The following is a 98,992-nucleotide window of genomic DNA, read 5'->3' on the forward strand; positions in this document are numbered from 1 at the left end:
TATTCTATTTTTATCGCCATTTTGTCAGTGTTTGCCCCTCGACCTGCTGCCAGTCAATGCCTTTTATCAGCCAGGAAAATTGCTCCGTGGTGAGAGTCCAAGTGGTATCGCCTTGTCGCGGCCAGACAAAATGCCCACGGTGCAATCGACGTACCGCCAACCAGACACCGTGCTTATCCCAGCGTAATAGTTTGAGGCGATTTCGTGCTTTATTGCAGAAGATAAACGCGGCTTCTCCCTGCCAGGCCTGACCGAGATGTTCGGTGACAGAGTGGGTTAATTTATCCACGCCACAACGCATGTCGATGGGGTGGCGAGCCATCCAAATCTGTTCTGGGTTCAACATGCTTGAAGCGCCTGGAGTACGTGGGGTAACTGGTGCAGTTGACAGGCAACCGATAGCCCGGCAGGCGTATTGACGGTAACCATGCCGGATGGCGCTTTAACCGTTGTGGGAATAAACGGTGTCACGGTACTTTTCTCCGATTTATCCGCCTGAATTTTCCAGTAATGGAAGGTGGCTAACTTCAGATTATTTTCGCGACAGTAAGCGGATTGGGAGAGTCCGCTGTTTTGCCAGTTATCAAGATGCTGCTGTTTTTGCTGTTTGGTATATGGCATGGTTTATTCTCAAGCAGAGGATGTGATGGCGAGAATAATGATCGTGGTCAACGAGGCTAACAAGGTGAGATGGCCGGATGTTTACTTAATACGCGTATTTTGTATTAACGCGCTGCGGTTTGGGGGATGTCTACTCAGCGATGAGCACGGATACCGTGAGTGGATCAGGAAGATAACCAACTGCAATACCTTCAGCTAAGCCGCCTCTCATGTTGATGTATTGGTCTTAACATTCAAGCTGAGGTCGTTGGAGGTTTACCTTTCCACACCGAAAATCTTACAAATAAAAATTGCTAACCAATTTATTTGTGATGTTTTTAGTCAACAGTCAGGTAGGAAGCGTTCGTGATGTTATGCTGTTCACCTTACTGAATTAACGTGAGTAAGGTGAACTTGGTTATAACAACGTCTTGAAACGTTCTAGTATTGTTTCTCTCAGTTGGGTAAATTGCGGCAATTTCTGTTTTTCTGGACGCCATGCAAGTTCTAATTCAATTAAGTCATACTGCTCAACAATGGTTGCACCGGGAATATTTTGGCCTTGTTCATTCTTTTCGTAACCCAATACCCAGATGGTATCCGAGATATAAATGGCGGCATCAATATCATGTGAGATGATGACTGAAGAGTTCCACGCATGTGTTTGCGATACGGATAGGATGGTATCGCATACGGTTTGTTTGGTCAGAGAGTCAAGCCCTGAGAATGGTTCGTCCATGACCAGAAAATGAGAACGATTGAGCAATTGTTGTACAATGGCCACGCGTTGCCTTTGCCCACCTGATAGTTGCATTGGGTATTTATGGGCATGGTCAGCGAGATTAAAATCCTGTAAATAGTCATCAATGAGACTGAGATCTCTTTTTGCACGTTTAGCGGCAATTAATAGGTTGTTATAAACCGTACGGTGATTGAATAAATCATAACTTTGATTAACCATACCTACGTCACCTGGTGCAACGGGTTTATTTTCACCATTATTTATCGTAACAGAGCCTACAGTGGGAATTTGTAATCCTGCAATGCAACGTAATAACTGGGTTTTACCGATCCCTGATGGTCCTAGAATCGAGACCACTTGTCCTTGCTCTATATTTGGTCGCTTAATGTCACGGATAGTCAGATTAATATCGCGTAAAATCGGGCGATCGTAACTGACACCCAAGTTTTTAATCAACATTAAATCATCAGCACAGGTAAAACTGTAGTTTGTATTTGTTCCGGTAGACATAATAAGTTCACTTTTTGTTATTGGTCAGATAAGGGCAAACGGTATAGCGTAACCATCCCAAAAACCAATCCTGAATGAGCCCATATAGCAGGATAGTAATCTGTATTGCAAATACACCAGCCAAATTGAAGTAACGATTTTGATTGAGCAACATCACGCCAATTCCACCAGAGGAACGAACTAATCCTTCTACCATCGTCAGCAAAGTCCAACCAACAGCTGCATTTTGCCGCAGAAGATCAAGAATTACATCTAGCTTGCCGCGCAGCAGTAATTCATAAGAAATGCGCCAGCCCTGCATATCAATGGTACGGCAATGATCGATGCTAGATTGTCGGATCGACTTCACCTCTGCCAATAGATTGGTTGTCATGAAAACAGTCATACCAAATGTTAATAGACCAATTTTTAGATCATCACCATTATTGGTAAGTAGAGTAAAAATGTAGGTTAGTCCGGCAAAGCCGAGAAAACGCATTGCCGACATGAATTTCGCGAACGGCCAGAATAACGGCGCTGTGGATAAAAAAACCAGTAGTGTGGAAAAACCGGCAGCTAAGACAAGCGAAATTAAGCTAGTGCGAACACTTTCGATCAGGTTAGGGATCAATCCTTGGTTTTGCACTAGTTTTTGCCATTCCTGAGCAATAGCGAGTGGCGTCGGCAACCATTTGGCATCCAATGAGATCCAACAGACCATGGCAATCACAATCTGAATTGCAACCAAAATAACAAAATTACGTCGACTAAAGTAGGTATAAGGTGTCCAAATATTTCGCATCATCTCTCCCTAAAAAGCGGGCACGAATGCACCCGCTTTACATATAGCCCTGTTCATTTTATTTTCGTTTATTTACTACTTGAATGAACTAGGGAAACCATTTATTTAACTACTAGTTAGCTGTTTGTACCATGCTCACTGTAACTCGGCGATTTTTTGCTCTTCCTTCCGCAGTGGCGTTATCCGCGATTGGCTGACTATCTCCATAGGCACGTACACGTACCCGACCTTCAGGGAAACTGCTCGGCGCATTTACTTGTAACCAAGATCTCACCGCTTCAGCACGTTTACGAGATAACAATAGATTGGCTTCACTATTACCAACACTGTCGGTATGGCCCTCAATAATGATGGATAAGCCAGAGACCGCAATCTGATTGAGTAGCTCTTCCATAACAGGAATGGATTGTGAGCGGAATGTCGCTTTACCAGTGTCGAATTCCAACGACCATGACTTTTTCGTCACAACATACTGTACAGGAGCTTCAGCACGGAACGACGGGGTTTCTGCAACACTTGTTGCTCTAGCACTATCTGCAACTGACTGTAAGTAAGTGGTATTGACTACCTGACTGTAAGGCACCAAGTCAGGCATGATGTCAGGATACAGTTGTTTGCTGATACCACCGAAAACTTCGTATACACGCTTATAAAGCATGTCATTACCATTCATACCGAACAGAAACTGGTTGTCGGACAGATTGTTGGTGGTCGAACCACCGAGTTCAACTTGTAATCCTTGTTTATCCTTTTCAGTGACACCTTTGAAATATTTCGCCCACCATTCGGCAGTCTGTTCGTTATGTACCTTGGCCAATACTGCAGAGGCTTTCAACAGTTCAGAATCATCACCGCGATGAAGTGCTGTTTTGATGCGATCGGAAGCTTCAAATGATGCAGCAAGAATATTACTCACAATAGTCGGATTTTTTTCTGCCCACTGTTTGTTAACAATCAGAGTCGACGGCATTTGCCACATATACTCTTTGGTTGAAGCGACGGAAACCAATCCACCACGGTGCATGGCTACTTTAACATCGCCAGGCGTCCAGGTAGCGGTACCATTTTGACAGACACGCTGCTTTTCACCAGTACGTTTGCCATTTTTAACGACAGACCGCTCTTCACAGTAACCGGAAATATATTTTTCATCAGCTTCGGTAAAACTGGTAGTAGAAACGAAGTTCATAGCGTCAGGATCAAATGTTTGTTCATTTGGGTTAATCGGCACATCGTTATCGCCAGCCCATTTGACACAAATATTCCAATCGCCATCACGTAGCACAGCACCAATTAATGATCCTCGTGCTTTTTGTGGGTTATCACGCATTTCTGGTGGCAGCATACATTTATCTTCACCACGGGAATACCCAAGAGCACCGACCACTTCTGCTGATTGTCCAAATTTACTTAACACTGCGTTAGTACTAGAGATAAATGCAGGCACACCATCGCCCATAATGATGACCATGGCCGCACCTGAGGCAGGATTAGCGTTACCTGCTGCGAACTCTTTGGCAAAACTGCCCATTTCCTCAGTCATTCGCTGATAATCATCTTGGCGTTCAATTTTCAACTGCACACCTCGGCGGCCTAGTAGACTGTCTGGTGTTGTCAATTGATCACCATTGGCATACATCAATGCTGAAGTGGCATTCCATGGGATGGTAAACAGACGTACTGGCTGTGATATATTGGCTGATGGCAGATATAAGCTATTCGTCGTTTGTTGATTGCTGGTTCCTCTGGCGCTGGTTAAACTGGTAGATTCTGGCGAATTAGCAATATTTGCGTTTGCGGTAGGCACATTTGCTTTCAGCGTAACACTTGCACTCTTCTGCTCTCCGCCTAACAATCCTTTTTGGTTGGCAATGGTTATGCCATATCCCAACCCTGCAACGATGCTGGCAATTAAAATAAATTTTGGTAATGGTTTCAATTTCATAAAATAAGTTATCCGTACAATTAATTAAAAATCAGCTTAACGATCATTCCGTTTTATGGATGGTGTATCAAAAAAAGAGGTAACTTGCGTTGAAGTAGCAGAAGGCGTTTTATCCAAACTGTCAGTTAGGATCGTGCGGTTCGTTTGATCCAGCAACAGATTATTCAGCAGTAGATTATCGCTGTTTTGTTCCCATTCTTCTAAGCGTTTCATCGCGTCTGCCTCAAATACGCCATTTTCTAAGTCCATACCGGCGACAAAAGACTCGGAAACACGAACAAAGTCCTCAATTTGACCAATTTTTATAGCATAATCTTTGGTCAGATATTCCATTGAGGCATTGTACATATCTCGCCCTGCATCTTGCCCTTTGAGAATACGCATTGCTGCCGTCATTGCGCCGTGAGCTGAACGAGTCATTTCTCGACGCTCGGTTTCTACGCGCACTTCTTCTTCCATGTCAATAATCATGGTGTCAGCATGTTCTTGGTAACGCGTTAGTACATTGTAAAGGAATTGTGATTTTCTCAATAAATCACCATAGGTGGTATTGGCATTTTCCAGACGTCCGTGTTGCCTAGATTGCAAAACCAGTTGTTTATTATTACCGGTTTTTTGTGCTTGCCGAGCGATTTTGAGTGCCTGCTGTGCTTCTCGTTCATTTTTGCTAATGATGTTCTTCAGTCGATTCATTACACCATTCAGATCACTAATACGTGAATCCATCACTGATTGGCTTTTGCGTAAATCAGAAATATAGTTCTTCAATATGCCAATTGGGTCAATCTCGATAAACAATCCCGTTAACCACCGCATGGTGCTCTGATACATATAAGCAATTAATTTGCGGAAGCGTGAGTCAAACAGAATATGGAGAATGGCTGCCAGTGCTGAGCAGGTAACAACGAGATAAAGTGTATTGCTGGCGATCGACACTAGGAACGGCAAAATTTTGTAGAGAACAGCAAGACCACCAACACCAAGTAATGCTGCAACGACCATTCCTAGCGTCCCTTCAGGACGTTCCCAAAAACTTTTAGGCTTGAAGTTTTTGGGTACGAGGTTTCCGTTATCCATTTTTTTCTCACTAATATCAACGACACTATGTACACTACAACTATTGGGCGCTCAAGATATCAAGGTTTAGCTTTTGCCGCAATAGCCACTCTCTCTCATGGTTGCACGCTGCACTGAATAATTCAGTTGTACGATCAAGTTCGGCGGTTTGATTTTTAATTTCTTGCGAGAGCTCGGCCAATTTAGCTTGTTCTGTCAAAATCAATTGTTGTTGGCGCTCTATTTCAGCCTGTGCTGTTTCAACAATCGCCTGTTTTTCTGCCATGATTTTTTGAGGTTCATCTACGCGTTGTTTACGTTCGCTAGCCGCTTCTTCACGAAAGCGTAACTCCTGAGTTTCAAGATCGCGCATATGCAGCTCAATATCTTGCTGTAAATTCGCAACGGATGCGCCACTTTGCTTCAATACGGCAAAGGCTGCCTGTAAGCGCGCGGTTTCATCAGGAAGAACTTTTTCTAACGCGGTCATGTTGCTAATAAGTTGGCGAAATACGGTTGCACGTGCGAGTACGGTTTGGTGCAATCGTTCTGTCATCCGGTTATCAGCAATATTAGTGATCGTATTGCCTTCCGTTTCACTAATTGAAAGAAGAGGTTCTGGTTTTTCTGGAGTACCTTCACTCACTGTTGTTGACTTAGGATCAGCTTCAAAAATGGCTTCACGCAAACTGTCAGCAAAACGACCAAAGATAGAGTTGGGTTTGCCTTCAGGGTTATTATTTTTCACTTTGGACATGAATGTCATTCCTTTCTATATGCCGTTAATGAAAACGACACGACTCACTAGTGATAACAGGGTGCGCATTTTATCATTGCTCATCTACAAATTAAAGGATGATGAGTTTGGTTGATTGAATGTCGTGTAGGACTACAGGATATCGCCGGTACACTGAAAGTTGGTATTAACATCATCTCTGGGTTTTAAAAAATTGTGCCACTACGAATAGGGCAGGAGTGTGAGGTGCAACAGCAAGTGATGGGGTGTTCATTGCTAAGGTGACTTGGGTATTTTATCTGTTGTGCGAATAAAGTGTTTGGTAATTCAGGTTGGCGGCTTTATCCACCTGCATTTTGTATGAGTGGACAGTGGCGAGATTCACGTTATTTGGGCACTCATAGGCGGATTGGCAGAAGCCCTGAAGGCTAACGCGTGATTGTGGTATTGCTCATCAATAAATCAAGAGAAGTTCACTGTGCTAACAAATAAAAGTGAACAACATCTTTTAGCAGTAGAAATAAGTGATGTTGATTAAATAACGTACTTTTATGGCATTAGCCTTGGTGAAGCATAACTTCCGCCCTACATCGACCGATAAGATCATAAGCACGCCGAGAGATAACACATTATGTTTATGCTCAAAAAATGCTCGCAATCTTGCCCTGATAGACGTTGGTAGCATTTAAGTTTGAATGAAAAAAGCGAAAAATTGACAGTTTTTAGAGTAAAGCAACAATCTCCAACACTATATGATGGTGTAGTTTACTTTTACACGACTGATTCGGAGAGTCTAATGCAACCTTTAACTAAATTGGTTTTACCTGTTATTCTACTGATGAGCTTATCAGGCTCGGCTGCGGCACTAACGCTTTCAAGTAGCGATATTAGCCATAATAAGATGATGGACAACTCGAAAGAGTTTATCGGTTTTGGTTGCAATGGTGGTAATATTTCACCGCAGCTATCTTGGTCCGGAGTACCGAAAGGAACCGAGTATTTTGCTATTTTCGCTTATGATCCTGATGCACCAACAGGTAGTGGCTGGTGGCATTGGCAGGTTATTAATATTCCTAAAAATGTCAATTCAGTGGTTGCTGGGGCGGGAGATCCGAAAAAGAACAACTTCCCTGCAGGAAGTTTACAGTTGAAGAATGATTTTGGCCAGCAAGGGTTTGGTGGCGTCTGTCCTCCGATAGGGCATGGCATGCATCGTTATCAGTTTACGGTCTATGCACTTTCTCAACAAATTGAATTACCTGAGAATTATTCAAGTGCGCTCGTGGGTTATATGGTCAATGCCTACTCATTGGGCTCTGCCACTCTAGAAGCGCTATATAAGCGCGATTGAAGTTTGGTAATAGGGCGTGATGACCTTGGAGTGTATTTTATTTTAATCATTGGTGAGTTTTTTATCAGGTTAAGTTGATTAAATTTAACCTGTCTTTCTAAAGGTTAAGGTGCATGATGGATAACATGCTGAGTCTTATTCGAGAGTTGCAGTTTTCTGATCTAAAGTTGCCATTCTCGATTTATCAATCGCAGTGTGAACAAAAAATTTTAGACATTCCAATAGCTAAGCCAATGTGTATTTTTGTGGTTGCGGGGGAGAAACAGTTTGGTGAAGGATTTAAGTTGAGTTGCCGGAAAAATCAATTTATATTTTTTTCTGAGCACAGTTCAGTTCATATAAGAAATATACCTAATGAAGGAGAGTATGTTGCGATATTAATTGAGTTTGATTATCTGGATTTTGATATGTTACCAAGAGAAAATTCAATAAATAAAACTGATTATTTTATCGGTGATGTAGATGGTGAAATAGCCATGTGCTTAAAACAGTTCTTTGAAATAGCAACATGCTCGCTTGCTGATGTGTGTTCTTTAAGACGAAAAGAGTTACTGCTGTTTCTTTATCACTCCGGCTACAGGCAGGTTGCTTCTCTTATAGGGCGGCCAACAATTAAACGTAAAGTACACGACATGCTAATTTCAAATAAATTTCGTGAGATAAGTATGGAGAAAATATGCGCTGAGCTTGCAATGAGTGAATCAACATTGCGCCGCAAACTTCAACTAGAAAATACCACTATGAAACAGATAAAAAACAGTGCTAGGTTGGGGTTTGGATTACATCTGCTACAAACAACAGCAAAACCAATTGGTTTGGTTTCTGAGGAGTGTGGTTATCAGTCTCAGTCTCGTTTTACAGTTGGCTTCAAAAATCGTTTTGGGTTAACCCCTTCAGAACTTAGAAAAACCAAGCAGTTATCCCAGTAGATGTCGTCAATTTGCACAGTGAGAGTACACCGACACTACGTGTAATACACCCGAACGTGTAATACACCCGATGACGGTTTCGTGCATCGCCAGAACTGAGCGCACTCTGATGGTATCGGTTCTTAAGCCGATCCAATAAGTCTTAATCTTAACACGATAGTATAGTTGCAGTTGCCTGATGGCTAAGATCCAGCGTGAGGTGAGCAGGATAAAGCGATAGCGGTTGTTTAATCATTATCAGGGGCAGGAAGCGGATGATGGATCCGATTTTTTTGGTAAGTAATTAATGCATTGTTTTATTGGGGTAATTTTTTCTGTGCTACACATTTTACAAGCAAAACAGCCTGATGCTGTACAGGGGTGACGGGATTTGTCGCTGATTGAATGCTATCAGTGAAAGTTAAAAAACCGCTTAAAAAAAGTGACAGTTGCGTTTTCATCCGCCAATATGCTCATTCATCAAATATGATTACATGAGGCCATGCCATGCTGAAAGTGAGCGAATATTTTGCCGGAAAAGTGAAGTCGATTGGGTTTGACAGCAGCAGTATCGGGCTTGCCAGCGTGGGGGTGATGGAAGAAGGGGAGTATACCTTCACTACCGCCCAGCCGGAGGAGATGACCGTGGTCACTGGCGCGTTAAAAGTGCTGCTGCCGGGCGCGCCAGATTGGCAGGTGTTCACGCCAGGAGAGAAATTTTTTGTACCTGGCCACAGCGAGTTTAATGTACAGGTTGCTGATGCCACCGCTTATCTGTGCCGCTATCTGAGCAAATAACCATTCAGGCGATCAACACTATTTTACTGTGGTTGTTTTGTATCGATAGCTACCCGGATTGTGGTCGGGGTTGTTGTGATCGTTAGGTCATATTTTGTATGGTTGTCTGGCAATATTTAACCAGCCCTCCTTGGTGAAAGGGGGGCGATGTGTTCTGTTCAGTTAGCCAGTGATACCGTTGGGCTGAAGTTGAAGAGCGGTATGCGTGGCTGTCGATGCTCCCTTCTTGGCTGTTTACGACAGTTTGTTCGATTTTATGACTGTCATTGATCTCTTCGTAATGTAAAAATTCTTATTTAATGCTGTTTTGCATCAAAAAATTCCACTATTTCGTTAGCAGCTATCTAGGTGCTGGTTTATTATTCAAATTGTTATCAGAATAGCGGGATCGGATTGTGCAGGGTGAAACCTGTTAACTAGCATCTATGCATCACAGTCGCTTCCTGTCGTGACAGGTGGCACCGATAAATTGAGCTCAGAGGTACCTGTGCAGCTAACAAGTTTTACTGATTATGGATTGCGTGCATTGATCTATATGGCATTGTTGCCGGAAGAACAGATGACTAGCATTTCGGTGGTGACTGAAGTGTATGGCGTTTCGCGCAATCATATGGTGAAAATTATCAATCAGCTAAGTCGCGCAGGTTTTATCATCACAGTGCGTGGCAAAAAGGGCGGAATACGTTTGGCCAAACCAGCAACGGAAATTGCGATAGGTGATGTGGTTCGCGCACTGGAACCGTTGGCGCTGGTGAATTGCAGTGGTGAATTTTGTCATATCACCTCAGCCTGCCAGTTAAAACGAGTCCTTGCACAGGCGGTGCAAAAATTTCTTGATGAATTAGATAACTATACTTTGGCCGATATGGTTGAAACCAAAGCACCACTACAACAACTGTTGTCGATACAGTAATCACTGTGGCAGTGAGCAGATAAGCCGACCTGCCATAATCAATAACAAGTCTTAGCGCTTATCCCAGTAGGTATCATCAGTGCTGCCAATTTGGTGATGGAGAGTGCGCGCAAACTGTAGCGTACAGGTAGTATCTGTGGATCGGCGCACCAATGACAAAATCGCCACTAAAATAGCCATAATGGGATAGGCTTTTATACTTGTCCAATCATGGGTTATTGATAACAAGCACTCAGTTACCCACCGCTGATGACAACGGAGGAATCTCAATGTCACAAGATCCATTCCTGCAACGCGAAGCAGAAAAATATGAATTTCCTATTCCCAGTCGCGAATTTCTTTTAGCACATTTGGCAAAACGACAGACGCCAGCCAGCCGAGAGGAGTTGGCTAACGAGCTTAATTTATCTACAGAAGAACAGATTGAAGCACTACGCCGCCGTTTACGTGCAATGGAGCGCGATGGTCAGTTAGTGTTTACCCGCCGTCAGTGTTACGCATTGCCGGAACGGCTGGATCTGCTGCGTGGTACCGTGATTGGACATCGTGATGGTTATGGTTTTTTGCGTGTCGAGGGACGTAAAGACGATCTCTATCTCTCCGCTGAGCAGATGAAAATGGCGATCCACGGCGATGTCGTGTTGGCACAGCCGTTAGGAGAAGATCGCAAAGGTCGGCGCGAAGCACGGATTGTGCGTGTGCTGGTAGAGAAGAAGAGCCAGATTGTTGGACGCTACTTTACTGATGCCGGTGCGGGTTTTGTGGTACCGGATGATAGCCGCTTAAGTTTTGACATTTTGATCCCGGCAGATGCGATCAGTGGTGCACGTATGGGCTACATGGTGGTGGTCGAGTTGATGCAGCGGCCAACACGTCGCAGTAAAGCGGTGGGTAAGATTGTTGAAGTGCTGGGCGATAAAATGGGTACCAGTATGGCGGTGGAGATCGCGCTGCGCACCCATGAAATTCCCTATGCTTGGCCTGCTGACGTTGAGCAGCAGATTGCACAATTGAGCGAACAGGTGCCAGAGGCAGCAAAAGCTGGGCGTGTTGATCTGCGGCAGTTGCCTCTGGTGACCATTGATGGTGAGGATGCACGTGATTTTGACGATGCAGTCTACTGCGAGAAAAAACGCACCGGTGGTTGGCGTTTGTGGGTAGCGATTGCCGATGTCAGCTACTATGTGCGGCCCAATACTGCGCTTGATGATGAAGCGCGCAACCGTGGCACCTCGGTCTACTTCCCTTCGCAGGTGGTGCCGATGCTGCCCGAAGTGCTCTCTAACGGTTTATGTTCGCTTAATCCGCAGGTTGACCGTTTATGTATGGTATGTGAGATGACTATCTCGGCCTTGGGCAAGTTATCCTCATATAAGTTCTATGAAGCAGTGATGAGCTCACATGCGCGCTTAACCTACACCAAAGTGTGGCACATCCTAGAAGGCGATGAGGAGTTACGCCAGCACTATCAGCCGCTAGTGAAGCCGTTGCAAGAGTTACATGCACTGTATCGGGTTCTTGATCAGGCGCGTGCGCAACGTGGCGGTATTGCCTTTGAAACCGAAGAAGCAAAATTTATTTTCAATGCAGAGCGCCGCATTGAACGGGTTGAACCGACAGTACGTAATGATGCACATAAGCTAATCGAAGAGTGCATGATCATGGCTAACGTCGCTGCGGCACGTTTCGTGGAAAAAAACAGTGAGCCAGCGCTATTCCGGGTTCATGACCGCCCGAGCGATGATCACGTTGCGGCATTGCGTACTGTGTTGAATGAATTAGGTTTAACCTTGGGTGGTGGTGTCAAGCCACAACCACAGGATTATGCGGTGTTGATGGATGAAGTGTCTGAACGCCCGGATCATGAGATGTTGCAGACAATGTTGCTGCGCTCAATGAAACAGGCGATTTATGATCCACAAAATCGCGGTCACTTTGGTCTGGCATTGGCCTCTTATGCCCACTTCACTTCCCCTATTCGCCGTTATCCTGATTTGTCGCTGCACCGTGCAATCAAGTATTTGTTGGCGCGAGAGCAGGGTGAAGTCAACGGCAATGCAACCCCGACTGGTGGCTGGCATTGTGACTTTGCTGAGATGCTCCAGTTGGGGGCACACTGCTCAATGGCTGAACGGCGTGCTGATGAAGCAACGCGCGATGTGGCTGATTGGCTGAAATGCGATTTTATGCAAGATCACGTTGGTGAGCTGTTTAGCGGAATTATTACCAGCGTGACCGGTTTTGGCTTCTTTGTGCGCTTGAATGATCTGTTTATTGATGGACTGGTCCACGTTTCCAGTCTTGATAATGATTATTACCGTCACGATAATGTCGGCCAGCGTCTGATCGGCGAATCTTCCGGGATGGTTTATCGTCTGGGGGATACCGTCGAGATCCGTGTTGAAGCGGTACACATGGATGAGCGAAAAATTGACTTTGCCTTGATCTCCAGTCGTCGCCAGCCGCGTGGGCAGGGTAAAACTGAACGGCGACGTGCCCAAAAGGGGAGCAAAGGTAAAGCAACAGCAGGCAAGCAGAGCGCAAATTTTGAACCCGACAGTGTTTTTCGACCGAAGGCGAGTAATAAACAGGCGGCTGGCACCGTGAAGCAAGAGAAAAAAGCCAAGAACAAAAAGGTATCAGAGAAAACCCGGAAGATTGCGGCGGCAACCAAGGCCAAACGCGCCAGCAAGAAAACCCGTACCGAGTCATCTTGAGTTGCGGCTGCCATTGGCGGCCAGTGAACAGGTGATAGATCATCCATCATTGGCAGGGCGATGCTCTGCCACACGATTTAAAGAGCATCATGAGTGAGATTATTTACGGCATTCATGCCGTCACAGCGCTGTTACAGCGTGAGCCGCAGCGTTTGCTGGAAGTATTTATTCTTAAGGGACGCGAAGATCGTCGTCTACAGCCGTTACTGGCTGAACTGGACGCAGCAGGTGTGGTGATCCAACTGGCGAACCGCCAATGGCTGGATGACAAGGCTGAGGGAGGGGTTCACCAGGGCATCATTGCCCGCGTGCGTGAAGGCCATAAACTGCAAGAGAGTGATCTGCCCGATCTGTTGGCGGCGTTGCCGATGCCATTTTTGCTGGTGCTAGATGGCGTGACAGATCCCCACAACCTCGGTGCCTGTCTGCGTAGTGCTGATGCCGCAGGAGTCAATGCAGTGATTGTACCACGCGATCGTGCTGCGCAACTGAATGCAACTGCGAAGAAGGTCGCGTGTGGTGCGGCGGAAAATATACCGCTGATCAGCGTGACCAACCTGGCGCGCACATTGCGTCTGTTGAAGCAGATGAATATTTGGGTGGTGGGGGCTGCCGGTGAGGCAGAACACACCCTGTATCAAAGCAACATGAATCAGCCACTGGCACTGGTGATGGGGGCGGAAGGCGAAGGTATGCGCCGCCTGACGCGTGAACACTGTGATGAGTTGATTAGCATCCCAATGGCGGGTTCTGTCTCTTCCCTTAACGTTTCAGTCGCAACCGGCGTCTGTCTGTTTGAAGCAGTGCGCCAGCGCCGTTAGTGGCGCTGTTGTGGCACCAACGATATCTGGTAACAGACCTGGTGTTGCGATCTGGATTACAATAGCAGTGTATTGATGTGCCAAACATCGCGTGCTGTGGTGATTGATTAAGGGAGAAACTACTCTGCAATTCTCTATTTTTTATCAAAAATGGCAAGCGTATTGCCATTTGATGCGCTTGGATCGACCGATTGGTAGTTTGCTACTGCTTTGGCCGACACTTTGGGCGTTATGGTTAGCAGCTCAAGGTATACCGCCACTGTCGGTATTGTTCACTTTTGTTGTGGGTGTTTTCTTGATGCGCGCTGCCGGTTGTGTGGTAAATGACTATGCCGATCGCCGCTTTGATGGTCATGTCAAGCGTACTGCCAATCGTCCATTGCCCAGTGGCCGCATCAGTGAGAACGAGGCCAAACTGCTATTTATTCTGTTGCTGTTAGTGGCGTTTTTACTGGTGCTAACGCTGAACAGGATGGCGATTGCGCTGTCAGTGATCGGTGTTGCATTAGCTTGGATCTACCCGTTTATGAAGCGGTTGACTCACGCACCCCAACTGATCCTCGGTATGGCATTTGGTTGGGCGATCCCAATGGCCTATGCAGCGGTGTCTGAGTCACTGCCATTCAGTTGTTGGCTGCTGTTTTTGGCCAATCTTTGTTGGACTGTGGCTTACGATACCCTGTACGCGATGGTAGATCGTGATGATGACGTGAAAATCGGTGTTAAATCGACGGCACTGCTGTTTGGGCGTTATGACCGGTTGATCATTGCACTGCTGCAACTGGCTACCTTTTTGTTAATGCTGTGGGTGGGCTACTTGATGGCATTAACTGTCTGGTTTTACTGTTGCTTGATGTTGGTTGGCTTACTGTTTGTCTATCAGCAGCAGCAGATCGTGCATCGTGAGCGAATGGCCTGTTTTAACGCATTTATGAACAACAATTACGTTGGTCTGCTGCTGTTTATCGGCATTGCATTAAGCTATCTGTGACACCACACAGTGATTCGCCCCAGCTCCGTTGCATGAGAAGTGGGGCGAGATTAATCAACAGCTCAGTCAGTTTATCGTTGTGTTAACTCGCCAAGCCAAGTAAGCAAGTTAATTGGTTGAGTCATCAATAGCGGTTAACACATCAATCATCCTGTTCCTCTTCTTGCTGTTCTGCTGGCTCAGCAGTGTGAGTCTGCACAATGCTGGCACTCTCAATGGTTAGCCGCACCTCGGGGGTGATAAGACTGCTCAGGATGGTGTAAACCGCCATGGTATTCTGGCGGATAGCATCACCACTGGCATTGATATAGTTCTCAGCACGCAATGTGGCGACTAGGGTAGAGAATACCGCTTTATCGAAAAATTCCGGTGCATTGATACCGTGCAACACTGACAGCCGTTGCGCCATAATGCGCGACTCTTTCTCTAAACTGCCACGGCTGATGCTCGGATTGGCACTGAGCAGTGACATGGTAATTGCGTAACGTTGTAGGGTTTCGCGCACACCTGCTGCCAGCAACTGTAATGGGCGGATACGCGTACCATTGATCATCAAAAGATCTTGCTGTTGATCAATCAGTTGTTGGCGCACCAGTTCATCGATCAATGGCGGCAGGATTTCCGGCAGTTGCTCCTTAGCGTAATGCAGGAAAAGCTCTGCCTGTAGCATTGGATAAATCAGGTTCACCTGACGCAGTAACTCCGTGTAGCAGACCTGACGGTGGTGCATCACAATACTGGCAATCAACGAAGGCAGTACCAACAGGTGGTGAATGTTATTGCGATAGTAAGTCATCAGCACCGCCTGCTCGCGCGGCAGCACGATGATATCGCCAATGCTGTCTTTTTCGACTGAGAACTTGTTCATGTTCAGCGCATGTTCCAACAACTGCTCAGGCGTTTGCGTCGGTACAGTGACATCGGCAGTGTAGGGAGTATTACGTAACAGTTGCAGGTAACACTCTAACTGTTCAAGCAACTGCTTGCGTGTTAGCGCACGCTGACGGGATGCCAGCAGCGCGGTACAGCAGAGATTCATCGCATTGGCCGCTGCGGCATTGTTAATACGCGTCATGATTTTACCAGCAAGATCATTGACGGCTGGGGTTAACCAACTCGGGCGCTGTGCTTCGATCGGATCAATCGCTTCACGCCACTGTGGGATCTGTTGGTTAAAGTAGCTGGTTAATGACAGTGGCTCGCCAAAGTTTACATAACCCTGGCCAAGATTGCGCAGTTTACGCAGCCCGCGCAACATCTGTAACAGGCTCTCTTTCTCTTTGGTCGCACCACGTAACTCTTTGGCATACGTAGCGACTTCCATCACATGTTCATAACCGATATAGACCGGCACCAGGGTAATGGGGCGTGAGCCACCACGCAACATCGCCTGGATAGTCATAGTCAAGGTACCGGTCTTGGGTTCTAGCAGTCGCCCAGTGCGTGAACGCCCCCCCTCAACAAAGTATTCAACCGAATAACCGCGTGTAAACAGCTCACCGAGATACTCACGGAACACTGTCGAGTAGAGTTTGTTGCCCTTGAAGGTTCGGCGGATAAAGAACGCACCGAGGCGACGGAAAATCGGCCCGGCGGGCCAGAAATTGAGATTGATGCCAGCAGCGATATGTGGCGGCACCAACCCTTGGTGGTAAAGCACATACGACAGCAGCAGATAGTCCATATGGCTACGATGCGAAGGCACATAAACGATCTCATGGCCATCTTGCGCTAACTGACGCACCCGTTCTGCGTTGGTGACATTGATACCCTGATAAAGACGGTTCCAAGTCCAACTCAATACCCGATCGGAGAGACGCAACATGCCATAAGAGAAGTCAGCGGCGATCTCCTCCATCAGCGCGACGGCATTCTGTTGTGCTTTCTCACGTGAGATTTTCTTGCTGCGAGCTTCATCGTCAACCGCCTTTTCTATTGCCGGTGAAGCCAGCAGTTTGCTAAACAGCTCCTGACGTACCGGCAGGCTGGGGCCGACCGCAGCTAACCGCTGACGCGAAAAATGCATACGTGCAACGCGCGCCAGCTTGTGCGCAATGCTTTTATCGGTACCGTGCTCTTGTGCCATATAGCGCAGCGACACAATATTGGAGAAACGGACAAAGCTGTCGCGCCCTAGCCAAAGCACAGCAAAAAACTTTTGCACTCCGTTAAGTAGCCGCAAATGCGGCGTGTTCTGACCTTTACGCCCCGGAGAACGGCCAAACATCACAGATACCGGTAACATCTGAATATCTAAATCCGGATTATTGCGATGTAGATCGAGATAATCATGGAACAGTTTTACCGATTCCTCTTTCGGAACGTAGTAGCGGAACAGCCGTGGGCCGTGATGAATAAAGACGTAACTTGGCAGTAACTGACCATCAATTTCCTGTGCTTCCAGTGGATCGGGCAGATCGAGTGCCAAGCACTGGTTACGTAGTGTCAGTAAGTCTGTTTTGGAGTTATAGGGTAATACATACAAAATGGGTCGAGAGGGATCTAACCCCAGTTCAGCAATGGGATCAGAAGGAATTTTTTTGCTCTTTACTAAAATTTTTAGTGGTAAATTCAGTAATTTATAATAAAATTTACGCCAACCTGACATAACAACCTGAAGCCTCTTGTGAGCAATCTGCTTTCAAGCATACCAGAAACTGGGCTGCTGATCCTTGTTGTTGAGGCAGTGTCATCATCCTCACAACCGCACCAAATTACTGCAAGAGAGGTTGTTGTGGCAATATCGAACCAAGGTGTGAATGTTTTTTAATCATGCAGTTGATTAATGATTGTGTTGGTTACACAGGCAAATCAGCATGTCACAAACAACACGATTGAGGGAGTTTGGCGTGGTAAATAAAACCAAAGGCTTGATGCGCATTGTCAAAGCGAGCGGCTACTCATATCAAGGGTTGCTTGCGGCTTGGCGCTACGAGGCAGCATTTCGTCAGGAATTGCTGATGGCAGTACTGGCGGTACTACTGGCATTCTGGCTGGATGTTGACAGTGTTACACGTATCTTACTGATCGGTTCAGTGTGGCTGGTGGTCGTGGTGGAAATGATTAACTGCGCGATTGAAGCAGTAGTGGATCGTATCGGTACAGAGCAGCATGAGCTGTCTGGGCGCGCGAAGGACATGGGATCGGCGGCAGTGTTACTGACCATCGTTTTGGCATTGGTCGTCTGGGTGATACTGCTATGGCAACATTGGCGCTAGCAAAAGGACTTGGCGTAATGCGAGCGGCTTCACGTCCTGCTGATTTTTATTCTCTGCTTGGTTCCCAAGGCTCACTTACCTGTATATACTCACAGCATGACTGTATAAACAAACAGGGGGTAGGATGAAGGCATTAACAGCTCGGCAGCAGGAAGTGTATGATCTGATCCGTGAACACATCAATCAGACCGGGATGCCACCAACACGGGCTGAGATCGCCATCCGGCTCGGTTTTCGCTCACCTAATGCAGCAGAAGAGCACCTAAAAGCGTTGGCACGCAAAGGGGTGATCGAGATGGTGTCTGGCGCTTCACGCGGTATTCGTCTGCTACTGGAGGACGAAGCTGGGCTGCCGCTGGTAGGTCGCGTTGCTGCCGGTGAACCGCTGTTGGCGCAGCAACATATTGAAGGTTATTACAAAGTTGATCCCAGTCTGTTCAAACCGAGCGCCGATTTTCTGTTGCGCGTCAGTGGAATGTCGATGCGTGACATTGGTATTCTCGATGGTGACTTGCTGGCAGTACACAAAACAGCGGATGTACGCAATGGGCAGGTTGTGGTCGCGCGCATTGATGATGAGGTTACTGTTAAGCGATTGAAAAAACATGGAAATACTGTTGAATTGCTACCAGAAAACAGCGAATTTCGACCAATTATAGTTAATCTACAGCGCCAGGCATTTGCTATTGAAGGGCTGGCAGTCGGCGTGATCCGCAACGGTGCCTGGATCTGACGGCGGTACCTTGGTTGCCGTGTGGTCACTGCCTTGCCGTGTTGGCATGGCAGTGCAGCAGAGGTCCATGCAGCAGGAGTTGAGGCAATACACTTACCAACCGATTGCCGCCAGCGTAAACAGAGGCAAGTAACGTAAAAATAATCTGAGCGGACGCAAGTAACCTAATCAGACACAAATAACCTAATCAGACACAAATAACCTGATCAGACACAAACAACGTATTATCTTCAGCAACTGGCTGATATTGACTTCTCTTGACTGACGTATCAGTTGCGTAGCAACCTTCTCTCCATCATTAACCCAACAGCAGCGACAGGAAAACACCACTATGTGCCTGCACCTAATGCGTCTATTGTCCGCATTTACCACGCCTGCAGATAAAGCGCTTTGGCGCCTGGCACTACCAATGATTTTGTCGAACATCAGTGTGCCATTGCTTGGTTTGGTCGATACTGCGGTGATGGGGCATCTGGATAGCCCAGTTTATCTCGCTGGCGTTGCAATAGGCACGATGGTCAGCAGTTTTCTGTTCATGCTGCTGATGTTTTTGCGTATGAGTACGACCGGGCTAGCGGCTCAGGCTGTTGGTGCGCAGCAGAATAGCAAACTGCTACGTGCGCTGGTGCAACCGCTGCTATTGGCATTATTGTTGGGGCTATTACTGCTTTGGCTACGTCAACCGATAATTAATCTGGCGTTAGCGCTTGTTGGTGGTGAACCGTCCGTAGTGTTACAGGCGAAAAACTTTCTGGAAATTCGCCTGCTAAGTGCGCCTGCTACATTGGCCAATTTGGTGTTACTCGGCTGGCTGTTGGGGGCACAGTACTTGCGCGCGCCAGTGATGTTATTGATTATTGGTAACTTACTGAATATTGTCTTGGACATTTGGCTTGTGGTAGGGTTGGATTTGAGTGTACCGGGAGTGGCATGGGCAACTGTGGTAGCGGAGTATGTCACTTTGTTGTTAGGCGCAGGATTTGCTTGGCGAGTGTTGCGTATGCGCGCGATCTCCTGGCGGATGCTCGGTACAGCTTGGCGCGGTGAGCTGGGCCGTCTGTTGGCACTGAATCGCGATATTCTGTTGCGATCACTGTTGTTGCAACTCTGCTTTGTTACGCTGACGGTATTGGGTGCCGGTTTGGGCCATGAAGTGGTTGCGGTCAATGCGCTGTTGATGAATTTATTAACCTTTAGTGCGTATGCACTTGACGGTTTTGCCTATGCGGTAGAAGTTCACTCTGGTCATGCTTATGGAGCACGTGATGAGCAGCAGTTGCATCGCGTCTGGGTTGCCGCTTGTAGACAGGCTTACTTAATTGCGGCTGTGTTAGCGCTGACCTATCTGTTTGCCGGCCAATATATTGTGGCACTACTGACTTCTCTGTCTGAGCTACGAGTTTTAGCGGCCGAGTATCTGCTCTGGCAAGCATTGCTGCCACTACTGGGTGTCGGTTGCTACTTGCTGGATGGTATGTTTATTGGTGCCACGCGTGCGGCTGAGATGCGTAATAGTATGGCGCTGGCAGCGTTCGGTTATGGTCTAACCTTACTGATTGCGTTACCGCTGCTGGGCAATCATGCTTTATGGCTTGCACTCGCGCTATTTTTGGCATTACGCGGTATTAGCTTGGGCTGGATATGGCATCACCATCGCCAATCTGGTACCTGGTTTATCACATCACCATGACATCTGGGCAGAGTCAGCTAGCACTGACTATGGCTCTGTTTTCCTTCCGGGTAGTGAGCGTCAGGATCACAATTATGTACAGCTCTGCGTCGATAATCTGGCAGGGTGAAGGAGATTTAGGATGCAATCAGCACGATATTACTTACTGGGTGAGCGCGCGGTAGTGCTTGAACTCGCTCCCCCGGTGACACTAGCGAGCCAACAGCGGATTTGGGCGTTGGCAAAAAAGTTAAACAGTCACAGTGATGTGCGTGAAGTGATCCCGGGAATGAACAATTTAACCCTGCTACTAGCCACACCACAGGCAAACGCTGAAGCGATGTTAACGCTATTGCGACAGGGGTGGGAGGATGATCAAAGCCTGGTACTTGAATCACGAGACATCGAGATCCCGGTGATTTATGGCGCTGAATATGGCCCTGACCTCGATGAAGTCGCGGCACACACCGGTATGACGGCACGGCAGGTGGTAGAGTGCCACTCGTCGGCGACTTATGTGGTCTATTTTTTAGGCTTTCAACCGGGTTTTACCTATCTGGGGGGAATGCCGGAACAGTTGGCCACGCCGCGCCGCGCGGAGCCTCGTCTCGCGGTTGCCGCCGGTTCGGTTGGCATTGGCGGCACACAGACCGGCATCTATCCGCTGGTTACACCGGGTGGATGGCAACTGATTGGTCGCACTTCACTGGCCCTGTTCAACCCTGATCAGATGCCACCGACACTGCTTCGCCCAGGTGATAATGTGCGCTTTGTTCCACAACAGGAGGGGATATGCTGAAAGTTTTGCGCGCAGGTATCTACACCACGGTACAGGATTTGGGACGTCATGGCTTTCGGCGTTTAGGCGTTAGTCAAAGTGGCGCACTTGATGCTCCTGCGTTGAAGATTGCTAATCTGCTGGTTGGGAATCAAGCCGATGCTGCGGGGCTGGAGATCACACTCGGGCAGTTTAGTGCCAAATTTACAAAGAATTGTTGGATCGCGCTTACCGGCGCGGGCTGTAATGCTCAACTGGATGGTCAACCGGTCTGGACTGGGTGGTGTTATGCGGTCAAAAAGGGCCAGCAATTGACATTAAAAATGCCCAAATATGGTATGCGCAGCTATTTGGCAGTATCGGGTGGCATTGACGTGCCCGAGGTGCTTGGTTCGCGTAGTACTGACCTGAAAGCCGCTTTTGGCGGTTGGCAGGGGCGTCAATTGAAAGAGGGTGATCAGTTGCCACTTGGCGCTGTTCAGGCGCAACCGAAAGCGATGGTTGGAGTACACCAATTACTGTTCAGTAATCGTGTAAGGGTGATCCCTGGGCCTGAATATCAAGAGTTCAGCCCTGAAGCGCAAGAGAATTTCTGGCGCACACCGTGGCAGTTAACGCCGCAGAGTAACCGCATGGGCTACCGCCTCTCATCCAGTTGTGCGTTACAACGAACTGAACAGCGTGAACTGCTGTCACACGGCCTGCTGCCGGGGGTGATCCAGGTGCCGCACAATGGCCAGCCGATCATTCTGATGGCAGATGCACAGACCACTGGCGGTTATCCGCGAATCGCCTGCGTCATCGAAGCTGATCTCTACCACTTGGCACAAGTTCGCTTGGGTGAACTGATCCACTTTGTCCCTTGTAGCGTGGCAGAAGCACAGCGAGCTAAAGCGGCACAAGATCACTTTATCGCCCAGATTGCCTGGGGGGTTCAGTCGGCACGTCTGGGGAATTAGCAGAGAATGGAGAATGGTATGCGTATTGATCTCAATGCCGATCTTGGCGAGGGCAGTGCCAACGATCAGGCACTCTTGCAGTTGGTCAGTTCGGCCAATATTGCCTGCGGTTTTCACGCTGGCGATGCACAAACCATGCGTCAATCGGTGCGCTGGGCACTTCAGTATGGTGTGGCGATTGGCGCTCATCCCAGTTTCCCCGATCGTAAGAATTTTGGCCGCACCCGAATGCAGTTACCACCAGAGGTAGTCTATGCCCAACTGATTTATCAGCTTGGCGCATTGGCGGCGATCGCTCAGGCGGAAGGCGGCAGGATGGTACACGTCAAACCACACGGTATGCTCTATAACCAGGCAGCGGTGGAGCCAGCATTGGCAGAGGCGATCGCCGACGCAGTATTTGCCGTTGATCCGGCACTGCGTTTGGTTGGCCTAGCGGGAAGTGAGCTGATCCGCGCCGGTGAACGGCGTGGTTTACTGACGCGACAAGAGGTGTTTGCCGATCGTGCTTACCAGGCTGATGGCACCTTGGTGCCGCGTGATCAACCATGCGCAGTGATCACTGATGAGCAGCAGGCATTACAACAAACGTTGCAGATGGTCTGTCAGCAGCAGGTTGGCACCATTGATGGTCAATTAATCAAGGTGACCGCGCAAACTGTCTGCGTGCATGGTGATGGTGAACATGCGTTGAGTTACGCGCGTCAATTACGGGAAAATTTTGCCTTGCATAAAATTTGCGTCAGTGCAGAATAAGAATCTTGCACTATTAACAGGGTAATTTCTGCCTGTTTTTAGCGAAAAGTATAGTGATCCCAGGTTTCATTTAATTTATTTCAATAAATATACGATGACATGTAGTCATATCATCTATTGTAATGGTTTTTCACTTGGTGATTATAGGCCATATTTCCGGGGGCTATGAGGAGAAAAAAGTATGGAACAAGCAGTAAATCTTTGGCCATTAATTGGCATCGGTGCCATTGTTGTTGGTTTTATTCTGCGATTTAATCCAGTATTGGTAGTGATTACTGCTGGTATTATTACTGGATTGGCAGCATTTATGCCACTTGGGGATATTTTGGAGAAGTTGGGTGAAGGCTTTTTGAAAACACGCAATTTGCCACTGATCCTGTTATTACCATTAGCAGTGATCGGTCTGTTGGAGCGGCACGGATTAAAGGAGCGTGCGCAGACGTGGATCGCCAAAATTAAGAGTGCTACTGCTGGGCGTTTATTAATTGTCTATCTGTTTGTGCGCGAGATAACCGCTGCAATGGGGTTAACCAGCCTCGGAGGGCATCCGCAAATGGTTCGCCCACTGCTGGCACCAATGGCGGAAGGTGCAGCCGAAAACCGTTATGGCGAATTGCCAGAAGCGCTCCGCTACCGCCTGCGTGCCATGTCTGCGGCGACAGACAATGTTGGGCTGTTTTTTGGTGAAGATATTTTTGTCGCTTTTGGCGCGATTATCTTTATGCACAATTTCATGCTGACATCGGCTGGCATTGAGACTGAACCGTTACATATTGCGTTATGGGGTATCCCGACAGCAATTTTTGCCTTCCTGATCCATGCGGTGCGCCTGCATCGTCTCGACAAGAAACTGGAACTTGAGCTGAGCAGACTCAATCAGGCAGCACAACAGGCAAAAGGGGTTCAATGATGGTTTTTCAACAACACTATCTCTACTGGTTGGCCGGCGTCATTCTGCTGATCATCGCATTGATGTCATGGCGTGATAGCGCCAACCCGCGCCGCTTGACCACCGGCTTATTCTGGTTTCTGTATGGCTTGATTTTTCTGATTGGTGACTGGAGTTACCAGTTAGTGGGCGATGGTGAACAGGCCAAACAACAGGTACACATGGTTGTTGGTGTATTAGTGGTACTGATGGCACTGATTGCCGGTTTTGGTGGCGTGCGTTTGGGGCGCTACCACCAGCGTAGCCAGCAGCAGCGTGAAAGCAGTGCCACCCGCTTGGGTAACCGCTTGTTTGTACCGGCGTTGGCGATCCCGCTGGTCACGGTGATCGGCGTATTGCTGTTTAACAATCTACCCACGTTACAGCAGGCAGTGTTTGGCAGCGGCAACCATGCCACCTTGATCACCCTCTTTTCGATGACAGTCGGCTGCTTGATAGGTTTGGTTATTGCGGTAAAAATGACGCACGAAAAGCCGTTACAACCAGTACAAGAGGCGCGTCGCCTGCTGGACTCTATCGGATGGGCTTTTATCCTGCCGCAAATCTTAGCCACCCTCGGCTTACTGTTTACCAGCGCAGGTGTCGGTAGTGCAATTTCCTATCTGACAGAGCAATACCTGGCAGTGGATAACCGTTTGATTGCCGTTGCAAGCTATGCGATCGGTATGGCGCTGTTAACTATGGTGATGGGTAACGCGTTTGCTGCCTTCCCGATTGTGACAGCAGGGATTGGTATCCCGATCCTGATATTGCAGCATGGGGGTAACCCTGCCGTGATGGCCGCGATCGGCATGTTCTCTGGTTATTGCGGCACCTTAATGACGCCAATGGCCGCCAACTTCAATATCGTACCTGCGGCGTTGCTCGATTTGCCAGATAGAAATGCGGTGATCAAAGCGCAACTACCGACCGGTCTGCTGTTGCTGTTGGTGAATATCTTTCTGCTCTATTTCTTGCTGTTTTTATAGGATAAGTGATGCGCTGTCTGCTAATGACCGGGTTCGAACCTTTTGACGGTGAGTCGATCAATCCCTCTTGGGAGGTGCTGAAGCAACTTGACGGTTGGCAGCTAAACGGCGTTCAGGTGGTTGCACGCCAGTTGCCTTGTGTGTTCGGCGACAGTTTGACGGTGTTAAATGCTGCGATTGACCAACTGCAACCAGTAGCAGTAATCGCGGTCGGTCAGGCTGGTGGTCGAGTCGACATCACCCCAGAACGGGTGGCGATTAATGTTGATGATGCGCGTATTGCTGATAATCGGGGGCAGCAGCCGATCGACCAGCCGATTATTGCCGATGGCCCTGCTGGCTATTTTAGTACTTTGCCGATCAAAGCAATGGTAGCCGCGTTACGTGATGCGGGCATTCCAGCTTCGGTGTCACAGAGTGCGGGTAGTTATGTTTGTAACCGTGTGATGTATGGCTTATTGCACCGTCTACGCCAACAGCCAGAGGTCAAAGCCGGGTTCATTCACATTCCCTATTTACCACAACAGGCCGCGAAGCATCCTGGTGCGCCAAGTGTTAGCGCGCAGACTTTGGTCGCCGGGCTAAAAATAGCAGTTGCTGTGACGTTGCAGTTTGAACAGGATTTGAAATTGGTGGGCGGAGCTACCCATTGAGGCATACCAGCTAGTGGCCTCTCTGATTAGGCTGCTAGCTGGCATCGACTGTGCCAGTGAGGTGGGCAGTGCAATGTCACTGGTCATCGGTAAGCACTGCCGGTTGTCAGTCTGATTAATTCACTTTACTCTCGCTGCAATAACGCCCCGATGACCGTTGCAGTGACACGCAGTGCAAACCAGAAATCTCTTGGGTGCAGGATCTGACTGAACAGCAGCAGTAGCAGCTTTCTACGTACAAACTCACCGGCAATGCGTTTGCGTACCTCAGCGGTTAACGCCCGTTTTCTGAGCAGGCCGTGAAAATGTCGACACTCCCTTGTTGCATGAAGAAAAAGGGCATTTCTTAGTTTTCGATCCTCAGGTTGTGATTGTGCTAATTCAGCCAGTTTGGTGATGATCGCTAGATAGCTTTGCGCACGATAGGCAAGCATGTCTGGTGATGGACTACGGGAGATGGAGTTCTGATTGCCGATGCGATAACCATAACTGGGTGCCTGATAAAAACCAACCCGCTGAGCAGAAAGCGCCAACTGCGTGGTCCAAAGGATATCTTCATGATAGAGATCAGCAATGAACTCGAGCTGTTCTTGATCGACAATCTCCTTGCGTGTGAGTTGAAGCCACACAAAATGGGGCCATTCACGTTGTTTTACAGCGTGGACGATCCACTCTTTTCCGTTGATTATATCCCCCCACAATTGATTGGTTATTAACGGTGTTTTTTCTTCGTTAACAGGATCTGTTTGAAAAGTAAAACCATTACCAATCAGTAAATCTAACTGGTTGTTTTCAGCATAAGTGAACCAGTTGAGTAGAGTGTCGGGTGCTAGCCAGTCATCACTGTCAACAAAAGCCAGCCATTTGCCTGATGCCGCCCGAATACCGTTGTTTCGAGCAACAGAAAGCCCCTGATTTTTTTGCGTTAATATTCTTATGCGAGGTTCTTTTTTTGCCCACTGTTGCAGTAGTGTGGGGCTATCGTCGGTTGAACCATCGTCAACAACAATCAACTCCAGATTGACTGATGTTTGGGTTACGAGGGAGCTGAATAGTGTGTCTAAGTACTTGGCTGAGTTAAAAACTGGGATAATAACACTGATATCGATCTGATCTGGCATAACAACGTCCGTGGGTGATAACAAACATGGATGGCGACACAGGTTCAGCCGGTAGCCAGTCTTTCCTGGATCCTCTTCTGGTAGTACAGGCAAACTCACAGAGCTGTGCTGTGGTCGCCGAAACTATACCGATAACCCGTCGGAGTGAACAGCATCACGACAAAATAGTTTCAATCAGTTGCTAACGTTGGTGGGGATTGCGGCCTACAGTGAGTCTTAGGGCCGCATTCCTTCAGTGGATTATGGCTGGTTCAGGTTTGTGGTATCAGCGACTGTTCTGCTGTTGGCTCACTACTCCCTGAGCGATCCGCTGTGCGATAGCTTGTGCAAATGTCTGCATTCCTGCCTCAGCCCCCGTATGTAGCACACTGGCTAACTGGTGGGTTTTGCCTTCGCGGATCATATTGCTGACCGCTGGAGTTGCCGTCAGGATCTCATAGACGGCAACGCGCCCCCCTTGTGGTTTACACAGCAGTTTTTGCGCGATCACGGCCTGTAGGCTGCTGGCCAGTTGCGCGCGCAGGTAAGGTTTTTCGTCAGCAGGGAAGACGTCGATCAGCCGTTCTACTGCTTGTGGAGCATTGCGCGTATGGAGTGTTGCCAATACCAGATGACCGGTCTCTGCGGCGGTGAGCGCCAAGCGAATGCTGCCGGTATCGCGCAACTCACCCAGCAGGATCACATCAGGGTCTTCACGTAGCGCAGCCCGTAATGCAGCGTCGAAGCAGTGAGTATCTCGCCCCAGTTCGCGCTGCTGGATCAGCGAATATTGACTGTGGTGGATAAATTCGATCGGATCTTCCAACGTAATAATGTGACGCCGCTGCTGCTGATTGATCGCGTTGATCATTGCCGCCAAGGTGGTCGATTTACCGCTACCGGTTGCGCCGCAAACCAGTATCAGCCCATCCTGTTTGGTCAACAGGGTTGGGATAATCGCAGGAACTGCCAGTTCAGTCAGCGTTGGGCAGTGGCTGGTAATGTGGCGCAGTGCAGCAGACAATCCATGCTGCTGTAAAAAGAAGTTGGCGCGCATTCTTACGCCTTCACGGCTGACAATCGCCAGGTCAAGCTGGCCGTTCTGTTGTAACTGTTGCCAGGCAGCGGTAGATAACTGTGCTTGACACCAGGCGACCATCTGTTGCTGAGACAGCACATCTCCCTCTGGCAGTGGACAGAGTTCACCATCAATCCGTAATCTTGCAGTATCACCGGTACACAGGTGTAGATCAGAGGCATTATGCTTTACACTAAGCGCTACGATTTCATCGATATCCATATTAGGCTCCCTGGTTTATGGCTATGAGCACTATCGAACAAAATTTACAACATGTCAGGCAGCAGATTGCCAGTGCTGCACAAGCGTGCGATCGCGCTCCAGCGGCAGTCACACTGCTTGCGGTCAGTAAAACCAAATCTGTGGTACAAATCGCAGAGGCGATTGCAGCGGGGCAGCACTGTTTTGGTGAAAATTATGTGCAGGAGGGCGTGGACAAGATCCACCATTTTGCCCAACAACCAAAAGCAGCAGCAATCGAGTGGCATTTTATTGGCCCATTGCAGTCCAACAAGAGTCGGCTGGTGGCGGAGAACTTTGCCTGGTGCCACACGGTCGATCGTCTGCGTATCGCACAGCGTTTAAGCGATCAGCGCCCGGAGAGCATGCCGCCACTGAATGTGTTGATCCAGGTAAATATCAGTGACGAACAGAGTAAATCAGGCATTTGCTTAGCTGAGTTACCGGCGCTGGCAACAGCGGTGGCAGCGTTGCCGAAGCTTAGATTACGCGGTTTGATGGCGATCCCGGCACCAGAGCACGATTATCAGCGGCAACTGGCCGTATTCCAGCAGATGTATCAGGCCTATCAGGCGTTAAGACAACAGTATCCACAGCTAGATACCCTATCTATGGGGATGAGTGATGATATGTCGGCGGCAATTGCCGCCGGTAGTACCTTGGTGCGTATTGGTACGGCAATTTTTGGTGCTCGAAACTATGTTGGTAGTTGAAAGTATGACAGTTGAAAGTATGACAGTTGAAAGTTTCGCCGTTGAAAGCGACCAAGCGCTGAAACGCGTTTGATTATCGGAGCAGTACAACAACTGAAACTAACCTGAGCCTTGAACCTATCGCGACAATTAACGAGGAACAGAATGCAGCAGCGTAAAATTAGCTTTATTGGTGCCGGTAATATGGCGCGTGCGATCATTGCCGGGTTGGTTGAGTCAGGCTATCGCGCGGAATTGATCACTGTCTGTGCCCCTTCGGCAGAGCGACGTGATGCGTTGGCACGAGATTACGGTGTGTTGACCAGTGCTGATAATATCAGTGCAGCGCAAGCGGCTGATGTGCTGGTATTGGCGGTGAAACCCCAAGTGATGGCAAGTGTGTGCCAGGCTCTGCGTGGAGCAGTCGATTTCTCTGCTAAGCTGGTGTTGTCGATTGCTGCCGGTGTCTCTATTGACCGCTTTTATCAGTTACTTGGTGACGGGCTAAATATTGTGCGTATTATGCCTAATACGCCAGCGTTGATCGGTAAAGGAATGAGTGGACTCTATGCTCCTGAGCAAGTGGATCAGCAGGATCGTGATTATGTTACCGATTTAATGCACGCTGTCGGCAAAGTCTGCTGGCTTGAACAGGAAACAGCGATCAATGCTGTGATTGCGGCGGCAGGCAGTGCGCCGGCTTACTTTTTTCTGTTTATGGCAGCGATGCAACAACAGGCGGAACAGATGGGTTTTAGTAGCCAGACGGCACGCCAACTGGTACAGCAAGCGGCCATCGGCGCTGCGGCACTGGCTGAGGCTAACCCAGAGATCTCACTGGAGACCCTGCGTGAGCAGGTGACTTCCAAGGGTGGAACCACTGCTGAGGCGGTACGGGTTTTTACTGAGCAACAATTGTCGACTACCGTTGCTCAAGCGATGCAGGCGGCAGTCACTCGCGCACAGCAGATGGAAACATTATTTTAGTGCTCACGTTTAAATGGAAGGCTAATTGAGATGCAAACAACGATTTTCTTGGTCAAAACAGCGATTGATATTTATGTGTCGGTGCTGTTATTACGTATTTGGCTGCAATTGGCTCGAGCTGATTTTTACAACCCGTTTTCACAATTTATCGTGAAAATTACCCAGCCGCTGATTGGACCGTTACGCCGTATTATTCCTTCACTGGGTGCTTTGGATACCGCCTCTCTATTACTGGCATTTGTGTTGATGACGGTCAAATATCCGCTGTTACTGCTGATCCAAGGTGGCGGTTTGTCATTTAGCCCGTTTAATCTGCTGTTTGGTTTATTGGCGGTATTGAAAGCGATCGGTTATCTGATCTTCTGGTTGATGATTATTCGTGCACTGATGAGTTGGGTCAGTCAGGGGCGAGGCCCACTCGATTATGTGATGTACCAACTCACCGAGCCGTTAATGGCACCGATTCGTCGTGTGATCCCAGCAATGGGGGGGCTTGACTTCTCTGCCATGATTGTCATTTTTATCCTCTATTTTCTTAACTATCTTGGGGCAGATATGTTTGGTGGACTCTGGTTTTTACTATGAGTGCTCTGACGTTGACTGAGGATGGGCTGGTGATGCGCTGTTATATTCAGCCTAAAGCCAGTCGTGACCAGATTGTCGGCTTACATGGTGATGAGATAAAAATTGCTATTACTGCGCCTCCGGTCGATGGGCAGGCGAACGCTCATCTGATCAAATTTATTGCTAAACAGTTTGCTGTCGCTAAGTCCGATATCCGTCTGGAGAGGGGAGAACTGGGGCGACACAAGCAGCTACATATCCGAAACCCACAACAGTTGCCGGTGTTAATCGCACAACTCTGCCAGATTGAGTGATCAGTTTGGATTGCGTTAACTGCCAGGTAAATTTGGATAATGATAATTCATCATCTTCTGAGGTGTTCAGAATGCAAAAAGTAGTTCTTGCTACCGCTAATGCTGGAAAGGTGGCTGAGTTGGCCGGTCTGCTAGCCGACTTTGGTTTAGATGTGGTAGCTCAAAGTGAGCTCGGTGTGGAAAGCGCCGAGGAAACCGGTTTAACATTTATTGAGAATGCGATTCTGAAAGCACGTCATGCGGCACAGATCACCGGATTACCGGCGATTGCTGATGATTCTGGTTTGGCTGTTGATGCGTTGGGTGGCGCGCCAGGCATCTACTCTGCCCGCTATGCTGGCGAGCAAGCCAGCGATCAACAAAATCTGGATAAATTGCTGTTGAGCTTACGTGAAGTGCCAAAAGGGCAACGAGGAGCACAGTTTCATTCAGTGCTGGTCTATCTGCGCCATGCTGAAGATCCGACGCCACTGGTCTGTCACGGCTGTTGGGCGGGGGAGATTGCCTTCAGTGCCAGCGGTGATGGGGGGTTTGGCTACGATCCCATCTTCTACCTGCCGGAACTGGGCTGTAGCGCGGCACAACTGCCTCGTGAGCAGAAGAGCGTTATTTCGCACCGTGGCCAAGCACTGAAATTGCTGTTGGAAGCGCTGCGTAATGGCGATTAATGCTCTCCAACTGCCACCGCTGAGCCTGTATATCCATATTCCCTGGTGTGTACAGAAATGTCCCTATTGTGATTTCAACTCACACGCCCTAAAGGGGCAGATTGCCGAGCAGGATTATGTCGAGCATCTGCTGGCGGATCTGGAAGCGGATCTGCCGCTGACCAGTGGTCGTAAAATCAGCACGCTGTTTATTGGTGGTGGTACACCAAGCCTGTTCAGTGCTGAAGCGATGGACAGGCTGCTGCAAGGTGTGCGGGCGCGGATTGCGTTCGAAGCGCAGGCTGAAGTCACCATGGAAGCAAACCCGGGTACGGTGGAAGCGCAGCGTTTTGCGGCTTATCAGCACGCCGGTATCAACCGTATCTCAATTGGCGTGCAGAGTTTTAATGCTCAACACCTGTCAGCGCTCGGGCGCATTCATGATGCACAGCAGGCAATAACGGCAGCAGAGTTGGCCAGTTCATTAGCGTTGCGTAGCTTCAATCTTGATCTGATGCACGGCTTACCGGGGCAGTCAGCTGAGCAAGCACTGGATGATTTGCGCCAGGCGATTGCGCTACACCCCCCCCATTTGTCGTGGTATCAACTGACGATTGAGCCGAACACGCTGTTTAGTTCACGACCGCCACAGCTACCGGATGACGAAATTTTGTGGCAGATCTTTCAGCAGGGCGATGCACTGTTAACGGCGGCAGGCTATCAGCAGTACGAAACCTCGGCTTATGCCAAACCCGGTTACCAATGCCAACATAATCTCAATTACTGGCGTTTCGGTGACTATTTAGGCATCGGTTGTGGTGCGCATGGCAAGTTGAGTTTCACCGATGGGCGTATTTTGCGCACCAGTAAAACCAAACATCCACGTGGTTTTATGCAGGGCAACTATCGTGATCAGTACCAGGAGGTTGAGTTGCATGAGCGCGCATTTGAGTTTTTTATTAATCGGTTACGTTTGCTGGAGCCAACGCCTCGTGTTGATTTCAGTCGCTATACCGGCTTGAGTGAAACAACCATCCGTCGCCAGCTCGATGCAGCCCTCGCCCAGGGTTACTTGCAGGAAAGTCAGCACCATTGGCAGATCACTGGCAAGGGCAAACTGTTTCTGAACTCAGTGCTTGAGCTGTTTCTACCCGATGATTAACCTTGCCAACATCGGTCTAGCGAAAGCGGGAGGCTGCGTTGTGCAGTCTGAGTGGATCATGCAGAACGGCGTGAGCCAAAAACAGTGCGCTGATGTTGCGTGCTTCGCGAAAATCGGGTTGCTGTAACAGTGCCATCATGTCAGCGATTGGCCAGCGCACCTGTATTAGTGGTTCAGGTTCATCCCCTTCACCGGTTTGTGGGTAGAGATCACTGGCCAGGACGATGTTCATCTGGCTGGAGAAGTAGGCGGGTGAAATGGTGAGTTTTGTCAGCAGTTCAAACTGCCTGGCCGCAAAGCCGACCTCTTCCATTAGCTCGCGGTTTGCCGCCTCTAGCACCTCTTCGCCTGCATCAATCAGCCCTTTCGGAAAACCAAGCTCATAGCTTTCGGTGGCGACAGCATATTCACGGATCAGCAGTAAATCATCCCCTAACACCGGGACGATCATCACTGATTCGTAACGCGCAGGTCGCAAGCGTTCATAACAGCGCTGTACACCATTGCTAAACTTCAATTCGACCGATTCAATGTTAAATAACCGCGAGCGGGCGATAGTGGTGACATTCAGGATTTCAGGTTTTTTATGGTGTTTATTCATGGCTATCTCAAACAGGTTGACCGCGCTTTGTCGCTGTTGTCGCCGGTTTGCCAACCGCAACCATGTTTGCACCATCTGCAACGCTGATAATTTTGGGTGTATGATGACGGGCAACAGGTTGTCGTGGTATTGGCATGACTACAGCAACAGTTTGCAGCCGTCAGTGTATCCCGCTGTGGAGGTGAAGAGAACCATGAAAGCGAAAACAGTTGTCGATGATGCTGTTCGGCTAGATAAATGGCTATGGGCAGCACGTTTTTACAAAACTCGTGCAGTCGCGCGGGAGATGGTTGAAGCTGGCAAGGTGCATTACAACGGCCAGCGTAGTAAACCTGGTAAGGCGGTTGAAATCGGTGCCGAGATCAGGCTGCGCCAAGGCAGTGATGAACGTACTGTGCAGGTGCTTGCTCTGGCACAGCAACGGCGTACGGCCAGCGAAGCACAGTTGTTGTATCAGGAGAGTGCAGCCAGCATCGCCCAGCGTGAAAAAATGGCGCTGGCGCGTAAAATGAACGCATTGACCATGCCACACCCTGATCGCCGTCCGGATAAGAAAGAGCGGCGCGATTTGATGAAATTTAAACTTGGTGGAACGCAATAACAGAGTTAATGCGCCCCGTGATGAGAGAAAACGATGTCCAACCACGATCAACTACACCGTTATCTATTTGAAAAATTTGCGGTACGCGGTGAGCTAGTCAATCTGAGCCATACCTATCAGCAGATCCTGGCTAACCATAACTATCCCCAACCGGTTCAGGCACTGCTTGGCGAGTTACTGGTTGCTACCAGCCTGTTGACGGCAACACTGAAGTTTGCTGGTAATATTACCGTTCAAATCCAGGGTGATGGCCCATTGAAATTAGCTGTCATCAATGGCAATAACCAGCAGGAGATGCGTGGTGTTGCCCGAGTAGTGGATGAAATTGCTGCGGACAGCACGCTACGCCAGATGGTAGGTAATGGCATCATGGTGATCACCATCACGCCAGAGAAGGGTGAACGCTATCAGGGAATTGTCAGTTTAGAAGGCGAAACATTGGCTGAATCTCTAGAGGGCTATTTTCGTCAATCAGAGCAGTTGCCAACCAGGCTATTTATTCGCACTGGCATCCATGAAGGTAAGCCAGCAGCCAGTGGCATGTTACTTCAGGTATTGCCGGCCGAGCTGCGCCACGACGATGAGTTTGACCACTTGGTGCAATTGACCGCAACCATCAAGAATGAAGAGCTATTTAGCTTACCAGCCAATGACGTGCTCTACCGTCTCTACCATCAGGAAGAGGTGACACTCTATCAACCACAACCGGTGATTTTCCGTTGTAGCTGCTCACGTCAGCGCTGTGGTGAGACATTGATGACACTGCCTGCGGAAGAAGTTCAGACCATGCTGGCGCAAGATGGCCATATCGACATGCATTGTGACTACTGCGGGCAGCACTATCTGTTCGACGCACTTGATATTTCGGCACTCTATGCACATGGCAATCCATCAGCGCATTAGGGCACTGAGTCGCCGTGTTCAAACCGGTGAAAGCAGGCTGTACAGCAACAGGTGTATGGAATCGAAGCCTGCTTTTACTGTCCGACACAATATTTTGATAACAACAGCGGGTGCATTGATCGTTCCGTGTGCTAGCTCTCAGAATGTAATTAAAAAACGGTTAACATGTTAGCCAATTGATACATGTTTGAGTTATTGCAAACTGACTTTCTAGAAATAGTCGACAGAAATTCTTTTTAAAGGAGTGGTTACATGCGCACGACGAGAAATATCACCCCGCAAGACCTGGCTGCTTACGGGATCCATAATGTCAGTGAAGTGGTTCACAATCCCAGCTATGAACTGCTGTTTGCCGAGGAGACAAAACCTTCACTTGAAGGGTTTGAGCGTGGTGTTGTTACTGAACTGGGTGCGATTGCGGTTGATACTGGTGAATTCACCGGCCGTTCGCCGAAAGATAAGTATATCGTGCGCGATGACATCACTCGTGACACCGTATGGTGGGCAGATCAGGGCAAAGGTAAGAATGATAATAAACCGCTGAGTCCGGCAGTTTGGGCAGAGTTAAAACAGTTGGTCACTCGGCAACTTTCCGGTAAGCGTCTGTTTGTGGTTGATACTTTCTGTGGTGCTAATGCCGACACCCGCTTGAAAGTGCGCTTTATCACCGAAGTCGCCTGGCAGGCACACTTTGTGAAGAACATGTTTATTCGTCCGACTGAGCAGGAGTTGCAGGATTTTGTGCCAGATTTTGTGGTCATGAATGGTGCCAAGTGTACCAACCCAAACTGGCAGCAGCAGGGGTTGAACTCAGAGAATGCGGTGGTGTTTAACCTTTCTGAGCGGATGCAACTTATCTGTGGTACCTGGTATGGCGGTGAGATGAAGAAGGGGATGTTCTCAATGATGAACTACCTGCTGCCACTGAAAGGGATCGCTTCGATGCACTGCTCGGCGAATGTTGGTGAGAAAGGCGATGTTGCTGTCTTCTTTGGTTTGTCAGGTACCGGGAAAACAACCCTATCAACGGATCCGAAGCGTCAATTGATAGGTGACGATGAACATGGTTGGGACGACGATGGGGTGTTCAACTTTGAAGGAGGGTGTTACGCCAAGACGATCAAACTCTCTGAAGAAGCGGAGCCGGATATTTACCGTGCAATCAAGCGTGACGCGTTGTTAGAGAACGTGACAGTTCTGAGTGATGGTCGGGTTGACTTTAATGATGGTTCGAAAACGGAAAATACCCGTGTTTCTTATCCGATTTACCACATCGACAACATTGTCAAACCGGTGTCAAAGGCCGGACATGCAACCAAAGTGATTTTCCTCACTGCTGACGCGTTTGGTGTATTGCCACCGGTATCACGTTTAACGCCAGAGCAGACGCAGTACCACTTCTTGTCTGGGTTTACCGCCAAGTTGGCAGGAACCGAGCGTGGCGTGACTGAACCAACACCGACTTTCTCGGCCTGCTTTGGCGCGGCATTCCTGACGCTGCATCCAACACAATATGCTCAGGTATTGGTGAAGCGTATGCAAGCAGCGGGCGCACAGGCTTATCTGGTTAACACTGGTTGGAATGGCAGCGGCAAGCGTATCTCAATCAAGGATACACGCAATATTATCGACGCCATTTTAAGCGGTGAAATCGACCATGCGCCGACACAGACGCTGCCGATCTTCAATCTTGCCATGCCGACGGCACTACCAGGGGTAGACTCGGCAATTCTTGACCCGCGTGCGACTTATGCCAGTGCTGCGCAGTGGGAGGTGAAGGCGAAAGATCTGGCTCAGCGCTTTATTGCTAACTTTGATAAATACACTGATACACCCGCAGGTTTGGCGTTAGTGACTGCTGGGCCAAAGTTGTAAGCGAAAAAATAGTAAGCGAAAACAACTGAATATGCCCCCTCTGTGTGAGGGGGCAATTGCGTGAGGCGGCAATTGTGTGAGACGGCAATTGTGTCAGGGGCGATACCCTTAAATTCAACACGCTTTTAACGCATTGGTTCCAATTACTTTCTGGTGAGTAGCAGGTAGAGGCTAAGCGAAAAGAACAGTAGGCTGGGCAGCAGTGCGCCGAGTATGGCTGGCAGGTTATACACCAGGCTCAACTGGCCGAAAACTTTATCCAGTAAATAGAATACAAAGCCAAAACCAATACCGGTGACAATGCGCGCGCCCATCGGCACGCTGCGTAGTGGGCCAAAGATGAACGATAGTGCCATCAACATCATGACTGCGACAGAGAGTGGCGCGAAGATTTTGCTCCACATATTGAGTTGGTAACGGCTAGGTTCCTGACCGCTGTTAATCAGGTAGTTGACGTAGTTATGTAACCCACGAATCGACAGTGCAGCGGGATCCAGCACCACTACCCCTAATTTCTCTGGCGTAATGCTGGTTTTCCATACGCCAGTTAGGGTCTGTGTGCCGGTTATCTGATCAGGATCACTCAGATCAGCGCTGTCGACTTGCGAAAGTTGCCAGATATCTCGTTCAAAACGCGCATTGGCCGCGTAGCGGATCATCTGTAGCCGTCGGTTATCGTTAAAGTGGTAGATGTGTAAACCACTCAGTTGCTGCTCCTGGTTTTCGCCAGTCACGCGTTCGATAAAGATAAAATCATTGCCATCTCTGATCCATAATGAACCCCGGTTCGAGAGCAATGAACCCCCATACATCTGTTGAGCACGGTAGTTACGCGCCATCTGTTCTGAATGTGGCGTGACCCATTCACCGATTGCCATTGCCAGTAACATCAAGGGGATTGCAGTTTTCATCACTGAGCCGGCAATCTGCAAACGGGTAAAACCTGAAGCTTGCATCACTACCAGCTCGCTGCGCGTCGCTAAACCGCCCAAACCAAGCAGCGCACCTAACAGTGCCGCCATAGGGAAAAAAATCTCTATGTCTCTCGGCATACTGAGCAGTGTGAATAGCCCTGCGCCCAGTGCGGTGTAGTCGCCTTGGCCTACTTTACGCAGTTGTTCAACGAATTTAATGATGCCAGAGAGCGACACCAGCATGAATAGCGTCATCATAATGGTGTTGAAAATGGTACGGCCGATGTAACGGTCTAATACTCCAAACATTATGCAGCTCCTTTTAGCCGTGAACGCAACCTGCGCATTGGCACGGTATCCCATGCATTTAATATTATCGCCAGCAGGAAATAGGCTGCATTGACCAGCCAGAGCCAAAACATCGGGTCGATCTTGCCTTTGCTGCCATTGGAGCGCAGCGAACTCTGTAGCAGAAAGAAAATCAGGTAGAGCAGTACCGCTGGCAGCATACTGAGCACACGGCCCTGGCGCGGATTAACCACACTGAGCGGTACTACCATCAGTGCCATGAGTGCTACCGAGAGCACCAAGGTCAAACGCCAGTGAAATTCCGCCCGAGCATCGGGTTGTGCTGAGCGCGATAACTGACGCATCGACAGTTGATCGGTCTGATTATTGTCGATAGAGACGGGCCGATGACCAATAATGACTTGGTAATCAGCGAAATCGGTAATACGGAAGTCGCGTAGCAGTGCGCTACCCTCAAAGCGTGTGCCTTGCTTCAGGGTCGCCTCTTGTGAACCATCGGCTTTCTGCCGCACGACTCCGCGTTCAGCAACTACGATGGAAGGGCGGAAGTTGCCGCTAGGTCGCAGCTGTGCCAGGAACACATCTTGAAAGCTGTTGCCTTCAACATCGCCAATAAACAGCACAGCAGAGCCATCTGGCGAAGGGTGAAAACGCCCTTCAGCCAAACCAGCCAAGCTGGGATTCGCTCTGGCTTCCGCAATCACTTCATCTTGACTGCCTGCCGCCCAGGGGCTTAACCAGAAAACATTTGCTGCCGCCACTAAAGACGTTAAAACTGCCAGCAGCATAGCGGCTGAGATCAAAGTACGCTTACCTAATCCACAGGCGTGCATGACGGTGATTTCACTTTCGGTGTACAATCGCCCAAGTGTCATCAACAGCCCGAGAAACAGACTGAGTGGCAGGATCAACTGCGCCATCTTCGGTACATTCAAGGCGAGCAGGCTGAAAACTAAATTTGTCGGGAGGCTGCCATCGACGACATCGCTGAGCACCCTGACCAGATTCTGGCAAAAAAAGATCAACAGCAGGATGAACAGGATGGCAACTTGGCTTTTCAGCGTTTCCCGTACTAGATATCGAATAATAATCACACTTGTTACGCCCGTGAAAACTTGTCTTTTTGCAGGAACAACGATAGTTTCGTCACTACTTTTGCCACTTTTTGTCATTACCTGACCACACCGACCGCTAAAGTCAGGGGGAAAACAGCAGGCTGACTAGCGATGACCGCGCCTGTGGGTCACAGAGATCGTAAAAAAAATCATACCCAGATTATGAGGGTGTTGGCGCTGTTTTGCCATCATTTGGGAGTATGGTTTTCAAAACGCAATAGTTTACGCCGTTCGAGCTAACTTTGTTAGCTCCTCTAACAACCGAAGCTGACAGCAGAAGAACTTATTCTAGCTGTCGCATCGATGGCTGTCTTTAAGATTCAGGAGAATGCATGGAGTTCAGTATAAAAAGCGGTAGTCCGGAGAAACAGCGTAGTGCGTGCGTTGTGGTCGGAGTATTTGAACCTCGCCGCCTGTCACCTATCGCGGAGCAACTAGACAAGATCAGTGACGGATATATCAGCGCCTTATTACGCCGAGGTGATCTGGAGGGAAAAATAGGACAGGCGCTGTTGTTACATCATGTGCCAAATGTGCTCTCTGAGCGTATTTTGCTGGTTGGCTGTGGTAAAGAGCGTGATCTTGATGAACGCCAATACAAGCAGGTGATCCAGAAAGCCATCAGTACGCTCAATGAAACCGGCTCGATGGAGGCAGTTTGTTTTCTGACGGAGTTGCATGTCAGGGGCTGCAATACCTACTGGAAAGTACGTTATGCGGTGGAGACCGCAGAAGAGTCACTCTACTCGTTTGATCAGTTGAAAAGTAACCGTGTAGAACTGCGTCGGCCACTGCGTAAAATTGTCCTCAATGTGCCCAGCCGGCGTGACCTAAACCGCAGCGAACGGGCGATCAAACACGGCTTAGCGATTGCGGCGGGTATCAAAGTCGCGAAAGATCTTGGCAATATGCCACCGAATATCTGTAATCCCGCTTATCTGGCTTCCCAAGCGCGTCAGTTAGCAGACAACTTTAGTGGTTACATTACCACACGGGTGATTGGTGAACAGGAGATGCGGGATTTAGGGATGAATGCTTATCTGGCCGTCGGTTCTGGCTCACAAAATGAGTCATTGATGTCGGTGATTGATTATCGGGGCACCGCCAAGCCTTCGGTTAAACCGATTGTCCTGTTGGGTAAAGGGGTCACTTTCGATTCGGGTGGTATTTCGCTTAAACCGGCAGAAAGCATGGACGAGATGAAATTCGACATGTGTGGTGCGGCGGCGGTTTATGGTGTGATGCGTGTGATTGCCGAGCTGAAGTTACCACTGAAAGTGATTGGTGTTCTGGCCGGATGTGAAAATATGCCTGCCGGCGCCGCCTACCGGCCTGGGGATGTGTTGACCACGCTTTCAGGCCAGACTGTTGAGGTATTGAATACCGATGCAGAAGGGCGTCTGGTACTGTGTGATGCGCTGACCTATGTCGAGCGTTTTGAACCAGAACTGGTGATCGATGTGGCCACGCTGACAGGCGCCAGTGTGATTGCACTTGGCCACCACTTGACGGCATTGATGTCAAACCACAATCCGCTCGCACATGAGTTGATGACCGCTTCTGAGCAGACGGGTGATCGTGCCTGGCGTTTGCCACTGCAAGATGAGTACAACGAGCAGCTTGACTCGAACGTTGCCGACATGGCGAATGTGGGGGGGCGTCCTGGCGGAGCCATTACTGCAGCCTGCTTCCTGTCACGTTTTGTGCGCAGATATCACTGGGCACACTTGGATATTGCTGGTACTGCCTGGCGTTCAGGTAAAGCGAAAGGCGCAACTGGCCGCCCAGTGGCTTTGCTGGCACAGTTTCTGTTCAATCGTGCCGGATTCCGTGATGATGAGTAACGGGCTACACTTTTAACCTCAGGGCAGCAGAACTACGATGAAACAGGTGACTTTTTACCTTCTCGAACATGACCAGATGAGTGGTGAACTCAGTGCTCATGAGGCGTTAGCCTGTCAGATTGCCGCAGAGCGCTGGCGAGCGGGGCTGCGGGTATTGATCGCCTGTGACAATCAGCAGCAGGCACTGCGGCTTGATGAGGCGTTATGGCAGCGTGAACCGCCACAGTTTGTGCCGCATAATTTGGTTGGCGAAGGGCCGGGTTTTGGCGCTCCGGTTGAATTATGCTGGCCAGGCAAACGTAATAATGCCCCGCGTGATGTGTTGATTACCTTACAGGGGCAGTTTGCAGATTTTGCTACCGCTTTCCATCAAGTGGTAGACTTTGTGCCTTACCCAGAGAACTTGAAACAGTTGGCGCGCGAACGCTATAAAACTTATCGCAGCGTCGGCTTCCATTTGACTACGGCCATGCCGCCAACTCATAACTCAGCGATATAAAATGGAAAAGACAAACACTCATCCTGCAACAGATCATCTTGATACCGCTTATGACCCCAGCCAGATCGAACAAAAACTTTACGATCACTGGGAGAAACAGGGCTATTTCAAACCGAATGGTGACACCAGTAAAGAAAGCTTCTGCATCATGATACCGCCACCGAATGTGACCGGTAGCCTGCATATGGGCCATGCTTTTCAGCAAACCATCATGGATACCATGACGCGTTACCAGCGTATGCAGGGTAAAAATACCTTGTGGCAAGCCGGTACTGACCATGCCGGGATCGCCACCCAGATGGTGGTGGAGAGAAAAATAGCCGCTGAAGAGGGTAAAACCCGTCATGACTATGGGCGTGACGCCTTCATCGAAAAAATCTGGCAGTGGAAAGCGGAGTCCGGCGGCAGCATTACCCGCCAGATGCGTCGTCTGGGTAACTCAGTGGATTGGGAGCGCGAGCGCTTTACCATGGATGAGGGACTCTCGAATGCGGTAAAAGAGGTGTTTATCCGTCTTTACCAGCAGGATCTGATCTACCGTGGCAAGCGGCTAGTGAATTGGGATCCAAAACTGCGCACTGCGATTTCTGATCTGGAAGTGGAAAACCGTGAATCGAAAGGTTCAATGTGGCATCTGCGCTACCCGCTGGCAGACGGTGCCAGAACAGCAGAAGGCAAGGATTATCTGGTTGTCGCTACCACACGGCCTGAAACGGTATTGGGCGATACCGGTGTGGCGGTAAATCCGCAAGATCCACGTTACCAGGATCTGATTGGCAAACAGATCATCCTGCCGTTAGTAGGGCGTCGGATACCGATTGTGGCTGATGAACACGCCGATATGGAGAAGGGCACCGGCTGTGTGAAAATCACCCCTGCACACGATTTTAACGACTATGAAGTCGGCAAACGTCACGCTCTGCCTATGATCAATGTGCTCACCTTTGATGGTGAAATACGTCAACAGGCAGAAGTATTCGACAGTGCCGGTGAAGTGAGCACTGTCTATAGCAGCGAATTGCCAGCACAATTCTGCGGTCTTGAGCGTTTTGCTGCACGCAAGGCAGTGGTTGCGGCATTTGAACAGCTAGGCTTACTGGATGAGGTAAAACCTCATGATCTCACGGTGCCTTATGGTGACCGTGGTGGAGTGGTGATTGAGCCAATGCTGACCGATCAATGGTATGTGCGTACTGCACCGTTGGCGAAAGTGGCGGTGGAAGCGGTCGAACAGGGGCAGATCCAGTTCGTTCCCAAGCAGTATGAGAACATGTATTTCAGTTGGATGCGTGATATTCAGGATTGGTGTATCTCACGCCAGCTTTGGTGGGGGCACCGTATTCCCGCTTGGTATGATCAGCAGGGCAATGTTTACGTTGGGCGCAGTGAAGAGGAAGTACGGCAAGAGAACCAACTGCCGGCGGATTTGGAACTGAAGCAGGACGATGATGTGCTCGATACCTGGTTCTCTTCCGGGCTATGGACATTCTCTACCCTTGGCTGGCCGGAGCAGACGCAAGCGCTGAAGACATTCCATCCCACCAGCGTGTTGGTCAGTGGTTTTGACATTATTTTCTTCTGGATTGCCCGCATGATCATGCTGACCATGCATTTCATCAAGGATGAAAATGGCAAACCGCAAGTGCCATTCAAAACAGTCTATATGACGGGGTTGATCCGCGATGAAGAGGGGCAGAAGATGTCCAAATCGAAAGGGAATGTCATTGACCCGCTCGATATGGTCGATGGCATCTCACTGGCGGATCTGCTGGAAAAACGCACCGGCAACATGATGCAGCCGCAATTAGCTGAGAAGATCCGCAAGCGTACGGAAAAACAGTTCCCAAATGGTATCGAGCCGCACGGCACGGATGCGTTGCGCTTTACACTTGCTGCACTGGCTTCAACTGGGCGTGATATCAACTGGGATATGAAACGACTGGAAGGCTATCGCAACTTCTGCAACAAATTGTGGAATGCCAGCCGCTTTGTGCTGATGAACACCCAGCAGCACGATTGTGGTTTCCAGGGTGGGGAGCTTCAGCGTTCACTGGCCGATCGCTGGATTTTGGCCGAATTTAACCGCACGGTGAAAAGCTATCGTGAAGCGCTTGATAGCTACCGTTTTGATATTGCAGCTAATATCCTGTATGAATTTACCTGGAACCAGTTCTGCGACTGGTATTTGGAACTGAGCAAACCGCTGCTGAGCAATGGCAACCCGGCACAACAGCGCGGCACTCGCCACACCTTGATCACGGTGTTGGAAGCATTACTGCGCTTGGCACATCCGATCATCCCATTTATCACGGAAACTATCTGGCAACGTGTTAAGCAGATCACAGGCATTACGGCTGACACCATCATGCTACAAGCGTTCCCAACACCACACGATGAGTGGCATGATGCACAGGCATTAAGCGACTTGGAGTGGATCAAACAAGCAATCACTGCGGTGCGTAATATTCGCGCAGAGATGAACATTGCGCCAGGTAAAGCACTGGATGTCTTGTTGCGTAATGCGGATATTGACACTCAGCGCCGTTTGCAAGAGAACCAGAGCTTTGTCGAGAAATTGGCTCGCCTCAGCTCGATCACGCTGTTACCTCATGGTGATAAGGGGCCGCTCTCGGTGACGAAACTGCTGGAGGGGGCTGAGTTGTTGATCCCAATGGCCGGTTTTATCGATAAACAGGCTGAAATTGCCCGTTTGGCGAAAGAGATGGCAAAACTGAGTGCGGAGATTAGCGCGATTGAAGGCAAACTGGCCAATGAGGGGTTTGTCGCTCGTGCGCCGGAAGCGGTAGTGGCGAAAGAGCGTGAGCGGTTGGCAGTGTGCAAACAGGGCCAGATCAAGTTACAAGAGCAGCAGGCAGCGATTGCTGCGTTATAACTGAATGACTGTGTTGTAACGTAACTCTGTATCGTGCGCTATGATAGAACGCCAGTGATACTGGCGTTCTGTCGTCGGTTTGCAAATCTACTCGCCTTGGTGTGATCTGACGGTCAGCACCATTTATCGTGCTGTTCGTCAGGGAACATTGGTTGAAAAACTATTTTTTGATCTGTTGTAGTGGTAGCGATCGCAGCGCCTGTAGTGTCTCAGTAATGTCGATCTCCAGTTCAGAAAAAGTGTAGCTTGCACCGTGAAACGTCTCGATCGACAGCATGTTTACCGTCTCAGTCGCGTTAGGATCGACATTTGGCCTGATACGATTCATCAGTAACCCCACCGAAAGAACGGTATTTTCTTTATCTACCGCCATCTTAGCTGGCACCTGACGGGTGAACTGTTGATAACTTTTGATCGCACTGATCTTAATCTTTTCGTTAGCAATGGTAATGTATTTGCTGGCGGGTAGCACTTTTACTGTATGAGCCGATAGCCCCTTATCATTACTGCTTGGCGAAAAGGTTACCAAGGCATCCTTTTTGATCAACTCAGGATTTTGCACCTTCACCACATGAAAATAGCGATTATCACCGTGTTCATCAGTGATAAAGCCAAAGCCTTTCTCAGGAAAAAATTGTGTGATCTTACCGTTCATAGCCATACTCGCAGGATCGTTGCAAACGGCGCTAATGATAGCGATCAATCTGGATTAGCGCTACTGGCATAGTGGCTCAGCAAAGTTGTTCTAACTGTCAGCTAACAGTAGCAAGCAGACCCACATTGGCCCGCTGCCGACAGGATAGCGGGCCAGATGAGTTAGCAAACCGCTGTTGGTATCGATGCGATCAACAGCAATATGCCCAGATTTTTGCCCAGCCGAGATGACAAAACGACCGCTATGATCAAGATTAAAACCGCGAGGTTGTTGCTCAGTCGGGTGATGGCCGAGCAGGGTTAGCTGGCCACTCTGTGAGCAGAGACTAAAGATTGCTAGTAGGCTGGTGGTGCGATCACTCGTGTAGAGGAATCGGCCATCGGGGGTGAGATGAATATCGGCTGCCCAGCAGGTACCGCTGAAATCGGCAGGCATCATGTTCACGCTCTGCTGGTGCTGATAATGACCCTGATCATCACGGCAAAAGAGATCTACCGTACCATTTAACTCATTCACACAATAAGCAAAACGTTGGTTTGGATGAAACACCATATGGCGTGGTCCAGCACCGGCTGCGACTTGCAATGCTGCAGGTTGATGGGGGATTAGTTGCCCATCGGCGCTAAAATCAAACAGCCGAATCGCATCTTCTTTCAGACAAGGTACCCACAGGCGCTGGGTGGCGGCATCAAAATTGGCAGAGTGAGGAGCATTTAACTGATCAATTTTCAGTATCGGTTCAGCAACCACAGCACCGTCGGCGATCGGGCTAACACTGAGACAGTTACCACTGTAAGAAACGGCAAACAGGTAATCGCCAGCCAAATCGGTACTGATATGGGTCGGCCCTGCAGGCAGTGAGGCCACACCTGCTTGCTGCAAACAACCATCAGCTTGGATCTGATAGCTGACAATCGCCGCACTGGGGCGAACGCCAACATATAGAGTGTGGCGTTCAGGATGAAGCACCATCGGTTGCACCTGTCCCGGTGTTGGTACGGTCTGCAACCAGGTCAGTGTGCCTGAGTCGGCTAACTGCCAAACATCGATTTGCTGGCTTTCCGGGCTAGCGACGTAGACGATCTGCTTCATTTGTTCACCTTGAAATCTGCTGAATTGACTTAGCACTGATCTGACAGGTGTTGCTAAAAAAAGTCAATCCACAAAAGCAAACGGGGGGCACTGTTCAGCACAGTGCCCCCAATTCTTTTCGCAGCAATCCCGCTACAAGATACTCCCTACCTACTCCACTAACACTCCCCTTGGCCATCCTAGCCAAACAATCCTTGTCTTATCCGATAACATCAAAACGATGCTTTCCTTGGCCTCCTGACCTGCCGACCTTCCCATGCCAGCTCTCGATCTCCTTCCTGGAGGTGTCCCTATTATCTACCCTGAATATTCCAAACTATCATCCTGACAGCAATCCTTTTTCTCTCATCCTAAGTGCATCCTCTTTTCTCATCCTGAGCAGCTTCCATCCCTCTTTATCGTGCCTCCTTGCTCTCTTCCTAAGCGCTTCCTTTTTCCTCATCCTGAGTGCATCCCTTTTCTCTCTCCTTGAGAGACGTTTTCCTAACGTTTTCCTCTCCGCCGGGGTCCCTGCCGGTAGAGATAGAATCCCTTATTTGCTGTTTCATCACAAGGTAACGGCGGGTAGATTACAGAAACGAGTAATGCAAGTGCTGGCAATAAAATAATTTAATTTAATTTAAATCAAAATGTTATATTAAATTACGATTTTATTAAATGGAAAATTAATAGCGATGTCTTACATGTCATGTAAGACATATCTCACGATGCGTTAAGTAAAAAACCAAGATTATGCTGATAGTGATCACCAATATAGGTAAAAATCATGTTTGTTTTTTAACCTGCAGTAGAAACGGTTATTATTTTCAGTCGATTACGAGGTTAGTCGCGCGTTTTGTGTGCAACGAGCGTATCGATCAATCTGGGCAAATCGGCTGCAGTACCAATAAAAAATCAGCCAGTGAAGGTGATAACAGTTGCCGTTGAGTACTGCCAAGCTGTTCAAGAAGCACATTGCCACTGATGTTGCACAGCGAGATCACGGCAGTCTCGGCTGGCACGGTGGCTAAAAAAAGGGTTGGCGACAGTTTGCGTGCTTTCTGCGTTACCAGATGACCAATCAAATTTTGCTGTAAGCGGATAAAGTCCTGTTGGCTCCAGACTTGCAGTAGTGTCAGATCTTGCCCTGCAAATTGGGCAGGCATATCACCAGCATACTGTTGAGTATAAAAAGCATGTCCTTCGGGTCTCAGTACAATGTCGAACGCAGTTTCCACCTGTTTTAATGTTGCTGCGGGCAGAAACGGCTGGGGTAGCCAAAGAACACACTCATCGCGATTTTCGACTATACAGGGTGAAGCGAGGCCAGATAGCTCGTGACTGGCAGGTGCATGACCATAGCGCTGTTGCCACAATGCAACGTAGCGTTGAGTGAATTGGGTTAACGATTCGAGTCGATGTATCTCCATGTTTTATAACCTTGTTATGCTGTTTTTGCTCTACCGGTGAGTTCAGCACTTCGGTTCAATGACTGAGTTGCTTTGTCTATACCGGCTACGGGATGTTGAGCTGCTGACTGTGCTGTTAGCGGGATCGAATAGGGCAACACGAAGGTTGCCCTGATGAAAACTGGCCGAGTGACACTCTGCGTTGAGCCTGCCTAGCAATCAAATAGTCAGCTTGGAAAGCATTAGCCGTTTTTTGCTGCTGCGGCTGCTTTCACTATTGCGCTAAAGGCATCTGCTTTTAGTGAAGCGCCACCGACCAGTGCGCCATCAATATCTGGTTGGGCAAACAGTTCTGCCGCATTCTTGTCATTAACAGAACCGCCATACTGAATGATCAACTGCTCTGCAACCGCAGCATCTTGTTTGGCGATATGGTTACGAATGAACTTATGCACTGCTTGAGCTTGTGCAGGTGTGGCTGATTTGCCAGTACCTATCGCCCAGACGGGTTCGTAGGCAATGACTGCGCCGTTGAATGCAGCGGCACCTTGGGTTTTCAGTACTGCGTCAATCTGACGTGCACAGACTTCTTCAGTTTTGCCTGCCTCATTTTCTGCTTCGGTTTCACCAATGCAGAGCACAGGGATCAGACCCGCAGTCTTTAGTAGTGCGAATTTTTCTGCAATTGCAGCATCGCTTTCTGAGTGATAGGTGCGGCGCTCTGAGTGACCGATGATGATATATTGCGCACCAACATCTTTTAGCATGGTGGCAGAGATTTCACCGGTGAAAGCACCGCTGAGGTTGGTGTCAACATTTTGTGCACCCAGTGCAATGCGGCTGCCGCCCAAGGCACGCTTGGCAATATCGAGGTACATCACCGGGGGGGCGATAGCAACTTCACACCCATTGATGCTGCTGACTTCGTTACGCAGTGCAGCGATCAGTTCGTTAGTCATCTTGACGCTGCCGTTAAGTTTCCAGTTACCCATAACCAAGGGATGACGCATAGGTTTTCCTCCAACAAAGGGACGAGAGAATTGAAACGATACTGGCGCACAGTATATACACTTATGGTTTGAAGTTGCAGCGGGTTGTCACCTTGGTATATGCAGAAGCCGTGTTGATAACTTATCGAACGGTGACAGAAACTCTCGTGATACTGCCCAGCCCGATGCGGTTTAGCTGCGCAGTAATGCTCCGGCATACTCCAGTTGTCGCCAGGCTTCATAAACCACCACCGAAACAGCATTAGAGAGGTTCATGCTGCGGCTCTGTGGCTGCATTGGAATACGGATCTTTTGTTGTGTTGGCAGAGCATCCAGGATGCAACTGGGCAGGCCACGACTCTCTGGGCCAAATAGCAGGTAATCGCCAGCCTGGTAGTTAACAGCACTGTGTGCTGGCGAGCCCTTGGTGGTCAATGCGAACAGCCGTTGTGGTGTTTCACTGAGCTGGAAGGCAGCATAGTTGGCATGACGCTTGACTTGGGTAAATTCATGATAATCCAGACCGGCTCGACGCAGACGTTTATCATCCCAAGGAAAGCCCATTGGCTCAATCAGATGCAACTGGAAGCCGGTATTCGCGCACAGTCGGATGATATTGCCAGTATTGGGCGGTATTTCTGGTTCAAACAACACGATATTTAACATCTAGTCACTCTCTGGTGATCACAATATGGACAAAAATATTGCAGCGTTAGGGTTAATTGAATGGCAGCCAGATCAGTAATCGCAATCCGCCCAATCGGCTTTGTTCTGCGCGCGCCCAACCACGATGCTGTTTCACTACGCTATCCACAATCGCTAGGCCAAGGCCGCTACCACCACTTTGGCGATCACGTGCTTCATCGGTGCGGTAAAACGGGCGGAAAATCTGTTCGCGCTCTTCCGGGCTAACGCCAGGGCCATCATCATCAACAGTGATGGTGATCCCGTGCTCGTCATTGGCAAAGGTCACTTCGATCTGTTGCTGAGAGTAGCGCAGGGCGTTGCGTATCACATTCTCAAGTGCGCTTTCCAGTGCGGCCGGATTACCATAGATCACCAGTGCTGGCGGATGTGTAACAATGTTGAGCTGTTTACCGATTTGTTCCGCTTCAAATTTTGCATTTTCTAGCATTTCTGCCCAGATTTGATTGGCAGTTAGCCGTTCACGTATCAGTTCACTTTTTTGCTGTCCGCGTGAGAGTTCCAACAGGTCATTAATCATGCTATCTAAGCGCTGTGCTTCGGTTTCAATGCGTGCCAGTTCGCGGCATTCACCACGGCGGCGGCGCATTAGTGCGCTTGCCAGTTGTAAGCGCGTGAGGGGGGTGCGTAGCTCGTGTGACATATCGGAGATCAAGCGTTGCTGCGCGGTCATCATTCTCTCCAGCGCGCTGATCATCTGGTTAAAACTGGCTCCGGTGGCAACAAACTCTTGTGGTCCATGTTCCAATTCTGGATGCAGTTTCAGGTTACCGAGGGCGACTTGATCGGCCGCCTGTTTTAATTTTCGTGCCGGTTTGGCCAAGCTCCAGGCCAGCCATAATAGCAGCGGCGCGCTGATAAGCATGGTGACCAGCAGTAGCAGTAGTGGCCGATCAAACATCAGGTTGAGAAAATCAGATTGTGAACTGGTGGCTGGGCGGATCAGATAAAGTTGATACTGATCTTCACCATCACGTACCAAAAAGGGGCCGACCAGCTCAACACGGCCATAATTTTTCTTCTTCGGTTGTTCTGCGTCGCCCGATTGGCCAATAAAATGATGAACAACTTGCAGTTCATTGCGTTGTGCACCGATGATCCGCCCTTCAGCCGTCACGAGTAGCAAGCGTTGTCCGGGTGGAGCCCATTTATCAATGGCACCAAACAGCCGACGTAGCCACTGCTCATCAGCCGGCTGTTGTTGCAATTCGGTCTCAACATGCTGTTTGAGCATACCAGCTTGCCGCTGTTCGCTCTGCGGTAACTCGGTCATTTGGCGAGAGTCGAGCTTCGGTAGCATTAATACCAGCAATAGCACCAGAGCCAATGTAAACCAGAAGATAGCGAAGATGCGTGTTGTCAGGCTGTTGATCATCGCGTTGATACCATTAGGTAACCTCGATTACGCAGAGTTTTAAACCACGGCAGGCCATCTTTACGTGCCGGTAGCTTTCGGCGCAAATTGGAAACATGCATATCAATCGCGCGATCAAACGGCAGCGGACGTTTACCGAGCACCTGTTGGCTAAGCAGATCACGTGACACTACCTGACCGGCATGTTGGGCTAACAGACAAAGTAGGGTAAATTCGGCACCGGTCAGATCGAGCACATCCCCTTCAAATCTTGCCTCCTGCAGGCCGGGGAAAAGTGTCAGTGCATCTACCTGTAATATGTGGTTTTCACTCACTTTCTGTAGTGGCAGTTCGCGGGCAGTGGTGCGGCGTAGAATGGCTTTGATGCGTGCGATTAACTCGCGATCATTAAACGGTTTTGGCAGATAGTCGTCGGCCCCCAGTTCCAGGCCAAGTACCCGATCAAGCTCACTGCCGCGAGCAGTGAGCATCATCACCGGTGTCTGATAGTGTAGGCGTAGCTGCTTTAAGGTTTCGATACCATTTTTCTTTGGCATCATCACATCGAGCAGTAACAGGTCGATGCTATCATCAAGCAGCGACAACGCCTGTTCACCATCATGTGCTACCACAACAGTGAACCCTTCCATTTCAAGTAACTCCTGCAACAGCGAGGTTAGCTCGCGGTCATCATCCACTAACAGAATGTTGCTCATTGCCATTCACCTCCAGACAAAAAACGTCATAAACAGCCGTCATTCCATGATGGTGACCTGATGCAGGGGGATCTCAAATAAATGAGAAGGCGTCACCAAAAATATGATCAGCCAATGCGGCGCGTTCATTGCAGAAACGCTCACGTGCAACTTTTGCCATCTCAAAGCGTCCGGCAATGTAAATGTCATACTCAGCCAGTGAGCCAAAATCTTGCAATACAGCCGTTAACACAGTGCCAGAGCGACCAGTCCAGTCAGCTTCTGGCTGTTCAACCACTGGAATTACCTGTAGTTGTGGGTGCTGCTCTGCTAGCGTGTTAAGTTCATCAAGATCGTAAAGGTGTTTCGCTTCACGCCCCCCCCAATAGATCAGGATAGGACGCTCTGGCTGCTGCTCAAGTACTGTTAACAGAATTGAACGCGTATAGGAGAAGCCAGTGCCACCAGCAATCAACAATAGCGGACGTTGGCTCTGTTCGCGTAACCAGGCATCACCATGAGGCAGATCGATCATGATCGTCGGCTGTTTCAGAATGCGATCCATCACTGCCATCGCGTACAAATTGATCTCTGAAGCACCGATGTGCAATTCGATATATTGCTGTTGCATCGGTGTTGAGGCGATAGAGAACGGGCGCTTGTCACGTTCATCCATCACCACCATCAGATACTGCCCGGCTTTAAAAGTGAATGGCGCATCTGGCAGCAAACGTACTCGATAAACGGTGTCGGTAATCGCCTCTACCGAGGTCACTCTACAGTTTAATATTGTCATGCGATCCCTCTGTTAGGTCATCACGCAAAAGTTGAAAACAGAACTCGGTGTTGGTTAATTGTTAAGTTTCTGGTCAGGAAAAATGGCAAGTTCATGCCAAATAGCATCAATACGCGCGACAACTTGCTCATCACGCTGGATCGGGCGCCCCCATTCACGTTGAGTCTCGCCTGGCCATTTATTGGTGGCATCCAACCCCATCTTTGAGCCGAGGCCTGAGACCGGCGAAGCGAAATCGAGATAGTCGATCGGGGTATTTTCCATCAACACGGTGTCTCTGGCAGGGTCCATACGTGTGGTTATCGCCCAAATCACATCATTCCAATCGCGAGCGTTAACATCATCATCGCACACGATAACAAATTTGGTGTACATAAACTGGCGCAGAAACGACCAGACGCCCATCATCACGCGCTTAGCATGTCCGGCATATTGCTTTTTGATCGTCACCACGGCGAGACGGTAAGAACAACCTTCTGGTGGTAGGTAGAAATCGACAATTTCAGGGAACTGTTTTTGCAGAATCGGTACAAATACTTCATTCAGCGCGACGCCCATCACTGCCGGCTCATCGGGTGGGCGCCCAGTATAAGTCGAGTGATAAATCGCATCGCGTCGCTGCGTAACGTGAGTGACGGTAAAAACCGGAAAATGATCAACTTCGTTGTAGTAACCGGTGTGATCACCATAAGGGCCTTCAGGGGCAGTTTCACCCGGCTCAATATACCCTTCTAGGACAATTTCTGCGCTAGCCGGGACATTCAAATCGCACGACAGGCATTTAACCACTTCTGTTTTATTGCCGCGCAACAGTCCAGCGAAAGCATACTCAGAGAGGGTATCAGGCACGGGTGTGACAGCGCCCAAAATCGTTGCAGGATCAGCACCCAGTGCGACGGCTACTGGGAAGCGCTGCCCTGGGTGTGCTTGACACCACTCTTGATAATCAAGTGCGCCACCGCGATGCGAAAGCCAACGCATAATCAGCTTGTTCTTAGCCAACAGTTGTTGACGATAGATACCCAAGTTCTGGCGCTGTTTATATGGTCCACGAGTGATAGTTAGCCCCCAAGTGACCAGCGGTGCAACATCGTCTGGCCAGCAGTGCATAACGGGAATGCGATTGAGATCAACATCTTCTCCTTGCCAGACCTGCTGCTGACAAGGGGCAGAAGTTAACACCTTGACGGGCATGTTAAGAACTTGCTTGAATTTTGGCAGCTTATCAAACAGATCACGAAATCCATTTGGCGGCTCAGGTTCTTTTAGAAAGGCCAGGAGTTTACCGACTTCGCGTAGTGCGCTGACTTCCTCCTGCCCCATACCTAGTGCAACACGTTTGGTCGTACCAAACAGGTTGCACAGTACCGGCATTTGATAGCCTTTGGGGTTTTCAAACAGCAGTGCAGGGCCACCGGCACGTAATGTGCGGTCGGCAATCTCGGTCATCTCCAAATAGGGATCGATTGGCTGGCTGATGCGTTTTAATTCTCCTCTCTTCTCCAGCAGTGAGAGGAAATCACGTAGATCACTGTATTTCATTCAAGCCACAACGCCCTTGATTGGTATACCCGATGGCTTTCAGACCAGATAGCCACACTGACAGCCGTTTGAAGTCACCGAGGTATAACTTGATTAAATGAATGTATCCAGCTCATTACCGTTGCCAGTCGATAACCACAGCGAGTGTGTTGAGCACAGGAGCGATTTTTGTTTCTACGGTTAATCCAATTTATCGCTTTGGTTTAGCTTAACAGAGCGATTGACGCGCGCCAACTCTCTCCGCGCATTCAGCTAACGTGCCGCAGCTAACTGTTGAGGGTAAGAATTTTTCTTTTATTGGTTAAGGGTGTGCATGGTCGTCACGGTGGTAGCGCATGAATCGATACATTTTGAGTGTTAGCGGTCGGCATCAACTTTTGTTATGCTGCCCGCCGAGCAACCGGACAAGTGAATCTATGGAATCTTGGTACCTACTATATTGTAAACGTGGTCAGCTATTGCGGGCACAGGAACACCTTGTTAGACAAAATGTTAACTGCTTTAGTCCCACCATTATGCTGGAAAAGGTTGTACGCGGTAAGCGGGCAACCATCAATGAACCGCTGTTTCCCAATTACCTGTTTATCGAGTTTGATACCGAGTGTATCCACACTACAACCATTGCGGCCACGCGTGGGGTGAGCCACTTTGTACGCTTTGGTGGGTTGCCTGCTCAGGTGCCTAGCCAGGTGATTGAAGAGTTACACGCCTATCACGATAAACACTATCTTGATCCGAAAACTCCACAACCAGGAGACAGTGTTTTGATTACTCGTGGTGCGTTTATCGGCTTACAGGCGATTTACGGTGAGCCGGATGGCGAAACACGCTCAATACTGCTGCTGAATCTGCTGAATAAGCAGGTTAACTACAGTGTTGATAACCGTCAGTTTGAAAAGTTAGCGGTTAATGAGTGCAAAAATGACAGCAAAATGCGCTAAATAAAGCGGATAGAAAATACTGGTTAAACAGTTGGCTAGTTAATGCCGGCGGCTGTTGCTTATTTTTTATTCGCCACCGGATTACAGAAAATTAACAAATAAAGCTTCTGTAAATATCAAGAATAACAAACTAAAACCCTACCATCTGGCGCTGGCATGACTCATTTTTTTATTTAAATTTCAGTTAACTGGCTGTGTGTTTTTTTGGCTTGCTGGCTAACTGCGTTAAACACGTTCAATTGTTTTGCTGGCATTCTGTTGATAGTGAATACAATTCAATTAAAATATCTAATCATTCATGGTGGTTGAATGAGCATGCCTTCCATCAGCTAAAAACAGTATTATTGGCTGTTATCTTCACTATCAATAGGTTATCCATTATGTTACTTAGCGCTGTATCTCGATATTAACAGGCGGTTAATCGTGTCAATCACATAGCGTGATCAGCGCAGAACATGTCACAAAATGGCACAAGATATATCAGATCTTCTAATTAAAAGTGGACAAAAGCGATCCTGCGTATTATTACTATTGCCAACCAGAGTGAACGCGTGGATTGAGATAGCAATGGCATTACGTAGCAAGCTTGGGCGAGTTTTGATTACTGGTGCGGCTGGGCGTGTCGCGACAGCATTCAGGCAATTTGCTGGTCATCGCTATTCTCTGCGTTTGGCCGAAAAGGAGCTTTGGATGCTGCCTAAAGTGCAATCTGGCGAGCAACTGCTTGCCTTTGATATTTGTGATATTGAAGCCTGTCGCTCCGCTTGTCGCAACATCGATACCGTACTGCATCTTGCAGCGGTACCTCCACCGGAAACTGGTTTTTGCGTTTCGCTCATCGATAACAATATTCTTGGTACTTTCAATATCTTTCGTGCTGCGAAGGATGCAGGGTGCCAGCGTGTCGTGTTTGCCAGTAGCGCTCATGCGGTTGCTGGTTATCCTGTTGGTTATCAGGTACGACCGGAAGATGCACCTCGGCCGAAAAATATCTATGGTGCTAGCAAAGCGTTTGGTGAGGGGTTGGCTGCCTATTTTGCCTACCAAGAAGGCTTGTCGACACTCGCAGTGCGCATCGCAAATCTTGCCACGCTACAGTCAGAACCGCCTAAGCGGCATATGAGTGCGCGCGAGATGAGTGCATTTCTCAGTCACCGAGATGCAGCAGATCTGCTCGATCGCTGCATTCGGGTCCAGGACGTACAGCACGCGGTCGTGCATGGTATTTCTAACAACCGGCACAAAAGACTCTCTCTGGAAGAGACCTCGCAACTACTGGGTTATTATCCCAAAGATGATGCTTTTGCACTGTTTGGCTTTACCTGAGCACATTAGCGCATGGTCACAAACTCTTCCGCTGCGGTTGGATGAATAGCCACGGTGTTATCAAAATCTTTCTTAGTTGCTCCCATTTTGATCGCCACCGCAAACCCTTGTAGGATCTCATCCATACCGAAACCAATACCGTGTAACCCGACAATTTTCTCCTCTTCACCGACACAGACCAGTTTCATACGGCAAGGTTGACGATGTTGTGTCACCGCACTGTACATGGCAGTAAACGCGGATTTATAGACCTTGACCTGATCATCACCATATTTTTCTCTTGCCTGTGGCTCGGTTAAACCGATGGTTCCAATTGGCGGATGGCTAAACACCACCGTAGCAATATTGCTGTAGTCGAGGTGCTCATTCGGTTTGTTATTGAACAGCCGCTCAGAGAGACGCCGCCCTGCAGCAACCGCGACCGGCGTTAGTTCTACAGCACCGGTATTGTCACCAACGGCATAGATGCCTGCGACACTGGTATTCTGGAACTTGTCTACCTCGATGTAACCCTGTGTGTTGGTTTTCACCCCAGTGACAGCCAGATTGAGGTTATCAGTCTCTGGTTCACGACCGATCGCCCAGATCAGACAATCTACGCTGAAGGTTTTCCCATCCTCTAGTTGCAGTGTTAGGCTGCCATCAGCGTTTTTCACTACCGACTGCGGGATCGCCTCGGTGTGCAGCATAGGCCCTTCGTTGTTAATCACTTCCAGCAGTGTCTCTACAATCAGAGGATCAAAATTGCGCAGTGGTGCATGTTTACGCACAAACAGGTGCGTTTCTGCACCCAGTGCATTCAGTACACCGGCAATCTCAACTGCAATATAGCCAGCACCGACAATCGCCACCCGCTTCGGCATTGCATCAAGGGCAAAGAAGCCGTCCGAATCGATACCGTACTCTGCTCCAGGAATTGCCGGAATTGAAGGTCGGCCACCGGTGGCAATCAGAATGTGATCTGCACTGATTTGTTCACCATTTACTTCGATGGTGTGTGCATCAACAAAACGGGCAAAACCGCTAATGACATCAACCTTATTCTTACCCAGCACATTGTTATAAGAGGTATGAATGCGTTCGATATAGGCGCTACGGCTGCTGATCAGTTTTTGCCAGTCAAAGGCGTTCACCGTGGTATCGAAGCCGTAATCGGGGCCATAGAGATGGATAGCCTCAGCAATCTGTGCGGCGTGCCACATCACTTTTTTGGGTACACAGCCCACATTGACACAGGTGCCGCCAAGCGCTTTTGCTTCAACAATCGCGCACTTTTTACCGTACATTGCCGCCCGATTGATGGAAGCAATCCCACCGCTACCACCACCAATTGCTAGATAATCGTAATGTTTTGTCATCTTGGTTTTCCGTGAATTGTGTTATTCGAAAGGTAAGCAGTGTAACTGCTTGATCGAGCCTTAGCGTAAAAATCATATCGATAACTGTGATAACTCGTGCCTATCGGGTATCGCTGAAATTTGAGGCGCTAAGTGAGGGTGCTTAGCGCTGCAACTGTTTATTCAGCAACTAACCAGTTCACCAGATGATGACCAGTACCTGAAGGCACCAGTACCTGATGCAACCACGGCAGCAAACTTCTCATCTGCTGCTCCAACTTCCAGGGTGGATTGATCACAATCATGCCGGAGGCGGTCATTCCGCGCTGGCTGTTATCGGGCCGCACGGCCAGTTCAATTTGCAAAATGCGTCGAATGCCGGTGGCTTCCAGCTCTCTAAACATGCGTTTAATCTGTTGCCGTAATACCACTGGATACCAGAGTGCATAGGTGCCAGTGGCAAAACGTTTGTGGCCTTCGGCAATACTGCTCACGACCTGTTGATAATCGCTCTTGATTTCATAAGGCGGGTCAATCAGAACAAACCCACGGCGCGATAAGGGTGGCAATTGTGATTTCAGTTGCTGATAGCCATCTGCACGTTCAACCCGGGTACGCTGATCTTTTTGAAATTCGCGTCGCAGCAATGGGTAGTCGGTTGGGTGTAGTTCAGTCAGATGTAAGCGATCCTGTGGGCGTAACAGTTGTGCAGCAATCAGAGGTGAACCGGGGTAGTAACGCAGATTGCCAGCGTGGTTGACATGCTGTAGCACCTTCATATAGGCGCTCATCTCGGCAGGCTGGTCATCCCGTTGCCAAATTCTAGCGATCCCTTCGCGATATTCGCCTGTCCGTTCTGCGTGCAGATCGGTGAGTTGGTAGCAGCCTGCACCGGCATGGGTATCCAGATAGAGGAAAGGTTTTTCTTTTTCTTTCAATGACTCGATAATCAGACTCTGAACGGTGTGCTTCAGCACATCAGCATGATTGCCAGCGTGAAAACTGTGACGGTAACTTAACATGGTGTCCGATTATTCCTCGTGTGTGCCAGCCAATCTGACATTAACGCAATGCAGCTCAACAATTTCGACAGTATATACCTAAAGTGGCAGCAATTGCAGAGCGGTTGTTAGCAGCACTCGGCGAGTAAGCTGGATGATCGCTAGGTGCGACTGCACGTTGAAAATAGTGATCTCTCTGGATGAGGTGGGTTTATATAACTTATTGATTATTTTGTTTTTGTGATTTAACCGTTGCCCTGATATACCGGGTTTATTGAATGAATACAGTATGATCAGTTGAACGCTAAAACAGGATTGGTGAAGTAAAAAGTCAAGCTAAAGCAGCAGTAGCAAACACACGCTGCCGAGTGTCTTCCCCTGCTGGAGTCCGGGAAATCGGAACAGAAGGGAAAGACAGCCTCGGTTCACAGCCAGCGGCTAAAACAGAGCTCAGTGTGACAACTGTGCTGTGAGGGAGTACGACTTATTTCAGTTGTGATTTAAATTCACGCTCAGTGTAGCCAGTGTAAAGCTGGCGTGGACGCGCGATCTTCAGCCCTTCGTGGTGCATCTCGTTCCAGTGAGCAATCCAGCCGATGGTGCGTGCAATAGCAAAAATGACGGTGAACATTGACGTTGGAATACCGATCGCCTTGAGGATGATGCCTGAGTAGAAATCGACATTTGGGTAGAGCTTTTTCTCAATGAAATAGGGATCGTTCAGTGCAATATGTTCCAATTCCATCGCCACTTGCAGCAAGTTATCATCTTTCTTGTTCAGTTCTTTCAACACTTCATGGCAGGTTTCACGCATCACGGTGGCACGCGGGTCGTAATTCTTGTAAACGCGGTGACCAAAGCCCATCAGACGGAACGAGTCATTCTTGTCTTTAGCACGTCGAATGAATTCGGGAATGTGTTCAACCGTCTTGATCTCTTCCAGCATCTTCAGTGCCGCCTCGTTAGCACCACCATGTGCAGGCCCCCAGAGTGAAGCAATACCGGCGGCAATACAGGCGAATGGATTGGCACCGGATGAACCGGCAGTCCGTACAGTGGAGGTTGATGCATTCTGCTCATGATCAGCGTGCAGGATCAGAATACGATCCATAGCGCGTTCCAGCACCGGATTAACCACATATTCTTCGCATGGCGTTGCGAACATCATATGCAGGAAGTTGCCGGCATACGAGAGTGAGTTTTGCGGATAAACAAATGGTTGCCCAATCGAGTACTTGTAACACATCGCTGCGACGGTTGGCATTTTCGACAACAGACGGAACGCGGTGATTTCACGGTGGCGTTCATTACTGATATCAAGAGCATCATGGTAGAAAGCGGCGAGGGCTCCAGTGACACCACACAGCACCGCCATTGGGTGTGAGTCACGGCGGAAACCACGGAACAGATGTGTGATCTGATCATGGATCATGCTGTGGCGGGTAACCGTGGTCTTGAATTCAGCAAACTGTTCTGGGGTAGGCGTCTCACCGTACAGCAGGATATAGCACACTTCCAGATATGAAGAGTGCTTTGCCAACTGCTCGATCGGGAAGCCACGGTGCAGTAAAACGCCTTTATCGCCATCGATAAAAGTAATTTTTGATTCACAGGAAGCGGTGGAGGTAAAGCCGGGGTCAAAGGTGAAGTAGCCTTTTGAGCCCAATGTCCGAACATCTAAAACCTTAGGGCCGAGAGTAGGGGTAAGTATGCCCAGTTCGATCGGTTCTTTGCCATTGATATTTAGCGTCGCTTTGTCTGTCATTTACACTCTCCTTAAGCGCTTTATTTTAAAACCTCTAACAACTGGAATAGCTTAAAATCTCAATAGTTTGTCCACCATGTAGACTATTTACCCAATAGTTTGGTGGGCAGACTGACTCTGTGAACAGCGTTACCGATATTGCAGTGGGGCACAGAGCGCTAACCAGGCGAAAGAGGACGATTTATAAATCATCATTAATAACTCTTTAATGCCTACCACACCGAATCTTGCCGGTGTATTAATTTAGAGGCTATCCCATTAGGTCGATTATCAGTTGTTGTCTCGCGGCAGTGCGCCAAATTCTCCGATACTGGCAACACACTGTGATTGCTGCACGCTGCCGGTGACTAAACTGGTGAGCGCCGATGAGGCCCACTGGAATAGGCTCTATGGTTTACCAGAGGTAGAACTCTACTTTGTACCACTGACTACCGATTTGTAACGTGTTACACGATTAAGTGCAACTGTAACGCTCTGACATCAGCAATAAAATTACTGCTGCTACTGCATGTTAACCTGGCGGACAGAGAGAGCATCAGCAGTTAGCTAAGATGCTAACAAACTGTTATTTTTGATGGTTTATTGTTTTTATCACACGGGTTTATCGTCACTGAAAGCGTGCAGTCAGATAATATCCTTACTACTTGTAAGGTATATGTTGCCCAGATGTCAAACAAGATTATCTATTTTGTGCTAAATGTGATAATCGTGATCAAAATCACTGTTCGAGGCAAATGTTGCCAAAGCGATTGTGGGGTAATTGTAATGGGAATGTGAACCTCCTATACTGCCGCCAGGTCTCCAGATTACCCTGAAAAAGGAGCGCCCAACGTTGATTTTTCGTTTCAACGTTGTCTGAAACCCGGCTAGCGGGCAGAGAAAGGGAAATAATAAGACAACAAGAGCGGTGTAGGTAACAGTGTGAAAAAACAAAGGCCTGTAAATCTGGATTTGAAAACGATCCAGTTTCCTGTAACAGCGATTGCGTCCATCTTACATCGGGTTTCTGGCGTGATAATTTTTCTATCCGTTGGCATTCTCCTGTGGTTGTTGCACCTGTCGCTCTCATCTCAAGAAAGTTTTCAGCAAGTTCAAACGATAATCGATAGTCTGTTCGTCAAGTTGATTATCTGGGGCATCTTAACGGCATTGGCTTATCATATTTGCGCCGGTATCCGTCATTTATTGATGGATTTTGGCTATCTTGAAGAGAGTTTGATTGCCGGAACCCGTTCAGCTCAGGCTGTGCTGGTTATCACCATCGTGTTATCACTGTTAGCGGGGATACTGGTATGGTAAACAACGGTTCGGCACTAGGACGTAACGGTGTGCATGACTGGTTATTACTGCGTGCCTCAGCTATCGTCATCGCCCTGTATGTTATCTATTTGCTCGCTTTCATCATCACCTCTGAAATCACCTACCAGAACTGGCAAGCATTTTTTGCCTTCTATCCGACCAAAGTGTTCACTCTGCTGACTTTGCTGGCGGTGCTAGTGCATGTCTGGATTGGTATCTGGCAAGTACTGACTGACTATATCAAGCCGTTAGCACTGCGGTTGCTGCTGCAACTGGTCACGGTATTGATGTTGCTGGTCTATCTGCTGTTCGGAACCCTTGTTGTGTGGAGTGTTTGATGAAACTGCCTGTCAGAGAGTTTGATGCTGTTGTTATTGGTGCTGGTGGTGCAGGTATGCGCGCGGCACTACAGATTTCGCAAGCTGGGTCGAGTTGTGCCCTGCTATCGAAAGTCTTTCCTACCCGTTCCCACACTGTTTCTGCCCAAGGCGGAATTACTGTGGCACTCGGCAATAGCCACCAGGATAACTGGGAATGGCACATGTACGACACGGTGAAGGGATCAGACTATATTGGCGATCAGGATGCCATTGAATACATGTGTAAAACTGGCCCAGAGGCAATCCTCGAGCTGGAACACATGGGCCTGCCGTTCTCCCGCCTGGATGATGGTCGTATCTATCAACGCCCATTCGGTGGGCAGTCACTCAATTTTGGTGGTGAGCAAGCAGCACGCACAGCTGCTGCGGCCGACCGCACCGGTCACGCATTGCTGCACACGCTCTATCAGCAAAACCTGAAAAACAAAACCACCATTTTTTCTGAGTGGTATGCGCTCGATCTGGTGAAGAATCAGGATGGCGCTGTAGTCGGTGTCACAGCACTCAGCATTGAGAGCGGTGAAGTAGTCTATTTCAAAGCGAAAGCGACCATTCTCGCCACTGGTGGTGCCGGGCGCATTTACCAATCAACCACCAATGCCCATATCAATACTGGCGACGGGGTTGGCATGGCGCTGCGTGCCGGCGTGCCGGTACAGGATATGGAGATGTGGCAGTTCCATCCGACCGGTATTGCTGGCGCAGGCGTATTAGTGACTGAGGGTTGCCGTGGTGAAGGCGGATATCTGCTGAACAAGCATGGTGAACGCTTTATGGAACGTTACGCACCGAATGCCAAAGATTTGGCTGGGCGTGATGTTGTTGCTCGGTCAATTATGATTGAGATCCGTGAAGGGCGTGGTTGTGATGGCCCGTGGGGGCCGCATGTCAAATTGAAACTGGATCACCTGGGCAAGGAAGTGCTTGAGTCTCGTCTGCCAGGGATCCTTGAGCTATCACGCACTTTTGCTCATGTCGATCCGGTTAAAGAACCGATACCGGTGATCCCAACCTGCCACTACATGATGGGCGGTATCCCAACCAAAGTGACTGGTCAAGCGTTACGCGTGAATGAGAACGGTGAAGATGTTGTCATCCCTGGCCTGTTTGCTGTTGGCGAGATTGCCTGCGTATCGGTGCATGGTGCCAACCGCCTTGGCGGTAACTCACTGCTTGATCTGGTGGTATTTGGTCGTGCGGCCGGGCTGCATCTTCAGCAGGCCCTGGCGGAACAGGGCGAAAGCCGTGATGCCAGCGAATCTGATGTTGAAGCAGGACTGGCACGGCTGAACCGCTGGAACAACAATCGGAATGGTGAAGATCCGGTTGAGATCCGCAAAGCATTGCAAGCCTGTATGCAGAACAACTTCTCGGTGTTCCGTGAAGGCGAGGCGATGGCAAAAGGTTTGGCAGAGCTGAAAGAGTTGCGTGAACGCCTACAGAGCGCGCGTCTTGATGACCATTCGCAGGAGTTTAATACCCAACGTGTTGAGTGTTTAGAGCTGGATAACCTGATGGAGACCGCTTACGCCACAGCCGTTTCAGCGAATTTCCGCACTGAAAGCCGTGGTGCGCATAGCCGTTTCGACTATCCGGAGCGTGATGATTCACAGTGGCTCTGCCACTCACTCTATCTACCGCAAACCTCGAGCATGACTCGCCGCGCAGTAAACATGCAGCCTAAGTTGCGTGCGGCATTCCCGCCGAAAGTGCGTTCTTATTAATTGCGGAGCAAAAGTGATGAAAGTTGAATTTTCTATCTATCGCTACAACCCGGATGTTGATGACGCGCCACACATGCAGGATCACCAACTGGAGGTGGAAGAAGGGCGTGACATGATGCTGCTCGATGCATTGATCCTGCTGAAAGAGCAAGATCCGACCCTGGCTTTTCGCCGTTCTTGCCGTGAAGGTGTCTGTGGTTCAGACGGCATCAACATGAACGGTAAAAATGGCTTGGCTTGTGTCACCCCACTCTCCGCTCTGCGCAAAGGCAACAACAAAGTGGTCATTCGCCCACTACCAGGGTTACCGGTGATCCGCGATCTGGTGGTAGATATGGGACAGTTTTACGCACAGTATGAAAAAATCAAACCGTTCCTGCTCAATGATGGTAAAACGCCGCCAGCGCGTGAATATCTGCAATCGCCAGAAGAACGATCAAAATTGGATGGGTTGTATGAGTGTATTCTCTGCGCCTGTTGTTCAACCTCTTGCCCATCATTTTGGTGGAACCCAGACAAATTTGTTGGCCCGGCTGGATTATTGGCGGCTTACCGCTTCCTGATTGATAGCCGAGACACCGAAACGGCGGCACGTTTAGATGGTTTAGATGACGCATTTAGTGTTTTTCGCTGTCATGGCATTATGAACTGTGTCAATGTTTGCCCGAAGGGATTAAACCCGACCCGAGCAATTGGACACATTAAATCGATGTTGTTACAGCGTGGTGCCTAACTGAAACTGAATCTCTGTTCCGGTGATACCCTCTCGGCTGGCATAATAGCCCAGCGTGATGGTTGTACCGGGCAGCTTCTGTTTTCTGACGACGGTTTTACGCATATTAGAAGTAAACGGAGAGAAGCTCTAAAAACTGGCCTGTGATTGCGATCACAAATAATCACAAGATTTCTTGCCAATGTTTAGAGATTCATTGCAGGAGCATACTGTTCCAAAAAGAGCATGTATTAGGCCTCTGTTATAACTGCCGCCGAGCAAATTATCGGCGATACTATGCTGACTGCGCTGGTTATTGGTAGTGGCTTCAGAAGCGATATTATTAGCATGCCAAATGGATTGTTTTCTATTAAAAATTGTTGTCCATCAAAAATTGTTTTCTATGACCAACCGAAACACGGTTACACGTGTACGGTGATGATATTAACCACGGCAAAACGAATGCTTTAAAGCGTAAGGGATCATAATGCAGAACGGTGAAATGAAGGCCTGGCTGGATTCCTCCTGTTTGACGGGTGCGAACCAGTCCTACGTAGAACAGCTTTATGAAGATTTTTTAACGGATCCAAATTCAGTTGAAGAGAGTTGGCGAGTTATTTTCCAGCAACTGCCAACCTCCGGAAATAAACCGGAACAGCTCCACTCGCAAACGCGCGACTATTTTCGTCGTCTGGCGAAAGAACCAGCGCGTTACAGCAGCACCATCAACGATCCTGAAACAGATGCCAAACAGGTAAAGGTATTGCAGTTGATCAATGCCTTCCGTTTTCGTGGTCATCAACACGCCAACCTTGATCCACTTGGTTTGTGGAAACAGGAGCGGGTTGCTGATCTGGAACTGGCCTACCACAACTTAAGCGAAGCGGATTTTGAACAGAGCTTCAACGTGGGTTCTTTTGCCATCGGCAAAGACAGCATGAAGTTGGGTGATCTGTATCAAGCACTGAAACAGACCTATTGTGGCTCGATCGGTGCTGAATATATGCACATTACCGACACCCAAGAGAAGCGCTGGTTACAGCAGCGGCTCGAATCGGTGGTCGGCCAAGCCAGTTTCAGCCGCAGTGAAAAGCAGCGTTTCCTGAGTGAACTGACAGCAGCAGAGGGCTTAGAGCGCTATTTGGGGGCTAAATTCCCAGGTGCAAAACGCTTCTCGTTAGAGGGGGGTGATGCACTGATCCCGATGCTGAAAGAGCTGGTACGCCATGCGGGCAAGAATGGCACGCGCGAAGTGGTACTGGGCATGGCACACCGTGGTCGCCTGAATGTGTTGGTCAACGTACTGGGCAAAAGGCCGGGTGACTTGTTTGATGAGTTTGCAGGCAAACACAATGATCAACTGGGCACCGGTGACGTGAAATATCACCAGGGCTTCTCCTCTGATCTGGAGACCGAAGGTGGCATGGTACACTTGGCGCTGGCATTTAACCCATCGCACTTGGAGATTGTCAGCCCTGTGATTATGGGGTCGGTGCGTGCTCGACGTGATCGCCTTGATGAAGCGCGCAGCAATATGGTGCTACCGATCACTATTCACGGTGATGCAGCAATCACCGGCCAGGGTGTGGTACAAGAGACGCTCAACATGTCGCAGGCGCGTGGCTATGAAGTGGGCGGTACCGTGCGGATTGTGATCAATAATCAGGTCGGCTTCACCACCTCCAACCCGCTCGACGCGCGTTCGACACAATACTGCACCGACATCGCCAAAATGGTACAAGCGCCGATCTTCCATGTAAATGCCGATGATCCGGAAGCCGTCGCGTTTGTTTCTCGCCTGGCACTCGATTTTCGTAACGCCTTCAAGCGTGACGTCGTAATCGATTTGGTTTGCTATCGTCGGCATGGTCACAATGAGGCGGATGAGCCAAGTGCTACCCAGCCGGTGATGTACCAGAAAATCAAAAAGCACCCAACACCGCGTAAGATCTACGCCGATGTGCTGATTGAACAGAGTGTGCTGACGCTGGAAGATGCCACCGAAATGATCAACCTCTATCGCGACGCACTTGATCACGGCGATTGCGTGGTAGAGGAGTGGCGGCCGATGAGTTTGAACTCGCTAGCATGGTCACCTTACCTCAGTCGTGAATGGGATCAAGCCTATCCCAGCCAGTTTGATCTGAAACGGCTACAGGAACTGGCGCAGCGCATCAGCACCATTCCCGAGTCATTCGAACTGCAATCACGCGTAGCGAAAATCTACAGTGATCGTGCCGAAATGGCGCAGGGCAACAAACTGTTCGATTGGGGTGCCGCTGAGACACTGGCTTACGCCACCCTGGTTGATGAAGGCATCCCAATCCGTATCTCGGGTGAAGACGCAGGGCGTGGCACATTCTTCCATCGTCACGCAGTGGTACATAATCAGAAAGACGGCTCAGTCTATCTACCACTTGCCAATGTGCACAGTGGGCAAGGTGACTTTAAAGTCTGGGACTCGGTGCTGTCTGAAGAGGCGGTACTGGCGTTCGAATATGGGTATGCCACCGCTGAGCCACGCGCACTGACCATCTGGGAAGCACAATTTGGTGACTTCGCCAATGGTGCTCAAGTGGTTATCGATCAGTTCATCAGCTCTGGTGAACAGAAATGGGGGCGGATGTGTGGCCTGGTAATGCTGTTGCCGCATGGTTATGAAGGGCAGGGGCCAGAGCACTCCTCGGCACGCCTGGAACGCTACTTGCAGCTTTGCGCTGAACAGAACATGCAAGTCTGTGTCCCTTCAACACCGGCACAGGTTTACCACATGCTACGCCGTCAGGCGTTGCGCTCAATGCGTCGCCCATTGGTGGTCATGTCGCCAAAATCACTGCTGCGTAACCCGCTAGCGACCTCTTCACTGGAGGAGTTAGCCAATGGCAGCTTCCAACTGGCGATTGGTGAAATCGATGCGCTTGATGCAACAGCGGTCAAACGTGTCGTGCTCTGCTCCGGCAAGGTCTATTACGATCTACTGGAACAGCGCCGTAACAACCAGCAAAAAGATGTGGCGATCGTGCGGATCGAGCAACTTTACCCGTTCCCACATCAGGCTGTTCAAGCTGTGCTGGCGCCGTATGCACATGTCACCGATTTTGTTTGGTGCCAAGAAGAGCCGCTTAACCAAGGGGCTTGGTACTGTAGCCAGCACAATTTCCGTGATGTGATCCCGGCAGGTGCCAGTTTGCGTTATGCCGGTCGCCCGGCTTCCGCCTCTCCTGCGGTGGGTTATTTATCCGTGCACCAGAAGCAGCAACAGGCACTGGTGAATAGCGCACTGAATATTGATTAAAAAATTAAAGGAAAGCTAATGAGCAGCGTAGATATTCTTGTTCCTGACCTTCCTGAGTCAGTTGCTGACGCGACGGTAGCTGTCTGGCATAAAAAACCGGGTGATGCGGTAAATCGTGACGAAGTGGTGGTCGAGATTGAAACCGACAAAGTGGTATTGGAAGTCCCCGCCAGCGAGGCGGGAATTCTGGAAGTGATCCTGGAAGATGAGCAGGCAACGGTCAGCTCGCGTCAAATCCTTGGGCGCATCCGCCCGAGCGACAATTCAGGCAAAGTGACAGAAGAAAAGGTAAACAGTGTTGAGCCTACTCCGGCACAGCGCGCTACCGCTAGCTTGAAAGAGGAGAATAACAACTCTCTCGGCCCGGCGATCCGCCGCATGATTGCTGAGCATGATCTGGATGCCAGCGTGATCAAAGGCAGTGGTGTCGGTGGTCGCATAATACGTGAAGATGTGGAAGCCCATCTTGCCAACAGAGAAAAAGCGGCACCGGCGACAACTGCACCAAGCGTGGCAGCACCATTAGCGCTTGGTGGTCGCAGTGAAAAACGTGTACCAATGACCCGACTGCGCAAGCGTGTTGCCGAACGGTTACTGGAAGCGAAAAACAGCACGGCGATGTTGACCACGTTCAACGAAGTGAACATGCAGCCGATCATGGATCTGCGCAAGCAGTATGGTGAAGCGTTTGAGAAGCGTCACGGTGTGCGTCTTGGCTTTATGTCCTTCTACATCAAAGCGGTAGTTGAGGCACTGAAACGCTATCCAGAGGTCAATGCCTCGATTGATGGCACTGATGTGATTTACCACAACTACTTTGATGTCAGCGTTGCCGTATCAACACCGCGCGGTCTGGTGACGCCAGTATTGCGTGATGTTGATACACTCAGCATGGCTGACATTGAAAAGAAAATCAAAGAATTGGCAGTTAAAGGGCGCGATGGCAAGTTAACGGTGGAAGAGTTGACCGGCGGTAACTTCACCATCACCAACGGTGGTGTCTTTGGCTCACTGATGTCAACGCCAATTATCAACCCGCCACAGAGCGCCATTTTAGGTATGCACGCGATCAAAGATCGCCCAATGGCGGTAAATGGCCAAGTGGTGATTTTGCCGATGATGTATCTGGCTCTCTCTTATGACCATCGTCTGATTGATGGTAAAGAGTCCGTTGGCTACTTGGTAACGGTCAAAGAGATGCTGGAAGATCCAGTGCGTTTGATGCTGGACGTCTAATCCTCTGGTGGGTGCAGTCTCTGCGCCCACATGCTTGCCATCCAGTTGAAACTTTTTGCTTACAGAAAAGTAACTCGGCTGAAACCTTTAGAATGAAATAGGTATAACATCATGAATTTACACGAATATCAGGCAAAACAACTGTTTGCTCGGTATGGTATGCCAGCTCCATCCGGTTATGCCTGCTCAACGCCGCGTGAGGCAGAAGAGGCTGCATCTAAAATTGGTGCAGGCCCTTGGGTAGTGAAATGTCAGGTTCATGCTGGTGGGCGTGGTAAAGCGGGTGGTGTCAAGCTGGTCGACAGTAAAGAACAGATCCGTGCATTTGCTGAAGCTTGGCTGGGTAAGCGCCTAGTGACTTACCAGACTGATGCACTGGGGCAACCGGTCAACCAGATCCTGGTTGAAGCCGCAACTGATATCGACAAAGAGCTATATCTTGGTGCGGTGGTCGATCGTGCCACCCGTCGAGTGGTGTTTATGGCCTCCACCGAAGGTGGGGTCGAGATTGAAGAAGTGGCGGCCAAACATCCAGAACTGATCCACAAAATGACGCTGGATCCGCTAGTTGGCCCACAACCGTATCAAGGTCGTGAACTGGCATTCAAACTTGGCTTGAGTGGTAAACAGGTTAATCAGTTCGCCAAAATTTTTATCGGACTGGCAACACTGTTCCTTGAACGTGATCTGAGCATGGTCGAGATCAACCCACTGGTGATCACCAAACAGGGTGATTTGGTCTGCCTGGACGGTAAATTGGGTTGTGACGGTAACGCGCTGTTCCGCCAGCCAGAGTTGCGTGAAATGCATGATCTGTCGCAAGAAGATGAACGTGAATCGCGTGCGGCACAGTGGGAACTGAACTACGTTGCGCTTGATGGCAACATTGGCTGCATGGTAAACGGCGCAGGCTTGGCAATGGGCACGATGGACATTGTTAAACTGCACGGCGGTGAACCGGCCAACTTCCTGGATGTTGGCGGCGGTGCGACTAAAGAACGTGTCACCGAAGCATTCAAGATTATTCTCTCTGACGACAAAGTGAAAGCCGTGCTGGTCAACATCTTCGGCGGCATCGTGCGCTGCGACCTGATCGCCGATGGCATCATCGGTGCAGTTGCCGAAGTGGGTGTCAGCGTGCCGGTCGTGGTGCGCTTAGAAGGCAACAATGCAGAGCTGGGAGCGAAAAAGCTGGCGGAAAGTGGCCTGAATATCATTGCAGCAAACAGCTTAACTGACGCGGCTCAGAGCGTGGTCGCCGCCGTGGAGGGGAAATAACATATGTCCATTTTAATCGATAAAAATACCAAAGTGATCTGTCAGGGTTTCACTGGCAGCCAAGGCACCTTCCACTCTGAACAGGCGATTGCTTACGGCACAAAAATGGTCGGTGGCGTCACGCCAGGCAAAGGTGGCACCCGTCATCTGGATCTACCGGTATTCAACACCGTGCGTGAAGCAGTAGAAGCAACGGGAGCCACAGCTTCAGTGATCTATGTCCCCGCGCCATTTTGCAAAGACTCGATTCTGGAAGCGATTGATGCAGGCATCAAACTGATCATCACCATTACTGAAGGCATTCCGACACTGGATATGCTGGCAGTAAAAGTGAAGCTTGATCAAGCAGGTGTGCGCATGATCGGCCCGAACTGCCCTGGTGTGATCACGCCAGGTGAGTGCAAAATCGGCATTATGCCAGGCCACATACACAAGCCAGGCAAAGTGGGCATTGTCTCGCGCTCAGGTACCTTAACCTATGAAGCGGTGAAGCAGACTACCGATGTTGGTCTGGGGCAATCCAGTTGTGTCGGTATCGGTGGTGATCCAATTCCTGGTTCTAACTTCATTGATATCCTGCAACTGTTTGAACAAGATCCACAAACTGAAGCGATTGTGATGATCGGTGAGATTGGCGGTAGCGCGGAAGAAGAAGCCGCAGCCTACATCAAAGCACATGTGACTAAACCGGTAGTGGCCTATATCGCCGGTGTAACCGCGCCGAAAGGCAAGCGTATGGGGCACGCGGGTGCCATTATCGCCGGTGGTAAAGGCACTGCAGATGAGAAGTTTGCTGCCTTGGAAGCTGCTGGGGTGAAAACAGTACGTAGCCTGGCGGACATCGGTGATACCGTTAAGGCACTACTGGCGCGTTAAGTGTCGATTTAGTGATGATAAACCGCTCTGGTCAGTGCTGTGTGCGCTGACCAGAAGCGGGATAGTTGTCTGAAATTGCTTAGTACTGTTACTCGGTAGCAGCGAATTGACTGCCGACAACGCCGCTAAAACAGCCTGAACACGTCGTAGATAGCCATCTCAAGCAACCTTCAGCGACAAAAATAGCAACTCACCGCACGTTAATCGAATGGACTGTTAGTTCAATCAGCATCATTTATCCCCCGCCATCCTGCTCTCGGCGCTGCTGGAGCACGTTTTGTTGTGATAAACTCCGCCCATCTTTTTTCCTCTCTGATGATAAACAGGTTAGCCATGAAGCGTGAATTGGCGATTGAATTTTCCCGCGTAACGGAAGCAGCAGCACTGGCGGGTTATAAATGGTTGGGGCGTGGTGATAAAAATGCCGCTGATGGTGCAGCAGTGAATGCCATGCGCATGATGCTTAACCAAGTGGATATTGATGGTCGAATTGTGATCGGCGAAGGTGAAATCGATGAAGCGCCAATGCTCTACATCGGTGAAAATGTCGGAACCGGCGTCGGTGACGCGGTTGATATCGCGGTTGACCCGATCGAAGGCACGCGCATGACAGCAATGGGACAATCGAACGCATTGTCGGTCTTGGCGGTAGGTGATCGCAACGCGTTTTTACATGCGCCTGATATGTATATGGAAAAATTGGTGGTAGGGCCACAGGCACGCGGTGTGCTCGACCTGTCACTCCCGTTGATCACCAACTTGCGTAATGTTGCCCATCGCCTGGGTAAATCGCTGTCGGAACTGACCGTGATCACGTTGGCCAAGCCACGCCATGAGATTGTGATCAAAAAAATGCAGCAGATTGGCGTGAAAGTTTTTGCCATTCCCGATGGCGATGTTGCCGCCTCAATCCTGACCTGTCTACCGGAAAGTGAAGTCGATGTCATGTATGGCATTGGTGGCGCACCGGAAGGGGTGATTTCCGCAGCGGTGATCCGGGCACTGGATGGCGACATGCAAGCCATGCTGCTGCCACGTCATTATGTCAAAGGTGACAATGCTGAGAATCGCCGCTTGGGTGAACAAGAGCTTGAACGTTGCCAACAGATGGGGATCGTCGCGGGTGAAGTGCTAAAACTGGGCGACATGGCACGTAACGACAACGTGATTTTCTCCGCCACTGGCATCACCAAAGGGGATCTGCTGGAAGGGATCCAGCGTAAAGGAAACATGGCCACCACAGAAACACTGTTGATCCGTGGTAAATCACGCACCATCCGCCGCATTCGATCAACCCACTATCTGGATCGCAAAGATGCCTCGCTACACCCATTTTTGCTCTGAGCGGTGCAGCCTTTTATCGTGAAATAAGCGGTTAACCGGCGAGCATAAACGCTCGCCCGTTAATGTAATGCATTGGTATCAGAAATTTTTTTGTTTAAGGTGCCAATGTTAAGCCAGCAACCCGACGCCAGTAGCCATTGCACTCACTGCCAGCGCTCAATAGCTGTGGCTGCTGACCATGCTGGTTGGCGCGGAACTGATCGAACAGTGGCAGTGTTTGCACCCCTTGTGGGGACAAGCGAACAATATCAACCAACTGCTCCATTCCTACCAGCTCATTCACCAGGTTGTAGCAGTAGCCACTGAGTGTCTGAATGCCGTTTAATACAAAAACCTGTTGATTTTCCTGTGAATGAACAAGCCGTCCCTGTGGATAGTTGATACAGCAGGTTTCACACTGATCTTTGGCACGATCTTCGGAACGTGCGGTAAAACAGCGTGCCGAGTAAGCCAGCGGCAGATGACCATAAGCAAAAACTTCCACCTCAAACTGCTGACGAAAACCTAGCTGATCACACTGCTGTAACAGGCTGGCTAACCAGTCACGAGAAAGCTCAACCGGCATACACCAGCGCACCATACCTTGCCGATGTAGCAGACGCAGGGTATAGGCGTTATAACAGTTCAGCGCATGGCCTGCGACAAACGGCAAGCCACGTTCAGCGGCGATATTGACTGCGGCCAGATCATTGGCTTCAATCAGAAACTCACCATTTTCGACATAGCGCCGCAACTCATGCAGCTCTGAAGGGGCCTGTAACAGCGCCAACGTTGATAACACCACCTGCTTACCGCTATCGGCAACCTGGCGAGCTAATGCCAACCAATCAGCCACCTTCATCTCACGCCGCTTGGTGCAGACACTCTCGCCCAGATAGATAATATCGGCACTGCTACTGATTGCCTGCTGATAAAATGCATCCAGTTCATTTTTTGGCCAGTAATAGAGCACTGGCCCAAGTGCATATTTCACGCGCTACCCCTACTGCCATTTACGGTGATAGGCACCCAACGTAGTCTGAGTGCCTTCAGAAATTGCTGCTAACGCCTGCATCCAGGCAGCATCAAGCTGATAACCTGCTGGATCAGCACGGCAGCGATCGAGCGCCTGACGCCAAACACGCGCCACCTGGCTGACATAAGCTGGGCTACGTTGTCGCCCCTCAATCTTCACCGAGGCGATGTTACAAGCCATCAGTTCCGGCAACAGCGCCAGTGTATTAAGGCTGGTGGGTTCTTCCAGTGGATGATAGATCTGCGCATCGACTCGATAGCGCCCTTTACACAGCGTCGGATAACCGGCGTTCTCTCCTGGCTGATAGCGGTCGATCAACACATTATTCAGCCGCGACTCCATCCCTTGTGCGGTCTGCTGCCAGCGCACAAAGCGTGCAGGTGAACAAGCACCGACGGTATTGGGTGATTCACCGGTCAGATAGGAAGAGAGGTAACACCGACCTTCAGCCATAATGCATAAGCTGCCGAAAGCAAACACCTCGAGCGGCACTGGGCTGGTACGCGCCAATTGTTTCACCTGGTGCATCGACAACACGCGCGGCAAAACGACACGCGAAACGGCAAAATGGCGCTGGTAAAAACGGATTGCCTCTTCGTTGGTGGCAGAGGCTTGCACCGAGACATGGCGTTCAATATCGGGATAACGTTCAGCGGCATACTCCAACATTGCCAGATCAGCCAGAATCAGCGCATCGGCGCCAGCTTGAGCAGCCATATCAACCGCACGCTGCCAACGTAGATATCCATCCGGGTGAGCGAACGTATTGATTGCTACATGCAACTTACGCCGTTGCTGGTGAACATAGTCAACGGCCTGTTGCAGTTTCTGTTCAGTAAAATTCAACCCGGCAAAATGACGCGCGTTGGTATCATCTTTTAAGCCGACATAAACTGCATCTGCGCCATTTTCTAACGCAGCTTTCAGTGCTGGTAAATTGCCAGCAGGGCAAAGCAACTCCATATTAGGCAATCCTGATTTCGCTACGTACCAAGCGGATACAAGCGATGAAAGACTTCACCAGACACTGCAACTGAACTGGTGGCGGGATAAAAAACGCGGCGATTATAAGCGTAGCTAGCACTCAATCTTTTGACTTAGGGCAGTTTCCCCGCGCTCTCGAACAGTTGTCAGGCAGTGAGAGGGGGAAAAACTAGCTGGCTTGCTGTCGCGCTATAGCCTGTGTGTCTGGACATAGGCTGATTGCTTTGGTTTTGTGGTATGCGTTGAGGAGTGGTAATGAAGTGAGGGTGCGTGCAAGGACGAGGTAATCCAACTGAAATTAAGGCGCACTACTGAAACGCCCATATTCTCAAAAACCGGTGTGGAGTGTTTAACATTAAGGGTAATGATTACTGCTTGATAGTAGCAATCGCTTACCAGCACGGATGGCAGCAATTACAAAGTCAATTTATAAGAAAAAATTACATTTCTCTGATGGTTGGGACAAGCAGTTACATGAATCATCTTGCATGATAATCCGTTACTATGATGTTTGGTGAGTGTGCTGTTGTACTGTTCAACTACGTTACTGAAGTGAAACAGGGGAAGCGACGATATAGGCGGGTAAATGTATAGCTACCTATTTGTACTTTATGCGTTTGCGTAATTGTTTTTGCTACATTGTCCTATTGTGGGCATGTCTTTGTTAAGATTTGTGGTTTGATCCATTTACTGAATGGCTTTGCGATCAGGTGTTCTCGATTGTATGATAAGCAAAATGTTTAGTAAAGGTTAAGTAAATGGCATTAGCATTGAAACACGCAATCTTGCAAACGGCACAGTGGCAAGAAAGAAAACAAGACAAGATAACTTTTGCCAATGAATATTACAGGCCTGGATACATTACCGTATTGGCGGCTTATGTGAACCATCATGGGATCAGGCAAGAAGATTGCTCATTACCGAATAATGATTATATGAGTGCCATCAATCTATTTGGTGCCATATGGGGGGAAGATAATTATACAAAAAAACGGCTTAATGTTGGTGAAAATTACAGTTTAGTAACACCATTAATAAACGTTGAATCTGTTGATGATGCGACCAGTACTATCAATAGTTGTATCAGAAAGTTAGTACTTGAGGGTAAAACGGCAAGCGTACAAGGTGTTGACGAACTGACAAAAGTTATCGGAGAACTACATGATAATGTATGGTCACATGGTAAATCGACTGGTTTTTCTTTTGCTCAACGAAGTGCTGTTCCAAATACGAAACACGAAGAATATTATATTGAATTCTCATTGGCAGATTGTGGTTGTGGCTTTTTGGGTGAGTTGAAACGTGCAGGTATACCTAGTATAGAAACCCATCAAGAAGCTATTGAATGGTGTATTCAAGAAAATAACTCATCTAAACATGCTGATCGGCAAGATGATTGGGCTCAGCGACTACCACTGGGTCATATAGGTGGAAATACGTTCGGTAAGGGAGTGGCTATAAAGGAAAAAGATAATAATCATCAGGGGCTTGGGTTGTATCATCTCATGCAGTTAGTTAAAAAATACAGTGGAGAATTGCAACTAGCTACAGGCAATGTATGCTTAGAAGCACAAGGTGATAAAGTTAGCTACGAGGCATTAGACAGCGAGTGGAAGGGAGTAGCAATCTCGTGTCGTTTCAAGATTAATGAACTGATAGTAGAGGTAGATAAGGATACCAATGAGGAAAATGATTCGCAACTCAATGAATTTATGCGAGCTTTAGGAGGAGGGTATGAAAAAGATAGTGTATAGGCTACCCGAAGGTGATCTAGCTTCACGTGCCCAAGGTGTGATACAACGGCATAAGATCGAAGCAGTTATTAGGAATGGTGATATGGCTCATATTGATTTGAGCGATGTCTATTCTGTTTCTGAGTCTTACTCTGATGAAATTTTTGGTGTATTGGTGATTAAATTTGGTGTTGATACGGTGTTGCAACATGTGCGTATTCTCAATGCATCGCCGTCTATCTTGAGGAGTATTGCTAAGGTCATGCAGCGCCGAAACGCTTCAATTGTCCCAAAAGCGTCTCAAAAGTGTGAACGGGAGCGTATTGCTTGTTAAACTCAGAACTGAAACAGTGAAAGGCACCCTCTACAGGTGCCTTTTTTATTTGGATTAATGTTAAGTGTATAACTGTGCTACATGAATTCGCATGATTGCTAGCAGGTGGTTTTTGCTATGTCGCTTCAGTACTGACGCGGCTTGGTTGGGTTTATGCACCAGTATGAAAACTGTAAGTGATACAGTCACAAGCTCTACAGATGAAGCTGGTAGAGATGACTATAGGTAGAGACAGAGCCTGGCCCCTGTGGCAGGAGAGTTGTCACTTACAGTCCGTCAGGAGTCTTGAAAAAATTTCTACCGCCATTTTATCGCCACACTAAAAATAGCCAATAAAAAAGCCATCTTTGCCAGCGCATCTGTGCAGTTTGTTTTTTTATATTTTTATCAAAATGATGCTTTCTTATGAGGGGACAAAAAGGGGACATTGACAGTTAAACCAACAAAAAAACCACCTTTAAAGGTGGCTTAACACGATGATAAATTGGGTAAAATTTGGTGGCCCCTCCCCGGTTTGAACGGGGGACCAATCGATTATGAGTCGACTGCTCTAACCACTGAGCTAAGGGGCCGTGGCGGCGATTATACGTTAGTTTTTGCGCGTAGATCCAGCATCCAATCATCAGATGCTGGTTTTCTAAGCAGGAAAATCAACAACCGGCGAGATGGGTTGTTGACCTTCTTTTTCAGGGGCGGTTAGCGGCGAGCAGCGATCGCTTCAATTTCGATTTTAACATCTTTCGGCAAACGTGCCGCTTCAATGCAGCAACGTGCAGGGAACGAGGCGTTGTGCTCTTTGAAGAACGCTTCGTAAGTTGCGTTGACAGTAGCAAAATCGTTCAGGTCGCTAACAAATACAGAGGTTTTAACGATATCAGAGACTTTCAAACCAGCCGCTTCAACCACAGCTTTCACATTCTCCAGACACTGGCGTGCTTGCGCAGAAACATCGTCTGGGACGTTACCTGTTTTCGGGTTGATAGGGATCTGGCCAGAAGTGAAAACCAGGTTGCCGAGATCGACACCTTGCACATACGGGCCAATAGCGGCTGGGGCATTTTCAGTGCTGATACTACGTGACATTGCTTTCTCCTTGTTTAACAGGCGATTGCTAATTTCTGTTAACAACCGCATCAGTAATATGATAGGTAGCAAACCGCTCTTTAAGGCGAGGCAACTTACCGGCTCAACAGTGCTACGCCCAGGCAGCGGACTTGACTAGTCTGCCTGCAATACCACTTGGTGTTCAAACTCTTTCTCACAATAACGACATTTTAAATGCACTTCGCCAGCATGCGATTTCACGCTAAAGCGCGAAGTGACGGGTTCACTACGGCTGATACAGTTGCTGTTTGGGCAGGTTAGCACACCATCGATATGATCCGGCAGACTCAGGGTGAGCTTGCGCACCACTTCGTAGTTGTCGATACGGTTGACAGTCGCTTTGGGCGCGTACATCGCTAACTGGTTAGCCTGCTGTTCGGTGAGAAAGGTGTTCTCGATTTTGATCAAATCTTTGCGCCCTAATTCACGCGAAGGCAGATTTAACCCGATGGTGATACGTTGATCAGTCGCTGTCAGTTTGAACAGAGACAGTAGCTTAAAGCCAACTTGGGCTGGAATATGGTCAATCACTGTGCCGCATTTGATGGCTTCAACTTGCAGTTTGTTATCGTGAGTCATGGCGCTTACCCCTTACTTAAAGATCTAAATCTGCGTTTAATACCAGAGCCAGTAGTGCCTGACGGGCGTAGATGCCATTACCCGCCTGCTGGAAATAGTAGGCGTGGGGTGTTTTATCCACCTCATAAGCGATCTCATCAATACGTGGCAGTGGGTGTAGTACTTTCATATTGCTGCGTGCGGCCGCCAGATCAGAAGCCCGTAGAATAAATTGTGCTTTTACGTTGGCATATTCAGAGGGATCAAGACGCTCTTTCTGGACTCTGGTCATATAAAGAATATCCAGTTCAGGTATCACTTCCTCAATATTGCTATGCAGGCTGTAGGAAATTCGTTTCTCTTCGAGCATTTTTAATATGTAACTCGGCATTGCCAGTGCTTCTGGTGCAATAAAGAAGAAGTGGTTGCCACTGTATTTCGCCAGTGCCTGAGTTAATGAGTGTACGGTGCGACCATATTTGAGATCTCCTACCATAGCGATATTGATATTGTTCAGTCGCCCTTGGGTTTCAGCGATGGTGAACAGATCAAGCACGGTTTGTGTCGGGTGCTGGTTGGAACCATCGCCGGCGTTAAGGATCGGGACGCCGGTAGAAAATTCAGCGGCTAAACGAGATGCACCCTCTTGCGGGTGGCGGATCACAATCGCATCAACATAGGTACTGATCACCGAAATGGTATCAGCGAGGGTTTCGCCTTTTTTGCCCAGTGAGGTGTTGCTGCCATCAGAAAAACCGACCACCGACGCCCCCAAGCGGTGCATCGCCGTTTCAAACGAGAGCCGGGTGCGGGTCGATGCTTCAAAAAAGCAACTGGCGATCACTTTGTGTTTTAGCAACTCAGGTTGCGGCTTGGCTTTGAGGCGGCTAGCGGTATTGAGTACCAGCTCTAGCTCATCACGACTGAGATCATTAATTGAGATGATGTTCTTGCGATACAGCGGATTGGCCATCTTCACTCTCCTCAACTTATCGCCCTTAGTACGGGCTTGGCTATGTTATGGGCAAAAAAAAACCCCTCAAAGAGGGGCTTGAATATCAAACAGGGTGTACAGCAGAAACAATGAATGCCAACTGCCTGCGTAGAGGCAGTTTTGTCGCAAAGGGGATAAAGGACAATAAGCGTTCTTCATGAGTTCTCCTGACAAATCGGGCGCTATTCTACATATATCACTGGGTTCTGCAAGCGTTATCTTGCTGTTTTACACTAACTTTAATCCTATGCTAACTCTTTGTTGACGATATTATCTGTTAATAATCATTTTTTTTGGTAATTATGCTTAATTACTTATAATCAGATTACTAAAATATTGTCATTACGCGACAGATTCGGTTATTTCCGTTCAGGAATAGCGGCAAGCAGTGCCGTGAGTAACGCCCAATATTTGGCAACGCTGGCAATATGTACCCGTTCACCAGGGGAGTGTGGCGCAACGATCGTCGGGCCGATAGAGACCATATCCAGTTGAGGATAAGGGGTTTTGAACAGCCCACACTCAAGGCCAGCGTGGATCACCATAATATTCGCGGTGCGATTAAACAGTTGTTGATAGGTTTGCTGTGTCAGACTCATTACCGGTGAAGTGGCATCGGGTTGCCAACCGGGGTAGCTGCCTTTGCTGATGACGCTGGCGTTTGCCAATTGCCCGAGAGCGGTCAAGGTTTCTACTACTGCCTGTTTGCCACTGTCGATCAGTGAGCGTACTAGTGAAAAAAGTTGCACTTGGTTGGCATCGCTGCTGACCACACCGAGATTGAGTGAGGTTTCGACCACGCCTGGCACGCTATCACTCATGCGGATGACACCGTTTGGTGTGCTGTTAAGCAGTGCAAGTAGGCGTTTCTGGCATTCGGCTGTTAATGCCGGGGTACTGGAAATCTGTGCAGTTAGTGTTAGCCGCAGGTTTGGTTCTTTGGCAGCCAATTCATTTTTCAGTGTGCTGAGGTAGTGATCTACCTGCTGTTGTAGTGCGGATTGGCTGTTTTTCGGGATTGCAATTTCTGCTGAAGCTTCACGTGGGATGGCGTTACGCAACGTGCCGCCATTCAGGTTAAGCAAGCGCAGATCCACTGTTTCGCTGATGGCAAACAGCAGGCGAGCTAATAGTTTATTGGCATTGCCTAGGCCATGATGAATGGCAATCCCTGAGTGGCCGCCCTTTAACCCGCTGAGGGTTAGGCTAAAGACCTGATAATCGCTTGGCAGTGCTTCGCGTTGTAGCGCTAAGGTGGTGATTACGTCAATGCCTCCGGCGCAACCCATATAGATGTCGCCCTCTTCTTCGGCATCGGTATTGATCAAAATTTCCGCTTGCAGCCAGTTGGGTTGTAATGCAAACGCCCCTTCCATGCCAGCTTCTTCGGTCATGGTCAGTAGTACTTCCAGTGGGCCATGGGCTAGATCGTCAGCAGCGAGAACGGCCAGTGCCGAGGCCATGCCAATGCCATTATCAGCGCCCAGAGTGGTATTGCGTGCGGCGACCCATTCACCATCAACGTAAGGCTGGATCGGATCGCGGGTAAAGTCGTGTACTGTGTCGCGGTTTTTTTGGGCCACCATGTCAAGGTGAGCCTGTAATGCGACCGGTTTGCGCTGTTCCATGCCGGAGGTGGCCGCTTTGCGTAACAAAATATTACCAGCCTGATCGCGTTCAACATCGAGTTTGCGGCGTTTTGCCCAGTCAACAATGTGTTGTGCTAATGCTTCTTCATGGTAGGAAGGGTGCGGGATGGCACAGATTTCGGCGAAAATATCCCACAGGGGTTGTGGTGAAAGTTGTGATAGTTCAGACATCAGCACTCTCCTTAAACAGTTTGCTGGGCATAGATTAAAAAACTCTCTTTATCAGTTCCAGGAATGGCATAACAGCGAAGCCTATCACGTTATTCTGCTGCCTGTGCAACCTTTTATCACAGTAGACAGGACAAAATATTGCCAGTTTGCTGCTGTGCGCGCAGTACGAAATGGGCAGCAACGTTGCGCTGCAACTGGTATTCGGCGTCAGCAATCTCTATAATCTCGCGCAACCTTTTTTCCAATGACTGAATCAGTCGCATTTTTTGTTGGCTTGGACACCATTTTATGAGCGAAAAATACGTTGTTACCTGGGATATGCTGCAGATCCATGCGCGCAAATTGGCTCATCGCCTGCTACCGGCTAGTCAGTGGAAAGGCATCATTGCCGTTAGCCGTGGTGGTTTGGTTCCCGCTTCGTTACTGGCGCGCGAGTTGTGTATTCGCTACGTCGATACCGTCTGCATCTCTAGTTATGATCATGATAGCCAACGTGAGATGAAAGTGCTCAAGCAGGCTCCGGGTGATGGTGAAGGTTTCATTGTGGTTGATGATCTGGTCGATACCGGAGGTACGGCAAAAGCGATCCGTACCATGTATCCGAAAGCGCATTTTGTCACCATTTTTGCCAAGCCGGCTGGGCGTTCGCTAGTGGATGATTACGTGGTCGATATTCCTCAGGATACTTGGATCGAGCAGCCGTGGGATATGGCGGTGACTTTCGTTCCACCGATTGGCGGGCGTTAAGTTACCAGCATCGTCAATGCCGCTGAGTTGGCTTGAGTGTGCATAATAACGGGCCGCATGAAGCTAATTGGCAACAGCGATCCACGTTCAAAGGGGTGCTCTGGGTGCAGGTGATATGACGGAAACCAACCTTTCAGAACTGTTGTTCAAGCCTTCGTTGAAGCATGTTGAAACCTCGACGTTGGTGACGCGAGTGCATCATGCAGTGAGTGGTGATATGCACACTACGCTCGAAGGGGGCAGCGCTGGGAACTGGTATCGAATGCTGAACCATCTGTTATGGACTTGGCGCGGTATCGATCCGGTAGAGATGCGCGAAGTGTTGTCACGTATTGCCGCTTCGGGGGCTGAGCATAGCCAGGCGCACTTGTTGGATACGGTGGTGGGTTACCGTAATGGTAACTGGATCTATGAGTGGGTGTGTCAGGGAATGCGTTGGCAGCAGCGTGCGTTGCAGCAGCAGGATGCGCGGTTGGGTGGTGAGTATTGGTTAAATGCGGCCAATCTCTACAGCTTGGCCGGTTATCCCCATCTTAAGGGTGACGGTTTGGCCGAGCGTGCCGAAACGTTTGCCAATCGTGCCTATGAAGAGGCAGCTCGGTTACTGCCTTATCAACTCAAGAAAATCCCGTTTCCGATTGAAACTGGCCGTGCCGTCAATGGTTTTCTGCATCTGCCTGAACAACAGCAGGCACCTTTTGCTACCGTGTTGATGTGTGGCAGCTTGGATACGCTACAGACCGACTATTTGCGTCTGTTTCGTGATTATCTGGCACCGCGTGGCATCGCCATGCTAACGCTTGATATGCCTTCGATTGGTGCTTCACATCGTTGGAAATTGACTCAGGATTCCAGTTTTTTGCATCAACAGGTGGTGAGGCAATTGGCGGAGATACCTTGGGTTGACCACTGCCGTTTGGCGGCGTTTGGTGTGCGCTTTGGCGCTAATGTTGCTGTTCGTTTGGCCTATTTGGAGTCGTCACGTCTGCGTGCTGTGGCTTGCGTTGGACCGTTGGTGCATCATCTGTTGTGCGGGTTGCAGACACAACAGCAGGTACCTGATATGTATATGGATGTAATCGCTAGTCGTATGGGAATGTATAACGCTTCTGATCGGGTGCTGGCTGCCGAGCTAAGCCGCTATTCGTTAAAAAATCAGGGGTTGCTAGGACGACGCTGCCCGACACCAATGCTTTCTGCTTACTGGCAGGGCGATCCGTTAAGCCCGAAGGAGGAATCACAACTGATTGCACTCTCTTCGATGCAGGGCAAATTGCTGGCTATTCCGCGTAAGCCGGTTTATCAGAGCTTTGATACCGCGTTATCGCAGATCTGTGATTGGTTGCAACTGCGGCTCTTGGGTTAACTAAGGTGGCCGCTGTGCCTAGGTGAGTGTCACTCGCTTCAGACACAGCGAACCGATTAATCTGTGTGGCTAGAAAAATTCTACCCTGCCGCCATTCAGATGGTACATGCTGCCGACCAGTTTTAGTTTGCCTTCTTGTTCTAATTTCTTCAGTACTGGGCTTTTCTGGCGGATATCTTCCAGTGTGAGCATGACATTGGTTTTTGCTACCGCATCAACAAAGTCGTAATTACTGGCACTGCGATCGCCTTTATAAACCGTTTTATCAATCGCCGGTTTCAATCTGCGCAGTAATGTAGTTAGGTTGCCCAGTTTTGCACTGTCGATGGCACCTTTCACTGCACCACAAGACGTGTGTCCCATGACTAAGATTACTTTGGCACCGGCAACCGCACAGGCAAACTCCATGCTGCCAAGAATATCGCTGTTTTGTACGTTACCGGCAACGCGTGCGTTGAAGGTTTCCCCAATACCCACATCAAGTAGGATTTCAGCCGGTGCGCGGGAATCAATGCAGCTTAAAATAATCGCAGTGGGGAACTGTCCTTCACGGCTAGATTGCTTTTGTGCTAGGTAATCATGTTGTTGCATTTTGCCTTGGCGAAATCTTAAGTTGCCTTGCTTGAAACTTTCGATGATCTGATCAGGTGTCATGCTATCGCGCTGCTCTTTGGTCATGGCAGCGGCGAAGGTCAGGGAAGGGGCACTAAAACCGGCAATACCAGTAAGCCCCAACACCGAGAGGGCAGCGGTACGTTTTAGTAGCATTCGGCGTGGTGGTTCTTGTGCAGGAAGTTGATTCATAGCATTATATCTCGTGGTTTATTTGTGTGGTAGATGTATATTTCATCCACGGTGTGAGTAATAAGTATAGATGCTATGATCATCGGGTGGATGCTATGTAGACACCAATCGCCATCAGTTTGTTTATAGATGAAAAATAGCTATGCTTTTGTCTGAATATTCAGTTGCCAGTTACTGATGGTGTGCAGTACTTTAATTTTAAAGAAATTCCCTTTTAACCGGTTTTTATGGATACCCAATGCGCTACCTCGTTACGCTTTTCCCGATGTTTTTTTCCCTGGTCGCCTGTGCCGCTGAGCCAGATGCGCACAATCAGATGGTGGTCGCTGAACAGAGCGTCGTGAATGTTCAACCGAGCAGTGCCGATGAGCTGGAGCAGGTACCACAGATTTTGACCCACTGGCAGCAGGATAACGCTCGGTTAACGGGTGACTTTGCTGATAATCCTAGGGCGCTTGCGTTTATTGATCAGATGGTGGCTAAGCACAGTTTTGAACGTTCACAACTTAACCAGTTGTTGACAGAGGCAAAGCACTTGGAGCGATTGATCCAACTGATGGATAAGCAGGCACCGGGTGCCGATACGCCCGGCCCGAACGGAGCCTGGGTGCGTTATCGCAACAATTTTTTGACACCGGACAATATCAACAATGGTGTGCAGTTCTGGAAGCAACATCAGGCGGTATTGGCTCGGGCTGAGAAGGTTTACGGTGTGCCAGCGGAGATTATTGTCGGCATCATTGGTGTCGAAACACGCTGGGGCAAGAGGGTTGGTAATGTTCGTGTGATTGATGCGCTGTCGACCTTGTCGTTTAACTATCCTCGGCGCGCCGAATTTTTTAGTGGCGAATTGGAAACTTTTCTGCTGATGGCGCGCAAACAGGGCGATGATCCGCTCTCTTGGCAAGGTTCATTTGCCGGTGCGGTTGGCTACCCACAGTTTATGCCTTCGTCGATCAAACGCTATGCTGTCGATTTCGATGGTGATGGTCAGATTAACTTGTGGCAGCCAGTCGATGCGATTGGTAGTGTTGCTAACTACTTGCGTGAGCATGGCTGGAAGCCAGGCGCGCTGGTGGCGGTGCCTGCCAGAGGTAAAGCACCGAAGTTGGAGAGCGGCTATCAGACCAAATATTCGGTCGCGAAGTTAAAAGCAGCAGGACTGGAACCGAAGCAGCCACTGAAAAACAGCCAGCAGGTTAGCCTGTTACGGCTGGATATGGGCAAAGATTACCAATACTGGTTCGGTTTGCCCAATTTTTATACGCTGACGCGCTATAACCGCAGTGTTCATTACGCGATGGCCGTGTGGCAACTGGGTGAGGCAGTCAACAAAGCACGCCACTGAGGCTGATGTGAGCATGATCAGAGCATGGTGTAGGCTTTTTTCAGACCAGTCTCTTCCTGTGGATCAGCACCCTGTGGGCGAGGCGGCAGCTCTGTTGCCACTTCGGCATTGTTTGGCACAGCAGCAGGGCTAGGCTCTGCTGCTGTGAGTGACATATTTTCTTGAATAAGCTGCTCATCCAGTACTGGGTTGAGTGCTGGAGAGAGCGGTGAGCTGGCCAAACTGTCGGGCATGATAGTGTGCGGTACTGGCGCATCAGCAATCGGCTGTGTGCTGTGCGGTTGTAGGCGGACACTGCATAGCAGGATCAGTAAACTGCACAAAATAAAAAAGGCGTAAAGCATATTGGCTCCTAAAGGAGCCAACAATGCCCCGACGATCAACGGCCCGATACTGGCACCGATACCAAATGCCATCAGTAGGCAGGCTGCCAGTGAAACACGGCGTTCAGATTCGATCATGTCGTTGGCCAGTGCCACTACCAGCGGATAGAGGGTGAACTGCAATAGACTGACGATAAAACCTACCAGCAGTAAAATCCGGAATTCAAGATGTGGCAGCAGCGCCAGAGGCATCGCTGCAATCATCAACAATAGCGCATTGATGCGCATCAACCTTGCCCGATTGTAACGATCAGACAGCCAGCTCAGTGGAAACTGGGCAATCAGCCCAGCGAAGATAGCACTGGACATAAATAGCCCGGTCTGTTGGGTGTCGAGCGCCTGTTGGCTGGCGTACACGGGCGCCAAACCATGAAAGCAGCCGACCACCATGCCGATCAGCAGAGTAATCAGCAGAATTTTTGGAATAGTGTGTAAAAAATAGCGTAGCTCAAGTGGCGCAGGGGACATATGCCGCGCATTGGTGCGAGTGGTGAGTGCGATTGGCACCAGACAGAGCGCAAAGAATAGTGCAATGATGATTAAGGTATTGATGCCAATGCTGCTCTGCAACACCAAGACTGCCTGCCCGAGAGCCAGCCCAAGATAAGAGGCTGCCATATAGAAACCAAATACCATGCCACGCTGATTTGATTCTGATTGGTCATTGAGCCAGCTCTCCAGCACCATATATTGGCACATCATGCATAGACCGGTAATGAAGCGTAATCCGATCCAGACGGGTAGATATTCGGTGAGACCATGCACCAGTACCGCAGCGGTAATGATACCAGCACAAGAAACATAGGCGCGGATATGGCCAACCCGTGCAATCAGAAAATGGCCAACCTTGCCGCCGATCACCAAGCCGATATAGTTGGCAGCGATGATGGCACCGATCATCGCACCACTGATATTGATCTGCGTTAACCGCAATGAGATGTAGGTGGTGAGCAACCCGGCGCCCAACAACATCAGTAAGGTAGTGCTATACAGTGGAAAGAACACGCCTAAGGTTTTTTTCACTCGGACATCCTGTTTTTTTCTAAGCGCAGTAGCTGGCTGAACAAGTTATCTGACATGGTATCTGTGACGCTATCAGCATAGTCGCTACTATGAAATAGTGGCAGTTTGGTCGCAGTATAGTGCGATATTACTGCGAGATGCTGCACATTTTAGCATCAGAATAATCACCAGATCTTGATAATTTTATCGCGTAACGGCATATAGCCAGTAAATCAATCGGTACCTGTTCAGGCTGGTGCTTCACAGTAAATCTGGCCTTGGTCACCCTAATTTAAGAGGTAACAGATGACAACTGACACTCTACACGCACTCAGTACTAGACTTGGCGAAAAGTTGCTTGCCTCTCAGCGCTGGATCACCTGCGCAGAGTCCTGTACTGGAGGTGGGGTAGCACAAGCGATCACCGAGATTGCCGGTAGTTCAGCCTATTTTGATCGTGCGTTTGTCACTTACAGCGATGCAGCAAAACAGCAGTTATTGTCTGTCCCTGCACAGTTGTTGGAGCAGTATGGTGCAGTGAGTGAAGCGGTGGTACGCCAGATGGCGTTAGGTGCGCTTACAGCGGCAAAGGCTGATCTGGCAATTGCGGTCAGTGGCATCGCTGGGCCAGGCGGCGGCAGCGAACAGAAACCTGTCGGTACGGTATGGTTTGGTTTTGCCAACAGTAGCGGGCATGTTGTGTCCTATAAACAGCAGTTTAGTGGTGATCGTCAAGCGGTTCGCAATCAAGCTGTTGTTTTTGCAATAAAAACTGTGTTGAGTGAATTTTTATAAAACAGGCTTGATACTGTATTGTTATACAGTATAATCACACTAATTTTTGAACAACAGCATATCACCCACAGTTTGCAAACTACGGTGCAGTAATGTCACCCATGATCACCTCAGGCAAAGTGGCGCGCGATGATAGAGAGGAACAACATATGGCGATTGATGAGAACAAGCAAAAAGCATTGGCTGCGGCGTTAGGGCAGATTGAGAAGCAATTTGGTAAAGGCTCGATTATGCGTCTGGGCGAGGATCGCTCAATGGATGTGGAGACTATCTCTACTGGCTCGCTCTCACTGGATATTGCGTTGGGGGCAGGTGGTTTGCCAATGGGGCGGATCGTTGAAATTTATGGCCCGGAGTCCTCTGGTAAGACTACCCTGACATTACAGGTGATTGCTGCTGCACAGCGTGAAGGTAAAACTTGTGCCTTCATTGATGCTGAACATGCGTTAGATCCTGTTTATGCTAAAAAGCTTGGCGTAGATATTGATAATCTTCTTTGCTCTCAACCCGATACCGGTGAGCAAGCGCTGGAAATCTGTGATGCGTTAACACGCTCAGGTGCTGTGGATGTGATTATTGTCGACTCAGTGGCTGCTTTGACGCCGAAAGCGGAAATTGAGGGTGAAATTGGTGATTCGCATATGGGATTGGCGGCTCGGATGATGAGCCAGGCGATGCGTAAATTGGCCGGCAACCTGAAGAATGCCAATACCCTGCTGATCTTTATCAACCAGATCCGGATGAAAATCGGTGTCATGTTTGGTAACCCAGAGACCACAACCGGTGGTAACGCATTGAAATTCTATGCCTCTGTTCGTCTGGATATCCGCCGTATCGGCTCTATCAAAGAGGGCGAAGAGGTGATCGGCAGTGAAACCCGCGTTAAAGTGGTAAAAAACAAAGTGGCGGCGCCGTTTAAACAGGCTGAATTTCAAATCCTGTATGGCGAAGGGATCAATAGCCGTGGTGAACTGGTCGACCTCGGTGTGAAGCATAAGATGATCGAAAAAGCAGGTGCTTGGTACAGCTACAATGGTGAGAAGATTGGCCAGGGTAAAGCTAATGCCTGTAACTTTTTGAAAGAGAATCCAGCAGTGGCGGCAGAACTGGATAAAAAACTGCGTGAACTGCTGCTAAGTGGCAATGGGCAGGCTGCGCCAGCGGCAAACGCACTTGCCGACGATGAGCATGAAGTGGAAATGGACGAAGAGTTTTAATTCAGGGTGGTGAGCAGGGTTGTGCGATCGGTGAGTTGTCGCATCTACCTTGCCCTACTAACCTTGCTTTATTGAGAAAGTGTACTTTTTTATCTGCTCAGCAGGCGGTTATTAAGTCTAGACAACCGCCTGAACGCGAAAATTTAGCTAATTTTGCCTCACCAATGCACGTGGTGTTTTACTTCCCATCCAAGAAAACTTATCTTATCCCCCACAATTAGTTCGTGAGCCAGAGAGGATGATCGCGGCAGGATGTCGTACTTCTCGCTCACGGGTTGTTACTCTAGCCTTTTTGGGTACATTATGAGCAAGAGCACCGCTGAGATCCGGCAAGCGTTTCTCGATTTTTTTCACAGTAAAGGTCATCAGATTGTTGCTAGTAGCTCTCTGATACCCAACAATGATCCGACATTACTGTTTACTAATGCCGGAATGAACCAGTTCAAGGACGTTTTCCTTGGCTTGGATACACGAAACTACCTGCGGGCAGCGACTTCGCAGCGTTGTGTGCGTGCCGGTGGTAAGCATAATGATCTGGAAAATGTCGGTTATACCGCACGGCATCACACTTTCTTTGAGATGCTCGGTAACTTCAGTTTTGGTGATTACTTCAAACAGGAAGCGATCAGCTATGCTTGGGAACTACTGACCAGTGAAAACTGGTTTAATCTTCCTAAAGAGAGACTATGGGTTACTGTTTATCAGACAGATGATGAAGCTTTTGACATCTGGCACCATCAGATCGGGGTGCCGGCAGAACGCATCATTCGTATTGGCGATAACAAAGGCGCACCGTTTGCCTCTGATAATTTCTGGCAGATGGGTGATACAGGTCCATGTGGTCCTTGCACTGAGATTTTCTACGATCATGGTGATCATCTCTGGGGTGGTCCGCCGGGCAGTCCAGAAGAGGACGGTGATCGGTATATTGAGATCTGGAATGTCGTTTTTATGCAGTTCAACCGTCAAGCGGACGGCAGCATGTTGCCGCTACCGAAACCTTCGGTTGATACCGGTATGGGGCTAGAACGTATTGCTGCTGTGCTACAGCATGTCAACGCCAATTACGACATCGATCTGTTCCGTACTTTGATTGCGGCCATCGCCAGCTTGACAGGTAGCAGTGATGTTAATAACAAATCGCTACGTGTCATCGCCGACCATATCCGTTCATGTGCCTTCCTGATTGCCGATGGTGTGATACCTTCCAATGAGAATCGTGGTTATGTATTGCGGCGTATCATCCGCCGAGCGATTCGTCACGGTAACATGCTTGGCGCAAAAGAGCCGTTCTTCTACAAACTGGTAGCGCCACTCATTGAGGTGATGGGGTCTGCCGCTGATGAACTGAAACGCCAGCAGGTGCAGGTCGAGCAGGTGTTAAAAGGTGAAGAAGAGCAGTTTGCTCGCACGCTAGAGCGTGGTTTGGCACTGTTAGATGATGAACTGGCTAAATTGTCTGGTGATACTCTGGCTGGGGAAGTAGCGTTCCGTCTCTATGATACCTATGGCTTCCCAGTTGACCTCACTGCTGATGTCTGCCGTGAACGTGGTCTGAAAGTGGATGAACAGGGCTTTGAACACGCGATGGAAGCACAACGCAATCGCGCACGTCAGGCGAGTGGTTTTGCTGCTGATTATAACAGCATGATCCGTGTCGACTGTGACAGCAAATTCAGTGGCTATGATCATCAGCAACAGCGAACCAACGTATTAGCACTGTTCCGTAACGGTCAGCCGGTGGAGCAGATCAATGCCGGTGAAGACGCACTGGTTGTGCTGGCAGAAACCCCATTTTATGCCGAATCAGGTGGCCAGATTGGCGATCAAGGCGTGCTGAAAGCTGCGGGTATTGAGTTTAGTGTCCATGACACACAGAAGTATGCTCAGGCGATCGGTCATCAAGGTCAGCTATCACAAGGTTGCTTGAAACTGGGTGATTCAGTTGAGGCTGTGATCGATATTGAGCGCCGTGAGCGGATACGGCGTAATCATTCAGCGACGCATTTGTTACATGCTGCGTTGCGCCAGATCCTAGGGCCACATGTGGTACAGAAGGGATCTTTGGTCAGTGATCAATATTTACGTTTTGATTTTGCCCACCCGGAAGCAATGAAAGCCGAGCAGATCCGTGCGGTAGAGCTGTTAGTCAATCAGCAGATCCGCCACAATCTGGTCATCGAAACTGACATGATGACACTCGATGCCGCGAAGCAGAAAGGCGCTATGGCATTGTTTGGCGAGAAGTATGATGAGCAAGTGCGCGTGTTAACCATCGGGCAGTTTTCACTGGAGTTGTGCGGTGGTACACATGCGCAGCGTACCGGTGATATTGGCCTGTTCCGTATTCAGAGTGAATCTGGCACCGCTGCCGGTATTCGACGTATTGAGGCGGTAACTGGCGAAGCAGCGATAACCAGCTTGCATTGGCAAAATGATTTGTTACACAATATTGCATCTTTATTGAAGAGTGACAGCAATAATCTCGGCGACAAACTGCGTGCGGTGTTAGAGCACACGCGTAGTTTGGAAAAAGAGTTGCAACAGCTAAAAGATCAGCAGGCTGCACAGACGAGTGCTGCACTGACCAACAAAACCCAGATCGTTGCCGGAGTTAGCTTGTTGGTGAGTCAGTTGGATAATGTTGAACCGAAGATGCTGCGCACCATGGTTGATGACCTTAAAAATCAACTCGGGTCAGCAGTGATTGTTTTGGCAACAGTATCCGAGGGTAAGGTTAGCCTGATTGTGGGTGTTACTAAAGATCTGACCAATCGGATAAAAGCCGGAGACTTGGTCAGTGATCTTGCTCAACAGGTTGGCGGCAAAGGAGGGGGACGCCCTGATATGGCCATGGCCGGAGGGATGGATGTTAGCGCCTTGCCTGCAGCATTAAGCAGTGTAGAAGCATGGCTGACTTCAAGGCTGTGAACATAAATAAATAGTACTAATCATGCCATAATCCGTTGTGGGTTATGGCGTTTTTGTGCTGAGCACATACAATGTGAGTACAATTTCGGGAACAAAGTTTTTCAGGTCGGCTAAACTTATCCTTAGTCTGGAGTGAGCCTAGGTCTGCTTGCATGTTGCGAGTTCCTGACATGGGTCCTCACTGTGTTTTAATGGATAATGGCGGGAAACTGAAAAACCCGGCTTTTTATAATCTTCCAAGGAGCAAAGAATGCTAATTCTGACTCGTCGAGTTGGTGAAACTCTCATGATTGGCGATGAGGTTACAGTTACAGTGCTAGGGGTTAAAGGCAACCAAGTTCGTATCGGTGTAAATGCCCCCAAAGAAGTGTCTGTGCACCGAGAGGAAATCTATCAGCGAATTCAAGCTGAGAAGTCCCAACAGACCTCTTACTGATTTCTCAGTGGCCAAGAGGCCAATAGACTGAAATAGGTGCCTGCGTCAGTTTGCTTCAATGCTTACATTGCACTAGTACCATGGAGCGATGGCATTGTTAATGCAAAGCAGGCAGCTTGTAATGGAACGAATCCCTAAGGGTGTGCCTGTGTGTGCCCTTAGGGGGGGGGCTTTATTCCAAGCCTGTTTTTCCCCTTGAACTATTGCCCGCCAACGGCGATGGTGCGTTTTTACCTGCCTGATTTTCAATTAACTTTGGTTAAACTCCACGTCGATATATTATCGCTAACTGACGATTTTATTTTGTTTCGGATACCGCTCGCTTAGGCTGATCCACGAACCTAGTGCTGTATTCAAATCACTGCTAACTGCTCAGCCGTCATCAGGGCATCGTTGAGTTGAACGAGCTACGGTTACGCTCATGAGTCGCATATAATCACCCGCCTCAATCCAGAGTCACTAAAACCTACCTACTGCCCGTTATCCGCCAACACTCACTGTTCGAACCTGGAGTGATGATGTTTTAATCAGAACATACACCTTCTTATTGTTAGCAATAACTACCATCGTGTGCAGAATGTGCTTTTATCTTGCACAAACAGGTTTTACTCGATAATTAAAAGGAAAAACAATCGATCACATCAAATTTCTGCTACTTAAATTTAGGTATATTCGCATTTCTGTGGTTTTAATAGTTTATGTTGCATTTTGCTAACATAAATTTAGCTTAACATGTGGGGCAGGTCAGAGTGAGAGGTTGGCTGCTTTTGATGCGCAGCTCCGCTCATCGCAGTGTTTGACAGGATGCATTGATAGCCTGGACATGGTCTACAGTGCTTTTCTTGGTCGGCCTTCGTTTTGTGAAGGTAACGGGAAAAATGGCAATACAGAGCAGAGAGACTGCCTGTTAGTGAGCTGGCTTTCCTGACTGCGGGTGCCCTGTAACACAGGGAAAGCAGAAGTTATCTGTCTTTGGTTTTGAGCAAGATCACTTCAAGTGACCCAGAGATCAGCCGTCAATACCGTTAACATCTGAGACATTTTTAAAAAATATTAAGTAATAGGAATTGAGTCTATTGTTTTAACAGGAATATTGGAGGATCGCAGTGCAAACCTTTAACGCTGACCTAGCCATTATTGGCGCAGGGGGAGCCGGTTTACGGGCAGCTATTGCTGCTGCAGAAGCTAATCCCCAGATAAAAATCGCGCTGATATCTAAAGTGTACCCGATGCGCAGCCATACAGTCGCCGCCGAAGGCGGGGCTGCCGCTGTGACTCAAGCTCACGATAGCTATGATTATCACTTTCAGGATACCGTTGCCGGTGGTGATTGGTTGTGTGAGCAGGATGTTGTTGATCACTTTGTCCATCACTGCCCGCGCGAGATGACTCAACTGGAGCTTTGGGGTTGTCCTTGGAGCCGCAAACCAGACGGTTCCATCAATGTGCGCCGTTTTGGTGGAATGAAGATTGAACGTACTTGGTTTGCCGCCGATAAAAGTGGCTTCCACATGCTGCATACCCTATTTCAAACCTCACTAAAATATCCACAAATCCAGCGTTTTGATGAGCATTTTGTGCTCGATATCCTGGTCGATGACGGTCAGGCACGTGGATTGGTGGCGATAAATATGATGGAAGGCACCCACATCCAGATCCGCGCCAACGCGGTGATCTTAGCCACAGGCGGTGCTGGGCGTGTCTATCGCTACAATACTAATGGCGGCATTGTCACCGGTGATGGTATGGGAATGGCTTTCCATCATGGTATCCCGCTACGTGATATGGAGTTTGTTCAGTACCACCCAACGGGATTACCCGGCTCTGGCATTTTAATGACAGAAGGTTGTCGTGGTGAGGGCGGTATTCTAGTTAATAAGGAGGGTTACCGTTACTTGCAGGATTACGGTATGGGGCCAGAAACGCCACTCGGTGAGCCAAAAAACAAGTATATGGAACTGGGGCCGCGCGATAAAGTTTCACAGGCATTCTGGCATGAATGGCGTGCTGGGCGCACAATTTCTACACCGCGTGGTGATGTCGTGCATCTTGACTTGCGGCATTTGGGTGAGAAAAAGCTGCTTGAGCGGTTACCTTTCATCTGTGAGTTGGCGAAAGCCTATGTGGGGGTAGATCCAGTTAAAGAGCCTATCCCTGTGCGGCCAACTGCGCACTACACTATGGGGGGCATTGAGACGGATCAGAATTGTGAAACCCGGATCAAAGGGCTGTTCGCTGTTGGTGAGTGCTCATCTGTTGGCTTGCATGGCGCTAATCGATTAGGATCTAACTCATTGGCTGAATTGGTAGTATTTGGTCGCGTGGCGGGTGAGCATGCGGTGCGTCGTGCTCAGGATAGTAGCCCAGCCAATGTCAGTCTCCTCGATGCTCAGACTCGAGATGTTGAAAACCGTCTGGTTAACCTGATGAAACAGGAAGGCAACGAGAGTTGGGGGAAAATTCGCGACGAGATGGGAATATCAATGGAAGAAGGGTGTGGCATCTATCGCACGCCGGAATTGATGCAAAAAACCATCGATAAAATCGCTGAACTGAAGGAACGCTTTAAGCGCATCAAAATCACCGACACTTCGCAGGTATTTAATACCGATCTGCTCTATACCATTGAATTAGGTTACGGCCTTGAGGTTGCTGAATGTATGGCTCATTCAGCCTTTAACCGTAAAGAGTCGCGCGGCGCACATCAGCGTTTGGATGCAGGTTGTACCGAACGTGATGATGTAAACTTCCTCAAGCATACTTTGGCGTTCCATAACCCGACTGGCGCGCCGCGTTTGGAGTATAGCAACGTGAAAATTACCAAACTGCCACCGGCCAAACGTGTATACGGCGCAGAGGCCGAAGCACAGGAAAAAAAGGATAAGGAGCAGACCAATGGCTGAGATGAAAAACCTGAAAATCGAGGTCATGCGCTATAACCCCGAGTGTGATACAGCACCGCATAGTCAGACCTTTAGCGTGCCTTATGATGAGCAGACCTCATTGCTGGATGCGTTGGGCTATATCAAAGATAACCTTGCACCGGATCTCTCTTACCGCTGGTCTTGCCGTATGGCGATCTGTGGTTCCTGCGGCATGATGGTCAATAATGTGCCTCGGCTGGCGTGCAAAACTTTCCTGCGTGAATTCAGTGATGGTATGAGGGTAGAAGCGTTGGGTAACTTCCCGATTGAACGTGATCTGGTTGTTGATATGACGCACTTTATCGAGAGTTTGGAGGCGATCAAACCTTACATCATCGGTAATGATCGCCAACCAGAGCAGGGTGCGAACCTGCAAACACCGGCGCAAATGGCAAAGTACCATCAGTTTTCTGGCTGTATCAATTGCGGCTTGTGTTATGCAGCTTGCCCTCAATTCGGTCTAAATCCGGAGTTTATTGGCCCAGCCGCGATCACCTTGGCACACCGTTACAATCTCGATAATCGTGATCATGGCAAGAAGCAGCGTATGCCGCAACTGAATGGTCAAAACGGTGTCTGGTCCTGCACATTTGTTGGTTACTGCTCTGAAGTCTGTCCGAAGCATGTCGACCCTGCTGCTGCGATCCAGCAAGGTAAGGTTGAGAGTGCCAAAGATTTCATGATCGCCATGCTGAAACCGCAATAAGGGAGGAGAGGGTAATGACAACACAACGTAAGCCCTATGTACGCACAGTGGCACCAACCTGGTGGAAAAAACTGGGTTTTTACCGCTTCTATATGTTGCGTGAAGGCACCGCAGTTCCAGCAGTCTGGTTTAGCATCGTACTGCTTTATGGGCTGTTTGCATTGAAAGGTGGAGCGGAAAGCTGGGCGGGATTTGTCAGCTTTTTGCAAAATCCTCTGGTGTTACTGATCAATATCATCGCGTTACCAGCGGCACTGCTGCATACCAAAACATGGTTTGATCTGGCGCCAAAAGCGGCCAATATCATTGTCAACAGCGAGAAAATGCCTCCCGAGCCTGTGGTCAAGGCACTGTGGGCATTGGCAATTATTGTCAACGTGATTATTCTCGTTGTCGCTTTAGTGTAACTTGGAGGAAATATGATAAATCAATCGCCTAAGCGCTCTGATGAACCTGTTTTCTGGGGGCTGTTTGGTGCCGGTGGAATGTGGAGTGCTGTTGTCAGCCCAGCTATTGTGCTGCTGATTGGCATTTTGTTGCCATTGGGTTTATTTCCAGATGCGCTAAACTATGAACGTATTCTGGCATTTTGCCAAAGCTGGGTTGGTCGCTTGTTCCTGTTACTGATGATTGCATTACCGTTATGGTGTGGTCTGCACCGTATCCACCATGCGATGCACGATGTGAAGATCCATCTACCAGCAGGTAAGTGGTTGTTCTACGGTTTGGCAATGTTGTTAAGCGTAGCTGCTCTGGTTGGAGTGGTGACGCTGTAAAAATCAGGGTGGCCAGCCTGCTTTGGCCACCCATAGTCCACCATACATTGGAGCTGTTATGCGTTATTGGTCAAAATTTATCTTTCTACTTTCAGCCTTTTATCTTGCGGGTTGTAGTGTCAAGCCTCCGGAAGGGGTTAAAGTGGTCGACAATTTTGACCAACAGCGTTACTTGGGAACATGGTATGAAATTGCTCGTCTTGATCACTGGTTCGAAAGAGGGCTGGAACAGGTCACTGCTGACTATAGTTTGCGTGCAGATGGTGGGTTAAAGGTAGTTAATCGAGGTTTTGACAGCAAAAAACAGCGCTGGAAGCAGAGTGAAGGTAAAGCTTACTTTGTTGCCTCAGCAAACACTGCTGCGCTTAAGGTATCATTTTTTGGGCCATTTTATGGCGGTTACAACGTGATTGAGTTAGATCCAGAGTATCGCTATGCCTTGGTGATGGGGCCAACACGCGACTACCTATGGATCTTGTCACGTACACCTTCGTTAGATACGGCAACACGAGAAAAACTGGTGCGTGTTGCTGATGGCTATGGTTTCAATACCAATGCGTTGATCTGGATCCGATAACCGGTGTTAGAACCGATCCGATTAGCGTCATCCTTCCGTGCGGTAGTAGACAAAATTGCTAGATAATGCGTGAGTTGATGGCGAAGGCGCTGGCGGTAATCCTCGCTACTGGCATACGACATTGAACCAGATTGGAGCCGATTAGCTGCTTAACTTCAGCCCTAAAATGCCAACGATGATCAGACATAGACTGAGCACCCGTAAAAGGCTGACAGATTCGCCGAGCAGTATCATGCCTGCTATCGCAGTGCCTGTTGCGCCAATGCCAGTCCATACCGCATAGGCAGTGCCAACCGGCAGTGTTTTCATTGCTTGCGCCAGCAGCAGCATACTCACTGCCATTGCCAACAACGTGATAGCACTGGGCATTAAGCGACTAAAACCGTGAGTATATTTCAGCCCGACAGCCCAAACTACCTCAAACAGACCAGCAAAAAGCAAAATGATCCAAGCCATAAGGTAAACTCTGTTTAATAGCTGGGTTGATGAGTCATCTGTTGGCCTTGTTCGGTAAGCTAATACGTTACGTTACGAGCACAGAGTGAGCATGAAATCAGCAGGGTCAAAATGTTGTTGACTGCGAGGAACGTTGTTACAGCTCCTCGCAGTACTGCGCGGGTTATTTCACGCGCGAGACGTATTCACCTGAGCGGGTATCTACCTTAATCACTTCACCGATCTGTACAAACAGAGGCACCTTCACCACAGCACCGGTGCTGAGGGTTGCTGGTTTACCACCAGTACCGGCAGTATCCCCTTTTAAGCCAGGATCGGTATCAATGATTTCCAGCTCGACAAAATTTGGTGGGACGACGGCGATTGGCTGGCCATTCCACAGTGTGACAATACATTCGGCCTGATCGAGCATCCACTTGGCATTATCACCGATCGCTTTTTGATCGGCAGAGAGTTGCTCGAAGGTCTCATTGTTCATGAAGTGGTAGAACTCACCATCGTTGTAGAGGTAAGTCAGATTCATATCAACAACATCAGCACCTTCTGCGGAGTCTGTTGATTTGAAAGTTTTTTCAACGCGCGTGCCGGTCAGCAGACGGCGCAATTTCACCCGGGCAAATGCTTGGCCCTTACCTGGTTTGACGAACTCACTGGATTCAACAGCGTAAGGTTCACCCTCAAGCATGATTTTGAGACCAGGACGGAAATCGTTGCTAGAATAAGTCGCCATGATGGCCCTCTAAAATATTAAATGGGTAGCTTAGTCAAAAAATGGCACATATCATAACTCAAAATATAGCTCAGAGAGAAGATTGGTTGTATCAACTGGCCGATGTTATTACTGATCCCGATGAACTGTTGCGGTTTCTCTCACTGCAAGACCACCCGGAGTTAGTTCAGGGACATGAAGCACGTCGCCTGTTTCCACTACGCGTACCGAGAGCCTTTGCGGCTCGTATCAAGCCGGGGGATAGTAGTGATCCACTGCTGCTGCAAGTATTAACTTCCGCTGCTGAATTTATCCAGGCAGCGGGTTTTAGCACCGATCCGCTGGCAGAACAGGCTAACGTATTGCCGAGTTTGCTGCATAAATACCACAACCGGGTACTGCTGCTGGTAAAAGGAGGTTGTGCAGTCAACTGCCGTTACTGCTTTCGGCGGCATTTTCCCTATCAAGACAATGCGGGGAGTAAGGCTAATTTGCTTCAGGCATTGGAGTACATTCGTCAGCATCCTGAGTTGGATGAGGTGATTTTTTCTGGTGGTGATCCACTGATGGCAAAAGATCATGAACTAGAGTGGTTAATCAGCGAACTGGAGACAATAGCGCACCTGAAACGATTACGCATTCACACTCGGTTGCCGGTGGTGATCCCTGCGCGTGTCACTACTGCTCTCTGTCAACGTCTATCGATTTCACGCTTTCAAGTAGTGATGGTGACCCATATCAATCATGCAAATGAGATTGATCAAGCGGTTGCTTCTGCGATGGCACAACTTCGTCAGGCGGGGGTAACTTTGCTGAATCAGAGTGTGCTGCTGCGTGGGGTAAATGACAGTGCAGCAAGTTTGGCAGCCTTAAGCCAGCGCCTGTTTGAAGTGGGTATCTTGCCTTATTATTTGCATTTGTTGGACAAGGTGCAGGGGGCGGCACATTTTCTCGTGAGCGATGATGAAGCTCGCCTGATCATGAAGCAACTGTTGGCGCAGATTTCAGGTTATCTCGTGCCGCGTTTGACGCGTGAAATTGCAGGAGAAAAGAGCAAAACGCCACTGGATCTTTATGTTGACAACCGCACGATAATCGATTCAGGCAGTTGCTAGCCCGCTCTACTGTCTGGTTGCGATTTAATGCTCATCCGCGCTGGATCACCGGTTATCCTTGGGGGAGCTAACCGTGTCCAGCAACGACGTATGCGCTGTGTCCTATTGTTGCGCAAACTGGCAACGTGCGGGAGTACCGATCGGCATGGATTGCGAAGCAACCTTCACGATATACCTTGCACTATGCGCTTTAGCACCCAAGAAGCGATGTAGTATTCATCTCTGATGACGAAAAAAATAAGTGGTGGGAGTGTTTAATCAGATGCTCCTAGCATGCTATTAGGCTTAGTAACTGTAATGTTATTTGCGCGAGTATTGTAAGCGTCCGGTAGCCTCACCTTGCCGCAGCGAATAAAGCCTTTCATTATTCTCGCCATCACATCCTCTGCTTGAGAATAAACCATGCCATACACCAAACAGCAAAAACAGCAGCATCTTGATAACTGGCGAAACAGCGGACTCTCCCAATCCGCTTACTGTCGCGAAAATAATCTGAAGTTAGCCACCTTCCATTACTGGAAAATTCAGGCGGATAAAT

Annotated in this window: 90 protein-coding genes, 1 tRNA gene and 1 pseudogene; 56 read left to right on the forward strand and 36 right to left on the reverse strand. The window is 49.1% G+C overall.

All coding sequences use genetic code 11. From position 1 onward, the window contains the following. Positions 1-10 precede the first annotated feature (10 nt). The 7 genes from tnpB to EOJ37_RS05435 all read right to left on the reverse strand — a co-directional run bounded on the left by tnpB (position 11) and on the right by EOJ37_RS05435 (position 6,391). Positions 11-346, reverse strand: coding sequence for an IS66 family insertion sequence element accessory protein TnpB (tnpB, locus tag EOJ37_RS05405; RefSeq protein WP_127958631.1), 336 nt, complete (start codon positions 344-346; stop codon positions 11-13). After that, a complete protein-coding gene (gene tnpA, locus EOJ37_RS05410) occupies positions 340-621 on the reverse strand; it encodes an IS66 family insertion sequence element accessory protein TnpA (protein ID WP_127958633.1) in 282 nt (93 codons plus the stop codon). The genes tnpB and tnpA (EOJ37_RS05410) overlap by 7 nt, the downstream gene beginning before the upstream one ends. A gap of 397 nt (positions 622-1,018) precedes the next feature. Beyond that, on the reverse strand, positions 1,019-1,852 hold the full coding sequence (locus EOJ37_RS05415; RefSeq protein ID WP_127958636.1) for an ABC transporter ATP-binding protein: 834 nt from the start codon (positions 1,850-1,852) through the stop codon (positions 1,019-1,021). Between the two features lie 7 nt (positions 1,853-1,859). Beyond that, positions 1,860-2,633, reverse strand: coding sequence for an ABC transporter permease (locus EOJ37_RS05420; protein ID WP_155522482.1), 774 nt, complete (start codon positions 2,631-2,633; stop codon positions 1,860-1,862). Positions 2,634-2,745: 112 nt separating this feature from the next. After that, positions 2,746-4,578, reverse strand: a complete 1,833-nt coding sequence (locus EOJ37_RS14955) for an OmpA family protein (RefSeq protein ID WP_127958640.1) — start codon at positions 4,576-4,578, stop codon at positions 2,746-2,748. A gap of 36 nt (positions 4,579-4,614) precedes the next feature. Further along, positions 4,615-5,655, reverse strand: a complete 1,041-nt coding sequence (locus EOJ37_RS05430) for a hypothetical protein (RefSeq protein ID WP_127958642.1) — start codon at positions 5,653-5,655, stop codon at positions 4,615-4,617. 40 nt (positions 5,656-5,695) lie between these two features. Then, positions 5,696-6,391: a hypothetical protein gene (locus EOJ37_RS05435; RefSeq protein ID WP_127958644.1), complete on the reverse strand. Its 696-nt coding sequence runs from the start codon at positions 6,389-6,391 to the stop codon at positions 5,696-5,698. A gap of 775 nt (positions 6,392-7,166) precedes the next feature. On the opposite strand from EOJ37_RS05435, the gene EOJ37_RS05440 reads away from it, so the two are divergent. The 7 genes from EOJ37_RS05440 to ubiA all read left to right on the forward strand — a co-directional run bounded on the left by EOJ37_RS05440 (position 7,167) and on the right by ubiA (position 14,869). Further along, positions 7,167-7,721, forward strand: a complete 555-nt coding sequence (locus tag EOJ37_RS05440) for a YbhB/YbcL family Raf kinase inhibitor-like protein (RefSeq protein ID WP_127958805.1) — start codon at positions 7,167-7,169, stop codon at positions 7,719-7,721. A gap of 113 nt (positions 7,722-7,834) precedes the next feature. Continuing rightward, entirely contained in the window at positions 7,835-8,650 is an 816-nt protein-coding gene (locus tag EOJ37_RS05445) for a helix-turn-helix transcriptional regulator (RefSeq protein ID WP_127958646.1), read from the forward strand. 486 nt (positions 8,651-9,136) lie between these two features. After that, positions 9,137-9,427, forward strand: coding sequence for a pyrimidine/purine nucleoside phosphorylase (ppnP, locus tag EOJ37_RS05450; RefSeq protein ID WP_127958648.1), 291 nt, complete (start codon positions 9,137-9,139; stop codon positions 9,425-9,427). 487 nt (positions 9,428-9,914) lie between these two features. Next, positions 9,915-10,340, forward strand: coding sequence for a nitric oxide-sensing transcriptional repressor NsrR (gene nsrR / locus EOJ37_RS05455; protein WP_127958650.1), 426 nt, complete (start codon positions 9,915-9,917; stop codon positions 10,338-10,340). Between the two features lie 269 nt (positions 10,341-10,609). Next, positions 10,610-13,057, forward strand: coding sequence for a ribonuclease R (gene rnr / locus EOJ37_RS05460; protein WP_127958652.1), 2,448 nt, complete (start codon positions 10,610-10,612; stop codon positions 13,055-13,057). Positions 13,058-13,146: 89 nt separating this feature from the next. After that, a complete protein-coding gene (gene rlmB / locus EOJ37_RS05465; RefSeq protein ID WP_127958654.1) occupies positions 13,147-13,878 on the forward strand; it encodes a 23S rRNA (guanosine(2251)-2'-O)-methyltransferase RlmB in 732 nt (243 codons plus the stop codon). A 103-nt stretch (positions 13,879-13,981) separates the two neighbouring features. Then, the gene (gene ubiA, locus EOJ37_RS05470; RefSeq protein ID WP_420820620.1) at positions 13,982-14,869 is read left to right on the forward strand and encodes a 4-hydroxybenzoate octaprenyltransferase; all 888 of its coding nucleotides are present in this window, start codon (positions 13,982-13,984) and stop codon (positions 14,867-14,869) included. Positions 14,870-15,011: 142 nt separating this feature from the next. Here ubiA and plsB read toward each other — a convergent pair whose 3' ends face one another. Next, the gene (gene plsB, locus EOJ37_RS05475) at positions 15,012-17,477 is read right to left on the reverse strand and encodes a glycerol-3-phosphate 1-O-acyltransferase PlsB (RefSeq protein ID WP_127958656.1); all 2,466 of its coding nucleotides are present in this window, start codon (positions 17,475-17,477) and stop codon (positions 15,012-15,014) included. A 241-nt stretch (positions 17,478-17,718) separates the two neighbouring features. Between plsB and EOJ37_RS05480 the strand changes: the two genes are divergently transcribed. From EOJ37_RS05480 to pcp, 9 genes are all read left to right on the forward strand, one after another. Beyond that, complete coding sequence (locus EOJ37_RS05480; protein WP_127958658.1) at positions 17,719-18,087, forward strand: diacylglycerol kinase; 369 nt, start codon at positions 17,719-17,721, stop codon at positions 18,085-18,087. A 124-nt stretch (positions 18,088-18,211) separates the two neighbouring features. Then, positions 18,212-18,820, forward strand: a complete 609-nt coding sequence (gene lexA / locus EOJ37_RS05485; protein ID WP_127958660.1) for a transcriptional repressor LexA — start codon at positions 18,212-18,214, stop codon at positions 18,818-18,820. 346 nt (positions 18,821-19,166) lie between these two features. Beyond that, entirely contained in the window at positions 19,167-20,510 is a 1,344-nt protein-coding gene (gene dinF / locus EOJ37_RS05490; protein WP_127958809.1) for an MATE family efflux transporter DinF, read from the forward strand. A gap of 121 nt (positions 20,511-20,631) precedes the next feature. Beyond that, entirely contained in the window at positions 20,632-21,288 is a 657-nt protein-coding gene (gene pxpB / locus EOJ37_RS05495; RefSeq protein ID WP_127958662.1) for a 5-oxoprolinase subunit PxpB, read from the forward strand. Beyond that, positions 21,282-22,226 (forward strand): 5-oxoprolinase subunit PxpC, encoded by a 945-nt coding sequence (gene pxpC / locus EOJ37_RS05500; RefSeq protein WP_127958664.1) that lies wholly within the window; start codon positions 21,282-21,284, stop codon positions 22,224-22,226. The genes pxpB and pxpC overlap by 7 nt, the downstream gene beginning before the upstream one ends. Positions 22,227-22,244: 18 nt before the next feature. Next, entirely contained in the window at positions 22,245-22,982 is a 738-nt protein-coding gene (gene pxpA / locus EOJ37_RS05505) for a 5-oxoprolinase subunit PxpA (RefSeq protein WP_127958665.1), read from the forward strand. 181 nt (positions 22,983-23,163) lie between these two features. Then, positions 23,164-23,892 carry a DUF969 domain-containing protein gene (locus tag EOJ37_RS05510; protein WP_127958666.1) on the forward strand — a complete coding sequence of 243 codons (729 nt, stop codon included), beginning with the start codon at positions 23,164-23,166 and terminating at the stop codon, positions 23,890-23,892. Further along, complete coding sequence (locus EOJ37_RS05515; RefSeq protein WP_127958812.1) at positions 23,892-24,899, forward strand: DUF979 domain-containing protein; 1,008 nt, start codon at positions 23,892-23,894, stop codon at positions 24,897-24,899. The genes EOJ37_RS05510 and EOJ37_RS05515 overlap by 1 nt, the downstream gene beginning before the upstream one ends. Positions 24,900-24,907: 8 nt before the next feature. Next, positions 24,908-25,552 (forward strand): pyroglutamyl-peptidase I, encoded by a 645-nt coding sequence (pcp, locus tag EOJ37_RS05520; RefSeq protein ID WP_127958669.1) that lies wholly within the window; start codon positions 24,908-24,910, stop codon positions 25,550-25,552. 125 nt (positions 25,553-25,677) lie between these two features. Here pcp and EOJ37_RS05525 read toward each other — a convergent pair whose 3' ends face one another. Next, positions 25,678-26,673, reverse strand: coding sequence for a glycosyltransferase (locus EOJ37_RS05525; RefSeq protein WP_127958671.1), 996 nt, complete (start codon positions 26,671-26,673; stop codon positions 25,678-25,680). 265 nt (positions 26,674-26,938) lie between these two features. Beyond that, positions 26,939-27,952 (reverse strand): type IV pilus twitching motility protein PilT, encoded by a 1,014-nt coding sequence (locus EOJ37_RS05530; RefSeq protein ID WP_127958673.1) that lies wholly within the window; start codon positions 27,950-27,952, stop codon positions 26,939-26,941. A gap of 23 nt (positions 27,953-27,975) precedes the next feature. Between EOJ37_RS05530 and EOJ37_RS05535 the strand changes: the two genes are divergently transcribed. The 6 genes from EOJ37_RS05535 to hemW all read left to right on the forward strand — a co-directional run bounded on the left by EOJ37_RS05535 (position 27,976) and on the right by hemW (position 32,336). Then, positions 27,976-28,683, forward strand: coding sequence for a YggS family pyridoxal phosphate-dependent enzyme (locus tag EOJ37_RS05535; RefSeq protein ID WP_127958675.1), 708 nt, complete (start codon positions 27,976-27,978; stop codon positions 28,681-28,683). 144 nt (positions 28,684-28,827) lie between these two features. Then, complete coding sequence (gene proC, locus EOJ37_RS05540) at positions 28,828-29,649, forward strand: pyrroline-5-carboxylate reductase (RefSeq protein ID WP_127958677.1); 822 nt, start codon at positions 28,828-28,830, stop codon at positions 29,647-29,649. Between the two features lie 30 nt (positions 29,650-29,679). Then, positions 29,680-30,234, forward strand: a complete 555-nt coding sequence (locus EOJ37_RS05545; protein ID WP_127958679.1) for a YggT family protein — start codon at positions 29,680-29,682, stop codon at positions 30,232-30,234. Next, on the forward strand, positions 30,231-30,527 hold the full coding sequence (yggU, locus tag EOJ37_RS05550; RefSeq protein WP_127958681.1) for a DUF167 family protein YggU: 297 nt from the start codon (positions 30,231-30,233) through the stop codon (positions 30,525-30,527). Before EOJ37_RS05545 ends, yggU begins: the two co-directional genes overlap by 4 nt. A 71-nt stretch (positions 30,528-30,598) precedes the next feature. Beyond that, complete coding sequence (gene rdgB, locus EOJ37_RS05555; protein ID WP_127958683.1) at positions 30,599-31,195, forward strand: RdgB/HAM1 family non-canonical purine NTP pyrophosphatase; 597 nt, start codon at positions 30,599-30,601, stop codon at positions 31,193-31,195. After that, the gene (hemW, locus tag EOJ37_RS05560) at positions 31,185-32,336 is read left to right on the forward strand and encodes a radical SAM family heme chaperone HemW (RefSeq protein ID WP_127958686.1); all 1,152 of its coding nucleotides are present in this window, start codon (positions 31,185-31,187) and stop codon (positions 32,334-32,336) included. The genes rdgB and hemW overlap by 11 nt, the downstream gene beginning before the upstream one ends. 16 nt (positions 32,337-32,352) lie before the next feature. Here hemW and nudE read toward each other — a convergent pair whose 3' ends face one another. Beyond that, on the reverse strand, positions 32,353-32,937 hold the full coding sequence (gene nudE / locus EOJ37_RS05565) for an ADP compounds hydrolase NudE (protein ID WP_127958688.1): 585 nt from the start codon (positions 32,935-32,937) through the stop codon (positions 32,353-32,355). Between the two features lie 193 nt (positions 32,938-33,130). Here nudE and hslR point away from each other — a divergent pair, with 193 nt between their 5' ends. The 3 genes from hslR (at position 33,131) to pckA (ending at position 36,316) form a co-directional block, all read left to right on the forward strand. Next, positions 33,131-33,538 carry a ribosome-associated heat shock protein Hsp15 gene (hslR, locus tag EOJ37_RS05570; RefSeq protein WP_127958690.1) on the forward strand — a complete coding sequence of 136 codons (408 nt, stop codon included), beginning with the start codon at positions 33,131-33,133 and terminating at the stop codon, positions 33,536-33,538. Positions 33,539-33,571: 33 nt separating this feature from the next. Then, positions 33,572-34,441, forward strand: a complete 870-nt coding sequence (hslO, locus tag EOJ37_RS05575) for an Hsp33 family molecular chaperone HslO (RefSeq protein ID WP_127958692.1) — start codon at positions 33,572-33,574, stop codon at positions 34,439-34,441. Between the two features lie 252 nt (positions 34,442-34,693). Then, on the forward strand, positions 34,694-36,316 hold the full coding sequence (gene pckA, locus EOJ37_RS05580; RefSeq protein WP_127958694.1) for a phosphoenolpyruvate carboxykinase (ATP): 1,623 nt from the start codon (positions 34,694-34,696) through the stop codon (positions 36,314-36,316). A 143-nt stretch (positions 36,317-36,459) separates the two neighbouring features. On the opposite strand, the gene lptG is transcribed toward pckA, so the two are convergent. Both lptG and lptF read right to left on the reverse strand, forming a co-directional pair. Then, on the reverse strand, positions 36,460-37,539 hold the full coding sequence (lptG, locus tag EOJ37_RS05585) for an LPS export ABC transporter permease LptG (RefSeq protein ID WP_127958696.1): 1,080 nt from the start codon (positions 37,537-37,539) through the stop codon (positions 36,460-36,462). After that, positions 37,539-38,633 (reverse strand): LPS export ABC transporter permease LptF, encoded by a 1,095-nt coding sequence (lptF, locus tag EOJ37_RS05590; protein ID WP_127958699.1) that lies wholly within the window; start codon positions 38,631-38,633, stop codon positions 37,539-37,541. Before lptF ends, lptG begins: the two co-directional genes overlap by 1 nt. 353 nt (positions 38,634-38,986) lie before the next feature. Between lptF and pepA the strand changes: the two genes are divergently transcribed. From pepA to EOJ37_RS05605, 3 genes are read left to right on the forward strand one after another with little or no spacing between them, the layout of a single operon-like run. After that, on the forward strand, positions 38,987-40,498 hold the full coding sequence (pepA, locus tag EOJ37_RS05595; protein WP_127958701.1) for a leucyl aminopeptidase: 1,512 nt from the start codon (positions 38,987-38,989) through the stop codon (positions 40,496-40,498). Between the two features lie 37 nt (positions 40,499-40,535). Continuing rightward, positions 40,536-40,997, forward strand: coding sequence for a DNA polymerase III subunit chi (locus EOJ37_RS05600; RefSeq protein WP_127958703.1), 462 nt, complete (start codon positions 40,536-40,538; stop codon positions 40,995-40,997). Position 40,998: 1 nt separating this feature from the next. Beyond that, the gene (locus EOJ37_RS05605; RefSeq protein WP_127958705.1) at positions 40,999-43,890 is read left to right on the forward strand and encodes a valine--tRNA ligase; all 2,892 of its coding nucleotides are present in this window, start codon (positions 40,999-41,001) and stop codon (positions 43,888-43,890) included. A 160-nt stretch (positions 43,891-44,050) separates the two neighbouring features. Here the strand turns inward: EOJ37_RS05605 and EOJ37_RS05610 are convergent, their stop codons facing one another. The 9 genes from EOJ37_RS05610 to ubiD all read right to left on the reverse strand — a co-directional run bounded on the left by EOJ37_RS05610 (position 44,051) and on the right by ubiD (position 53,106). Next, complete coding sequence (locus tag EOJ37_RS05610) at positions 44,051-44,545, reverse strand: cold shock domain-containing protein (protein ID WP_127958708.1); 495 nt, start codon at positions 44,543-44,545, stop codon at positions 44,051-44,053. Positions 44,546-44,635: 90 nt separating this feature from the next. Next, on the reverse strand, positions 44,636-45,637 hold the full coding sequence (gene pgl, locus EOJ37_RS05615; RefSeq protein WP_127958711.1) for a 6-phosphogluconolactonase: 1,002 nt from the start codon (positions 45,635-45,637) through the stop codon (positions 44,636-44,638). Between the two features lie 857 nt (positions 45,638-46,494). Further along, a complete protein-coding gene (gene syd, locus EOJ37_RS05620; protein WP_127958713.1) occupies positions 46,495-47,046 on the reverse strand; it encodes a SecY-interacting protein in 552 nt (183 codons plus the stop codon). Positions 47,047-47,267: 221 nt separating this feature from the next. Then, complete coding sequence (gene tpiA / locus EOJ37_RS05625; RefSeq protein WP_127958715.1) at positions 47,268-48,035, reverse strand: triose-phosphate isomerase; 768 nt, start codon at positions 48,033-48,035, stop codon at positions 47,268-47,270. 171 nt (positions 48,036-48,206) lie between these two features. Next, a complete protein-coding gene (gene trmL / locus EOJ37_RS05630; protein ID WP_127958717.1) occupies positions 48,207-48,680 on the reverse strand; it encodes a tRNA (uridine(34)/cytosine(34)/5-carboxymethylaminomethyluridine(34)-2'-O)-methyltransferase TrmL in 474 nt (157 codons plus the stop codon). A 52-nt stretch (positions 48,681-48,732) separates the two neighbouring features. Beyond that, entirely contained in the window at positions 48,733-50,094 is a 1,362-nt protein-coding gene (gene cpxA, locus EOJ37_RS05635) for an envelope stress sensor histidine kinase CpxA (protein WP_127958719.1), read from the reverse strand. After that, positions 50,091-50,789: an envelope stress response regulator transcription factor CpxR gene (cpxR, locus tag EOJ37_RS05640; protein WP_127958721.1), complete on the reverse strand. Its 699-nt coding sequence runs from the start codon at positions 50,787-50,789 to the stop codon at positions 50,091-50,093. Before cpxR ends, cpxA begins: the two co-directional genes overlap by 4 nt. 73 nt (positions 50,790-50,862) lie before the next feature. Beyond that, positions 50,863-51,564, reverse strand: coding sequence for an NAD(P)H-flavin reductase (gene fre / locus EOJ37_RS05645; RefSeq protein WP_127958723.1), 702 nt, complete (start codon positions 51,562-51,564; stop codon positions 50,863-50,865). A gap of 54 nt (positions 51,565-51,618) precedes the next feature. After that, positions 51,619-53,106, reverse strand: a complete 1,488-nt coding sequence (ubiD, locus tag EOJ37_RS05650; protein ID WP_127958725.1) for a 4-hydroxy-3-polyprenylbenzoate decarboxylase — start codon at positions 53,104-53,106, stop codon at positions 51,619-51,621. A 416-nt stretch (positions 53,107-53,522) separates the two neighbouring features. Here ubiD and rfaH point away from each other — a divergent pair, with 416 nt between their 5' ends. Together rfaH and EOJ37_RS05660 are read left to right on the forward strand one after the other, a co-directional pair. Next, positions 53,523-54,047 carry a transcription/translation regulatory transformer protein RfaH gene (rfaH, locus tag EOJ37_RS05655; RefSeq protein ID WP_127958727.1) on the forward strand — a complete coding sequence of 175 codons (525 nt, stop codon included), beginning with the start codon at positions 53,523-53,525 and terminating at the stop codon, positions 54,045-54,047. Between the two features lie 567 nt (positions 54,048-54,614). Then, positions 54,615-55,373 carry an NAD-dependent epimerase/dehydratase family protein gene (locus EOJ37_RS05660; protein WP_127958730.1) on the forward strand — a complete coding sequence of 253 codons (759 nt, stop codon included), beginning with the start codon at positions 54,615-54,617 and terminating at the stop codon, positions 55,371-55,373. A 5-nt stretch (positions 55,374-55,378) separates the two neighbouring features. Here EOJ37_RS05660 and gorA read toward each other — a convergent pair whose 3' ends face one another. The 3 genes from gorA to EOJ37_RS05675 form a co-directional block, all read right to left on the reverse strand. After that, positions 55,379-56,731, reverse strand: coding sequence for a glutathione-disulfide reductase (gene gorA, locus EOJ37_RS05665; protein ID WP_127958732.1), 1,353 nt, complete (start codon positions 56,729-56,731; stop codon positions 55,379-55,381). Positions 56,732-56,889: 158 nt separating this feature from the next. Continuing rightward, a complete protein-coding gene (locus EOJ37_RS05670; RefSeq protein WP_127958734.1) occupies positions 56,890-57,732 on the reverse strand; it encodes a 23S rRNA (adenine(2030)-N(6))-methyltransferase RlmJ in 843 nt (280 codons plus the stop codon). A 463-nt stretch (positions 57,733-58,195) separates the two neighbouring features. Next, positions 58,196-59,476 carry a citrate synthase gene (locus EOJ37_RS05675; RefSeq protein ID WP_127958737.1) on the reverse strand — a complete coding sequence of 427 codons (1,281 nt, stop codon included), beginning with the start codon at positions 59,474-59,476 and terminating at the stop codon, positions 58,196-58,198. A gap of 921 nt (positions 59,477-60,397) precedes the next feature. Here EOJ37_RS05675 and sdhC point away from each other — a divergent pair. The 9 genes from sdhC to glpX all read left to right on the forward strand — a co-directional run bounded on the left by sdhC (position 60,398) and on the right by glpX (position 71,620). Continuing rightward, entirely contained in the window at positions 60,398-60,775 is a 378-nt protein-coding gene (sdhC, locus tag EOJ37_RS05680; protein ID WP_127958739.1) for a succinate dehydrogenase cytochrome b556 subunit, read from the forward strand. Continuing rightward, positions 60,769-61,113 (forward strand): succinate dehydrogenase, hydrophobic membrane anchor protein, encoded by a 345-nt coding sequence (sdhD, locus tag EOJ37_RS05685; protein WP_127958741.1) that lies wholly within the window; start codon positions 60,769-60,771, stop codon positions 61,111-61,113. Before sdhC ends, sdhD begins: the two co-directional genes overlap by 7 nt. After that, entirely contained in the window at positions 61,113-62,879 is a 1,767-nt protein-coding gene (gene sdhA, locus EOJ37_RS05690) for a succinate dehydrogenase flavoprotein subunit (RefSeq protein WP_127958743.1), read from the forward strand. Before sdhD ends, sdhA begins: the two co-directional genes overlap by 1 nt. A 16-nt stretch (positions 62,880-62,895) precedes the next feature. Beyond that, positions 62,896-63,612 (forward strand): succinate dehydrogenase iron-sulfur subunit, encoded by a 717-nt coding sequence (locus tag EOJ37_RS05695; protein ID WP_127958745.1) that lies wholly within the window; start codon positions 62,896-62,898, stop codon positions 63,610-63,612. 466 nt (positions 63,613-64,078) lie between these two features. Then, positions 64,079-66,886, forward strand: a complete 2,808-nt coding sequence (sucA, locus tag EOJ37_RS05700; RefSeq protein WP_127958747.1) for a 2-oxoglutarate dehydrogenase E1 component — start codon at positions 64,079-64,081, stop codon at positions 66,884-66,886. A gap of 18 nt (positions 66,887-66,904) precedes the next feature. Then, entirely contained in the window at positions 66,905-68,122 is a 1,218-nt protein-coding gene (odhB, locus tag EOJ37_RS05705) for a 2-oxoglutarate dehydrogenase complex dihydrolipoyllysine-residue succinyltransferase (protein WP_127958749.1), read from the forward strand. 111 nt (positions 68,123-68,233) lie between these two features. After that, positions 68,234-69,400, forward strand: a complete 1,167-nt coding sequence (gene sucC, locus EOJ37_RS05710; RefSeq protein WP_127958752.1) for an ADP-forming succinate--CoA ligase subunit beta — start codon at positions 68,234-68,236, stop codon at positions 69,398-69,400. Between the two features lie 3 nt (positions 69,401-69,403). Next, positions 69,404-70,276 carry a succinate--CoA ligase subunit alpha gene (gene sucD, locus EOJ37_RS05715; RefSeq protein ID WP_127958754.1) on the forward strand — a complete coding sequence of 291 codons (873 nt, stop codon included), beginning with the start codon at positions 69,404-69,406 and terminating at the stop codon, positions 70,274-70,276. Positions 70,277-70,609: 333 nt separating this feature from the next. After that, positions 70,610-71,620: a class II fructose-bisphosphatase gene (gene glpX / locus EOJ37_RS05720; RefSeq protein WP_127958756.1), complete on the forward strand. Its 1,011-nt coding sequence runs from the start codon at positions 70,610-70,612 to the stop codon at positions 71,618-71,620. Positions 71,621-71,714: 94 nt separating this feature from the next. Here the strand turns inward: glpX and EOJ37_RS05725 are convergent, their stop codons facing one another. Together EOJ37_RS05725 and ubiU are read right to left on the reverse strand one after the other, a co-directional pair. After that, positions 71,715-72,593: a U32 family peptidase gene (locus EOJ37_RS05725; RefSeq protein ID WP_127958759.1), complete on the reverse strand. Its 879-nt coding sequence runs from the start codon at positions 72,591-72,593 to the stop codon at positions 71,715-71,717. Positions 72,594-72,602: 9 nt separating this feature from the next. Further along, a complete protein-coding gene (ubiU, locus tag EOJ37_RS05730; protein WP_127958761.1) occupies positions 72,603-73,598 on the reverse strand; it encodes a ubiquinone anaerobic biosynthesis protein UbiU in 996 nt (331 codons plus the stop codon). Between the two features lie 309 nt (positions 73,599-73,907). On the opposite strand from ubiU, the pseudogene EOJ37_RS05735 reads away from it, so the two are divergent. From EOJ37_RS05735 to EOJ37_RS05745, 3 genes and pseudogenes are all read left to right on the forward strand, one after another. Next, positions 73,908-74,111, forward strand: a pseudogene (locus EOJ37_RS05735) (type II toxin-antitoxin system HigB family toxin); the annotation flags it as partial. A 266-nt stretch (positions 74,112-74,377) separates the two neighbouring features. Next, on the forward strand, positions 74,378-75,373 hold the full coding sequence (locus EOJ37_RS05740) for a hypothetical protein (protein WP_127958763.1): 996 nt from the start codon (positions 74,378-74,380) through the stop codon (positions 75,371-75,373). Beyond that, on the forward strand, positions 75,354-75,686 hold the full coding sequence (locus EOJ37_RS05745) for an STAS-like domain-containing protein (RefSeq protein WP_127958765.1): 333 nt from the start codon (positions 75,354-75,356) through the stop codon (positions 75,684-75,686). Before EOJ37_RS05740 ends, EOJ37_RS05745 begins: the two co-directional genes overlap by 20 nt. 496 nt (positions 75,687-76,182) lie before the next feature. Here the strand turns inward: EOJ37_RS05745 and EOJ37_RS05750 are convergent. The 5 genes from EOJ37_RS05750 to EOJ37_RS05770 all read right to left on the reverse strand — a co-directional run bounded on the left by EOJ37_RS05750 (position 76,183) and on the right by EOJ37_RS05770 (position 80,162). Beyond that, positions 76,183-76,258: transfer RNA gene (locus tag EOJ37_RS05750), tRNA-Ile, on the reverse strand. A 124-nt stretch (positions 76,259-76,382) separates the two neighbouring features. Continuing rightward, positions 76,383-76,769, reverse strand: a complete 387-nt coding sequence (gene ridA / locus EOJ37_RS05755) for a 2-iminobutanoate/2-iminopropanoate deaminase (protein WP_127958767.1) — start codon at positions 76,767-76,769, stop codon at positions 76,383-76,385. Positions 76,770-76,904: 135 nt separating this feature from the next. Continuing rightward, entirely contained in the window at positions 76,905-77,369 is a 465-nt protein-coding gene (pyrI, locus tag EOJ37_RS05760) for an aspartate carbamoyltransferase regulatory subunit (protein ID WP_127958769.1), read from the reverse strand. A gap of 16 nt (positions 77,370-77,385) precedes the next feature. Further along, entirely contained in the window at positions 77,386-78,321 is a 936-nt protein-coding gene (pyrB, locus tag EOJ37_RS05765) for an aspartate carbamoyltransferase (protein ID WP_127958771.1), read from the reverse strand. A 380-nt stretch (positions 78,322-78,701) separates the two neighbouring features. Further along, entirely contained in the window at positions 78,702-80,162 is a 1,461-nt protein-coding gene (locus EOJ37_RS05770) for an aminoacyl-histidine dipeptidase (RefSeq protein WP_127958773.1), read from the reverse strand. 288 nt (positions 80,163-80,450) lie between these two features. Between EOJ37_RS05770 and gpt the strand changes: the two genes are divergently transcribed. Together gpt and frsA are read left to right on the forward strand one after the other, a co-directional pair. Next, a complete protein-coding gene (gene gpt / locus EOJ37_RS05775; protein ID WP_127958775.1) occupies positions 80,451-80,909 on the forward strand; it encodes a xanthine phosphoribosyltransferase in 459 nt (152 codons plus the stop codon). Positions 80,910-81,024: 115 nt separating this feature from the next. After that, the gene (frsA, locus tag EOJ37_RS05780; RefSeq protein ID WP_127958777.1) at positions 81,025-82,275 is read left to right on the forward strand and encodes an esterase FrsA; all 1,251 of its coding nucleotides are present in this window, start codon (positions 81,025-81,027) and stop codon (positions 82,273-82,275) included. A 69-nt stretch (positions 82,276-82,344) separates the two neighbouring features. Here the strand turns inward: frsA and EOJ37_RS05785 are convergent, their stop codons facing one another. Then, on the reverse strand, positions 82,345-83,079 hold the full coding sequence (locus EOJ37_RS05785) for a carbonic anhydrase (protein ID WP_127958779.1): 735 nt from the start codon (positions 83,077-83,079) through the stop codon (positions 82,345-82,347). A gap of 238 nt (positions 83,080-83,317) precedes the next feature. Between EOJ37_RS05785 and mltB the strand changes: the two genes are divergently transcribed. Next, positions 83,318-84,427, forward strand: a complete 1,110-nt coding sequence (gene mltB / locus EOJ37_RS05790; RefSeq protein ID WP_127958781.1) for a lytic murein transglycosylase B — start codon at positions 83,318-83,320, stop codon at positions 84,425-84,427. 17 nt (positions 84,428-84,444) lie between these two features. Here mltB and EOJ37_RS05795 read toward each other — a convergent pair whose 3' ends face one another. After that, positions 84,445-85,833, reverse strand: a complete 1,389-nt coding sequence (locus tag EOJ37_RS05795) for an MFS transporter (RefSeq protein WP_127958783.1) — start codon at positions 85,831-85,833, stop codon at positions 84,445-84,447. 285 nt (positions 85,834-86,118) lie between these two features. On the opposite strand from EOJ37_RS05795, the gene pncC reads away from it, so the two are divergent. The 9 genes from pncC (at position 86,119) to blc (ending at position 96,174) form a co-directional block, all read left to right on the forward strand. After that, positions 86,119-86,607 carry a nicotinamide-nucleotide amidase gene (gene pncC / locus EOJ37_RS05800; protein ID WP_127958785.1) on the forward strand — a complete coding sequence of 163 codons (489 nt, stop codon included), beginning with the start codon at positions 86,119-86,121 and terminating at the stop codon, positions 86,605-86,607. 149 nt (positions 86,608-86,756) lie between these two features. After that, on the forward strand, positions 86,757-87,824 hold the full coding sequence (recA, locus tag EOJ37_RS05805) for a recombinase RecA (RefSeq protein WP_127958814.1): 1,068 nt from the start codon (positions 86,757-86,759) through the stop codon (positions 87,822-87,824). Between the two features lie 303 nt (positions 87,825-88,127). Next, complete coding sequence (gene alaS, locus EOJ37_RS05810) at positions 88,128-90,755, forward strand: alanine--tRNA ligase (protein WP_127958787.1); 2,628 nt, start codon at positions 88,128-88,130, stop codon at positions 90,753-90,755. Positions 90,756-91,005: 250 nt separating this feature from the next. Then, positions 91,006-91,191, forward strand: coding sequence for a carbon storage regulator CsrA (csrA, locus tag EOJ37_RS05815; RefSeq protein WP_013574027.1), 186 nt, complete (start codon positions 91,006-91,008; stop codon positions 91,189-91,191). 1,106 nt (positions 91,192-92,297) lie between these two features. Then, the gene (frdA, locus tag EOJ37_RS05820) at positions 92,298-94,094 is read left to right on the forward strand and encodes a fumarate reductase (quinol) flavoprotein subunit (protein WP_127958789.1); all 1,797 of its coding nucleotides are present in this window, start codon (positions 92,298-92,300) and stop codon (positions 94,092-94,094) included. Beyond that, the gene (locus EOJ37_RS05825; protein WP_127958791.1) at positions 94,087-94,821 is read left to right on the forward strand and encodes a succinate dehydrogenase/fumarate reductase iron-sulfur subunit; all 735 of its coding nucleotides are present in this window, start codon (positions 94,087-94,089) and stop codon (positions 94,819-94,821) included. The genes frdA and EOJ37_RS05825 overlap by 8 nt, the downstream gene beginning before the upstream one ends. A gap of 14 nt (positions 94,822-94,835) precedes the next feature. Then, complete coding sequence (gene frdC, locus EOJ37_RS05830; protein WP_127958793.1) at positions 94,836-95,228, forward strand: fumarate reductase subunit FrdC; 393 nt, start codon at positions 94,836-94,838, stop codon at positions 95,226-95,228. 12 nt (positions 95,229-95,240) lie between these two features. Then, positions 95,241-95,597, forward strand: coding sequence for a fumarate reductase subunit FrdD (gene frdD, locus EOJ37_RS05835; RefSeq protein ID WP_127958795.1), 357 nt, complete (start codon positions 95,241-95,243; stop codon positions 95,595-95,597). Between the two features lie 58 nt (positions 95,598-95,655). After that, positions 95,656-96,174 carry an outer membrane lipoprotein Blc gene (gene blc / locus EOJ37_RS05840; RefSeq protein WP_127958797.1) on the forward strand — a complete coding sequence of 173 codons (519 nt, stop codon included), beginning with the start codon at positions 95,656-95,658 and terminating at the stop codon, positions 96,172-96,174. A 141-nt stretch (positions 96,175-96,315) separates the two neighbouring features. On the opposite strand, the gene sugE is transcribed toward blc, so the two are convergent. Further along, positions 96,316-96,630, reverse strand: a complete 315-nt coding sequence (gene sugE, locus EOJ37_RS05845; protein WP_127958799.1) for a quaternary ammonium compound efflux SMR transporter SugE — start codon at positions 96,628-96,630, stop codon at positions 96,316-96,318. A 163-nt stretch (positions 96,631-96,793) separates the two neighbouring features. Continuing rightward, on the reverse strand, positions 96,794-97,360 hold the full coding sequence (gene efp, locus EOJ37_RS05850; protein ID WP_127958801.1) for an elongation factor P: 567 nt from the start codon (positions 97,358-97,360) through the stop codon (positions 96,794-96,796). Positions 97,361-97,401: 41 nt separating this feature from the next. Between efp and epmB the strand changes: the two genes are divergently transcribed. Both epmB and tnpA (EOJ37_RS15035) read left to right on the forward strand, forming a co-directional pair. Next, positions 97,402-98,454: an EF-P beta-lysylation protein EpmB gene (epmB, locus tag EOJ37_RS05855; RefSeq protein WP_127958803.1), complete on the forward strand. Its 1,053-nt coding sequence runs from the start codon at positions 97,402-97,404 to the stop codon at positions 98,452-98,454. A 402-nt stretch (positions 98,455-98,856) separates the two neighbouring features. Beyond that, positions 98,857-98,992: IS66 family insertion sequence element accessory protein TnpA (gene tnpA / locus EOJ37_RS15035; protein WP_420820621.1), on the forward strand; the 136-nt coding region annotated here is incomplete at its 3' end.

Source organism: Serratia microhaemolytica (assembly GCF_004011885.1).
Taxonomy (GTDB): domain Bacteria; phylum Pseudomonadota; class Gammaproteobacteria; order Enterobacterales; family Enterobacteriaceae; genus Serratia_G; species Serratia_G microhaemolytica.

Excerpts from the sequence above, each read along its gene's own strand:
- pepA (WP_127958701.1), top strand. The coding sequence starts at position 38,987 with ATGGAGTTCAGTATAAAAAGCGGTAGTCCGGAGAAACAGCGTAGTGCG.
- EOJ37_RS05670 (WP_127958734.1), bottom strand. The coding sequence starts at position 57,732 with ATGTTAAGTTACCGTCACAGTTTTCACGCTGGCAATCATGCTGATGTG.
- EOJ37_RS14955 (WP_127958640.1), bottom strand. The coding sequence starts at position 4,578 with ATGAAATTGAAACCATTACCAAAATTTATTTTAATTGCCAGCATCGTT.
- hslR (WP_127958690.1), top strand. The coding sequence starts at position 33,131 with ATGAAAGCGAAAACAGTTGTCGATGATGCTGTTCGGCTAGATAAATGG.
- pyrB (WP_127958771.1), bottom strand. The coding sequence starts at position 78,321 with ATGGCCAATCCGCTGTATCGCAAGAACATCATCTCAATTAATGATCTC.
- tnpB (WP_127958631.1), bottom strand. The coding sequence starts at position 346 with ATGTTGAACCCAGAACAGATTTGGATGGCTCGCCACCCCATCGACATG.
- EOJ37_RS05510 (WP_127958666.1), top strand. The coding sequence starts at position 23,164 with ATGGAACAAGCAGTAAATCTTTGGCCATTAATTGGCATCGGTGCCATT.
- ubiD (WP_127958725.1), bottom strand. The coding sequence starts at position 53,106 with ATGAAATACAGTGATCTACGTGATTTCCTCTCACTGCTGGAGAAGAGA.
- frdC (WP_127958793.1), top strand. The coding sequence starts at position 94,836 with ATGACAACACAACGTAAGCCCTATGTACGCACAGTGGCACCAACCTGG.
- EOJ37_RS05525 (WP_127958671.1), bottom strand. The coding sequence starts at position 26,673 with ATGCCAGATCAGATCGATATCAGTGTTATTATCCCAGTTTTTAACTCA.
- EOJ37_RS05785 (WP_127958779.1), bottom strand. The coding sequence starts at position 83,079 with ATGAATCAACTTCCTGCACAAGAACCACCACGCCGAATGCTACTAAAA.
- nudE (WP_127958688.1), bottom strand. The coding sequence starts at position 32,937 with ATGAATAAACACCATAAAAAACCTGAAATCCTGAATGTCACCACTATC.
- glpX (WP_127958756.1), top strand. The coding sequence starts at position 70,610 with ATGAAGCGTGAATTGGCGATTGAATTTTCCCGCGTAACGGAAGCAGCA.
- dinF (WP_127958809.1), top strand. The coding sequence starts at position 19,167 with ATGCGTCTATTGTCCGCATTTACCACGCCTGCAGATAAAGCGCTTTGG.
- cpxR (WP_127958721.1), bottom strand. The coding sequence starts at position 50,789 with ATGAGCAACATTCTGTTAGTGGATGATGACCGCGAGCTAACCTCGCTG.
- sdhA (WP_127958743.1), top strand. The coding sequence starts at position 61,113 with ATGAAACTGCCTGTCAGAGAGTTTGATGCTGTTGTTATTGGTGCTGGT.
- tnpA (WP_127958633.1), bottom strand. The coding sequence starts at position 621 with ATGCCATATACCAAACAGCAAAAACAGCAGCATCTTGATAACTGGCAA.
- yggU (WP_127958681.1), top strand. The coding sequence starts at position 30,231 with ATGAGTGCTCTGACGTTGACTGAGGATGGGCTGGTGATGCGCTGTTAT.
- pncC (WP_127958785.1), top strand. The coding sequence starts at position 86,119 with ATGACAACTGACACTCTACACGCACTCAGTACTAGACTTGGCGAAAAG.
- ubiU (WP_127958761.1), bottom strand. The coding sequence starts at position 73,598 with ATGGAGTTGCTTTGCCCTGCTGGCAATTTACCAGCACTGAAAGCTGCG.
- pgl (WP_127958711.1), bottom strand. The coding sequence starts at position 45,637 with ATGAAGCAGATCGTCTACGTCGCTAGCCCGGAAAGCCAGCAAATCGAT.
- epmB (WP_127958803.1), top strand. The coding sequence starts at position 97,402 with ATGGCACATATCATAACTCAAAATATAGCTCAGAGAGAAGATTGGTTG.
- pcp (WP_127958669.1), top strand. The coding sequence starts at position 24,908 with ATGCGCTGTCTGCTAATGACCGGGTTCGAACCTTTTGACGGTGAGTCG.
- EOJ37_RS05530 (WP_127958673.1), bottom strand. The coding sequence starts at position 27,952 with ATGGATATCGATGAAATCGTAGCGCTTAGTGTAAAGCATAATGCCTCT.
- rfaH (WP_127958727.1), top strand. The coding sequence starts at position 53,523 with ATGGAATCTTGGTACCTACTATATTGTAAACGTGGTCAGCTATTGCGG.
- EOJ37_RS05770 (WP_127958773.1), bottom strand. The coding sequence starts at position 80,162 with ATGTCTGAACTATCACAACTTTCACCACAACCCCTGTGGGATATTTTC.
- EOJ37_RS05695 (WP_127958745.1), top strand. The coding sequence starts at position 62,896 with ATGAAAGTTGAATTTTCTATCTATCGCTACAACCCGGATGTTGATGAC.
- plsB (WP_127958656.1), bottom strand. The coding sequence starts at position 17,477 with ATGTCAGGTTGGCGTAAATTTTATTATAAATTACTGAATTTACCACTA.
- EOJ37_RS05535 (WP_127958675.1), top strand. The coding sequence starts at position 27,976 with ATGAGCACTATCGAACAAAATTTACAACATGTCAGGCAGCAGATTGCC.
- cpxA (WP_127958719.1), bottom strand. The coding sequence starts at position 50,094 with ATGATCAACAGCCTGACAACACGCATCTTCGCTATCTTCTGGTTTACA.
- efp (WP_127958801.1), bottom strand. The coding sequence starts at position 97,360 with ATGGCGACTTATTCTAGCAACGATTTCCGTCCTGGTCTCAAAATCATG.
- EOJ37_RS05605 (WP_127958705.1), top strand. The coding sequence starts at position 40,999 with ATGGAAAAGACAAACACTCATCCTGCAACAGATCATCTTGATACCGCT.
- sucA (WP_127958747.1), top strand. The coding sequence starts at position 64,079 with ATGCAGAACGGTGAAATGAAGGCCTGGCTGGATTCCTCCTGTTTGACG.
- rlmB (WP_127958654.1), top strand. The coding sequence starts at position 13,147 with ATGAGTGAGATTATTTACGGCATTCATGCCGTCACAGCGCTGTTACAG.
- sucD (WP_127958754.1), top strand. The coding sequence starts at position 69,404 with ATGTCCATTTTAATCGATAAAAATACCAAAGTGATCTGTCAGGGTTTC.
- sucC (WP_127958752.1), top strand. The coding sequence starts at position 68,234 with ATGAATTTACACGAATATCAGGCAAAACAACTGTTTGCTCGGTATGGT.
- EOJ37_RS05825 (WP_127958791.1), top strand. The coding sequence starts at position 94,087 with ATGGCTGAGATGAAAAACCTGAAAATCGAGGTCATGCGCTATAACCCC.
- pxpB (WP_127958662.1), top strand. The coding sequence starts at position 20,632 with ATGCAATCAGCACGATATTACTTACTGGGTGAGCGCGCGGTAGTGCTT.
- gorA (WP_127958732.1), bottom strand. The coding sequence starts at position 56,731 with ATGACAAAACATTACGATTATCTAGCAATTGGTGGTGGTAGCGGTGGG.
- EOJ37_RS05545 (WP_127958679.1), top strand. The coding sequence starts at position 29,680 with ATGCAAACAACGATTTTCTTGGTCAAAACAGCGATTGATATTTATGTG.
- gpt (WP_127958775.1), top strand. The coding sequence starts at position 80,451 with ATGAGCGAAAAATACGTTGTTACCTGGGATATGCTGCAGATCCATGCG.
- EOJ37_RS05610 (WP_127958708.1), bottom strand. The coding sequence starts at position 44,545 with ATGAACGGTAAGATCACACAATTTTTTCCTGAGAAAGGCTTTGGCTTT.
- EOJ37_RS05740 (WP_127958763.1), top strand. The coding sequence starts at position 74,378 with ATGGCATTAGCATTGAAACACGCAATCTTGCAAACGGCACAGTGGCAA.
- EOJ37_RS05415 (WP_127958636.1), bottom strand. The coding sequence starts at position 1,852 with ATGTCTACCGGAACAAATACAAACTACAGTTTTACCTGTGCTGATGAT.
- rdgB (WP_127958683.1), top strand. The coding sequence starts at position 30,599 with ATGCAAAAAGTAGTTCTTGCTACCGCTAATGCTGGAAAGGTGGCTGAG.
- syd (WP_127958713.1), bottom strand. The coding sequence starts at position 47,046 with ATGGAGATACATCGACTCGAATCGTTAACCCAATTCACTCAACGCTAC.
- frsA (WP_127958777.1), top strand. The coding sequence starts at position 81,025 with ATGACGGAAACCAACCTTTCAGAACTGTTGTTCAAGCCTTCGTTGAAG.
- alaS (WP_127958787.1), top strand. The coding sequence starts at position 88,128 with ATGAGCAAGAGCACCGCTGAGATCCGGCAAGCGTTTCTCGATTTTTTT.
- trmL (WP_127958717.1), bottom strand. The coding sequence starts at position 48,680 with ATGTTAAATATCGTGTTGTTTGAACCAGAAATACCGCCCAATACTGGC.
- EOJ37_RS05515 (WP_127958812.1), top strand. The coding sequence starts at position 23,892 with ATGGTTTTTCAACAACACTATCTCTACTGGTTGGCCGGCGTCATTCTG.
- hemW (WP_127958686.1), top strand. The coding sequence starts at position 31,185 with ATGGCGATTAATGCTCTCCAACTGCCACCGCTGAGCCTGTATATCCAT.
- frdD (WP_127958795.1), top strand. The coding sequence starts at position 95,241 with ATGATAAATCAATCGCCTAAGCGCTCTGATGAACCTGTTTTCTGGGGG.
- recA (WP_127958814.1), top strand. The coding sequence starts at position 86,757 with ATGGCGATTGATGAGAACAAGCAAAAAGCATTGGCTGCGGCGTTAGGG.
- tpiA (WP_127958715.1), bottom strand. The coding sequence starts at position 48,035 with ATGCGTCATCCCTTGGTTATGGGTAACTGGAAACTTAACGGCAGCGTC.
- hslO (WP_127958692.1), top strand. The coding sequence starts at position 33,572 with ATGTCCAACCACGATCAACTACACCGTTATCTATTTGAAAAATTTGCG.
- sdhD (WP_127958741.1), top strand. The coding sequence starts at position 60,769 with ATGGTAAACAACGGTTCGGCACTAGGACGTAACGGTGTGCATGACTGG.
- lptG (WP_127958696.1), bottom strand. The coding sequence starts at position 37,539 with ATGTTTGGAGTATTAGACCGTTACATCGGCCGTACCATTTTCAACACC.
- sugE (WP_127958799.1), bottom strand. The coding sequence starts at position 96,630 with ATGGCTTGGATCATTTTGCTTTTTGCTGGTCTGTTTGAGGTAGTTTGG.
- proC (WP_127958677.1), top strand. The coding sequence starts at position 28,828 with ATGCAGCAGCGTAAAATTAGCTTTATTGGTGCCGGTAATATGGCGCGT.
- blc (WP_127958797.1), top strand. The coding sequence starts at position 95,656 with ATGCGTTATTGGTCAAAATTTATCTTTCTACTTTCAGCCTTTTATCTT.
- EOJ37_RS05430 (WP_127958642.1), bottom strand. The coding sequence starts at position 5,655 with ATGGATAACGGAAACCTCGTACCCAAAAACTTCAAGCCTAAAAGTTTT.
- ridA (WP_127958767.1), bottom strand. The coding sequence starts at position 76,769 with ATGTCACGTAGTATCAGCACTGAAAATGCCCCAGCCGCTATTGGCCCG.
- EOJ37_RS05675 (WP_127958737.1), bottom strand. The coding sequence starts at position 59,476 with ATGACAGACAAAGCGACGCTAAATATCAATGGCAAAGAACCGATCGAA.
- pyrI (WP_127958769.1), bottom strand. The coding sequence starts at position 77,369 with ATGACTCACGATAACAAACTGCAAGTTGAAGCCATCAAATGCGGCACA.
- ppnP (WP_127958648.1), top strand. The coding sequence starts at position 9,137 with ATGCTGAAAGTGAGCGAATATTTTGCCGGAAAAGTGAAGTCGATTGGG.
- EOJ37_RS05440 (WP_127958805.1), top strand. The coding sequence starts at position 7,167 with ATGCAACCTTTAACTAAATTGGTTTTACCTGTTATTCTACTGATGAGC.
- lexA (WP_127958660.1), top strand. The coding sequence starts at position 18,212 with ATGAAGGCATTAACAGCTCGGCAGCAGGAAGTGTATGATCTGATCCGT.
- odhB (WP_127958749.1), top strand. The coding sequence starts at position 66,905 with ATGAGCAGCGTAGATATTCTTGTTCCTGACCTTCCTGAGTCAGTTGCT.
- pxpA (WP_127958665.1), top strand. The coding sequence starts at position 22,245 with ATGCGTATTGATCTCAATGCCGATCTTGGCGAGGGCAGTGCCAACGAT.
- EOJ37_RS05435 (WP_127958644.1), bottom strand. The coding sequence starts at position 6,391 with ATGTCCAAAGTGAAAAATAATAACCCTGAAGGCAAACCCAACTCTATC.
- EOJ37_RS05745 (WP_127958765.1), top strand. The coding sequence starts at position 75,354 with ATGAAAAAGATAGTGTATAGGCTACCCGAAGGTGATCTAGCTTCACGT.
- EOJ37_RS05445 (WP_127958646.1), top strand. The coding sequence starts at position 7,835 with ATGATGGATAACATGCTGAGTCTTATTCGAGAGTTGCAGTTTTCTGAT.
- pckA (WP_127958694.1), top strand. The coding sequence starts at position 34,694 with ATGCGCACGACGAGAAATATCACCCCGCAAGACCTGGCTGCTTACGGG.
- pxpC (WP_127958664.1), top strand. The coding sequence starts at position 21,282 with ATGCTGAAAGTTTTGCGCGCAGGTATCTACACCACGGTACAGGATTTG.
- EOJ37_RS05660 (WP_127958730.1), top strand. The coding sequence starts at position 54,615 with ATGGCATTACGTAGCAAGCTTGGGCGAGTTTTGATTACTGGTGCGGCT.
- EOJ37_RS05600 (WP_127958703.1), top strand. The coding sequence starts at position 40,536 with ATGAAACAGGTGACTTTTTACCTTCTCGAACATGACCAGATGAGTGGT.
- EOJ37_RS05420 (WP_155522482.1), bottom strand. The coding sequence starts at position 2,633 with ATGCGAAATATTTGGACACCTTATACCTACTTTAGTCGACGTAATTTT.
- csrA (WP_013574027.1), top strand. The coding sequence starts at position 91,006 with ATGCTAATTCTGACTCGTCGAGTTGGTGAAACTCTCATGATTGGCGAT.
- fre (WP_127958723.1), bottom strand. The coding sequence starts at position 51,564 with ATGACAATATTAAACTGTAGAGTGACCTCGGTAGAGGCGATTACCGAC.
- rnr (WP_127958652.1), top strand. The coding sequence starts at position 10,610 with ATGTCACAAGATCCATTCCTGCAACGCGAAGCAGAAAAATATGAATTT.
- mltB (WP_127958781.1), top strand. The coding sequence starts at position 83,318 with ATGCGCTACCTCGTTACGCTTTTCCCGATGTTTTTTTCCCTGGTCGCC.